Source organism: Acidovorax sp. MR-S7 (assembly GCF_000400995.2).
Lineage (GTDB): Bacteria > Pseudomonadota > Gammaproteobacteria > Burkholderiales > Burkholderiaceae_C > MR-S7.
Genome location: NZ_DF238908.1, coordinates 55,477 through 167,897 on the forward strand (window position 1 = coordinate 55,477; position 112,421 = coordinate 167,897).

Annotated in this window: 98 protein-coding genes and 2 pseudogenes (2 of these 100 only partly in view); 49 read left to right on the top strand and 51 right to left on the bottom strand. The window is 70.0% G+C overall.

The window, feature by feature from the left end:
- Both AVS7_RS25070 and AVS7_RS25075 read left to right on the top strand, forming a co-directional pair.
- Nucleotides 1–634: pseudogene (locus AVS7_RS25070) on the top strand (diaminopropionate ammonia-lyase) (its annotated part extends 578 nt beyond the left edge of the window); the annotation flags it as partial.
- Between the two features lie 3 nt (nt 635–637).
- Complete coding sequence (locus tag AVS7_RS25075; RefSeq protein WP_369799083.1) at nt 638–1,876, top strand: M20 family metallo-hydrolase; 1,239 nt, start codon at nt 638–640, stop codon at nt 1,874–1,876.
- A 36-nt stretch (nt 1,877–1,912) separates the two neighbouring features.
- On the opposite strand, the gene AVS7_RS06265 is transcribed toward AVS7_RS25075, so the two are convergent.
- A complete protein-coding gene (locus AVS7_RS06265; protein ID WP_034690196.1) occupies nt 1,913–3,295 on the bottom strand; it encodes a PLP-dependent aminotransferase family protein in 1,383 nt (460 codons plus the stop codon).
- 178 nt (nt 3,296–3,473) lie between these two features.
- On the opposite strand from AVS7_RS06265, the gene AVS7_RS06270 reads away from it, so the two are divergent.
- Nucleotides 3,474–3,704, top strand: a complete 231-nt coding sequence (locus AVS7_RS06270) for a hypothetical protein (RefSeq protein ID WP_020227572.1) — start codon at nt 3,474–3,476, stop codon at nt 3,702–3,704.
- 69 nt (nt 3,705–3,773) lie between these two features.
- Here the strand turns inward: AVS7_RS06270 and AVS7_RS06275 are convergent, their stop codons facing one another.
- The 3 genes from AVS7_RS06275 to AVS7_RS06285 are packed head-to-tail and all read right to left on the bottom strand — an operon-like array spanning nt 3,774 to nt 5,478.
- Nucleotides 3,774–4,709 (bottom strand): LysR substrate-binding domain-containing protein, encoded by a 936-nt coding sequence (locus AVS7_RS06275; protein ID WP_020227573.1) that lies wholly within the window; start codon nt 4,707–4,709, stop codon nt 3,774–3,776.
- Nucleotides 4,706–5,266: a DUF488 family protein gene (locus AVS7_RS06280; protein WP_020227574.1), complete on the bottom strand. Its 561-nt coding sequence runs from the start codon at nt 5,264–5,266 to the stop codon at nt 4,706–4,708. The genes AVS7_RS06275 and AVS7_RS06280 overlap by 4 nt, the downstream gene beginning before the upstream one ends.
- Complete coding sequence (locus tag AVS7_RS06285; protein WP_020227575.1) at nt 5,263–5,478, bottom strand: DUF2945 domain-containing protein; 216 nt, start codon at nt 5,476–5,478, stop codon at nt 5,263–5,265. Before AVS7_RS06285 ends, AVS7_RS06280 begins: the two co-directional genes overlap by 4 nt.
- A 163-nt stretch (nt 5,479–5,641) precedes the next feature.
- Here AVS7_RS06285 and AVS7_RS06290 point away from each other — a divergent pair, with 163 nt between their 5' ends.
- From AVS7_RS06290 to hpaI, 4 genes are all read left to right on the top strand, one after another.
- Complete coding sequence (locus tag AVS7_RS06290) at nt 5,642–6,631, top strand: tripartite tricarboxylate transporter substrate binding protein (protein ID WP_020227576.1); 990 nt, start codon at nt 5,642–5,644, stop codon at nt 6,629–6,631.
- Entirely contained in the window at nt 6,628–8,160 is a 1,533-nt protein-coding gene (locus tag AVS7_RS06295; RefSeq protein ID WP_020227577.1) for a UxaA family hydrolase, read from the top strand. Before AVS7_RS06290 ends, AVS7_RS06295 begins: the two co-directional genes overlap by 4 nt.
- A 70-nt stretch (nt 8,161–8,230) precedes the next feature.
- A complete protein-coding gene (locus tag AVS7_RS06300) occupies nt 8,231–9,700 on the top strand; it encodes an NAD-dependent succinate-semialdehyde dehydrogenase (protein ID WP_020227578.1) in 1,470 nt (489 codons plus the stop codon).
- A 2-nt stretch (nt 9,701–9,702) separates the two neighbouring features.
- Nucleotides 9,703–10,506, top strand: a complete 804-nt coding sequence (gene hpaI / locus AVS7_RS06305) for a 4-hydroxy-2-oxoheptanedioate aldolase (RefSeq protein ID WP_020227579.1) — start codon at nt 9,703–9,705, stop codon at nt 10,504–10,506.
- Between the two features lie 6 nt (nt 10,507–10,512).
- Here hpaI and AVS7_RS06310 read toward each other — a convergent pair whose 3' ends face one another.
- The 5 genes from AVS7_RS06310 to AVS7_RS06330 all read right to left on the bottom strand — a co-directional run bounded on the left by AVS7_RS06310 (nt 10,513) and on the right by AVS7_RS06330 (nt 16,607).
- A complete protein-coding gene (locus tag AVS7_RS06310; RefSeq protein ID WP_024001041.1) occupies nt 10,513–12,504 on the bottom strand; it encodes a TonB-dependent receptor domain-containing protein in 1,992 nt (663 codons plus the stop codon).
- Nucleotides 12,505–12,622: 118 nt separating this feature from the next.
- Entirely contained in the window at nt 12,623–12,952 is a 330-nt protein-coding gene (locus AVS7_RS06315) for a DUF3325 family protein (protein ID WP_024001042.1), read from the bottom strand.
- Nucleotides 12,952–14,607: a PepSY domain-containing protein gene (locus tag AVS7_RS06320; RefSeq protein ID WP_024001043.1), complete on the bottom strand. Its 1,656-nt coding sequence runs from the start codon at nt 14,605–14,607 to the stop codon at nt 12,952–12,954. Before AVS7_RS06320 ends, AVS7_RS06315 begins: the two co-directional genes overlap by 1 nt.
- A complete protein-coding gene (locus tag AVS7_RS06325) occupies nt 14,604–14,933 on the bottom strand; it encodes a DUF3649 domain-containing protein (RefSeq protein ID WP_020227583.1) in 330 nt (109 codons plus the stop codon). Before AVS7_RS06325 ends, AVS7_RS06320 begins: the two co-directional genes overlap by 4 nt.
- Nucleotides 14,934–15,134: 201 nt before the next feature.
- Nucleotides 15,135–16,607 (bottom strand): PLP-dependent aminotransferase family protein, encoded by a 1,473-nt coding sequence (locus tag AVS7_RS06330; protein ID WP_020227584.1) that lies wholly within the window; start codon nt 16,605–16,607, stop codon nt 15,135–15,137.
- A 72-nt stretch (nt 16,608–16,679) separates the two neighbouring features.
- Between AVS7_RS06330 and AVS7_RS06335 the strand changes: the two genes are divergently transcribed.
- Complete coding sequence (locus AVS7_RS06335; RefSeq protein WP_020227585.1) at nt 16,680–17,321, top strand: FMN-binding negative transcriptional regulator; 642 nt, start codon at nt 16,680–16,682, stop codon at nt 17,319–17,321.
- On the opposite strand, the gene AVS7_RS06340 is transcribed toward AVS7_RS06335, so the two are convergent.
- The gene (locus AVS7_RS06340; protein WP_020227586.1) at nt 17,284–18,180 is read right to left on the bottom strand and encodes an O-acetylserine/cysteine exporter; all 897 of its coding nucleotides are present in this window, start codon (nt 18,178–18,180) and stop codon (nt 17,284–17,286) included. The genes AVS7_RS06335 and AVS7_RS06340 overlap by 38 nt on opposite strands.
- Nucleotides 18,180–19,565: a metalloprotease PmbA gene (pmbA, locus tag AVS7_RS06345; RefSeq protein WP_020227587.1), complete on the bottom strand. Its 1,386-nt coding sequence runs from the start codon at nt 19,563–19,565 to the stop codon at nt 18,180–18,182. The genes AVS7_RS06340 and pmbA overlap by 1 nt, the downstream gene beginning before the upstream one ends.
- Nucleotides 19,566–19,605: 40 nt before the next feature.
- On the opposite strand from pmbA, the gene yjgA reads away from it, so the two are divergent.
- Together yjgA and mog are read left to right on the top strand one after the other, a co-directional pair.
- Nucleotides 19,606–20,268, top strand: a complete 663-nt coding sequence (yjgA, locus tag AVS7_RS06350; protein WP_020227588.1) for a ribosome biogenesis factor YjgA — start codon at nt 19,606–19,608, stop codon at nt 20,266–20,268.
- Entirely contained in the window at nt 20,261–20,851 is a 591-nt protein-coding gene (gene mog, locus AVS7_RS06355; protein ID WP_020227589.1) for a molybdopterin adenylyltransferase, read from the top strand. Before yjgA ends, mog begins: the two co-directional genes overlap by 8 nt.
- 57 nt (nt 20,852–20,908) lie before the next feature.
- Here mog and AVS7_RS06360 read toward each other — a convergent pair whose 3' ends face one another.
- A complete protein-coding gene (locus tag AVS7_RS06360) occupies nt 20,909–21,733 on the bottom strand; it encodes an undecaprenyl-diphosphate phosphatase (RefSeq protein WP_034690161.1) in 825 nt (274 codons plus the stop codon).
- A gap of 152 nt (nt 21,734–21,885) precedes the next feature.
- Between AVS7_RS06360 and AVS7_RS06365 the strand changes: the two genes are divergently transcribed.
- From AVS7_RS06365 to AVS7_RS06380, 4 genes are all read left to right on the top strand, one after another.
- Nucleotides 21,886–22,176 (top strand): 2TM domain-containing protein, encoded by a 291-nt coding sequence (locus AVS7_RS06365; RefSeq protein WP_020227591.1) that lies wholly within the window; start codon nt 21,886–21,888, stop codon nt 22,174–22,176.
- Nucleotides 22,173–23,330, top strand: a complete 1,158-nt coding sequence (locus tag AVS7_RS06370) for a sensor histidine kinase (RefSeq protein ID WP_020227592.1) — start codon at nt 22,173–22,175, stop codon at nt 23,328–23,330. The genes AVS7_RS06365 and AVS7_RS06370 overlap by 4 nt, the downstream gene beginning before the upstream one ends.
- A complete protein-coding gene (locus AVS7_RS06375) occupies nt 23,290–24,099 on the top strand; it encodes a LytTR family DNA-binding domain-containing protein (protein ID WP_034690162.1) in 810 nt (269 codons plus the stop codon). The genes AVS7_RS06370 and AVS7_RS06375 overlap by 41 nt, the downstream gene beginning before the upstream one ends.
- A 105-nt stretch (nt 24,100–24,204) precedes the next feature.
- A complete protein-coding gene (locus tag AVS7_RS06380; protein ID WP_020227594.1) occupies nt 24,205–25,461 on the top strand; it encodes an MFS transporter in 1,257 nt (418 codons plus the stop codon).
- 51 nt (nt 25,462–25,512) lie between these two features.
- On the opposite strand, the gene AVS7_RS06385 is transcribed toward AVS7_RS06380, so the two are convergent.
- The 5 genes from AVS7_RS06385 to AVS7_RS06405 form a co-directional block, all read right to left on the bottom strand.
- Complete coding sequence (locus AVS7_RS06385; RefSeq protein ID WP_024001046.1) at nt 25,513–26,733, bottom strand: FAD-dependent monooxygenase; 1,221 nt, start codon at nt 26,731–26,733, stop codon at nt 25,513–25,515.
- 40 nt (nt 26,734–26,773) lie between these two features.
- Nucleotides 26,774–29,254 (bottom strand): EAL domain-containing protein, encoded by a 2,481-nt coding sequence (locus tag AVS7_RS06390; protein ID WP_020227596.1) that lies wholly within the window; start codon nt 29,252–29,254, stop codon nt 26,774–26,776.
- Entirely contained in the window at nt 29,251–32,559 is a 3,309-nt protein-coding gene (locus tag AVS7_RS06395) for a bifunctional diguanylate cyclase/phosphodiesterase (protein ID WP_024001048.1), read from the bottom strand. Before AVS7_RS06395 ends, AVS7_RS06390 begins: the two co-directional genes overlap by 4 nt.
- 115 nt (nt 32,560–32,674) lie before the next feature.
- Nucleotides 32,675–35,599 (bottom strand): aconitate hydratase, encoded by a 2,925-nt coding sequence (locus tag AVS7_RS06400; RefSeq protein ID WP_020227598.1) that lies wholly within the window; start codon nt 35,597–35,599, stop codon nt 32,675–32,677.
- A 238-nt stretch (nt 35,600–35,837) separates the two neighbouring features.
- Nucleotides 35,838–36,134, bottom strand: coding sequence for an H-NS histone family protein (locus tag AVS7_RS06405; RefSeq protein ID WP_020227599.1), 297 nt, complete (start codon nt 36,132–36,134; stop codon nt 35,838–35,840).
- Between the two features lie 321 nt (nt 36,135–36,455).
- On the opposite strand from AVS7_RS06405, the gene AVS7_RS06410 reads away from it, so the two are divergent.
- Nucleotides 36,456–37,301, top strand: a complete 846-nt coding sequence (locus tag AVS7_RS06410; protein ID WP_020227600.1) for a symmetrical bis(5'-nucleosyl)-tetraphosphatase — start codon at nt 36,456–36,458, stop codon at nt 37,299–37,301.
- Between the two features lie 52 nt (nt 37,302–37,353).
- Here AVS7_RS06410 and AVS7_RS06415 read toward each other — a convergent pair whose 3' ends face one another.
- Together AVS7_RS06415 and AVS7_RS06420 are read right to left on the bottom strand one after the other, a co-directional pair.
- The gene (locus tag AVS7_RS06415) at nt 37,354–38,400 is read right to left on the bottom strand and encodes an FAD:protein FMN transferase (protein ID WP_020227601.1); all 1,047 of its coding nucleotides are present in this window, start codon (nt 38,398–38,400) and stop codon (nt 37,354–37,356) included.
- Between the two features lie 14 nt (nt 38,401–38,414).
- Nucleotides 38,415–38,819 (bottom strand): cytochrome c5 family protein, encoded by a 405-nt coding sequence (locus tag AVS7_RS06420; RefSeq protein ID WP_020227602.1) that lies wholly within the window; start codon nt 38,817–38,819, stop codon nt 38,415–38,417.
- Between the two features lie 227 nt (nt 38,820–39,046).
- On the opposite strand from AVS7_RS06420, the gene AVS7_RS06425 reads away from it, so the two are divergent.
- The 8 genes from AVS7_RS06425 to AVS7_RS06460 all read left to right on the top strand — a co-directional run bounded on the left by AVS7_RS06425 (nt 39,047) and on the right by AVS7_RS06460 (nt 48,202).
- Nucleotides 39,047–39,409, top strand: coding sequence for a DUF2946 family protein (locus tag AVS7_RS06425; protein ID WP_020227603.1), 363 nt, complete (start codon nt 39,047–39,049; stop codon nt 39,407–39,409).
- Nucleotides 39,410–39,421: 12 nt separating this feature from the next.
- Entirely contained in the window at nt 39,422–41,347 is a 1,926-nt protein-coding gene (nosZ, locus tag AVS7_RS06430; RefSeq protein WP_020227604.1) for a TAT-dependent nitrous-oxide reductase, read from the top strand.
- 105 nt (nt 41,348–41,452) lie between these two features.
- Nucleotides 41,453–44,062, top strand: a complete 2,610-nt coding sequence (locus AVS7_RS06435; protein ID WP_020227605.1) for a NosR/NirI family protein — start codon at nt 41,453–41,455, stop codon at nt 44,060–44,062.
- Nucleotides 44,059–45,330, top strand: coding sequence for a nitrous oxide reductase family maturation protein NosD (locus AVS7_RS06440; RefSeq protein ID WP_020227606.1), 1,272 nt, complete (start codon nt 44,059–44,061; stop codon nt 45,328–45,330). Before AVS7_RS06435 ends, AVS7_RS06440 begins: the two co-directional genes overlap by 4 nt.
- A 4-nt stretch (nt 45,331–45,334) precedes the next feature.
- Nucleotides 45,335–46,240: an ABC transporter ATP-binding protein gene (locus AVS7_RS06445; RefSeq protein WP_020227607.1), complete on the top strand. Its 906-nt coding sequence runs from the start codon at nt 45,335–45,337 to the stop codon at nt 46,238–46,240.
- A gap of 3 nt (nt 46,241–46,243) precedes the next feature.
- The gene (locus AVS7_RS06450; protein ID WP_020227608.1) at nt 46,244–47,059 is read left to right on the top strand and encodes an ABC transporter permease; all 816 of its coding nucleotides are present in this window, start codon (nt 46,244–46,246) and stop codon (nt 47,057–47,059) included.
- The gene (locus AVS7_RS06455; RefSeq protein ID WP_020227609.1) at nt 47,056–47,598 is read left to right on the top strand and encodes a nitrous oxide reductase accessory protein NosL; all 543 of its coding nucleotides are present in this window, start codon (nt 47,056–47,058) and stop codon (nt 47,596–47,598) included. Before AVS7_RS06450 ends, AVS7_RS06455 begins: the two co-directional genes overlap by 4 nt.
- Nucleotides 47,570–48,202: a nitrous oxide reductase accessory protein NosL gene (locus tag AVS7_RS06460; protein ID WP_020227610.1), complete on the top strand. Its 633-nt coding sequence runs from the start codon at nt 47,570–47,572 to the stop codon at nt 48,200–48,202. The genes AVS7_RS06455 and AVS7_RS06460 overlap by 29 nt, the downstream gene beginning before the upstream one ends.
- 108 nt (nt 48,203–48,310) lie before the next feature.
- Here AVS7_RS06460 and AVS7_RS06465 read toward each other — a convergent pair whose 3' ends face one another.
- The gene (locus AVS7_RS06465; protein WP_024001050.1) at nt 48,311–49,741 is read right to left on the bottom strand and encodes a DEAD/DEAH box helicase; all 1,431 of its coding nucleotides are present in this window, start codon (nt 49,739–49,741) and stop codon (nt 48,311–48,313) included.
- A 7-nt stretch (nt 49,742–49,748) separates the two neighbouring features.
- The gene (locus AVS7_RS06470; protein ID WP_020227612.1) at nt 49,749–50,663 is read right to left on the bottom strand and encodes a LysR substrate-binding domain-containing protein; all 915 of its coding nucleotides are present in this window, start codon (nt 50,661–50,663) and stop codon (nt 49,749–49,751) included.
- A 112-nt stretch (nt 50,664–50,775) separates the two neighbouring features.
- Here AVS7_RS06470 and AVS7_RS06475 point away from each other — a divergent pair, with 112 nt between their 5' ends.
- Nucleotides 50,776–51,759: a tripartite tricarboxylate transporter substrate binding protein gene (locus AVS7_RS06475; RefSeq protein WP_020227613.1), complete on the top strand. Its 984-nt coding sequence runs from the start codon at nt 50,776–50,778 to the stop codon at nt 51,757–51,759.
- Nucleotides 51,759–52,880, top strand: coding sequence for an o-succinylbenzoate synthase (gene menC, locus AVS7_RS06480; protein ID WP_020227614.1), 1,122 nt, complete (start codon nt 51,759–51,761; stop codon nt 52,878–52,880). Before AVS7_RS06475 ends, menC begins: the two co-directional genes overlap by 1 nt.
- Here menC and AVS7_RS06485 read toward each other — a convergent pair.
- The 8 genes from AVS7_RS06485 to AVS7_RS06515 all read right to left on the bottom strand — a co-directional run bounded on the left by AVS7_RS06485 (nt 52,861) and on the right by AVS7_RS06515 (nt 61,597).
- Complete coding sequence (locus AVS7_RS06485; RefSeq protein ID WP_020227615.1) at nt 52,861–53,730, bottom strand: neutral zinc metallopeptidase; 870 nt, start codon at nt 53,728–53,730, stop codon at nt 52,861–52,863. The two genes, menC and AVS7_RS06485, sit on opposite strands and share 20 nt — an antisense overlap.
- 132 nt (nt 53,731–53,862) lie before the next feature.
- Nucleotides 53,863–54,072, bottom strand: a complete 210-nt coding sequence (locus AVS7_RS24285; protein WP_024001051.1) for a hypothetical protein — start codon at nt 54,070–54,072, stop codon at nt 53,863–53,865.
- Between the two features lie 99 nt (nt 54,073–54,171).
- Nucleotides 54,172–54,738, bottom strand: a complete 567-nt coding sequence (gene dcd, locus AVS7_RS06490; protein WP_020227617.1) for a dCTP deaminase — start codon at nt 54,736–54,738, stop codon at nt 54,172–54,174.
- A gap of 96 nt (nt 54,739–54,834) precedes the next feature.
- Nucleotides 54,835–56,109, bottom strand: a complete 1,275-nt coding sequence (gene guaD / locus AVS7_RS06495) for a guanine deaminase (RefSeq protein WP_020227618.1) — start codon at nt 56,107–56,109, stop codon at nt 54,835–54,837.
- Nucleotides 56,110–56,175: 66 nt separating this feature from the next.
- Nucleotides 56,176–57,405: a urate hydroxylase PuuD gene (locus tag AVS7_RS06500; protein ID WP_020227619.1), complete on the bottom strand. Its 1,230-nt coding sequence runs from the start codon at nt 57,403–57,405 to the stop codon at nt 56,176–56,178.
- A gap of 276 nt (nt 57,406–57,681) precedes the next feature.
- A complete protein-coding gene (garD, locus tag AVS7_RS06505) occupies nt 57,682–59,247 on the bottom strand; it encodes a galactarate dehydratase (RefSeq protein ID WP_020227620.1) in 1,566 nt (521 codons plus the stop codon).
- A 20-nt stretch (nt 59,248–59,267) separates the two neighbouring features.
- Nucleotides 59,268–60,269, bottom strand: a complete 1,002-nt coding sequence (locus AVS7_RS06510) for a tripartite tricarboxylate transporter substrate binding protein (protein ID WP_020227621.1) — start codon at nt 60,267–60,269, stop codon at nt 59,268–59,270.
- A 32-nt stretch (nt 60,270–60,301) separates the two neighbouring features.
- Nucleotides 60,302–61,597: a glucarate dehydratase family protein gene (locus AVS7_RS06515; RefSeq protein WP_020227622.1), complete on the bottom strand. Its 1,296-nt coding sequence runs from the start codon at nt 61,595–61,597 to the stop codon at nt 60,302–60,304.
- A gap of 57 nt (nt 61,598–61,654) precedes the next feature.
- Here AVS7_RS06515 and AVS7_RS06520 point away from each other — a divergent pair, with 57 nt between their 5' ends.
- From AVS7_RS06520 to AVS7_RS06545, 6 genes are all read left to right on the top strand, one after another.
- Nucleotides 61,655–62,437, top strand: a complete 783-nt coding sequence (locus tag AVS7_RS06520; protein WP_020227623.1) for a FadR/GntR family transcriptional regulator — start codon at nt 61,655–61,657, stop codon at nt 62,435–62,437.
- A 74-nt stretch (nt 62,438–62,511) separates the two neighbouring features.
- A complete protein-coding gene (locus tag AVS7_RS06525; protein ID WP_020227624.1) occupies nt 62,512–63,495 on the top strand; it encodes a tripartite tricarboxylate transporter substrate binding protein in 984 nt (327 codons plus the stop codon).
- Nucleotides 63,496–63,544: 49 nt separating this feature from the next.
- A complete protein-coding gene (gene kdgD, locus AVS7_RS06530; RefSeq protein ID WP_020227625.1) occupies nt 63,545–64,453 on the top strand; it encodes a 5-dehydro-4-deoxyglucarate dehydratase in 909 nt (302 codons plus the stop codon).
- Nucleotides 64,454–64,478: 25 nt separating this feature from the next.
- Complete coding sequence (locus AVS7_RS06535) at nt 64,479–65,432, top strand: tripartite tricarboxylate transporter substrate binding protein (RefSeq protein ID WP_020227626.1); 954 nt, start codon at nt 64,479–64,481, stop codon at nt 65,430–65,432.
- 165 nt (nt 65,433–65,597) lie between these two features.
- Nucleotides 65,598–66,938 carry an enolase C-terminal domain-like protein gene (locus AVS7_RS06540; RefSeq protein WP_020227627.1) on the top strand — a complete coding sequence of 447 codons (1,341 nt, stop codon included), beginning with the start codon at nt 65,598–65,600 and terminating at the stop codon, nt 66,936–66,938.
- 60 nt (nt 66,939–66,998) lie between these two features.
- Nucleotides 66,999–68,447, top strand: a complete 1,449-nt coding sequence (locus AVS7_RS06545; protein ID WP_020227628.1) for an aldehyde dehydrogenase family protein — start codon at nt 66,999–67,001, stop codon at nt 68,445–68,447.
- A 60-nt stretch (nt 68,448–68,507) separates the two neighbouring features.
- On the opposite strand, the gene xdhC is transcribed toward AVS7_RS06545, so the two are convergent.
- The gene (gene xdhC / locus AVS7_RS06550) at nt 68,508–69,338 is read right to left on the bottom strand and encodes a xanthine dehydrogenase accessory protein XdhC (RefSeq protein WP_024001053.1); all 831 of its coding nucleotides are present in this window, start codon (nt 69,336–69,338) and stop codon (nt 68,508–68,510) included.
- Nucleotides 69,339–69,444: 106 nt separating this feature from the next.
- Between xdhC and AVS7_RS06555 the strand changes: the two genes are divergently transcribed.
- On the top strand, nt 69,445–69,918 hold the full coding sequence (locus AVS7_RS06555) for a hypothetical protein (RefSeq protein WP_020227631.1): 474 nt from the start codon (nt 69,445–69,447) through the stop codon (nt 69,916–69,918).
- A 74-nt stretch (nt 69,919–69,992) separates the two neighbouring features.
- On the opposite strand, the gene uraH is transcribed toward AVS7_RS06555, so the two are convergent.
- On the bottom strand, nt 69,993–70,343 hold the full coding sequence (gene uraH, locus AVS7_RS06560) for a hydroxyisourate hydrolase (protein WP_020227632.1): 351 nt from the start codon (nt 70,341–70,343) through the stop codon (nt 69,993–69,995).
- 119 nt (nt 70,344–70,462) lie between these two features.
- On the opposite strand from uraH, the gene ggt reads away from it, so the two are divergent.
- Nucleotides 70,463–72,259, top strand: a complete 1,797-nt coding sequence (ggt, locus tag AVS7_RS06565; RefSeq protein WP_020227633.1) for a gamma-glutamyltransferase — start codon at nt 70,463–70,465, stop codon at nt 72,257–72,259.
- 41 nt (nt 72,260–72,300) lie between these two features.
- Here the strand turns inward: ggt and AVS7_RS06570 are convergent, their stop codons facing one another.
- Nucleotides 72,301–73,350 carry an NAD(P)-dependent alcohol dehydrogenase gene (locus tag AVS7_RS06570; RefSeq protein ID WP_020227634.1) on the bottom strand — a complete coding sequence of 350 codons (1,050 nt, stop codon included), beginning with the start codon at nt 73,348–73,350 and terminating at the stop codon, nt 72,301–72,303.
- Nucleotides 73,351–73,640: 290 nt separating this feature from the next.
- On the opposite strand from AVS7_RS06570, the gene AVS7_RS06575 reads away from it, so the two are divergent.
- A complete protein-coding gene (locus tag AVS7_RS06575; protein ID WP_020227635.1) occupies nt 73,641–74,585 on the top strand; it encodes a methyltransferase domain-containing protein in 945 nt (314 codons plus the stop codon).
- Nucleotides 74,582–75,964, top strand: coding sequence for an APC family permease (locus AVS7_RS06580; RefSeq protein WP_020227636.1), 1,383 nt, complete (start codon nt 74,582–74,584; stop codon nt 75,962–75,964). Before AVS7_RS06575 ends, AVS7_RS06580 begins: the two co-directional genes overlap by 4 nt.
- Before the next feature lie 25 nt (nt 75,965–75,989).
- Here the strand turns inward: AVS7_RS06580 and AVS7_RS06585 are convergent, their stop codons facing one another.
- From AVS7_RS06585 to AVS7_RS06595, 3 genes are all read right to left on the bottom strand, one after another.
- Nucleotides 75,990–77,162, bottom strand: coding sequence for an MFS transporter (locus AVS7_RS06585; RefSeq protein ID WP_020227637.1), 1,173 nt, complete (start codon nt 77,160–77,162; stop codon nt 75,990–75,992).
- Nucleotides 77,162–78,217 (bottom strand): alpha/beta hydrolase, encoded by a 1,056-nt coding sequence (locus AVS7_RS06590; RefSeq protein WP_020227638.1) that lies wholly within the window; start codon nt 78,215–78,217, stop codon nt 77,162–77,164. Before AVS7_RS06590 ends, AVS7_RS06585 begins: the two co-directional genes overlap by 1 nt.
- 107 nt (nt 78,218–78,324) lie before the next feature.
- A complete protein-coding gene (locus AVS7_RS06595; protein WP_020227639.1) occupies nt 78,325–78,765 on the bottom strand; it encodes a cyclophilin-like fold protein in 441 nt (146 codons plus the stop codon).
- 99 nt (nt 78,766–78,864) lie between these two features.
- Here AVS7_RS06595 and AVS7_RS06600 point away from each other — a divergent pair, with 99 nt between their 5' ends.
- A complete protein-coding gene (locus AVS7_RS06600; protein WP_020227640.1) occupies nt 78,865–79,761 on the top strand; it encodes a LysR family transcriptional regulator in 897 nt (298 codons plus the stop codon).
- Here AVS7_RS06600 and glxR read toward each other — a convergent pair.
- Genes glxR through gcl form a run of 3 tightly spaced genes read right to left on the bottom strand, consistent with a single transcriptional unit; the run spans nt 79,758 to nt 83,270 of the window.
- A complete protein-coding gene (gene glxR / locus AVS7_RS06605; RefSeq protein ID WP_020227641.1) occupies nt 79,758–80,666 on the bottom strand; it encodes a 2-hydroxy-3-oxopropionate reductase in 909 nt (302 codons plus the stop codon). The two genes, AVS7_RS06600 and glxR, sit on opposite strands and share 4 nt — an antisense overlap.
- Nucleotides 80,667–80,689: 23 nt before the next feature.
- Nucleotides 80,690–81,463 carry a hydroxypyruvate isomerase gene (hyi, locus tag AVS7_RS06610; RefSeq protein ID WP_020227642.1) on the bottom strand — a complete coding sequence of 258 codons (774 nt, stop codon included), beginning with the start codon at nt 81,461–81,463 and terminating at the stop codon, nt 80,690–80,692.
- A 16-nt stretch (nt 81,464–81,479) separates the two neighbouring features.
- Entirely contained in the window at nt 81,480–83,270 is a 1,791-nt protein-coding gene (gcl, locus tag AVS7_RS06615; protein WP_024001057.1) for a glyoxylate carboligase, read from the bottom strand.
- Between the two features lie 108 nt (nt 83,271–83,378).
- Here gcl and AVS7_RS06620 point away from each other — a divergent pair, with 108 nt between their 5' ends.
- A complete protein-coding gene (locus AVS7_RS06620; RefSeq protein ID WP_020227644.1) occupies nt 83,379–84,290 on the top strand; it encodes a LysR family transcriptional regulator in 912 nt (303 codons plus the stop codon).
- Between the two features lie 47 nt (nt 84,291–84,337).
- Here the strand turns inward: AVS7_RS06620 and AVS7_RS06625 are convergent, their stop codons facing one another.
- The 5 genes and pseudogenes from AVS7_RS06625 to AVS7_RS06640 all read right to left on the bottom strand — a co-directional run bounded on the left by AVS7_RS06625 (nt 84,338) and on the right by AVS7_RS06640 (nt 89,023).
- Nucleotides 84,338–85,660, bottom strand: a complete 1,323-nt coding sequence (locus AVS7_RS06625; protein ID WP_020227645.1) for a glycerate kinase — start codon at nt 85,658–85,660, stop codon at nt 84,338–84,340.
- A gap of 262 nt (nt 85,661–85,922) precedes the next feature.
- Nucleotides 85,923–86,177 (bottom strand): annotated as a pseudogene (locus AVS7_RS25080) (DUF202 domain-containing protein); the annotation flags it as partial.
- A complete protein-coding gene (locus AVS7_RS06630; RefSeq protein WP_020227646.1) occupies nt 86,123–86,539 on the bottom strand; it encodes a YidH family protein in 417 nt (138 codons plus the stop codon). The pseudogene AVS7_RS25080 and the gene AVS7_RS06630, both read right to left, overlap by 55 nt.
- Nucleotides 86,540–86,553: 14 nt before the next feature.
- The gene (locus tag AVS7_RS06635) at nt 86,554–87,546 is read right to left on the bottom strand and encodes a tripartite tricarboxylate transporter substrate binding protein (protein WP_234449975.1); all 993 of its coding nucleotides are present in this window, start codon (nt 87,544–87,546) and stop codon (nt 86,554–86,556) included.
- Nucleotides 87,547–87,562: 16 nt separating this feature from the next.
- Nucleotides 87,563–89,023, bottom strand: coding sequence for a sulfatase-like hydrolase/transferase (locus tag AVS7_RS06640; protein WP_020227648.1), 1,461 nt, complete (start codon nt 89,021–89,023; stop codon nt 87,563–87,565).
- Between the two features lie 82 nt (nt 89,024–89,105).
- On the opposite strand from AVS7_RS06640, the gene AVS7_RS23310 reads away from it, so the two are divergent.
- The 10 genes from AVS7_RS23310 (at nt 89,106) to AVS7_RS06690 (ending at nt 101,672) form a co-directional block, all read left to right on the top strand.
- Nucleotides 89,106–89,891 (top strand): GntR family transcriptional regulator, encoded by a 786-nt coding sequence (locus AVS7_RS23310; RefSeq protein WP_020227649.1) that lies wholly within the window; start codon nt 89,106–89,108, stop codon nt 89,889–89,891.
- 115 nt (nt 89,892–90,006) lie between these two features.
- Nucleotides 90,007–90,684 (top strand): GntR family transcriptional regulator, encoded by a 678-nt coding sequence (locus AVS7_RS06650; protein WP_020227650.1) that lies wholly within the window; start codon nt 90,007–90,009, stop codon nt 90,682–90,684.
- On the top strand, nt 90,681–91,640 hold the full coding sequence (puuE, locus tag AVS7_RS06655; protein WP_020227651.1) for an allantoinase PuuE: 960 nt from the start codon (nt 90,681–90,683) through the stop codon (nt 91,638–91,640). The genes AVS7_RS06650 and puuE overlap by 4 nt, the downstream gene beginning before the upstream one ends.
- 64 nt (nt 91,641–91,704) lie before the next feature.
- Nucleotides 91,705–93,480, top strand: a complete 1,776-nt coding sequence (gene uraD, locus AVS7_RS06660; RefSeq protein WP_020227652.1) for a 2-oxo-4-hydroxy-4-carboxy-5-ureidoimidazoline decarboxylase — start codon at nt 91,705–91,707, stop codon at nt 93,478–93,480.
- Nucleotides 93,477–94,709 carry an ArgE/DapE family deacylase gene (locus tag AVS7_RS06665; protein WP_020227653.1) on the top strand — a complete coding sequence of 411 codons (1,233 nt, stop codon included), beginning with the start codon at nt 93,477–93,479 and terminating at the stop codon, nt 94,707–94,709. Before uraD ends, AVS7_RS06665 begins: the two co-directional genes overlap by 4 nt.
- A gap of 153 nt (nt 94,710–94,862) precedes the next feature.
- Entirely contained in the window at nt 94,863–96,350 is a 1,488-nt protein-coding gene (locus AVS7_RS06670) for a nucleobase:cation symporter-2 family protein (protein ID WP_020227654.1), read from the top strand.
- Between the two features lie 165 nt (nt 96,351–96,515).
- On the top strand, nt 96,516–98,822 hold the full coding sequence (locus AVS7_RS06675; RefSeq protein ID WP_020227655.1) for an NADP-dependent malic enzyme: 2,307 nt from the start codon (nt 96,516–96,518) through the stop codon (nt 98,820–98,822).
- Between the two features lie 157 nt (nt 98,823–98,979).
- Nucleotides 98,980–100,005: an ABC transporter substrate-binding protein gene (locus AVS7_RS06680; protein WP_020227656.1), complete on the top strand. Its 1,026-nt coding sequence runs from the start codon at nt 98,980–98,982 to the stop codon at nt 100,003–100,005.
- 63 nt (nt 100,006–100,068) lie between these two features.
- Complete coding sequence (locus AVS7_RS06685) at nt 100,069–100,899, top strand: ABC transporter ATP-binding protein (RefSeq protein ID WP_020227657.1); 831 nt, start codon at nt 100,069–100,071, stop codon at nt 100,897–100,899.
- The gene (locus tag AVS7_RS06690) at nt 100,896–101,672 is read left to right on the top strand and encodes an ABC transporter permease (RefSeq protein ID WP_020227658.1); all 777 of its coding nucleotides are present in this window, start codon (nt 100,896–100,898) and stop codon (nt 101,670–101,672) included. Before AVS7_RS06685 ends, AVS7_RS06690 begins: the two co-directional genes overlap by 4 nt.
- A 31-nt stretch (nt 101,673–101,703) precedes the next feature.
- Here the strand turns inward: AVS7_RS06690 and AVS7_RS06695 are convergent, their stop codons facing one another.
- From AVS7_RS06695 to AVS7_RS06720, 6 genes are all read right to left on the bottom strand, one after another.
- Nucleotides 101,704–102,849, bottom strand: coding sequence for an acyl-CoA dehydrogenase family protein (locus AVS7_RS06695; protein WP_020227659.1), 1,146 nt, complete (start codon nt 102,847–102,849; stop codon nt 101,704–101,706).
- A gap of 2 nt (nt 102,850–102,851) precedes the next feature.
- Entirely contained in the window at nt 102,852–103,952 is a 1,101-nt protein-coding gene (locus tag AVS7_RS06700) for an LLM class flavin-dependent oxidoreductase (RefSeq protein WP_020227660.1), read from the bottom strand.
- Nucleotides 103,953–104,179: 227 nt separating this feature from the next.
- Nucleotides 104,180–105,340: a cytochrome c gene (locus tag AVS7_RS06705; RefSeq protein WP_020227661.1), complete on the bottom strand. Its 1,161-nt coding sequence runs from the start codon at nt 105,338–105,340 to the stop codon at nt 104,180–104,182.
- A gap of 4 nt (nt 105,341–105,344) precedes the next feature.
- Complete coding sequence (locus AVS7_RS06710) at nt 105,345–106,169, bottom strand: ABC transporter ATP-binding protein (RefSeq protein ID WP_020227662.1); 825 nt, start codon at nt 106,167–106,169, stop codon at nt 105,345–105,347.
- Nucleotides 106,163–107,191 (bottom strand): ABC transporter permease, encoded by a 1,029-nt coding sequence (locus AVS7_RS06715; protein WP_020227663.1) that lies wholly within the window; start codon nt 107,189–107,191, stop codon nt 106,163–106,165. The genes AVS7_RS06710 and AVS7_RS06715 overlap by 7 nt, the downstream gene beginning before the upstream one ends.
- Entirely contained in the window at nt 107,188–108,183 is a 996-nt protein-coding gene (locus AVS7_RS06720) for an ABC transporter substrate-binding protein (RefSeq protein ID WP_020227664.1), read from the bottom strand. Before AVS7_RS06720 ends, AVS7_RS06715 begins: the two co-directional genes overlap by 4 nt.
- 131 nt (nt 108,184–108,314) lie before the next feature.
- Between AVS7_RS06720 and AVS7_RS06725 the strand changes: the two genes are divergently transcribed.
- On the top strand, nt 108,315–108,911 hold the full coding sequence (locus AVS7_RS06725; protein ID WP_024001058.1) for a hypothetical protein: 597 nt from the start codon (nt 108,315–108,317) through the stop codon (nt 108,909–108,911).
- Entirely contained in the window at nt 108,908–110,494 is a 1,587-nt protein-coding gene (locus AVS7_RS06730) for a rhodanese homology domain-containing protein (RefSeq protein ID WP_020227666.1), read from the top strand. The genes AVS7_RS06725 and AVS7_RS06730 overlap by 4 nt, the downstream gene beginning before the upstream one ends.
- A gap of 221 nt (nt 110,495–110,715) precedes the next feature.
- Here the strand turns inward: AVS7_RS06730 and AVS7_RS06735 are convergent, their stop codons facing one another.
- Together AVS7_RS06735 and AVS7_RS06740 are read right to left on the bottom strand one after the other, a co-directional pair.
- A complete protein-coding gene (locus tag AVS7_RS06735; RefSeq protein WP_020227667.1) occupies nt 110,716–111,885 on the bottom strand; it encodes a YeeE/YedE family protein in 1,170 nt (389 codons plus the stop codon).
- A 60-nt stretch (nt 111,886–111,945) separates the two neighbouring features.
- Nucleotides 111,946–112,421, bottom strand: partial view of a sulfurtransferase gene (locus tag AVS7_RS06740; RefSeq protein WP_020227668.1) — the 3' portion only. Its footprint extends 454 nt past the window's final position; 476 of the gene's 930 nt are visible here — the last part of the coding sequence; the start codon falls outside the window, past its right edge; it ends in the stop codon at nt 111,946–111,948.

The following is a 112,421-nucleotide window of genomic DNA, read 5'->3' on the forward strand; positions in this document are numbered from 1 at the left end:
CACCTCGTACGACGGCTACGAGGACATTCCCCGCGACGTGATGCAGGGCTATGGCGTGATCGCCGACGAGGTGCTCGACACCGCGCCGCCCCAGGGCCCCTGTCCCTATACCCATGTCTTCCTGCAGGGCGGTGTGGGTGGCCTGGCCGCGGGCCTGGCCAGCGTGTTCTGGGAGCGCTACGGCGCGCAGCGCCCCACCCTCGTCGTCGTGGAGCCGCAGCAGGCCGACTGCCTGCAGCAAAGCGCCCTGCGTGGTGCTCCCGCGCGCGCCACGGGCACGGTCGATTCGGTGATGGCGGGCCTGGCCTGCGGCGAAACCTCTCCGCTGGCCTGGCGCTTCCTCGCCCCCAGCGTGGATGGTTTCCTCACCGTGAGCGATGCCGACGCCGAGCAGGCCATGCGCCTGCTGGCCGGCGGCGAGGCCGGCGACGTGCCCATCGTCAGCGGCGAGTCGGGCGCCGCCGGCCTGGCCGGCCTGGCGGCGCTGCTGCGCAGCCCCGCACTGGCGGACCGCATGGGCCTGGACGCCCAGTCGCGCGTGCTGCTGGTCAGCACCGAAGGCGCCACCGCCCCGGGCGTGTACGAATGCATCGTGGGCCGCAGCGCCGAGGCCGTGCGCGCGGCCCAGGCTGCCTGGCTGCGCGTGCAAGGCGGCATCGACGGCACGGCCCTGCAGCAGCGCCTGCACGCGCACGCCGCCATCGGCGCCACCGACGCCGGCGGCGTGTGCCGCATCGCCCTCACCGACGCCGACCGCGCCGGCCGCGACCAGATCGTGGCCTGGATGCGCGAATGCGGCCTGCACGTGCAGGTGGACCGGATCGGCAACATCTTCGGCACGCGTACGGGACAGGAAGCCCACGCCGCGCCGGTGATGACCGGATCGCACATCGACACCGTGGCCACCGGCGGCCGCTACGACGGCAACTACGGCGTGATCGCGGGGCTGGAGGTGGTGCGCTGGCTCGACGCGCGCGGCATCGGCACGCGCCGCCCCATCGTCGTCGCGGCCTTCACCAACGAAGAAGGCGTGCGCTTCATGCCCGACATGATGGGTTCGCTGGTGCACGCCGGCGGCCTGCCGCTCGCGCAGGCGCTGGACACCACCGGCACCGACGGCGCCCGCCTGGGCGACGAGCTGGCGCGCATCGGCTACGCGGGCGACCTGCCCTGCGGCAGCATCCGCCCGCATGCGTTCGTGGAACTGCACATCGAACAGGGGCCGGTGCTGGAGGCCGAGGGCATCGACATCGGCGTGGTGCACGACCTGCAGGGCATCTCGTGGCAGGAGATCGCCATCACCGGCCAGTCCAACCACGCCGGCACCACGCCCATGCACCTGCGGCGCGACACGGGCTACTGCGCTGCCGCCATCGCCGTCTTCGTGCGCGGCCTGGCCGGCGCGGCAGGCGGCACGCTGGTCGGTACCGTAGGCGCGATCGGCCTGCACCCCGGCCTCATCAACGTGATCGCCGCACGCGCCACGCTCACCGTGGACCTGCGCCACACCGACGAGGCGCTGCTGCAGCGCGCGGAGGAGCAGCTTGCCGAGTACCTGCAACAGCTCGCAGCCGAGCAAGGCGTGCATATCGCGGCGCGGCGCCTGGCGCGCTTCGCCCCCGTGCGCTTCGACGAACGCATCGCTGCACGCATCGCAGCAGCCGCCGCCGCGCGCGGATACAGCCACCGCCGCATGACCTCCGGCGCGGGGCACGACGCGCAGATGATGGCGCGCATCTGCCCGTCGGCCATGGTCTTCGTGCCCAGCCACCAGGGCATCAGCCACAACCCGCGCGAATACACCGCGCAGCGCCATCTGGCCCAAGGCGCCGATGTACTGCTGGACGTGGTGCGCTCGCTGGCCGATGAGCAATAGGAGCCTGATAAGCGCTATCGAACCCCTGTGCAACCGCTAGACCACAGCAGCGCCAAACGACTCGGGCCGTCGCGCAAGCAGATGAGACAGCCGTCGAAGACCCGCCTTTAAGCGCTCACGGTCCTTGACGCAGCCCAAAGAAATCCGAATGGCATTCACGGACCCGCTGCCATTGGCGAATGCCTCTGCCGGCGTGACGGCTATCCCCTCGCTGTCGGCGGCACGCGCCAGCTGCGAGGAGTTCCAATATCCGGGCAACTCCAGCCATACATGCAGGCCGTCTCCCGCGCCGCTGTACCGCCCCGCCAGAATATCCCTGGCCATCCAGTGGCGCAGACGCGCCTCCTTGCGTACGCCTTCCATCAATGCGGCAGCCGAGCCGTCGAGGATCCACTGCGTGGCGAGGGCTGCCGTCAGAGGAGCGGCCATCAGCGCAAATGACCTGAGCGCGACCAGGAACCGTTCGCGTTCGTGCGGGTCACGTATGAGCACAAACGCGACCCGCAAGCCGGGCGTCAGGCATTTCGACAGGGTCGAGATGTAGTACGCCTGCTCCGGAGCAAACGTGGCAACAGGTGGTGGAGGGGCATCGGCAAGCAGCCAATAGGGATCATCCTCAACGATTCGTACATTGCAGCGCTTCGCAATGCTGGCGAGCTCCTGGCGCCGGCGTTCCGGAATGGTGATGGCGGTCGGGTTCTGCAATGTCGGATTGAGGTATACCAGCGCAGGCTTGTGCTGGCGGCACGCTTGCTCAAGCATCTCAGGCACCATCCCGTGCCCATCCGCTTCCACCGCAATGATGTGGCGGCCGAATTGGGTCGCTGCGGTACGCAGGCCGGGATAACTCGTCGGCTCTGCCAATATCACATCGTCAGGCCTCGTCAGTGCAAGGATCAGTGCGGCGATCGCCGCCTGCGCGCCCGGGCAGACAACCACCTGCACTGCATCCAGATAGCCAAACATCGGTTCGAGCCATCGGGCTCCAGCCTTGCGGTCCGAGTCGCTTCCCCCGCCCAAGTGGTAAGTCATCAGCAATCCGGCATCCGACCTCATCAATACTTGAGACAAGCCCTGTTTCAGCAGGTCGTCGAAGTCCACGCCATCCGGCGATGGCGGGGTATTCATGCTCAGGTCGAGGATCGATGTCAGTTCGACTTTCGGTGCCGCGACATAGGTACCTCGAGCGCCGCGGCCCTCCAGCAAGTGGCGGCGCCTGGCTTCATCGTATGCGCGCGTGACCGTCGTCAGGTCGACGCCCAGCAGGGTTGCCAGCAGGCGCTGCGGAGGCAGGCGGTCACCCGGCTTCAGCGATCCTTCTGCCATCGCCGCCTGCAAGGCATCCGCAATCTGCAGAAAACGCGGCCCGCCATGCACGGCCAATCGCGGCAGCCAAATGGGCAAATTGTCATCTTGCATGGTTTTCAGCGAGGACATTTTGTCTCGATGTATGGAAATTGCTTTCAGCCAATATGCCTCAGGACGTGCAGCGACCCCACTCTTGTATGGCAATCGCTGACGTTTGCGCCTCTCTCATCCGGGACGGTGGTGCTCCTCGCGATAGACAGTGTCAAGTCATAGGGTGGAAATTCTCAAGATGATCGATTGGGTTCCTGTAGTCTTCGTTACGTTCAAGGTTCTCATCTTCGGCACCTGCATGTTCTTCGCCGTCAAGTGGCATTACGACCAAGGCAAGAGGATGGACAAGCGCGCGCTGCTGCGCACGGGCTGCAAGGTGGCTGCTGTCTTCATGCTGGGGCTCCTGGGGGTGATGCTCTTCACATTCACCCTTGCCAAGAGCCTCGGTGTGGACTTGAGCCTCCCCTGACCGCAAGGGCTGGCCGGCCGATATCCGGCAGTGCCTCGCAACACACTGCAGCGCCGCTCCAGCCCTCCCTCAGGGCAAACCTTTCCCCACTTCCCTCAAGCACTCCACCAGCAACCCCGTCACTGGCGTCATCGCCTGACCCCGCAGGGTGATGAGGCCCACAGGCGGCAGTCCCACCGGCACCGGCAGCTTGAGCGCGGCCACCACGCCGCGCTGCGCATAGTGCCGCGCCACCGTGCCCGCCATGAAGGCCACGGCGCCGCGCTGGTGCATGAAGGTGATTTGCGAGAGGAACGCCGCCGATTCGATGATGTCCGCCGGCGGGTGCAGGCCGTGGGCGAAGAACTGCTGCTCCAGCTTCACGCGCAGCGACGCCCAGGGCGGGGGCATCACGCAGGGCTGGGCGGCGATGTCGGCCCAGGTGGGCCTGCGCTTTTTCACCAGGGGGTGCGCTGGGTGCACCACGGCAGCCATCGGGTCTTCGTAGAGCGGCTCGGTTTCGAGGTCGGGCGAGGCATAGGCGGGTTCCAGGCGGCCCACGAACAGGTCCAGCTCGCCCAGGCGCAGGCGGGGCAGCAGGCGCGTGAGGTCGCCCTCGTCGATCAGCACGGTGGTGCGGCTGGAGCGGGCCTTGAGCCGTTCCACGGCGCGCGAGAGCAGCACGGGCGTGGCGGCCACCATGGCGCCCACGCTGGTGCGGCCGCTGGCGCCGCTGGCCTCGGCGGCGATCTCGTCGCGCGTGCGCTCGTAGCCTGCGAGCACCGAGCGCGCGAAGCGCACCACGCTGGCACCGGCGGCCGTGGGCTCGGTGCCACGCGTGGAGCGCTCGAACAGCGGCAGGCCGAACATGTTCTCGATCTCCGCCAGCGTCTTGGAGACGGCCGGCTGCGTGACGGAGAGGAATTCCGCCGCGCGGCCCAGGTGGCGGAACTGGTCCAGCGCCACCAGCATCTGCAGGTGGCGCAGCTTGAGGTTGCTGCGCAGCACGCGGTCGATCTTGCTCATGGCGGTCCGCCCTGCTCCGCCGCTGCGGGGTATGTAATGGCTCCGTCGGCCTGCACCACCGCGCCGGGCGTGAGCCTGGCGGGCTCCAGCCGGCCCGGGCCCATGATGTGGAACACCGCCTCGCCGCTGGCGATCAGGTAGTCGGCCACGATGCGGCGGTGGCAGCGCCACCACACGGCTTCGGCGCACATCAGCGCGCAGCGCCGCGCGAGCCCCGCGTGGCGCAGGTGTTCGAGGCCGGCGCGGAATGCGGGCGACAGCGCATAGTCGGCGTAGCGGTGGAAGCTCGGGTTCTCCCAATAGCCGTTCAGCGCGCGCGCCAGTCCGGGCGAGCGGCCACGCAGGCCGCCCAGCGCGGCGATGTGTTCGTAGGCCATGCCTTGCGCGGCCAGGGCCGGTGCCAGCGCATCGTGGTTGAACTGCGGATTGGCGCGCGACATGGGCATCTTGCGGATGTCGGCCACCAACTCGACGCCGGCCTCGCGCAGCAGCGCCTCGAACTCGGCCAGGCTGCGGTTGGAATGGCCGATGGTGAAGAAGGGCGCCGCCTGCGTCATAGCAGCCGCAGCGCGCTGCCTTTGTGGGCGGCGACGTGGTCGGTCTTGTCGCTCTTGATCTCGTACTGCGGCTCCTGCGCGCTCGCGCGGTGCCGGTGGCCCTTGTAGTCGAAGTCGCTGGTGTGCACCGCGATGATGGTGCCGGTCACATGCCCGGCCTCGGAGTTCCAGCGCACGTGGTCGCCCACCTTGAATCGTGCCGTCGTGTTCATGGGGTGTCTCCTTCGCTGCCTGCATTGTGCGCCGCCCGGCGTTCCGGCCCGCGGTTTCATAACCCGCAGGCAATGAAGACTGTCGATATTTTCATTGGATTGTTATGCGGCAGTTTCCAACAATGGCGCTGTTTCGCACAACCCCACGACAGAAGGAGACAACATGACCACGCCACGCAGCGTGCAGCGCCGCCACGTGCTCGGCGCCCTGGGCGCCACCACCCTCGCCGCCGCATCCGGCCGCCTGTTCGCACAGAGCGGGCCCGAACGCCCCATCACCTTCATCTGCCCCTGGCCCGCCGGCGGCACGGCCGACCAGTCGATGCGCGCGCTGTGCACCGTGGCCGGCCGCGTGCTGGGCCAGTCCATCGCGGTGGAGAACAAGGCGGGCGCCTCCGGCATGATCGGCGCGAAGGCGCTGGCATCGGCCAGGCCCGACGGCTACACCATCGGACAGATCCCGATCTCGGTCACGCGCTTCTCGCAGCTCGGCACGCTGCAGGCCGACCCGCGCAAGGACTTCACCTACATCGCGCGCACCTCGGGCCAGACCTTCGGCATCGCCGTGCCGGCCAATTCGCCCTACAAGACGCTGCAGGAATTCGTGGCCGCCGCCAAGGCCAAGCCCGGCCAGGTGACCTATGCCCACGCAGGCGTGGGTGGTGCCACGCATGTGGGCATGGAGGAATTCGCCGGCGCCGCGGGCATCCAGCTCAACCACGTGCCCTACAAGGGCGGCGCCGAGGCGCTGCAGGGCGTGCTGGGCGGCCACGTGGACGCGCTGGCCGACTCCAGCTCGTGGGCGCCGCACGTGGAAGCCGGCAAGCTGCGCCTGCTGGCCACCTGGGGCGAGCAGCGCACGCCGCGCTTCAAGGACGTGCCCACGCTCAAGGACCTGGGCTACAACGTGGTGGTGGATGCGCCCAACGGCATCGGCGCGCCCAAGGGCGTGGACCCGGCCATCCTCGCCAAGCTGCGCGACGCCTTCAGGCAGGCCGTGGCCAGCCCCGAGTTCAAGGCCGTGACGGACAAGATCGACGCGCCGGTGATGTACCTGGACGGCCCGGACTATGAAAAATACGTGAACACGGTCTACCAGAAGGAGGCCGTGCTGATCGACAAACTCAAGCTGCGCGAGCTGATGAAATCATGACCACCCCGAGCGCCAGCCAACTCCTGCATCTGCACCCCAACGACAACGTGCTCGTCGCCAAGGCGGCGCTGGCGCTGGGCCAGGAGATCCCGGAGCTGGGCGTGCGCACGCGCGCCCAGGTGCCCGCCGGGCACAAGATCGCCGCGCGCCCCATCAAGGAGGGCGAGCAGGTCAAGAAGTACGACACGGTGATCGGCGTCGCCACGCGCGACCTGGAGCCCGGCGATTACGTGCACAGCCACAACCTCAAGCTGGTGGACTATTACCGCGACCCGGCCTTCGGCGCCGACGTGCGGCCGGTGGACTACCTGCCCGAGGATCAGCGCGCCACCTTCCAGGGCTTCGTGCGCGCCGACGGGCGCGTGGGCACGCGCAACTTCATCGGCATCCTCTCGTCGGTGAACTGCTCGGCCACGGTCATCAAGAACATCGCGGCGCACTTCACGCCCGAGCGGCTCGCGGCCTTCCCCCACGTGGACGGCGTGGCCGCGTTCGCGCAGACCAGCGGCTGCGGCATGTCCTCGCCCAGCGAGCATTTCGACGTGCTGCGCCGCACGCTGGCGGGCTACGCGCGCCACCCCAACCTGGCGGCCGTGCTCATCGTGGGCCTGGGCTGCGAGCGCAACCAGGTCGACGGGCTCATGGAATCGCAGGGCCTGCATCAGGGCCCGTTGCTGCGCACCTTCGTGATGCAGGAGACGGGCGGCACGCGCGCGACCATCGCGGCGGGCATCCAGGCGATCGAGGAAATGCTGCCCATCGCCAACCAGGCACGGCGCCAGACGGTGAGCGCGAGCCACCTCAAGATCGGGCTGGAGTGCGGCGGCTCCGATGGTTTCTCGGGCATCACCGCCAACCCGGCGCTCGGCGCGGCGATGGACATCCTGGTGCGCCACGGCGGCACGGCCATCCTGAGCGAGACGCCCGAGATCCACGGCGCGGAGTTCATGCTCACGCGCCGCGCCATCACGCCCGAAGTCGGCCAGAAACTGCTCGACCGCCTGGCGTGGTGGGAGAAGTACGCCAGCGGCCAGAACGCGCAGTTCAACGGCGTGGTGGGCCACGGCAACCAGGCCGGGGGCCTGGCCAACATCTTCGAGAAATCGCTGGGCAGTGCCATGAAAGGCGGCACCACGCCGCTGCAGGCCGTCTACGAATACGCCGAGCCCATCACGCAAAACGGCTTCGTGTTCATGGACTCGCCCGGCTACGACCCCGTGGCATCGACGGGCCAGATCGCCAGCGGCGCCAACCTGATCTGCTTCACCACCGGGCGCGGCTCCATGTTCGGCAGCAAGCCCGCGCCGACGATCAAGCTGGCGAGCAACACGCCGATGTACCGCCGCCTCGAAGAAGACATGGACATCAACTGCGGCATCATAGTCGATGGAGAATGCACGGTGCCCGAGATGGGCGAGCGCATCTTCCAACAGATCCTGCGCCATGCCAGCGGCGAGCCGACCAAGAGCGAGTCGCTCGGCCTGGGCGACCATGAGTTCGTGCCCTGGCATCTCGGCATCGTTAGCTGAAGCACTCCTGAAACCATAGCTGCTTGCGCTTTCCCATCAGGCGCTGGCGGCTGATTTGACTCATAACGCCATGCCGCTCACCCTCACCCGCACCGACCTGATCCGCAGCGCCAACTTCATCGGCGGCGCCTGGAGCGCCACGCCCACCGCACGCCTGGCCGTCACCGACCCGGCCACCGGCGACGTCATCACAGAAGTGCCCGACAGCGGCGCTCCAGAGGCCCGCGCCGCGCTGGACGCCGCCCACAACGCCTTTTCGGCATGGCGCAAGGTGCCGGCCAAGCAGCGCGCGGCGATCGTCAAGCGCTGGAATGACCTCGTGCTGGCGCACCAGGACGACCTGGGCAAGCTGATCTCCCTCGAACAGGGCAAGCCCCTGGCCGAGGGCAAGGGCGAGGTGGCCTATGCCGCGAGCTACATCGAATGGTTCGGCGAGGAGGCCACGCGCATGAACGGCGAGGTGATCCCCGCGCCGCTGCCCGGCCGGCGCATGTTCGCGCTGCGCGAGCCCGTGGGCGTGGTGGCCGCGATCACGCCGTGGAACTTTCCCGCCGCGATGATCGCGCGCAAGATCGCGCCCGCGCTGGCCGCAGGCTGCACCGTGGTCTGCAAGCCTGCCGAGGACACGCCGCTCACCTCGCTCGCGCTGGTGTTGCTCGCGCACGAGGCGGGCGTGCCGCCCGGCGTGCTCAACATCGTCACCGCATCGCGCGAGAAGACGCCCGAGGTGGTGGACGTGTGGCTCGACGATGCGCGCGTGCGCAAGATCACCTTCACCGGCTCCACGCCCGTGGGCAAGCACCTCGCGCGCCGCAGCGCCGACACGCTCAAGAAGCTCTCGCTGGAGCTGGGCGGCAACGCGCCCTTCATCGTGTTCGACGACGCCGACGTGGATGCCGCCGTCGAAGGCTTCATGGCCGCCAAGTTCCGCAACGGCGGCCAGACCTGCGTGTGCCCCAACCGCGTGTTCGTGCATCGCGCCGTGTTCGACGCCTTCGCCGCCAAGCTCTCCGCGCGCGTCGGCGCGCTGAAAGTGGGCCCGGCGAGCGACCCGGCCTCGCAGATCGGCCCCATGATCAACGACCGCGCGGTGGAGAAGATCGAGCGCCACGTGCAGGACGCCGTCGCCAAGGGCGCCAAGGTGCTCACCGGCGGCAAGCGCCTGAGCGAGCTGGGAGCCACCTACTACGCTCCCACCGTGCTCGCGGGGGCCGATGCGTCCATGCAATGCGCGTGCGAGGAAACCTTCGGCCCCGTCGCGCCGCTGACCGTGTTCGACGACGAAGCCGAGGTAATCGCCGCCGCCAACGACACGCCCTTCGGCCTCGCCGCCTATTTCTACAGCCAGAACGTGCGCCGCATCTGGCGCGTGGCCGATGCGCTCGAATCCGGCATCGTCGGCATCAACGAAGGCGCCATCTCGGCCGAGGCCGCGCCCTTCGGCGGTGTGAAGGAGTCGGGCTACGGGCGCGAGGGATCGACGCACGGGCTGGAGGACTACCTGCACATCAAGTACGTCTGCCAAGGCCAACTGGACTGAACATGCCCGCACACAACCCCTTCAAGACTGCGTTGGCGAACAAACAGGCGCAGATCGGCCTGTGGCTCTCCATGGCCGACCCGTACCTGGCCGAAGCCTCCGCCACCTGCGGCTACGACTGGCTGCTGATCGACGGCGAGCATGCCCCCAACGACCTGCGCAGCACCCTGGCTGCGCTGCAGGCCATGGCGCCCTACCCCGGCCAGCCCGTGGTGCGCGTGGTGGAGGGCAGCACCGCCCTCATCAAGCAGATGCTGGACATCGGCGCGAAATCGCTGCTGGTGCCCATGGTCGATACGCCAAGCCAAGCCCGCGACATCGTCGCCGCCACGCAGTACCCGCCCAAGGGCGTGCGCGGCGTGGGCAGCGCCGTGGGACGCGCGTCGCGCTGGAGCAGCCGCGCCGACTACCTGGCCGTGGCCGACGACGAGGTCTGCCTGCTGGTGCAGGCCGAGACCGTCACCGCGCTCGGCAACCTGGAGGCCATCTGCGCGGTGGACGGCGTGCACGGCGTATTCATCGGCCCGGCGGACCTCGCCGCGTCGATGGGCCACCGGGGCAACCCCGGCCACCCCGAGGTGCAGGCCGCCATCGAGGGCGCGATGAAGACCATCATCGCCAGCGGCAAGGCCGCGGGCACGCTCACGTCGGACCCGGCGCTCGCCCAGCGCTACCTCGACCTGGGCTGCACCTTCGTGGCCGTGGGCGTGGACGTGCTCATGTTCGCCAACGCGGCGCGCAAGCTGCGCACCCAGTTCGCGGGCGCCGCCGTGACCGCGCCGGGCGCGCCCGGCGCAGCGTATTGAACGGCCTCAGAAATCGGCGGTCAGGCCCACGTACAGGCGCCGGCCGTCGAGGGTCTTGCCGTAGTCTGCGGTGCTCACTTCCTTGTCCAGCAGGTTGTAGAGGCCGCCGAACAGGCGCAGGTTCTTGTTCACCTGGTAGGTGGCGCCCAGGTCCACCAGCGTGTAGGCCGGCAGCTGGCTGGTGCCGCCGTCGATGGTCTTGCCCTTGTAGCGCGCCTTGCCCCAGAGCTTGAGCGGGCCGGTCACGCTCCAGTCCGCGCCCAGGTTCAGCATGTGGCGCGGCAGGTTGTTCAGGGGCTTGCCCACGTCGGCGCCGCTCTTGATCTCGCTGTCGGTGAAGGTGTAGGACGTGGACAGCCGCACCGCGCCCAGCGGCATGCTCAGCGAGGCCTCCAGCCCGGTCAGGTCGGCGGAGCTGACGTTCACGTACTGGTTGATGCGCTGGCGCGTCTCGCCGTTGTAGTGGCAGTCGGGCGCCGAGGCGGGGCTGGTGCAGATGGTCTGCGTGCTGATTTTGTCCTTGTAGCTGGTGCGGTAGACCGTCACGCCGGCGTTGGCGCCTTCGGGCGAAGTCCAGTTCAGGCCGATCTCGTAGTTGGTGCTCTTCTCGGGCTTGAGGTCCTTGTTGCCCATGTCCCACGCGGCGCCGCGCGCGGCGATCTCGACGATGTTGTCGTCAGCCTGCTTGAGCGTGGGCGCCTTGTAGCCGCCGCTGACGCCGCCCTTGAGCACGAACTCGGGCGTCAGACGGTACACGCCGTACAGGCGCGGAATCCACTCGCTGCCGTAGTGCTCGTTGCGGTCGTAGCGCAGGCCGCCGACCACGGAGAGCTGGTCGTTCAGGAAGTATTCGTCCTCCGCGAACAGCGCCATCTGCCAGCGCGACAGGTCGGTCATGCGCGAGCCGGGGAAGCGGCTCGCGTCGTGGTTGGTGCTCTCCTTCTTGTACTCGCCGCCGAACGAGAGCATGTGGCTGCCCATCGGCAGCACCGTCTTGGTGTTGGCGAAGGTGGCGGCGTATTCAGAATGGTTGCTGCCATTGGTGATCTCCACCTCCTCGCGCGTGATGAAGGAGCTGGTGCGCGCACCCGCGCCCCAGTCCACGTCGTGCGTCAGCGCGAAGTAGTCGCGCTCGTTGTTCACCGAACCGGCCGCGCCGGTGCGCGCCGTGCGCGTGTTGTCGCTCTCGCCGTGCGTCGCCTCCAGGCCCAGCGTCTGGGCGCCGGTGAGCTTCCAGGCCAGCTTGGCCGTGAGGTCCTTGCGCTCCTTGGCGGCGTAGCCGCCAGTGAAGCCGTCCTCGCTGCGCTGGAAGCGCGAGCCGTACAGCGTGAGGCCCAGGCGGTCGGAGACGATGGGGCCGCTCAGGTAGAAGCGCTCCTGGTGCTCGCCGCCCGCATCCGAGCGCTCCTGCAATACGCCGTCCACGGTGACGCTGCCGGTCCAGGCGCTGGCCACCTTCTTGGTGATGATGTTGATCACGCCGCCGAGCGCACTCGATCCGTAGAGCGACGACATCGGCCCGCGGATGACCTCGATGCGCTCGATGGCCGAGACGGGCGGCAGCCAGCCCACCTGCGTGGCGCTGCCGAAGCCGTTGTAGTACGCCTGCGAGGACGAGCCCAGCGGCTTGCCGTCGACGAGGAACAGCACGTAGTCCTCGCCCAGCCCGCGCATGTAGACCTGCGTGGACTCGATCTTGCCGCCCGCGCCGCCTTCGATGGAGATGCCGGGAATGTCCTGCAGCGCGTCGGTCACGTCGCGGTAGCGCTTGCCTTCGAGCTGCTCCTGCGTGACCACGGTGATGGACGCGGGCGCGTCCGACAGCGCCTGCTCGTAGCCCGTGGCGGTCACCACCACGGCGGACAGCTTGGCCTCGGGCTGCGCGGCGCCGGCCTGGGCCTGCGCCCACGAGGCCGCGCCGCCCGCGAGCACGCCGGCCGCCAGGCGTGCGGCCCAGCGCATGCGCGATGGAGGGAAAGGGCTGGAAATCGAATGCATGGAGTCTCCTGTGGATGAACAAGCCGCGCGCAGGGCGTGCGCGGCCCGGCCCCGCGCGCGGGGCCTGGGATGGAAGGGCCTTCCCGCGCCCCGGGGCGCAGGAAGGCCGGCGGAAAAGTCAGAGCGGAAGGGAGAGCAGCGCGGCCAGCAGCCCCACGGCACCGGCCGCGGGCGCCGCACGCCGCGCCGCATGGGGCGCATAGGTGAGCAGCAGCCCCAGCGCCAGCGCGGCGAAGGTCAGCAGGCCCAGCCACGCCGTGACCGCCACCGATGCGTTCCAGCGCACGAGGCACGGCAGCAGCGAGGCGGCCAGCAGGCCGTAGCCGCCCGCGCGCCAGGCCAGCGCACGGCCCTGCGGTGCGAGCCGCAGGTCGTCCCCGTGCCGCTCCATCGACGCGGCAATGGCGGTGAAGGCCGCGAAGGCCAGGAACAGGGCAGACCAGGCCATCATTGCGCCCGCTCCCAGGCCTGCGCCTTCACGGCCACGCCGCCGGTGGCGGGTGCCGCCGCGCGCGGCGCGGGCTTTGCGGCGGGCTTTCCGCGCAGCAGCCACCAGACCACCCAGCCGTGCAACGCGGCCAGCGCCAGCATGGTCAGGTCGAACCCGGCGATGCTCCACTGCCCGTGCGGAACGCTCTGCGCGAGCGAGGCGCCGCCCGTCAGCGGGTTGAGCACCGGCAGCAGCGCGAACAGCAGCGCGGCGAGCAACATCTGCTCCAGCCACGCGCGGCGGTGCGTGCGCACCAGCGGGTGCAGCAGGCACAGCAGCCAGGCGATGAAGAAGCCGCGGATCTCCCAGTCGCCGCGCGCCTCCAGCCCCGCGGGCAGCAGCCGGTTCATCCAGAAATACGCGGCCGTGGCGACCGACAGGCCGGCGATGGAGCCCACGTTGAGCACTTCCACCAGCCGGTGGCCGAACGGCGTGCGCCCGAGCTTGCGGCGCTCGGGCAGCCGCTTGACCACCCACAGCACCATGCCCGTGGCCGCCATCACCGTGCCGACCACGCCGGAGAGAAACAGCAGCCAGCGCACGGCGGGCTCGGCGAAGCGGCCCAGGTGCACGCCCGTGACCACGTTGCTCGTGGCGCGCACCCACGAGGGCGCGGCCGGCTCGGGCCGATCGCGCATCCGGCCCGTGGCGCCGTCGAACAGCAGCGTGCGCGCCTGGCCGCGGTTGGCCAGGCTCTCGCCGCCGCCCTCGCGCAGCTCGATGGTGGCGCGCGGCGTGCCGGGCGCGTTCACGGTGATGCTGCCCACGCCGTGCACGGGCCAGCGCTGCGCGGCCTCGGCCATCAGCGGCGCGACGGGTGCCAGCGCCGCGGCCCCGGCCTCCTGCCTGCCCCCGCGCTGGCGCTCGCCCTGCGCCGTTGCCTGCGGGCGGGCGCCGCGCACTTCGGCGAAATAGGCGTTCGTGTCGCCGCCGTAGATGGCCTGGATGCCCCAGGGCATGAGCATGAACATCAGCAGCACCAGGCCGCTGAAGGTGATGACGATGTGGAACGGCAGCGCCAGCACGGCCGTGGCGTTGTGCGCGTCGAGCCACGAGCGCTGGCCCTTCTTGGGGCGGAAGGTGAAGAAGTCCGTGAAGATCTTCTTGTGCGTGATGACGCCGCTGAGGATGGCCACGAACATGAACATGGTGGCGATGCCCACGATCCAGCGGCCCCACACGCGCGGCATGGCGTACAGCTCGAAGTGGAAGCGGTAGAGGAAGGCGCCGCCGCGCGTCTCGCGCGGCTCGATGCGCTCGCCCGTGGCGGCGTCCAGCGTGGCGCGCTTGAGCCCGGCGCGGCCCTGCGCGGCCCCCGGCTCGCGCCAGGAGGCTTCCACCGCCGTCTGGCGCGGGCCGGGCAGCGAGAGCGTCCAGGTGGTGGCCTCGGGCGCGATGCGCTGCATGGCGTCCAGCGCGCGCTGCGCCGTCTCGGGGCCGGGCACGGAGGCGTGCAGCTCGGGCCGCATCCAGTCGTCGATCTCGTCGCGGAAATAGCTCAGCGTGCCGGTGAAGAACACGGCGTAGAGCAGCCAGCCCAGCAGCAGGCCGCTCCAGGTATGCAGCCACGACATGGACTGCCGCAGCCCCTCGGGCTTGCCGTCGGGCCTCATGCCGTCCCCCCGCGCTGCAGCCACCAGGCGGCCAGCGCCAGCACCGCGCCGGGCAGGCACACGCCCGCCCATGCGCGCCAGGCGCTGGCGCAGCCGAATGCCCACATCGCCGCCACGGCGTGGACGATGAAGGCCAGCAGGGTCGAGGCCAGCGCCGCGTCGGCGCGTGGCATGCCCAGCCCGGCCATCGCATGCGCGCCCACCGCCGCGCCCGCCGCCGCGAGCAGGTAGCCGCCGGCCACGGCGGCGACGGTGCGCGAAGCTACCGCCGCGCGGTAGCGCCGCAGCGAGGGCGGCGGCTTGGCTGCCGGTGCAAGGGAAACCATCCGTTCGGTCCTTTCTGGCGCCTTTCCGTAGTGCCGGAAGGCGCTTTGTCAAAAACGGTAATGATAATAATTTTTATTACCTATTTTGAGGGCTATCAAAAATGGAGCTGGCCGCGCTTGTCCAGCAATGGTTTCAGAAGGGTTTTCTATCGAAGCCCAGTAGCAGCAAGCGCAGCCAGCTCTCTTTTTTGCGCATCGCTCTCACGCGGCAGCCGCGGCGATGACGGCTGCCAGCCGCCGCGCGGCCTCCGCGACCTGCTCCGCCGGGAACGCCCCCAGGCCCAGCACCAGCCCCGGCCGGCCGCTGCCGGGCGCATACATCGGCGACAGCGGGCGCACCGCCACGCCGGCCCGCACGGCCTGGAGGGCGACCGCCCGGTCGTCGATGCGCGGCGCCAGCCACAGCACGCAGTGCATGCCCTGGTCGCTCGGCTGCAGCCATGCCAGGCCGCCGGGCAGCGCCTCCTGCAGGATCTGCAAGAGCTGGGCCCTGCTCTGCGCATAGACGCCCCGGATGCGCCGGATGTGCCGGTCCAGGTGCCCTTCCGCGATGAAGGCGGCCAGCACGTGCTGGTCGGCGCTGGGCGGGTGCCGGTCCATGAGCGCGCGGGCGCCGCGGAACGCCTGCACGAGCGCGGGCGGCACGACGGCATAGCCGAGCCGCAGCGAGGGAAAGAGGATCTTGCTGAAAGTGCCCAGGTAGACCACCCGCCCGGGGTCCAGCCCTTGCAGCGAGGGAAACGGGTGGCCCGTGTAGCGCAGCTCGCTGTCGTAGTCGTCCTCCACGATCCACGCCGAGCGGGCGCGCGCCCAGTCCAGCAGCGCGTTGCGCCGCGCCATGCCCATGGGCATGCCCAGAGGGTACTGGTGCGACGGCGTGACGAACGCGGCGCGGGCGCCGGGGCACAGGCGCAGGCCGGCCGCGACGTCGATGCCCTCCTCGTCCACGGGCACGCGCACCATCCGTCCGGGCGCCAACGCGTCCAGGAGGGCCGTGATGCCCAGATAGGCGGGGTTCTCCACCCAGGCGCAATCGTCCTGCCCCAGCAGCACCATGCAGGCGAGGAACAGCCCCTGCTGCGTACCCGTGGCGACGATGACCTGCTCCGCGCCGCAGTGCACGGAGCGCGACCGCCGGACGTAGTCGGCAATGGCCTCCCGCAGCGGCAGCGCGCCCTGGGGGTCGCCATAGCCGCCAGGCGCGCCCGCGCCATGGGCGCGGATGCGGTTGCCCAGGCGGCGCCACGCCAGGCCGGGCGCCGCCATGCCCACGGGCACGGAGACGGCGAACGGCACGGGCGGCAGCGGCGTGAACTGCGAGGCCACCCGGGCGAATGCCTCCGCCGCAGGCGGTAGCGGGGGCAGCGGCATGCCGCGCGCCGCCCCCTTGCGCGGCACGCCCGCCAAAGACGGCGCGACCTGCGTGCCCACGCCGGGGCACGACACCAGGAAGCCCTCGGCCATCAGTTGCTCGTACACCTGGACCACCGTGCCGCGGGCGATGCCCAGGGATTCGGCCAGCGCGCGCGTCGACGGCAGCGACTCCCCCGGCTGGAGCCCGCCGCCCTTCACCGCGTCGCGCAGCTTCTGCGCCAGCTGGCGCCCGAGCGCGCCGGCGCTGCGGTCGAGCGGGCCGATGGCGGGGATCTGCGGTGTCTTGGCGGTGCGCGGCATGCGTTGTGGTCCACGAAAATAAAGCGAAACTGGTACACCTTCCTGAACCAGGATAGACGAACAATCGCCGCCATGTACACCCCCGCCCACTTCGAAGAATCCCGCCCCGAGGTCCTGCACGGCCTCATCGCCCGGCACCCCATGGGCACCCTGGTCACCCACGGCGCCAAGGGCCTGGACGCCAACCACCTGCCGTTCGAGCTGCGCGCGCAGGAAGGCGCGCAGGGCATGCTGCACTGCCACGTGGCGCGTGCCAACCCCGTGTGGCAGGAACTGGCCAATGGCGACGAGGTGCTCGTGATCTTCCGCGCGGGCGACGCCTACATCTCGCCGCAGTGGTATCCGAGCAAGCAGGAACTGCACAGGCAGGTGCCCACCTGGAACTATCTCGTGGCCCACGCCCACGGGCGCGTCACCATCCGTGACGACGAGCGCTACGTGCGCGGCATGGTGGGCCGCCTCACCCGCACGCACGAGGCCGGCCAGCCCGTGCCCTGGAAGATGACGGATGCGCCCCAGGACTTCATCGACACGCTGCTCAAGGCCATCGTCGGCATCGAGATCGAGATCACCCGCCTGGAGGGCAAGGCCAAGCTGAGCCAGAACAAGGAAGCGCGCGACATCCAGGGCGCGGGCGAGGCGCTCGCCGCCCGCGGCGAGCGCCTGGTGGGCGAGGCTATGCTCGCCGCCGCCAGCGCCCGCCGAACTGGTTGACCACCATGCCCAGCAGCACGCCCGCCGTGCCCAGCCACTGCAGCGCCGAGGGCCGCTCGCCCAGCAGCAGCAAGGCCGAGAGCAGCCCCACCACCGGCACCAGCAGCGACAGCGGCGCCACGGTACTGGCCGGGTAGCGCTGCAGCAGGCGCGTCCACAGGCCATAGCCCACCAGGGTGGAGAGGCCCGCGAGGTAGCCCACCACGGCCAGCTCGCGCCAGCCGAAGGCGGCGAGCTGCGCGGCCATGTCCCCCTCCAGCCACGCCGAGAGCAGCAGCAGCGGCACCACGGGGAACAGGCTGCTCCACACGATGAAGGGCACGGGCTCGTAGGGGCCATGGCGCGCCGCGTGGCGCGTGAGCAGGTTGGAAGTGGCCCACAGCGCCGCCGCGCCCACGGTCATCAGGAAGCCGGCCAGCGTCATGTCCCGCGCCGAATCGCCGTGCGCGCTGCCGATGGCCAGCAGCCCCAGCGTGGCGACGGCCAAACCCCACCACTGCCAGCGCTGCGGGCGCTCGCCCAGCAGCGCGGCGGCCAGCAGCAGCGTGATGAACGCCTGCGTCTGCAGCACCACCGAGGCCATGCCCGCCGGCATGCCCAGGCGCATGCCGGTGAACAGCAGGCCGAACTGCCCCACGCCCTGCGCCAGCCCGTAGGCGGCCAGCAGGCTCCACGGCAGGTTGCGCGGGCGCGGCACGAACAGCAGCAGCGGCAGCGACGCGGCGATGAAGCGCAGCGCGCACAGCAGCAGGGGCGAGAGCGTGGCCAGCCCCCACTTCATGACGACGAAGTTCAGCCCCCAGATCACGACCACGACGAGGGCCTTGGCCCAGTCCGGCCGCGAGAGCGCGGGGCCCATCAGCTGCCGGCGACCTTCATGCGGTTGACGAGGATGGAGCCCACCGTCTTGGCGCCGTAGTTGTAGGCGTCAGCGCCCACGGCCTCGATGCCCATCAGCATGTCCTTGAGGTTGCCGGCGATGGTGATCTCGTGCACCGGGTAGGCGATGCGGCCGTTCTCCACCCAGAAGCCGCTCGCGCCGCGCGAGTAGTCGCCCGTCACGTAGTTCACGCCCTGGCCCATGAGCTCGATGACGAACAGGCCCGTGCCGAGCTTGCGCAGCATCGCATCGAGGTCGTCGCCCGCCCGCGTGAGCCGCGAGGTGAGCGTGAGGTTGTGCGAGCCGCCCGCGTTGCCCGTGGTCTTCATGCCGAGCTTGCGTGCCGAGTAGGTGCTGAGGAAGTAGCCCTCCACCCGCCCGCCATCGACCACCTGGCGCGGTGCGACGCGCACGCCCTCCTCGTCGAACGGAGAGCTGCCCTTGCCGCCGAGGATGAACGGGTCCTCGCGCACGTCGATGTGCTTGGCGAAGACCTGCTTGCCCAGCGCATCGACGAGGAAGCTGCTCTTGCGGTAGAGCGCGCCGCCGCTCACGGCCTGCACGAAGCCGCCCAGCAGCCCGGCGGCCAGGGGCGACTCGAACAGCACGGGGCATTCGGTGGTGGCGATCTTGCGGCTGCCCAGGCGGGAGAGCGCCCGCTCGGCGGCGTAGCGGCCCACGGCGGCAGGGGCGGCCAGCTCGCGCGCGTCGCGCATGGAGCTGTACCAGGCGTCGCGCTGCATCTCGGCGTTGCGGCCGGGCAGCGAGGCGATCGGCGCCACCGAGATACTGTGGCGCGAGCTGGCGTATCCGCCGCGAAAGCCGCGCGTGTGCGCGCTGAAGAAGTGGCTCTGCTGCGCCGAGACGCCCGCGCCCTCGCTGTTGGTCACGCGCTTGTGGGTCTTGAAGGCCGCCTCCTCGCATTCGAGCGCTAGGCGCGCAGCCTCTTCGCTGGTGATGGGCCAGGGGTGGAACAGTTGCAGATCGCGGTGCTCCGCCTGGGGCGCGATGTCGGCCTCGTCGGGCAGCCCGGCCACGGGGTCTTCGGCCGTGAAGCGGGCGATGTCGTAGGCGGCCTGCACGGTGCGCTGCACGGCGGCGGGCGAGAAATCGGACGTGCTCGCGTTGCCGCGCCGCTTGCCCATGTAGACGGTCACGCCCAGCGACTTGTCGCGGTTGCGCTCCACCGTCTCCAGTGCGCCCTTGCGCACGTTGACCGACAGGCCGCAGCCTTCGGACGCATCGGCGCCGGCGTCGGTGGCGCCGAGCTTCCTGGCGTGCCGCAGGGCCTGATCGACGAGGTCTTCAAAGAAATCGCGGGAGTAGCTGAAGCCGCTTTCAGGCTCGGAGACGGGTGTATTCATAGCGGCGGCTATGATACCGGCCCCTTCCGCGAGCAAACCCATGTCACGCAAACCCAAAAAAGGCTATTACGTGAAGGGCCACTTCGTTGCCGAGGGCAGCGAGCTGGACCTTCAGCTCAAGGCCGAACTCAAAGGCACGTCGGAATCGAGCAAGACCGACCTCAAGCGCGAAAGCGAGGCCCTGCAGTCGCTGGGCCAGGCGCTGCTCACGCTGCGCGGCGACCTGTTCGCGCGCCTGGAACTGCCCGAGAAGCTGCAGGAGGCGCTGGCCGAAGCCAAGCGCATCACCAACTTCGAAGGCAAGCGCCGGCAGATGCAGTTCGTCGGCAAGCTGATGCGCAAGCTGGAGGACGCGCAGCGGGACGCCATCCACGCCGCGCTGGACGAGCAGCAGAACGGCTCGGCAGCCGAGAAGCTGGCGCTGCACCAGGCCGAGCACTGGCGCGACCGGCTCATCGCCGACGACGGCGCGCTCGCCCAGTGGCTGGAGCAGTTCCCGCGTACCGACACGCAGCAGATCCGCGCGCTGATCCGCCAGGCGCGCAAGGACGCTCCCGCCGCACACGATGCCAAGGTGGCCGAATCGCAGGGCCTGGCCCCGCGCAAGGGCCGCGCCTACCGCGAGCTGTTCCAGCTCGTGCGCGAGCAGATGCAGGATGCCGCCGAGCTGGCGGCCCATGAGGAGCGACAAGCCGATGCCTGACACGCTGCCCCCGCCCGAGCCGGTCAAGATCGGCATCGTCTCCATCAGCGACCGCGCGAGCGGCGGCGTCTACGAGGACAAGGGCCTGCCCGCACTCAACGACTGGCTGGGGCGCGCGCTGCACAACCCCATCGCCTTCGAGCCGCGCCTGATCCCCGACGACCAGGCCACCATCAGCGCCACGCTCATCGAACTGGCCGATGCCGGCTGCAGCCTCGTGCTGACCACCGGCGGCACCGGCCCCGCGCTGCGCGACGTGACGCCCGAGGCCACGCTGGCCGTGGCCGACAAGGAAATGCCCGGCTTCGGCGAGCAGATGCGCCAGATCAGCCTGCGCTTCGTGCCCACGGCCATCCTCTCGCGCCAGGTTGCCGTGATCCGGGGCCAGTGCCTCATCATCAACCTGCCGGGCCAGCCCAAGGCCATTGCCGAGACGCTCGAAGGGCTGCCGGATACGCCCGGCATCTTCGCGGCCGTGCCCTACTGCATCGACCTGCTCAAAGGGCCGTACCTGGAAACGCGCGCCGCCGTGTGCAAGGCGTTCCGGCCCAAGACGGCCGTGCGGCACGTGCGGCCGGATTGATAGTCAAATCGGCCTCCAGCGCTTGCCTGGCAAGCGCTGGCAGCTATCGTTCTTGAATCAATCCGCCCAGGTCACCACGCCCGACCACGCGGTCAGCAGCACCACCACGCCGAAAACGATGCGGTAGTAGGCGAACGGCACGAAGCTGTGGCTGCTGATGTAGCGCAGCAGCCAGCGCACGCACAGCCAGGCGCTGATGAACGAGAACACCAGCCCCACCGCGAACAGCGGCACGTCGGCCGCCGACAGCAGCGCGCGCTCCTTGTAGAGGCTGTAGACGCCCGCGCCGATCAGCGTGGGAATGGCCAGGAAGAACGAATAGTCCGTCGCCGCCTTGCGCGACAGCCCCAGCAGCATGCCGCCGATGATGGTGGCGCCGCTGCGGCTGGTGCCCGGCACCATCGCCAGGCATTGCACCAGCCCCACCTTCAGCGCGTCCATCGGCCCCATGTCGTCCACCGACTGGATGCGCACGGCCGTCTGCTGGCGCCGCTCGGCCCACAGGATGATGAAGCCGCCGACGATGAAGGTGCTGGCCACCACCACGGGCGTGAACAGGTGTGCCTTGATCGCCTTGCCCAGCAGCAGCCCCAGCACCACGGCGGGCACGAAGCCGATGAGCACGTTCAGCGCGAAGCGCTGCGCCTGGCGCTGCGTGGGCAGGGCCACCAGCGTATCGCGGATGCGCTGCCAGTAGACGAGGATGACGGCGAAGATCGCGCCGGTCTGGATGGCGATGTCGAAGACCTTGGCCTTGGCATCGTCGAAGCCGAGCAGCGCGCCGGCGAGGATCAGGTGGCCTGTGGAGGAGATGGGAAGGAATTCGGTCAGGCCCTCGACCACGCCCATGACGGCGGCCTTGGCCAGCAAAAGAAGATCCACGCGGGTGTCCTGAGAAAACGGCAAGAGCGCGGATTATCCATTCCCACCCCCGCGAAAGCGTCTCGCGCGGCCCTGGCGCCATTCGTCGCAAGGCGGTAGCGGGGCCGGCGGCGCGCGCGCACAGTGCCTCCATGCACGAAAGGAGACACGCCATGCGAACCGCACACCCCGAAGACCTCGAACGCCTCGCCCGCCGCCGCGCGGGCGCCAAGCTCGGCTGGCTGCTGCACGCCTGCGTCTACGTGGCCGTGAACCTGCTGCTCGCCGCCCTGTCGGCCCACCAGGGCCGGCACTGGGCCATGTACCCCGCCCTGGGCTGGGGCCTGGGGCTGCTGCTGCACGGCGCGGCCGTGTGGCTGGCCCTGCCCGGCGGCGGCTGGTACGACCGGCTGCTGCAGCGCGAACGCCGCGCCCTGCAAGAGCGCGAAGGCAGCGCACGGTGACCGGCGCCGCCCGGCCGCTGCACAATGGGCCGGCCAACGACACCTCCGCCATGCGCCGCCCCATCGACCAGCCTTCCGCCATCGCCAGCCGCCTGCTGATCAATGTGGTCTTCTGCTGCCTCATCGCGCTCGGCGTCACGCTGGCGGGCAAGGGCGCATGGGACACCAACCTCGCCTACTCGCTGCCGATCGGCACCTTGAGCTGGCTTTTCATCGACCTGGGGCGCATCGCGCTCACGCGCGGCAGCGCCGTGCCATGGCCGCACGGCTGGCGGGGCTGGCTGCTCATGCTGGCGGGCACCACATTCGGCTTCGTCGTGGGCACCGCCATCGGCAACCTGTACAGCGGCGGCACGTTCGACGTGCTGGCACTCGCGCAGCAGCACGACTTCGCCTCCACCCTGGTCATCACCGTCGCGGCCAGCGCCGCCATCTGCTTCCTCTTCTACAGCCGGGGCAAGGCGCGCTTCCTCGAAGCCACCATCGCCCAGGCGCAGCGCGATGCCGCCGAGGCGCGCCTGAAGCTGCTGGAGGCGCAGCTCGAACCGCACATGCTGTTCAACACCCTGGCCAACCTGCGCGTGCTCGTGGCCACCGACCCGCCGCGCGCCCAGGCCATGCTGGACCACCTGATCGCCTACCTGCGCGCCACGCTGGGCGCCTCGCGCGGCACGCTGCACCCGCTGGCCGACGAATTCGCGCGCGTGGCCGACTACCTGGCGCTGATGGCCGTGCGCATGGGCCCGCGCCTGGCCTTCACGCTGGACCTGCCCGAATCGCTCGCGCAGGCCAGCGTGCCGCCCCTGCTGCTGCAGCCGCTGGTGGAGAACGCCATCCGCCATGGCCTGGAGCCGCAGGTGGAGGGCGGGCGCATCGACGTGCAGGCGCGCCTGCTGGAGGACGCGCGCATCCAGTTGGCCGTGCGCGACACGGGCGCCGGGCTGACGGGCGCCGGGCTGAACAGCGGCGCACAGGGCGGCAGCGGCTTCGGACTGCAGCAGGTGCGCGAGCGGCTCGCCACGCTCTACGGAGCCGCCGGCACTCTCGAATTAATAGCTGGCAGCGCAGGCGGCACAAGCGCCACGGTCACTTTTCCCTTGAACGCCCAACCCCATGAACACCTCACCGCCCAGGGCCTTGATTGCCGAGGATGAGCCGCTGCTGGCCGCCGCGCTGCAGCACGAGCTGGCCCGCGCGTGGCCCGCGCTGCACATCGCCGCCACCGTGGCCGACGGCCTCGCCGCCGCGCGCGAGGCGCTGCACCTGCAGCCCGACGTACTGTTCTTCGACATCCGCATGCCCGGCCAGAGCGGGCTGGAGGCCGCCGTGGAATTGGCCGACGCCTGGGACACCACTGCGCGCCCCTTCCCCGCGCTGGTCTTCGTGACCGCCTACGACCAGTACGCCGTGCAGGCCTTCGAGGCGCAGGCCGTGGACTACCTGCTCAAGCCCGTGCAGCCCGCGCGTCTGGAGCAGACGGTGCGCAAGCTGCAGCAGGCGCTGCAGCAGCGCGCTACGCCCGCACTGGAGCAGACGCTGGCCCAGCTGCGCGAGCTGGTTCAGGCGCCGGCCCTGGGCGCGCCCGCGCCCGCCGCCGCGCGGCTGGAGGTGATCCAGGCCAGCAGCGGGTCGCAGATCCACTTCGTGCCCGTGGCCGAGGTGCTGTATTTCGAAGCCGCCGACAAGTACGTGCGGGTGCTCACCGCCGAGCGCGAGCACCTGATCCGCACGCCGCTCAAGGAGCTGGCCGCGCAGCTCGACCCCGCCGAGTTCTGGCAGGTGCACCGCGGCACCCTGGTGCGCGCAGGCGCCATCGACAGCGCGGTGCGCGACGAATCGGGCCGCCTGCACCTGCGCCTGCGCGGCCGCCCCGAGCGGCTGGCCGTGAGCCGGCTGTACGCGCACCTGTTCAAGGGCATGTAGCCCGCTTCTTCTTTCATAGCTGCTCGCGCTTTCCAGATAAGCGCTGGGTCCGGTTTTCCCTGGTATCCCAGCGCGAGCCGGTGCGATCGGGTAGCCTTGCGGCCCATGACCCGCGCCACGCCCGCTCCCGCACCGTCTGCCCCACCCGCCCCCCTGCCGCCGCGCGTGGCGCTGATGATGCTGGTGGCCCTCACCTCGGGCTTCGCGCTGAGTTCGGCCTTCCGCACCGTGGCGGCCATCCTGGCCGCACCGCTGCAGGCCGAGCTCCACCTGTCGCCCCAGGCGCTGGGGGTGTTCGCCGGCACGTTCCATTTCGCCTTCGGAGCCATGCAGCTCTTCATGGGCATCGGCATCGACCTGTACGGCGTGCGGCGCACGGTGCTCACCGCGTTCCCGCTGTGCATCGCGGGCGCGCTGCTGTCGGCGGCGGCGCCGGGCTATGGCACGCTGGTGCTGGGGCAGGCGCTGATCGGCGTGGGCTGCGCGCCGGCCTTCCTGGTGTGCACGGTGTTCATCGCGCGGCATTTCGCGCCGCAACGCTTCGCGTCCCTATCGGGCCTGTCGATGGCGCTGGGCACGCTGGGCATGCTGTTCACTGGTACGCCGCTGGCCTGGCTGGTCCAGCAATGGTCGTGGCGCACGGGCTTCGTGGTGCTGGCGCTGATGGCGCTGGCCGCGTGGCTGTGGATCTGGCGTGGCGTGCACGAGCCCGCACCCGGCCCCGCGCACGGCATGCCGCGGGAATCGGTGCGCGAGGCAGTGGCGCGCTTCGCCGCCCTCTTCGCCCTGCCGCACACCTGGGGCATCGTGGCGCTGGGCGCGGTGAGCTATGCGGCCCTCATTTCCCTGCGCGGCCTGTGGTTGGGGCCCATGCTGATCGAGCGCCACGGCTTCTCGCTGGTGGACAGCGGCAACGTGGCGCTGGCCCTGTCGGTGGTGGCGCTGTGCGGGCCGATGGTGTTCGGCCGCATCAACCCGGGCGCAGCCACGCGGCGCGGCTGGATCGTGGTCTGCACGCTGCTGATGGCGCTGCTCTTCGTGGCCATGGCGCTGGTGCATTCGGCCTGGGTGGACGTGGCCTGCATGCTGGCCACGGGCCTGCTGTCGGGCTACATCGTGCTGCAGTACGCCGACGTGCGCGCGGCCTATCCGGCCCAGCTCACGGGGCGCGCCATGGCGGTGTTCACCATGGCCATGTTCCTGGGCGTGGCGGCCATGCAGTGGTTCACGGGGCTGGTGGCGTCGCTGGCCAAGGGGCGGGGCATGGACCCGTTCGTGGCGGTGATGGGCTGCATCGCGGCGCTGCTGGCGCTGGGGGCGCTGGCGTTCCGGCTGCTGCCCCGCCCGCCGCAGGACGTTTAGAACAGAATCGGCCTCCAGCGCTTATCCATCAAGCGCGAGCAGCTATCGAAATCAAAGCAGACTGGCGCTGGAGCCATCGCCCCGGTAGAGCCAGGGCACGTCCAGGATGCGCTCGCCCAGCAGGCGCAGCGCCATGTCGCGCCCCCAGCGCAGGGGGCCGGTGGCGTGGAAGATGGTGCCGTTGCGGCGCGAGCGCTCCTGCACGCGGGCGTTGCGCTGCCAGCGGTTGAGCGCGTAGCGGCGCAGGCGCAAGGGTACGTCGAGGTCGTGCATGGCCAGGGCGCGCTGCAGTTCGGCCGCATCCTCGATGGCCATGCCGGCGCCCTGCGCCAGGTAGGGGCGCATGGGGTGGGCCGCATCGCCCAGCAGCGCGACGAGGCCGCGCGCCATCTCGTGCGGGCCGGCGATGGGCGGGCGGTCGAGCAGCGGCCACAGGCGCCAGCCGCTGCCGGCCTGGGGCACCGCGCGCACCAGGTCCTGCAGCGCCGTGCAGGTGCCGGCCAGGGCGGCCTCCAGCTCCTGCGCGTTGGCGCCGTGGTCCCAGGTTTCCAGGTCGGCGGGCGGCGTGCCGTGGCGGATGGCCACCACGTTTATCAGCTCGCCGCGGCGCAGCGGGTACTGCACCACGTGCAGGCGCGGCCCCAGCCAGGCGGTGACGCGCGTGGTGCGCAGCGCCTGGGGCAGCGCGTCCTGCCGCACGACGGCGCGGTAGGCCAGGTGGCCCGACACGCGCGTGGGCGTCTCGCCCAGCAGGCGCGCGCGCGTGCCGCTGCGCAGGCCGTCGGCGCCGATGAAGGCGTCGCCCTCCACCTCCACGGCCGTGCCGTCCCCGCGCACCAGGCGCAGGGTGACGGCCCCGCCCTCCTCGGCATGGCGTTCGACGGCCTGGCCCAGGTTGAGGTGCACCTCGGGCCGCCCGCGCACGGCCTGGAACAGCAGGCCGTGCAGGTCGGCGCGGTGGATGGTGGCGTAGGCGGCGCCATAGCGCTCGATGACGGTGGCGCCCAGCCGCAGGCTGGCCAGCTCGCGGCCGCCCTGCGCGCTGCGCACCTGCAGCCGGTCGGGGAAGGCCGCCACGGCCTGCAGCGCGGATTGCAGGCCCCAGGCCTGCAGGCGCCGCACGACGTTGGGGCCGATCTGCACGCCGGCGCCCACCTCGGTGAACGCGTCCGCGCGTTCGTACAGCCGCACCTCCCAGCCCGCGCGCGAGCAGCCCAGGGCGGCGGCCAGCCCTCCGATGCCGCCGCCTGCGATCAAGACCTGTTTGTGCATGCCTGCGATTGTCGGCCCATCCGGGCGTTAGGACGTGGTCTCAGAGCCGCCGCTCGAGGTCTTCCATGGGCACCGGCCGGCCGAACAGGTAGCCCTGGAATGCCTGGCAGCCGTGGCGCTGCAGGAAGTCGAGCTGGCCCGTGGTCTCCACGCCCTCGGCCACCACGCCCAGGTCCAGGCTCTGGGCCAGCGCGAGGATGGTGCGCACGATGGCGGCGTCGTTGGGGTCGGTGAGCAGGTCGCGCACGAAGCCGCGGTCGATCTTGAGCTGGTCCAGCGGCAGCCGCTTGAGGTAGGACAGCGACGAGTAGCCGGTGCCGAAGTCGTCCAGCGAGAAGCCCACGCCCTGGGCACGCAGGTACTCCATCTTGGCGATCATCTCTTCGGTGTCGGTGAGCAGCAGGCTTTCGGTGAGCTCCAGCCGCAGCAGCCGGGCCGAGGCGCCGCTGGCGCGCAGCGCGCCCAGCACTTGGTCGGCGAAGTCGGGCTGGCGGAACTGGCGCGCGCTCACGTTCACCGACAGCACGAGCTGCCGCGTGGCCGCCTGCCGGGCCCAGGCCGCGAGCTGGGCGCAGGCGCTCTCGACCACCCAGCGCCCCAGCGGCAGGATGAGCCCGCTCTGCTCGGCCAGCGGGATGAATTCGGCCGGGCTGACCATGCCGCGCACCGGGTGCTGCCAGCGCGCCAGCGCCTCGGCGCCGACCATGCGGCCCTGGGCATCGACGACGGGCTGGTAGTGCAGCCGCAGGTCCCCGCGCGCGATGCCGTGGCGCAGCTCGGTCTCCAGCTCGGAACGCGCGCTCATCGCGGCGAGCACGCCGGGGTCGAAGAAGCGCACGGCGTTGCGGCCCGCGGCCTTGGCCTGGTACATGGCGAAATCGGCCTGCTTGAGCAGTTCCTCCGGCGCGGCCGGCGGGTGGCCGAACAGCGTGAGGCCGATGCTGGGCGTGCTGTGGTGCGCCGGCCCGCTGCCCAGCGCGTAGGGCTGGCTGAGCACGCCGGCGATCTTGCGCGCGAGCTTGTCCGCGTCCTGCTGGGCGGCGGGGCGCTGGCCCGCGAGGTTCTCGACCAGCACCACGAATTCGTCGCCGCCGAAGCGCGCCACGGTGTCGCTGGCGCGCATGCAGGCGCGCAGCCGCTCGGCCACCTGCGCGAGCAGCTGGTCGCCGGTATCGTGGCCGCGCGTGTCGTTGAGGTCCTTGAAGTTGTCCAGGTCGATGAACAGCAGCGCCGCGTGGCGCTGGCTGCGCTGCAGGCCCACGCAGGCGCGCTGCAGGCGGTCGAGGAACAGGCGCCGGTTGGGCAGGCCGGTGAGCATGTCGTAGAAGGCCAGCCGCTCGATCTCGCCCTCGACGCGCTTGCGCTCGGTGATGTTGCGGCCCACGCCGCGGTATCCGCGCAGCACGCCGGAGGCGTCGATGATGGGCACGCCGCTGAGCGCCATCCAGTAGGCTTGGCCGTTCGCACCCACGCGCTGCAGCTCCAGGTCGCGGAACGGCTGGCGGGCCGCCAGCAGCCGGCGGTGGGCCGCCCAGTCTTCCTCGCGCATGTTCAGGGCGGGCGTGTCCCAGCAGGTGCGCCCGAGCATGGATTCGAGCCGCGCGTCCTTGTGCGCGGAGACGCCCGCGAAATCGGTGAAGCGGTACTGCGCGTCCTGCTCCCAGTACCAGTCGGAGGACAGGTCGCACAGGCTGCGGAAGCGCGCCTCGCTGGTCTGCAGCTCGGACTGCACGCGCACGTAGTCGCTCACGTCGGCGAAAGTGCGCACCAGCCCGCCGTCGGGCAGCGTCTTGGTGCGCACCTCGAAGGTGCGGCCGTCGCGGGTCTTGCGCCAGTAGACCTCGGGCGAGATCCGCACCGCGCCCTCGGCGATGTAGTCGCGCCCGCGCATGTCCACCAGGTCGTAGGTGGTGCCGAAGTCGCCGCGGTGCGCCTGCAGCTCGGTGAGTTCGGCCAGCGTGGGATGCCCGGCCATGAGCTGCTCGGGCAGGTCCAGCAGCTGCAGCACCCGCTGGTTGTAGACGTTGATGCGTCCGTCCGGCCCGGTCTGGAAAATGCCCTGGCTCATGCTGGCCAGCGCCGTGCGCATGCGCGCGATCTGCTGGCGCAGCGGCTCGGCGGCGTCGCCTCCGGCGCTGCGGCCGGAGCGCTCCACCAGCGCGGCCAGGCGGCGCAGCAGCTCCGGCACGTGGTCGGCATCCGGGTGGCGCACCACGTAGTCGCCCCCGGCATCGCCGGCGCCGGCCCGCAGCGCCCGCGCGGCCAGCGCCTCCTGGCCGGGCACCAGGCACAGCAGTACGGGCCAGTGCGGATGCTCCAGCGCCCAGGCGGGAAGCTGCGTGGCGTGCGGCGCCAGGCACAGCACCACGGCGCTCCAGCCCTGCAGCGGCGCCATGCCGAAGTCCGGCGTGGGCACGGGCATGGCCAGCCAGCCCGCGCATGCGTCGGTGTGGGCCAGCAGCCCGAGCGCGCGGCGCGCGTGCTGCGGGTCGGGGTCGATCCAGGCTATGCGTGCACTCATGGCAGGGCGGGCGTGGCGAGCGCCTGGGAATGCGGGCCCAGCTCGGGCAGATGCTCGGCCTCGAACTGCTCGGCCGTGCAGGGGCGGCCGAACAGGTAGCCCTGGAAGCCGTCGCAGCCGTGCAGCTTGAGGAAGGCCAGCTGGCTGGTGCTCTCCACGCCCTCGGCCACCACCTGCAGGTCCATGCTCTTGGCCAGCGCGAGGATGGTGCGCACGATGGCGGCGTCGTTCGGGTCGGCCAGCACATCGCGCACGAAGCCCTGGTCGATCTTGATCTGCGCGAGCGGCAGCCGCTTGAGGTAGGACAGCGAGGAGTAGCCGGTGCCGAAGTCGTCCAGCGCGAACCCCACCCCCTGCTGCTGCAGCAGGCCCATGCGCTGCGCCGTGTCCTCCACGTCGCCGAGCAGCAGGCTTTCGGTGAGTTCCAGCTTGAGCAGGCCCGCCTGCGCGCCCGTCTCGGCCAGCGTGCCGAGCACGTCGGCCACGAAGTCGGGCTGGCGGAACTGCCGCGCGCTCACGTTCACGGAAATGCTCAGGCCGCGCGTGGAGGCATGGTGGCTCCAGCGCACGAGCTGCTCGCATGCCAGCCGCAGCACCATGCGGCCCAGCGGCACGATGAGGCCGGTCTGCTCCGCCAGGGGGATGAATTCGGCCGGGCTCACCATGCCGCGCTCGGGGTGGCGCCAGCGCACCAGCGCCTCGGCGCCGCACAGCCGGGTGCGCTCGTCCATCACGGGCTGGAAGTGCACGCTCAGCTCGGAACGCGCCAGGCCCTGGCGCAGGTCGGCTTCGAGCTGCGAGCGCGCGTTCACCGCCGCCTGCATGTCGGGGTCGAAGAAGCGCTGGGTGTTGCGCCCCGCCGCCTTCGCCTGGTACATGGCGAGGTCGGCGCGCTTGAGCAGTTCGTCCACGCTGGAGCGCTGCTCGCCGAACAGCGTGATGCCGATGCTCGGCGTGCTGAAGTACTGCTGCGACCCCAGGTCGAACGGCTGGTTGAGCCGCGCGAGCAGCTTCTCGGAGACGCGCTCGGCCTGCCCCGCCGCCCGGCTCAGCGCGGGCTCCAGGTTTTCGAGCATGACGACGAACTCGTCCCCGCCGAAGCGGGCCACCGTGTCGGACTCGCGCACGCATTCCACCAGGCGCTGCGCCACCTGGGCCAGCAGGCGGTCGCCCATGTCGTGGCCCAGCGTGTCGTTGAGGTCCTTGAAGTTGTCCAGGTCGATGAACAGCAGCGCGCCCAGGCGGCCGTGCCGCTCGCACGCGGCCATGGCGTGCTCGAGGCGGTCGAGCAGCAGGCGCCGGTTGGGCAGCCCCGTGAGCGGGTCGTAGAAGGCCAGGCGCTCGATCTCCTGCGCGGCGCGCTGGCGGTCCGTGATGTCGCGGCAGACGCTCAGCACGCCGGTCACGCGCCCGTGCTGATCGCGGATGGGGGTCTTCACGGTCTCGAAGCGCCCGCTGTAGCCGTCCTCGGCGAAGGTGAGGGTTTCCTCCACGACCAGGGGCTGCCAGGCGGCCATGGCGCGCTGGTCGAGCGCCTGCACGCGCTGCGCTTCGCCGGCGGGCAGGAGCTGCGCATCGGTGAGGCCGACGAATTCGCGCTCGCTGCGCCCCAGGAAGCGCGCGAACACGGGGTTGCCCGAGACATAGCGCCCCTGCGCGTCCTTGAGGCTCACGACATCGGGGATCGCGTTCACCAGGCCCGCCAGCTGCGTGCGCTGCTGGCGCAGCTCGTGCGCGAGGCGCTTCTGCTCGGTGATGTCGTAGGCGAAGATGACGACGGAGGACACCTCCTCCCCCGCCCTCTCGGGCACGAAGGTGATGCGCCAGACCACCGGACCGTCGGGGCCTTCCATGTCCACCTCGGCCGTGGTGGTCTCGCCCCGCAGCGCGCGCTGCAGCGGCGGGTCCAGGCGCGAGAGGAACGGCTGCGTGAGCACGTCGGACAGCAGCTGCCCCTCCAGGGCCGAAGGCGCGCAGCGCAGCCACTGCGCCTGCAGCGGATTCACGTACAGCACCCGGCCCTGGCGGTCCACGCGCGAGACGCCGCCGGGCAGGTGTTGCAGCACGCTGGCCAGCTGCACGTCGCGCTCGCGCGTCAGGCGCTCGGCCTCGCGCTGCTGCGTCACGTCGGACAGCACGCCGTCCCAGATCACGCGGCCCGCATCGAGACGGCGCGGGGAGGAGCTCATGCGCATCCAGCGCACCTCGCCATCGGTGCGCCGCATGCGCACCACGCATTCGCTCACGCACATCGTGTGGAACGACTGCTCTTCCGCCAGCGCGTTGAGCGGCCGGTCCTCGGGCAGGATCTGGTCGTAGAGCACCGTGGCATCGCGCACCACGTCGTCGGCGCGCACGCCGTTGAGGCGCAGGATGGCATCGCCCACGTGCACGAAATAGCGCCGGCCGTCGGGCTCGCGCACCAGCTGGTAGAGCACGCTGCCCGGCAGGTTGCGGCCCAGCGATTGCAGCCGCAGGCCGCTTTCGCGCACGCGCCTCTCGGCCTGCCGCGCGCGCTCATAGGGCAGGCGCACGCCGGAGGTGTAGACCGCCTGGAACAGCAGCGCATACCCCGCGACACGCAGCGCATGGGCCGCCCATCCGAGCGGCAGCGCCTCGTCCCCCAGCCACACGCGCACGCCCAGCATCGCCTCGCCCGCCGCCATGCACAGCGCGGCCCAGGCCATGAGGCGCACGCGCCCGCCGCGCTCGGGCCCGCCGGGGCGCAGCAGCAGCCCCGCCGCAGCCGCCATGGCGACGGCAGCGGCCAGGCTCGCCAGCAGCAGGCGCACGCCGCCCTGCTCCTGCATCCACCCGGCGGACAGCGGCCCCGCGCCGGTCCACAGCAGCGGCATGGCGGCCAGCGCCGCCACCGCCACCCAGACCATGCCCGCGCCCGGAATGTGCAGGCGCAGGGCGAACAGCAGCAGCGTGAGCGCCTCCACGCCGCGCGCGGCCATGGAGAAAAAGGCCCCGGCGGCCGCCTGGCCGGCCTGCGGGGCGCCGGCCTGCAACTGCAGCATGGCGTGCATGAAATTGCAGACCGCCGCCACCGACAGTCCCAGCACCAGCACGTTGGCGCGGTGCTGGTCGCGCACGTCCAGCATCTGCAGGCAGACGGCCACGGCCAGCAGGCCGGCGAAGACGGCGACGAAGGCCAGCAGCGGCTCCAGCGCCAGCGCGCCCAGCCCCTGCAGCATCGGCACCCCCAGCAGCGCCGGCACGGCCACCACCATCGCCACGACGGCGACCGGGCCTGCGGGCAACCGGGTCCGCGCCAGCGATGGAGAGAGCCGGGGCTTCATGGAAGGGCCAGGGATGGCGTCGAATACATGTGGATACGAGTGTATCGACTCTCCAGCCCCAGGGCCCAGGGCCGCGCATCGGTTTATTCCCTCAGGCGCGCCCCGGAGGGAGGGGTCAGCCCGCGAGCAGCTGGCGCAGCACGTACGGCAGGATGCCGCCGGCGCGGTAGTAGTCGACCTCGATGGGGGTGTCGATGCGCAGCGTCACCACCACCTCCTGGCGCGAGCCGTCGGCGCGGCGGATGACCAGCCGGGCCTCGCTCTGCGGCGTGAGCGCGGGGTCGGGAACCACGTCGATCACTTCGTCGCCCGTCAGGCCCAGGCTCTGCCACGAATCGCCTCCCCTGAACTGCAGCGGCAGCACGCCCATGCCGACGAGGTTGGAGCGGTGGATGCGCTCGAAGCTGCGCGCCACCACGGCCTTGATGCCCAGCAGCTGCGTGCCCTTGGCCGCCCAGTCGCGGCTGGAGCCGGTGCCGTATTCCTCGCCGGCGAAGACCACCGTGGGCGTCTTGTGCGCGATGTACTGCATGGCCGCGTCGAAGATGGACATCTTGGTGCCGTGCATCGGCCCGTCGCCCTGGTAGAGGGTGACGCCGCCTTCCTCGCGCGAGCCGTCCGCCAGCGGCGGGATCATGAGGTTCTTGATGCGCACGTTGGCGAAGGTGCCGCGCATCATCACGTCGTGGTTGCCGCGCCGCGCGCCGTAGCTGTTGAAGTCCTGCTTCATCACGCCGTGCTGCAGCAGCCACTGGCCGGCGGGCGAGGTTTCCTTGATCGAGCCCGCGGGCGAGATGTGGTCCGTGGTGATCGAGTCGCCGAACAGCGCCATGATGCGCGCACCCAGCACCGATTCGGAGTCTTTTTGGGCCGTGGCACCCGCCGCATCAGCGCTGGCAGCTCCTGAATCGAGAGCGAAGTGGGCGAAGAACGGCGGCTCGGCGATGTAGGTGCTGGCGGGCCAGACGTAGGTGTCGCCCGCCACGCCCTTCACCTTGTTCCAGAGCGCGCCCGGGTCGGTGCGCACCTTGGCGTAGTTCTCGCGGAAGGCCTTGCCCTTCATGGCGTAGCGCATCAGGGCGTGGATCTCCTCGCTGCTCGGCCAGATGTCGCCCAGGTAGACGCAGCGCCCGCCCTTGCCCTGCCCCACCGGCTCGGTCATCAGGTCGCGCAGCACCGTGCCAGCGATCGCATAGGCAACCACCAGCGGCGGGCTGGCCAGGAAGTTGGCCTTCAGGTTGGGGTGGATGCGCGCCTCGAAATTGCGGTTGCCCGACAGCACGGCCGCGCAGACCAGGTCGTTGCCGGTGATCACCTCGTTGATCTCGGGCGCGAGATCGCCCGCATTGCCGATACAGGTGGTGCAGCCATAGCCCGCCACGGCGAAGCCGAGCTTTTCCAGGTAAGGCAGCAGGCCCGTCTCGGTGAGGTATTCGGTGACGATGCGCGAGCCGGGCGCGAGCGAGGTCTTGATGTGCGGCTGCACCTTGAGCCCGGCCTCCACCGCCTTCTTGGCCAGCAGGCCCGCGGCCAGCAGCACGCTGGGGTTGGAGGTGTTGGTGCAGCTCGTGATGGCGGCGATGAGCACGTCGCCGTTGCCGATGGTCGGCTGCGGGCTCCTGGGCTGCACGTGCAGCGTGGGCTCCACGTGCTGCACCTCCAGCTTGGGCTTGTTCTGCTCCATCTCGGCCTCGAAGCGCGGCGCACCGGGCGGGGCGGGCTTCTCGGCAGGCACGACCTCGGGTGCCTCGCCGCTCTTGCGGATCTGGTAGCGCGTGTGCAGCAGCTCGGCCGGCCGGTTGAAGCCGGATTCCGCCACCGGCTTGGAGAACAGCTCGGCGAACTGGAGGCAGACGTTGCCCAGCTCGATGCGGTCCTGCGGCCGCTTGGGGCCGGCCAGGCTGGGCGTCACGTCGCCGAGGTCCAGGCGCACGACCTGCGAATAGTCGATCTCGCCCGAGCGCGGCACGCCGAACAGGCCCTGGGCGCGGAAGTAGGCCTCGAACGCCTCGATCTCGGCCTGGGTGCGGCCCGTGCCCTTGAAATAGTCGATGGTCTTCTCGTCCACGGGGAAGAAGCCCATGGTGGCGCCGTATTCGGGCGCCATGTTGCCGATGGTGGCCCGGTCGGGCAGCGCCAGCGTGCGCGTGCCCTCGCCGAAGAACTCGACGAACTTGCCCACCACCTTCTCCCGGCGCAGGATCTCGGTCACCGTGAGCACCAGGTCGGTGGCCGTCACGCCCTCGCGCAGCTGGCCGGTCAGCTCGAAGCCCACCACGTCGGGCGTGAGGAAATAGACCGGCTGGCCCAGCATGGCCGCCTCGGCCTCGATGCCGCCCACGCCCCAGCCCACCACGCCGATGCCGTTGATCATGGTGGTGTGGCTGTCGGTGCCCACCAGCGTATCGGGGTAGTGGACGCCGTTCGCGTCCTTGTGCACGCCGCGCGCCAGGTATTCCAGGTTCACCTGGTGCACGATGCCGAAGCCGGGCGGCACCACGCCGAACGTGTCGAATGCCTGCATGCCCCACTTCATGAATTCGTAGCGCTCGCGGTTGCGCTGGAATTCGAGCTTCATGTTCAGGTCCAGCGCCTTCTTGGTGCCGTAGTGGTCCACCATGATGGAATGGTCCACCACCAGGTCCACGGGCACCAGCGGCTCGATCTTCTTGGGTGCCTTGCCCAGCCGCTGCGCCACGCTGCGCATGGCGGCCAGGTCGGCCAGCAGCGGCACGCCGGTGAAGTCCTGCAGCACGACGCGCGAGACGACGAAGGGAATCTCGTCCTTGCGCGGCGCATGGGCGCCCCAGTTGGCGAGCTGCTCCACGTGCTCGGGCGTCACCTTGCGCCCATCGCAATTGCGCAGCACCGATTCGAGCACGATGCGAATGGATACCGGCAGGCGCCCGATGGAGGGAAACTGGCGCGCCAGCGCCGGCAGTGAATAAAACTTGCCGCCCTTGCCCGATGCCGTGGTGAAAGTCTTGAGCGTGGAGGCGAAAGCGTGGCCTTTGGTGGCTTTGGTGGAAGATGCAGCCATGGGGATACTCCATTCGGGGGACGACAGGTGCTTCTATTCTGGCAGTGGCCCGGCTCCTCTGCCAATTCACCGGCCAATACCTTCACGCAGCACAGTGGTCATAGCGGGGTGAAGGAGGCGTGCCTCAATGCCTCCCGCCCGGCAATGGCCATAACCAGAGAAGGACGTTCCCCGCTTCTCGCCGCCAATAGAAAAGCCCGCTGAAAGCGGGCTTTACGGATGAGCGGATAACGCCGGTTCAAATGGCGAACTTCTCGCGGTCCTCGTTCTGAATCCACTTGGGTGCCTTGCCACGCCCCGTCCAGGTCTGGCCCGTGGCGGGATTGCGGTATTTGGGAGCCACCTTGGTACCGCTGGCCGACGACACGCGGCCGCTGCGGCCCGAAGGAAACACATCCTGCTGGGAAAGGCCATATTCAGCGATCAGGTCGCGCACCTGGGCAACGGCGGCGGAAAGCTCGCGGCGGCGGGCCTCGTTGATTTGCTGCTCCAGCGCTTCGCGCTGCTTCAGGAGGTCTTTATAGCTGGTGTTCATGGCAGTTAATGAGAATGTCGAGGTGGATTAAACGCGGCCGATTTGATTATAGGGATAGTTTGCAAAACCTGCTTGACGTTTGCGGAAATACAGTGCAATGGGCGCAACACCTGCAGCCCTTATACGTATAAACCACACGCACCTGAACCTCTGCGCATTTGCGAATCCAATGCGCCGCATTGGCCGCCTGTAGGAAAACCACCTCGTTTCACATGGTTACTACACCACACCGAGAAAGGCAGCCATGGCCGCGCAGCGGTATGGCCGAATCGGCACGCCGTGGCATGACAATCGCGCTTTCAGAAAGGAAACGGCGGACCCATGGCGATTTACTGTGTGGGCGACATCCAGGGATGCGATGGCGCATTCGAGCGGCTTCTCGCGCATATCGGCTTTTCCCCCAGCCGCGACACCCTGTACCTGCTCGGGGACCTGGTGAACCGCGGCCCGCAGTCCGATGCCGTGCTGCGCCGCTGCATGGCAATGGAAGGCAGCATGCATGCGCTGCTGGGCAACCACGACCTGCACCTGCTGGCCACCGCGCACGGCGTGCGCAAGCCTTCGCGCCGCGACACGATGGACGCCATCCTGCAGGCGCCCGACCGCGCGGCCCTGCTGGACTGGCTGCGCCGCCAGCCGCTGGCGCGCCAGATCGAACACGGCGGAGAAACGCTGCTGATGGTCCACGCCGGCGTGCTGCCGCAATGGAGCGCCCAGGACGCGACGACCCTCGCCGGCGAGGTGCACGCCATGCTGCGGGGGCCACACCTGGGCGGCTTCCTGCAGCAGATGTACGGCAACACCCCCGACCGCTGGGATGAGGGCCTGCAGGGCATGGACCGGCTGCGCGTCATCGTGAACGCGCTGACGCGGCTGCGCTTCTGCTCGCCCGAGGGCGTGATGGATTTCGAGAGCACGGAAAGCGCCAGCCAGCCGCCGGCCGGCCTGGTGCCCTGGTTCGACGTGCCGGCACGGCGCAGCCGGGGCACGCTGGTCGCGTTCGGCCACTGGTCCACGCTGGGCTGGATGAACCGGCCCGACCTGCTGGCGCTGGACACGGGCTGCGTCTGGGGCGGCGCCTTGAGCGCCGTGCGTTTCGGCGCCACGCTGGCCGAGCGCGAGCACTGCCAGGTGGCGTGCCCGCAGGCGCAGCAGCCCGGCGCCTGAACTATCGGAATAGGAGCTGCTCGCGCTTACCCTGCAAGCGCTTGAGCTCGTTTCAGCCGATATTTTTCAGCGCCGCCGCCATGCCCGGCGACAGCCAGCGTGCGCCGCCAGCGTCGGCCACGAGGGCGTCCACGCCCGGGTGCTGCGCGTGCCATGCGCCCGCCTGGGCCGCGCCGCGCACCATGAGCGCCGCGCCCCAGCCGTTTACCTCGGCCACGGTGCGCGCCCGCAGCGCCACGCCGTGCACGCCCTCGGTGGGCCAGCCGGTGCGCGGATCCAGCACGTGGTGCAGACGGCGCCCCGCGCGCACGAAGCCGCGCTCGTAGTCGCCCGAAGATGCCACCACGCCGCCGCCCTGCAGTTCCAGCACGCCCAGCAGCCGCGCGGGCGCTGCCGGATCGCGCACGCCCACGCGCCAGGGGCGGCCCTGCAGGCTGCCTGCCGCAAGCACGTCGCCGCCGCCGTTGACCAGCGCATCGTGCACGCCCGCGCGCGCCAGGGCGCGCAGGCCCGCGTGCAGTATCGGCAGCTTGGCCACGCCGCCCAGGTCCAGCGCCATGCCCGGCCGTGCCAGGCGGGCCGTGCCCGCGCGCTCGTCGAGCACGAGGCCGTCCATGCCGACGAGGCGCAGTGCGCGCCCGATCTGCGCAGGCGTGGGCACGGCCTCGTGCCCCGGCTCGAAGCGCCAGCCGGCGAGCGCGCCCACGGTGATGTCGAACGCGCCGCCGCTCTCGCGGTGCAGCCGCCGCGCGGTGCGCAGCACGGCCATCACCTCGGGCGCCACCGGCACCGCGTGCCGCCCGGCTGCGGCGGCGATGCGGCCGACATCGCTGTCTGCACGGTAGCGGCTCATGAGCGCTTCGAGGCGCTCCATTTCCGCGAACGCCTGGCGGACGGCCTCGTGGGCATCGGCCCCCTGCGCGCTGGCGACGATGTCCACCCGCGTGCCCATGAGCACGCGGCTCTCGCGTACCAGGCCACCGGGCGCGGATGCCAGGGCCCTGCCCGGCGCCAGGTACGCCAGCGCGCCGAGCAGCGGCAGCGCCAGCGCGAAGCGCCTGCGCGTGAGCCGGCCGGGGATGCGCGGATCGGGGTTCATCGCGCTCCTCGCCTTCAGACCGACTGGTCGGCCATGTAGTCCACGGCGGCCTTCACGTCGTCGTCGCTCAGGCTGGCCGCGCCGCCGCGCGCCGGCATCATGCCCTTGGAGCCGGTGAAGCCCTCGATGGCGTGCTTGTAGAGCGTGTCCTTGCCCTGTGCGATGCGCGGGGCCCAGTCGGCCTTGTCGCCCGGCTTGGGCGCACCGGCCACGCCCGCGGCGTGGCACATGGCGCAGGTCTTGCCGTAGGTGCTCTTGCCCACGGTGTTCTCGGCGGGTGCTGCGGCGGGCGCAGGTGCGGGGGCCTGCGCGGCCGGCGCGGGTGCGGGGGCGGCCGGCGCGGGCGCCTCGTTCTTGCCGCAGGCGGTGAGCAGCACGGCGGCAGCGGCCAGTGCCAGGGTGAGGGAGATCGGTTTCATGGGGGGGTTGCCTTTCTTTCTTGCGGTGACATCAAGAGGCGGGAGGGGCGTTGCGGTGCCATGGCCCTGCGCGGCGCCCTCCGACCTGATGTGCGTCAGTGTGGGAGATTTCCCCAAATATTCATTTGACATGCATCAATATGCAAAGAAACATTTTAGGTGAATATTTAACCCACGCAGCCGCCCTCCGGGGCAGCTCCACAACGAACACCGATACGCACCCACCCATGTCCACCTTCCGCTCCCTGAACCGCTGGCGCTGGTGGGTACTGGCGTGGTTCTTCGCCTGCCTGGGCACGGCCGTGGCCGCGCCCCTGGTGCAGCCGCGCACGCTGGAGGTGGTCTGCTCCGGCGCGGGTTCCGCGCTCGTCGTCCACGCCCCTGGCGGCGAGGCCCCGGCCGGCCCGCTGGGCCTCGACTGCGCCCTGTGCCTGCTGGGCAGCGCCCCGCCCCTGCCCGCGCAGGCCCGCCTGCCGGCCCTTCCCGTTTCCACCCCCCTTCCCGCCGCGCCGCCCGGCGTGCATGCCGTGGCCCCCATGGCCACGCCGCCGCCGGCGCGCGCACCACCGTTTTCCCTTTGCCAATCCTGAAAAGAGGCCAACATGAGCACGAAGAAAGAAGTCCAGAACACCGAAGCCGGCATGGGACGCCGCCGCTTCATCAACACGGCCGCGCTGGCGGGCCTGACGGTGGGCGTTGCCGCGTGCAACGATAAGCCCGCCGCGGCGCCTGCCGCCTCGGGCGCCGCGGCGCCCGCCCCGGCGCCGGCCAGCCATGCGGGTGCCAGCGCGCACCTCAAGCCGGGCGAGCTCGACACCTACTACGGCCTGTGGAGCGGCGGCCATACCGGCGACATGCGCGTGCTGGGCCTGCCCTCGGGCCGCGAAATCCACCGCATTCCCTGCTTCGTGCCCGACGCGCTCGTGGGCTGGGGCGTCACCAACGAGTCCAAGGCGGTCATGGGCACCAAGCCCGACGGCCACCTGCGCTACACCGTGGCCGACACCCACCACACGCACGCCTCGTACAAGGACGGCAACTACGACGGCCGCTACGCCTGGATCAACGACAAGATCAACAGCCGCGTGGCCCGCATCCGCCTGGACTATTTCGTCTGCGACAAGATCACCGAGCTGCCCAACGTGCAGGGCTTCCACGGCATCTTCCCCGACAAGGCCGACCCGGTGGACCCGGCCATCAACTACACCACGCGCGTGTTCTGCGGCGGCGAGTTCGCCATTCCGCTGCCCAACGCGGGCATCGAGGACCACACGAAGTACCGCTCCCTCTTCACCTGCGTGGATGCCGAGACGATGGAAGTGCGCTGGCAGGTGCTGATCGACGGCAACTGCGACCTGGTCGCCACTTCGTACGACGGCAAGCTGGCTGCCACCAACCAGTACAACGTGGAAATGGGCGCGAAGTACGAGGACATGATGTCCGCCGAGCGCGACGCCTGCCTGTTCTTCAACGTGGCGCGCATCGAGGAAGCCGTGAAGGCCGGCAAGTTCAAGACCATCGGCACGTCGAAGGTGCCCGTGGTGGACGGCACGCACGAGGCGAACAAGGACCCCAAGACCGCCCTCACCGCCTACGTGAGCGTGCCCAAGAACCCCCACGGCGTGAACGCCAGCCCCGACGCCAAGTACTTCATCTGCGCCGGCAAGCTCTCGCCCACGGCCACGGTGATCGAGCTGGCCAAGGTGCTGGACTGGTTCGACGGCAAGATGGAGAAGCTCGACGACGCCATCGTCGCCGAGGTGGAGCTGGGCCTGGGCCCGCTGCACACCGCCTTCGACGGCCGCGGCAACGCCTACACCACGCTGTTCCTGGACAGCCAAGTGGTCAAGTGGAACGTGGACGCCGCGATCAAGTTCCACGCCGGCGACAAGAACGCCAAGTACGTGGTGGACCGCCTGGACGTGCACTACCAGCCCGGCCACATCAACGCCTCGCAGTCCGAGACGCGCGCGGCCGACGGCAAGTACCTGGCCGTGGGCTGCAAGTTCTCCAAGGACCGCTTCCTGCCCGTGGGCCCGCTGCACCCTGAGAACGAGCAGCTCATCGACATCTCGGGCGAGAAGATGGTGCTGATGGCCGACCACCCGGTGCGCGGCGAGCCGCACGACTTCATCATCTTCAAGCGCGACCTGCTCAAGCCCAAGCAGGTGTATGACCTGGACGACTCGCCCCTGGCGATCAAGGACCCGAAGGAGTCGGGCGTGACGCGCAACGGCAAGAAGGTCACGGTGAAGATCACCTCGCAGGCGCCGGCCTTCAGCCTGCGCGAGTTCACGGTGAAGAAGGGCGACGAGGTCACGCTGATCCTGACCAACCTGGACAAGATCGAGGACCTGACGCACGGCTTCGCCATCCCGAACTACAACGTGAACTTCATCGTGAACCCGCTGGAGACCAAGTCGGTGACCTTCATCGCCGACAAGCCCGGCGTGTTCTGGTGCTACTGCACGCACTTCTGCCATGCACTGCACCTGGAGATGCGCACCCGCATGATCGTCGAAGCCTGACGCCGCACCGCTCCCTGGGCCGCCGCGCGCCCAGGGAGGTTTCAAGCCAAATCGGCTTCCAGCGCTTGCTGGCCAAGCGCTACCAGCTATCAAAACAAGAGTCCCATGATCTCCCTCGGCCCGCGGTTCGCCGCCTTCCTCCTGGCCATGCTGCTGGCCCTCGGCCTGGCGCCCCGCGCCCATGCGGGCGCCTACGAAGCCGAGCTGCCCGCCAACCTGGCTACGGCCCCCGACCTGTGCGCGCTGCTGCCCTGCGGCGAGGTGTTCCCCGGCGCCGTGCGCTTCTCCCAGCGCAAGGGCCAGCCGCCCTATGTCGAGGCCTATGGCGAGGGCGACACGCTGCTGGGCTACGTGATGCTCTCCACCGACATCACCGACACGCCCGCCTATTCGGGCAAGCCGGTGGTCACGCTGATCGGCATGGACAAGGATGGCCGCTTCGTGGGCGTGAAGGTGCTCAAGCACTCCGAGCCCATCCTGCTGCTGGGCATTCCCGAATCGGCGCTCATCAACTTCAACAACCAGTACATCGGCAAGTCGGTGGCCGACACCATCGAGGTCGGCCCCTCGCGCCCCGACGAGAACGTGATCGGCGTCGATGCGATCTCCGGCGCCACCGTGACCGTGGTCGCGCAGAACCAGGTGGTCATGGCCTCGGGCGCCGCCGTGGCGCGGCAGACCGGCATCATCGCGCCCACGGTGCGCGAGCCGGCGCGCTTCGCCGCCAGCGGGCAAAGCTACGACTGGGCCCAGCTCGTGCAGATGGGCGCCGTGCAGCGCCTGGCCGTCAAGCCCGAGCAGGTGGGCCTGCCGCGCGGGCCCGAGCCGTTCATCGAGCTGTGGTTCGGCGACCTGAACCACCCCGACATCGGCCGCAGCCTGCTGGGCAGCAACGGCTGGGGCAACCTGCGCTCGCGCCTGAAGGACGGCGAGAACGCCCTCTTCGTCATCAAGACGGCGGGCGCCGAGTCGTTCAAGGGCTCGGGCTTCGTGCGCGGCGGCATCTACGACCGCGTGCAGGTCAAGCAGGGCGCGGACTCGTTCACCTTCCGCGACCTGGATTCGTACAACCTCTACGGCCTGGAGGCCGCGGGCGCGCCGCGCTACACCGAGTCGGCCATCTTCGTGGTCCGCTCGCCCTCGTTCTCCGCCGCCTACCCGTGGAAGCTGGCCTTCCTGGGCAACCGCGTGGACCAGGCCACGGGCCACCGCAGCTTCGCGGTGTTCGAGTCGAAATACTGGCTGCCCGCCAGCGTGCTCGAAGGCGGCCGTCCCAAGGTCGAGGAGCCCGCCGCCCCGTGGGTGCGCATCTGGAAGTCGCAGGCCCTGCCGATCGGCCTGTTCGCCGCGCTGCTGGTGCTGGTGGGCGTGGTCTATGCGCTGCGCGAGAAGCTCACGCGCCTGTCCACGCACAAGAACAAGTGGCCGGTCAACGGCTTCAAGTACACGTTCTGGGCCATCAGCATCTTCTGGATCGGCTTCGGCTACATGGCCCAGCCCTCCATCACGCAGGTGCTGACCTGGTTCCACTCGCTGCTGTTCCAGTGGACGTGGTCGCTGTTCCTGTCCGACCCGTTCATCTTCCTGTTCTGGATCTTCATCATCGTCACGGTGTTCCTGTTCGGCCGGGGCCTGTTCTGCGGCTGGATGTGCCCGTTCGGCTCGCTGCAGGAGGCGATCTACAAGATCGCCGAGCACATCGGACTCAAGCGCTTCCAGACGCAGCTGCCACAGAAGTGGCACGACCGGCTCAAGTGGGTCAAGTACGCGGTGTTCTTCTTCCTGCTCACCGTGTCCATGTTCTCCATGGGACTGGCCGAGAAGCTGGCCGAGGTGGAGCCGTTCAAGACCACCTTCCTGGTCGGCGTGCTGAACCGCGCCTGGCCCTACGGCCTGTTCGTGGCCGCCATCCTGGGCGTGTCCATCTTCATCGAGCGGCCCTACTGCAAGTACATCTGCCCGCTGGGCGCGTCGCTGGCCATGCCCAGCACGTTCCGCTGGTTCGGCCTCAAGCGCAAGCAGGACTGCAACAGCTGCAAGGCCTGCGCCGTGGGCTGCGGCGCCCAGGCCATCGACGCCGACGGCCGCATCGACCACCGCGAATGCCTGCACTGCCTGGACTGCATGATCCTCTACACCGACGTGAAAGGCTGCCCGCCCCTGGCGCGCGAGCGCAAGCGCCGCGAGAAGGACGGGCTGGAGCTCACGCCCATCGGCAAGAACGGCTACTTCATCCCCATCCATCCCGCCACGGTGGCCGACCAGATCCTGCCCAAGGCCGTGAAGGGGCCCGACCCGCGCATGCCCACCGACCCCACCCTGCCCGTGCACAAGCGCGGCGTGGGCTTCGCCAAGTGGCTGCTGCTGGAGGTGCGCGACCACCTCTGGCCCTGGAGCGCCGAGGGCTGGCGCAGCCAGCGCGCGCTGCAGATGGCGGGCATCTCGCTGGCCATCGCTGCCACGGTGGCCTGGGTCGTGGCGGCCATGGGGCAGCTCTCCTCGGGCGCCATCATCGGCTGGTGGTTCGGCTGGAGCGTGTACGAGGTGCTGATCCGCCTGTCGGGCCGCCGCTATGTGAAGGACGGCCCCTGGTGGCGCGACAATTACCGCGTTGCCGGCGTGATGGACATGATGAGCTACGTGGGATTCAAGAACCTGATGATCGGCGCAGCGCTGTTCCTGGCGCTGCAGGCCCTGGGGCTGGTGGTTCCATGAAAGGCTCCACCACCCACTTAAGCCTGGCCCTGGCGCTGTGGATCGCCGGGGCCTGCCAGGCAGCCACCGTCACCGTGCGCCCGGGCGACGACCTCGCCGCCGCCGTGCGCGCGGCCCGGCCGGGCGACACGGTGGAGGTGCAGCGCGGCCAGTACCGCGCCAACCTGCTGATCGACAAGCCGCTCACGCTGCGCGGCATCGACCGCCCCACCGTGAGCGGCGGCCTGCAGGGCGACACCATCCGCGTGACCGCGCCCGACGTGGTGATCGACGGGCTGATCGTGCGCGACTCGGGCGACAGCCTCAAGGACCAGAACGCCGGCATCTACCTCTACCCCGGCGCCCACCGCGCCGTGGTGCGCGGCTGCGACCTGACCTACAACCTGTTCGGCCTGTGGATCGAGAAGGCCGACGAGGTACTCATCGAGCACAACCGCATCACCGGCAAGCGCGACTACGCCTCCTCGCAGCGCGGCAACGGCGTGCAGCTCTACAACACCCAGCGCGCGCGCATCCTGAACAACGACATCAGCTTCGTGCGCGACGCGCTGTACGTCGACGTGTCGCACAACGCGCTGTTCCAGGGCAACAAGCTGCACCACAGCCGCTACGGCACGCACTACATGAACTCCTACCACAACCTGTGGGAGGACAACGACAGCTACTACAACCGCGGCGGCCTGGCCCTGATGGAAGTGCGCGACCAGGTGGTGCGCGGCAACCGCGCCTGGGGCAACAGCGACCACGGCATCATGCTGCGCACGCTGCAGGACTCGGTGATCGAGAACAACGTCGTCGCCGGCAACAACCGGGGCTTCTTCATCTACGACGTGGAGTACATCCGTCTCAACGGCAACCTGGTGGTGGACAACACCGTGGGCGTGCACCTGGCGGCCGGCTCGAAGAACAACGAGGTGGAGGACAACGACTTCATCGGCAACCGCGAGCAGGTGCGCTACGTGGGCGCGCGCGACGAGCCCTGGGGCACCCGGCGCGGCAACCACTGGAGCAACTACCTCGGCTGGGACCGCGACGGCGACGGCGTGGGCGACGTGCCCTACGAGGCCAACGACATGGTGGACCGGCTCACCTGGCGCCACCCCGGCGTCAAGCTGCTGCTGGCCAGCCCCGCCGTGCAGGCGCTGCGGCTGGTGGCCCAGCAATTTCCCGTGCTGCGCGTGCCCTCGGTGGTGGATCCCCGCCCGCGCATGCAGCCCGGCAACAACGATTGGAGTGAATGGCGTGGCAAGCATTTCCCCGGCCAGTGACGGCATGGCCATCGCGCTGCGCGGCGTGAGCAAGCACTACGGTGCGCTGCACGCGGTGGACGGCGTTGATCTCGCCATCCCGCGCGGCGAGATCTTCGGCCTGATCGGCCACAACGGCGCGGGCAAGAGCACACTCTTCAAGATGATGCTGGGCCTGGTGCCGGCCACGCAGGGCGACATCCGCATCGGCGGCGCCACGGTCACCGGGCGCGGCTTTCGCGCCGCGCGTCGCCACCTGGGCTACCTGCCCGAGAACGTGGTGCTCTACGACAACCTCGACGGGCTGGAGACGCTGCGCTTCTTCGCCCGCCTGAAGGGCGCGCCGCTCGCGCAATGCCCTGCCATGCTGGAGCGCGTGGGCCTGGCGCACGCCGGCAGGCGCCCGGTGCGCGAATACTCCAAGGGCATGCGCCAGCGCCTGGGCTTCGCGCAGGCGCTGCTGGGCAGCCCGCGCGTGCTGTTCCTCGACGAGCCCACCAACGGCCTGGACCCGCAGGCCATCCGCGACTTCTACGCCACCTTGCGCACCCTGCAGGCCGAAGGGGTCACGGTGGTCATCACCTCGCACATCCTGGCCGAGCTGCAGGAGCGCGTGGACCGCCTGGCCATCCTCGCCTCGGGCAAGGTGCAGGCCGTGGGCAGCGTGCAGGCGCTGCGCGAGCAGATGCGCATGCCCCTGTCCATCACCCTGGCGCTGGACGAGGGCGGCGTGCCCGCCGCGCGGCAGGCGCTGGCCGCACTGCCCCACGTCGCCTGCACCGCCGCGGAAGGCGGCCTGCGCCTGGACTGCCCGCGCGAACAGAAGATGGCCGTGCTCGCCGCCCTCGCCCCCCTGGGCGCACGGCTGCTGGACCTGCAGATTCAGGAACCCTCGCTCGAAGACGTGTACTTCGGCCTGCGCGAAAGCTGAGCCATGGAATTCACCCAAATCCTCACCATCGCGGCCAAGGAATTCCGCGACCGCATGCGCAACCGCTGGGTGCTGGCGGTGGCCCTGGTCTTCACCGTGTTCTCGCTGGTCATCGCCTACTTCGGCGGCGCGCAGCAGGGGCAGGTGGGCTTTCGCTCCATCGAGTTCACCATCGCCAGCCTGGTCAGCCTGGTGATCTACCTGATCCCGCTGATCGCGCTGCTGCTGGGCTTCGACGCCATCGTGGGCGAGCGCGAGCGCGGCTCGCTCGACCTGCTGCTGGCCCTGCCCATCACGCGCCTCGAATTGCTGCTGGGCAAGTACCTGGGGCTGGCGGGCGCGCTCACGCTGTCCACCGTGGCCGGCTTCGGGCTGGTGGCCGTGCTGCTGTGGCGGCACATGAGCGGCGCGGCGCTCTACCACTACGGCGGCTTCATGCTCAGCTCGGTGCTGCTGGGGCTGGCCTTCCTCAGCCTGGCGGTGCTCATCTCCGTGCTGGCGCGCGAGCGCACGCGCGCCTCGGGCCTGGCCATCGCCACCTGGTTCTTCTTCGTGCTGGTGTTCGACCTGCTGCTGCTGGGCCTGCTCGTCACCACCGGCGGGCAGTTCGCGGGTGACGCGTTCGCCTGGCTGCTGCTGCTCAACCCGGCGGACGTGTTCCGCATCCTCAACGTGTTCTCGCTCGACGACGTGCGCACGCTCTACGGCCTGGCCAGCGTCGTGCCCTCGTCGCTGGGCAGCCCGGCGGTCATGGGCGGCGTGATGCTCGCCTGGATCGCGCTGCCGCTCGCCCTCGCCACCTGGAGATTCAAGCCATGACCTGTTCCTGCATCACCCGCCGCCGCGCGCTCGGCACGCTGGGCCTTGCCGCCTTCACCACGCTGCTGGCCGCCTGCGGCGACAAGGCGGGCGAAGCCCAGTCGCTCGCCCCCGTGGAGATCGACCGCTCCACCAGCTGCGAGCTCGACGGCATGCTGCTGGCCGACTACCCCGGCCCCAAGGCGCAGATCCACTACGCGGGGCAGGACAAGCCCGCCTTCTTCTGCGATACGGTGGAGCTGTTCAATACCCTGCTCGCGGCCGAGCAGGTGCGTGCCATCCGCGCCGTCTACGTGCAGGACATGGGCCAGGCCGACTGGAACGAGCCCCGGGGCTACTGGATCGACGCCAAGGCCGGCATCTACGTGCTGGGCGGCAAGCGCCACGGCTCGATGGGGCCGACCATCGCCAGCTTCGCGCAGGAGCCCGATGCCGCGAAGTTCGCCGCCGAGCACGGCGGCAAGGTGCTGCGCTTTGCCGAGATCACGCGCGACATGGTGGACCTGAGCGGTGGCGCCCTGCACGACACCCGCATGTAGCCGCCGCGCCCTGCTGGCCGGCGGCCTGGGCGCCCTCGCCACGCTGGGCTTCGGCGGCGCCTGGGCCGTGCGCCGCGCGCAGCGCATGCCGGCCGGGGCGCCGCCGGACGACGTGTGCATCGTCGCCCCGCCCACACCCTACGACAGCGCCTCGGGCCTCGCGCCCACGCAGCCGCGCCCCGTTCCCACGGGCGCGCGCTGCCCGGTGTGCGGCATGTTCCCCACGCGCGCCCCCGAATGGGCAGCGCAGCTCATCTTCGCCGACGGCGACGCGCATTTCTTCGATTCGCCGCTGTCGCTGTTCATGTACCTGCAGGACATGGGGCGCTACAGCCCCGGCCGCGACGCCGCGCAGGTCGCGGCGCTCTACGTCACCGATGCGGGAGACGGCACGGCCGCGCGCTGGACGGATGCGCGCGCCGCCTTCTACGTGCACGGCTCCGACGCCCGGGGCCCCATGCGCGCGGGCAACCTGCCGGCCTTTGCCGCACGCGAGGCGGCGCAGGCATTCGCCGCGCGGCGCGGCGGCACGGTGCTGGCCTTTGATGCGGTGGACGCCGCGCTGGTCGCCACGCTGGCCGGTCCGGGTAGGCACCGGCATTGATTCAAAAACGATAGCTGCTTGCGCTTTCAGCTCCTGGGTTTCGGTATGAAAACCACCTGAAACCCTTGCCAGTCAAGCGCTGGCAGCTCCTGTTTTTGAGAAAGTGCCCTATTCGACCGGCTGCGGCGCCTTGAACAGGGCCGCCACCTTGCGCCGGGGCTTGATGTTGGCGGAGATGCCGCGGCCCGTGCCGGCGGCCTTGGGCGCCGCCTCCCAGGTGGGGGCTGCGGCGACCGCGCTGGGCTCGTAGGGCTTGTCGAAGAACGGGTCGCGCGGCGCGGCGGCCGGACGATAGCCGCCGGAGCGCGGCTCGCGGCGCTCGCGCTCGCGCGGCGCACGCGGGTCGTCCTCGCGCTCGCGGCGGTGGCCGTCGTTGTAGCGTCCGCGCGGGCGTTCTTCCTCGAACCGGACCGGCTCCAGCTCGATCTTCTTCTTGATGAGCTTCTCGATGTCGGCCACCAGGCGCGCGTCGCTGCTGGCCACCAGCGTGACGGCCAGGCCCGAGGCGCCGGCGCGGCCCGTGCGGCCGATGCGGTGAACGTAGTCCTCGGCGTTGAAGGGCACGTCGAAGTTGAACACCGCGGGCACGTCCTTGATGTCCAGGCCGCGCGCGGCCACGTCGGTGCAGACCAGCAGGTCCACCTCGCCGCTCTTGAAGGAGTCCAGCGCCTTCAAGCGCTCGTCCTGGCTCTTGTCTCCGTGCAGCGCGGTGGTCTTCAAGCCGTCGCGCTCCAGGCTGCGGGCCAGGCGCGCGCAGCCGAGCTTGCTGTTGACGAAGACGAAGGCCTGCTTGAGGCCGCGCTCGTTCAGCACATGGCGGATCGCGCGGCGCTTGTCGTCGCCGTCCACGCTGAAGAAGCGCTGCTCCACGGTGGAGGCGGTCTCGTTGGGCCGCGCCACCTCTATGGTGATGGGGTCCTGCAGGTAGCTGCCGGCCAGGCGCTTGATCTCGGGCGAGAAGGTGGCCGAGAACAGCAGCGTGGTGCGCTGCTTGGGCAGGTACGACAGGATGCGCTGCAGGTCGGGCAGGAAGCCGATGTCCAGCATGCGGTCGGCCTCGTCGAGCACCACGTACTCGACTTGATTGAGCACCGCGTTCTTGGCCTCGATGTGGTCCAGCAGGCGCCCGGGCGTAGCCACCAGCACCTCGACGCCCTTCTTGAGCTCGATGGTCTGGGGCTTCATGTCCATGCCGCCGAACACCACCGCGCTGCGCAGCTTGGTGTACTTGGCATAGAGCGCGATCTGCTGGGCCACCTGGTCGGCCAGCTCGCGCGTGGGCAGCAGCACCAGGGCGCGCACGGGGTGGCGCGCGGGCGAGGCCGAGCTGTTCTCGTGCTGCAGCAGGCGCTGCAGCAGCGGCAGCGAGAAGGCCGCCGTCTTGCCCGTGCCGGTCTGCGCCGCGCCCATCACGTCCTTGCCCGTCAGCACGACGGGAATCGCCTGGGCCTGGATGGGCGTCATGTTCTCGTAGCCCATTTCGGCTACGGCGCGCTTGAGGGGTTCCGCCAGCGCAAGGGAGGAGTAGGGTTGTGTCATCAAGCCGCTATTGTCGCACTGCAGCAGAAACGGGCGCCAGCGCCTGTTGCTGCAGCCACTGGCCGAACAGCTCGCTGGCCGGGTGCTGGGCCTGCGCCCGGCGCCAGCACAGGTAGTATCCGCGGCCCGTGGAGGCGCGGATGCCCAGGGGCGCGACCAGCCGGCCCGCGCGCAGGTCGTCGTGCACCATGCACTCCTGCACCACCGCCACGCCCATGCCCGCGCGGGCGGCGTCCACCATGTTGATGACCAGATCGAACCCGCAGCCCAGCCGCTGGCCCGCCAGGTCCAGGTGCGCCGCCCGGGCCCAGATGTTCCAGTTGTCGGGGTGCGCGGAGTGGTAGAGCAGCGGCTGGCGCAGCACGTCCTGCGCGCAGCGGATGCCCCGCGCCACGTCCGGCGTGCAGACCTCCAGGATCTCGCGGCCGATGAGGTAGCGCGCGGCGATCTGGCGCGGCCACTGCTGGCGCAGGCTGCGCTTCACGTCGATCCACAGGTCCACGTCCTCGCGCGTGAAATCCTCGTCGTGCCGGTACTGGCGGAATTCGATCCCGATCTCGGGGTGGCTGCGGCGAAAGTCCTCCAGCCGGGGCATGAGCCAGAGGTTGCCCAGGCTGGTGACCACCGACAGCTGCAGCCGCAGGCGCTCGCGCGGCTTGCGCAGGCGCATGCCGGCCGTCTCCAGCGCACGCACGTGCCGCGCTGTCATGCGCTGCAGGTCCGTGCCCAGCGGCGTCAGCACAACCCCGCCGCTGCCCCGGATGAATACCTCCTGCCCCAGGTCGGCCTCCAGACGCGCCACGGCCCGGCTCACGGCCGCCTGGGTGACGCACAGTTCCTGCGCGGCACGGCGGAAGCTCCCGGTGCGCGCCACGGCCAGGAAGGAATGCAGTTCGACGAGGGAGGGGCTCTGGATGCGCATGGAGCGTGTGGAGGGTCTTTACATCAGGTCATCGGCCGCGACCGAAATGTCGATTGTCGGGCATGCGCCCGGCCACTAGCATCGCGGCCGGAAAAATACAAGGAGCCCTCGAATGCTGAAAAAAATTTGGCGCGCCGCCGCCATCGCCGCCAGCCTGGCGCTCGCCGCCACCGCACCCGTCCACGCGCAGGCGGCCTGGCCGGGCAAGCCCATCAAGTTCATCGTGCCCACGCCGCCCGGCGGCAGCCCCGACATCATCAGCCGCCTGCTGGCCGACGAGCTGCAAAAGCAGCTCGGCCAGGCCGTGGTGGTGGAGAACCGCCCGGGCGGCGGCGGCGGCATCGGCATGACGGCCATCGCCCGCTCCGCGCCCGACGGCTACACCATCGGCTACGGCAACGTGAACACGCTGGCCATCAACCGCACGCTGTTCAAGAAGCTGGCCTACGACGTGGACCGCGACATCGCGCCCATCGCGCAGTTCTCGTCCACCTCCAACCTGCTCGTGGTGCGCCCCTCGCTGGAGGCGAAGAACGTGCAGGAGCTGCTGGACTGGATCCGCAAGCAGCCCCCCGGCACGGTGACCGGCGCATCGCCCGGCGTGGGCACCACGGGGCACATGAGCCTGGCGCTGTTCGAGCAGCTCGCGGGCGTGAAGCTCAACCATATCCCCTACCAGGGCTCGTCGGCCGCCTACCAGGACCTGATCGGCAACCGCGTGGACATCATGTTCGACAACATCGGCCCGCTGTCCACCTACGTGAAGGCCGGCACGCTGCGCGCTCTGGGCTACACGGCCGAGAAGCGCTCGTTCCTCTTCCCCGAGATCCCCACGATGCAGGAGGCCGGCGTGAAGGACTTCCTGATGAGCGCCTGGGGCGGCATCGTGGCGCCCGCGGGCACGCCCAGGGAGGTGGTCCAGCGCCTGAACAAGGAGATCAACACCGCCATGAAGGGCAAGACCATGACCGAGGCGTTCGCCAAGATCGGCAACACCACGGTCGAGGGCTCGGTGGAGGACTTCACGCGCTTCATCCGCGCCGAGACGGACAAGTGGGCCGTCGTGGTCAAGCACACCGGCGCCTCGCTCGACTGATGAAGATCGCCCGCATCACCCTGCGCCACGTGCGCATGCCGTTCCGGCATGCGTTCTCCACGTCGCGCTGGACGCTCACGCACAAGGACGCGATCCTCGTCGAGGCCGCCACCGACGGCGGCCTCACCGGCTGGGGCGAGTGCGTCGCCCTCGCCTACCCCGACTATTGCTACGAAAGCACGGCCATCAACGCGCTGGTGCTGCGCGAGTACCTCGTCCCGCTGGTGCTGGGGCAGGAACTGGCGGACGCGCAGGCGCTGTGGGACGCGATGTCACCCGTGGCCGGCCACCGCATCGCCAAGGCGGGGCTGGAATGCGCGTTCTGGGACCTGGACGCGCAGGCACGCGGCCAATCGCTCAGCACGCGCCTCGGCGGCACGCGCGAGCGCGTGGAAACCGGCGTCTCGGTCAGCGTGCACGACACGCCCGAGGCGCTGCTGCGCAGCGTGGAAGGCTACCTGCGCGAGGGCTACGGGCGCGTCAAGCTCAAGATCAAGCCCGGCAAGGACCTGGTGGAAACGGCCCTCGTGCGCAAGAACTGGCCCGGCCTGAAGCTGCAGGTAGACGGCAACGCCGCCTACACGCTGGAGCACCTGGACCGGCTCACCGGACTGGACGACCTGGGCCTGCTGCTCATCGAGCAGCCCCTGTCCAACGAAGACATCATCGACCACGCGCAGCTGCAGCAGCGCATGCGCACGGCCGTGTGCCTGGACGAGAGCATCCTGTCGGCCGACGACGCGCGCAAGGCGCTTTCCATCAGCGCCTGCCGCATCATCAACATCAAGCCGGGCCGCGTGGGGGGCGTGCGCGAATCCGTGCGCATCCACGACCTGTGCCGCGCGCAGGGCGTACCGGTGTGGATGGGCGGCATGTTCGAGACCGGCATCGGCCGCGCGCTCAACGTGGCGGTGGCCTCGCTGCCGGGCTTCACGCTGCCGGGCGACATCTCGGCCTCGTCGAAGTATTTCGAGGAGGACATCGTGGAGGAGCCGTTCTCGCTCAACGCGGACAGCACCCTCACCGTGCCCACGGCGCCGGGCCTGGGCATCCGCGTGGATGCCCGGCGCCTCGCCAGGTACACCGTGGCCGAGGAAACGTTTACAGCGTCTGCGCGCTGAACGTATCGCAGGCCTGCACGCTGCCGGTCTTCATGCCCTGCGTGAACCAGCGCACGCGCTGCGCGCTGGAGCCGTGGGTGAAGGCGTCGGGCCGCACGGTGCCCGTCTGCTTGCGCTGCAGCGTGTCGTCGCCGATCTGCCCGGCGGCGTTCAGCGCGGACTCGATGTCGCTCTGGTCCAGCCAGTTCTTGGCCTGCTGCGAGTAGCGTGTCCAGATGCCGGCGTAGCAGTCGGCCTGCAGCTCCAGGCGCACCGACAGGGCGTTCTGCTCGCGCTGGCTCACGCGCCCGCGCATGCCGTCCACCTTGCCTGTGGCGCCCAGCAGGGTCTGCACGTGGTGGCCCACCTCGTGGGCGATCACGTAGGCGCGGGCGAACTCGCCCGGCGCGCCGAGCTGGCGGCTCATGGTGTCGAAGAAATCCATGTCCAGGTAGACCTTCTGGTCGCCGGGGCAGTAGAACGGCCCCATGGCGCTTTGCCCCGTGCCGCAGGCCGTGGGCGTGGCGCCGCGGAACAGCACCAGCTTGGGCGGGCGGTACTGCGCCCCGCCCTGCTGGAAGATCTGCGCCCACACATCCTCGGTGGAGGCCAGCACCGTGGAGACGAAGGCGGCGCTGCGGTCGTTCGCGGGCCGTGCCTTGGCGGGGCCCTGCTGCACCTGCGGCGCGCCGCCTCCGCCCGACAGCACGCCGATGGTCGTCAGCGGATTGATGCCGAACACGCCCCAGCCGATCAGCGCCACCACCACCGTGCCTATGCCGATGGAGCGCCCACCGAAACCGCCGCCTCCGCCGCCGCTGCCGCGGCGGTCCTCGACGTTGTCCGACTGACGATTGCCTTCCCATCTCATGAGCGTTCTCCAATGTGCGCACGGCGCAAGCCACGGATGTTACGCCCGCCCGGCAAGCGCCGCTGCCGCCCCGATGTGCGCAGCGCACCGCCCCGGCGGGGCGGTTCAAGAAAGTTCACATTCGCGGCGCGCCTACTGCGCGGCGGTCGCCAGGGTGGCCGGCGGCTGCAGCGTGCTGGTCACGTAGGTCGCGGCCGTGGCGGCGGCTACGCGCGCATGGTGCTCCACCACCACGCCGATGGCCACCAGCTGCACGAGGATGACGGCCGTTCCCACCCAGACCACCCAGGGGGAGGAAGCCGGGGCGTCGGAGGAGGAAGCGGAAGATGGGGCATATGCCATGGAAGGCTCCGGTCGTTCAACTGGAGCCGATCGTAGGCAGCGCCCCGGCGCGCGCCCGGCGGATCACCGCCCGACGCGGCGTAGGACGCGGGCGGTGGTTCAGGCCTTGGGCAGCGTCACGCCGTGCTGGCCCTGGTACTTGCCGTTGCGGTCGCGGTAGCTCACGTCGCAGGGCTCGTCGCCTTGGAAGAACAGCACCTGCGCGCAGCCCTCGCCCGCGTAGATCTTGGCGGGCAGCGGCGTGGTGTTGCTGAATTCGAGCGTCACGTAGCCCTCCCACTCGGGCTCGAACGGCGTGACGTTGACGATGATGCCGCAGCGCGCATAGGTGCTCTTGCCCAGGCACACGGTGAGCACGTCGCGCGGGATGCGGAAATACTCCACCGTGCGCGCCAGCGCGAAGCTGTTGGGCGGGATGATGCAGTAGTCGCCCTCGAAATCGACGAAGCTCTTCTCGTCGAAGTTCTTCGGGTCCACCACGGTGCTGTGGATGTTGGTGAAGACCTTGAATTCACGCGCGCAGCGGATGTCGTAGCCGTAGCTGCTGGTGCCGTAGCTGATGATCTTGCGCCCCTCGCTCTCGCGCACCTGGCCGGGCTCGAAGGGCTCGATCATCCCGTGTTGCTCGGCCATGCGGCGGATCCATTTGTCGCTCTTGATGCTCATGAGGTCACTCCTGGCGCGCATTCTAGGCGAGGCCGCGCCGATAGCTACCCAAATGATAGCTGCCTGCGCTTGCCAGGCAAGCGCCAGAGGCCTTTTTCATGCAATGACCGTGCGCTCGATCAAACGGTCGTCGCCCAGCACGACCATGGCGAACAGCAGCTCGTCGAGGTCGCGCGCGTCGCCCGTGCGGCGCGCCAGCAGCGGCGTGGCCTGCGGGTCGAGCACGACGAAGTCGGCCTCGCAGCCCGGCTGCAGGTTGCCCACCACGCCCTCCAGGCCCAGCGCGCGCGCGGCGCCGGCCGTGTGCTGCCACCACAGGCGCTGGGGCGGCAGGCTCAGGCCCTGCTTGGCGTGGCCCTCGCGCCCCACGTAGTAGGCCGCGAGCATGGTGTGGAAAGGGCTGAAGCTGGTGCCGCCGCCCACGTCGCTGGCCAGCCCGTAGCCGAAGCCCACGCGGTCGGCGCCCGCGTAGTCGAAGAAGCCGCTGCCCAGGAACAGGTTGCTCGTGGGGCACACGGCCGCCACGGCACCGCGGTCGCGCATCAGGGCGCGGTCGTTGTCGTCGAAGTGGATGCAGTGGGCGTACACGGCGCGCTCGCGCATCAGGCCGAAGCCGTCGTACACGCCCAGGTAGCTGCGCGCGGCGGGAAAGAGTTCGCGCGCCCAGCGGATCTCGTCGCGGTTCTCGGCCACGTGGGACTGGATCCACACGTCCGCGTAGCGCGCGGCCAAGGCGCCGGCGCCGCGCAGCTGGGCCTCGGTGCTGGTGGGCGCGAAGCGCGGCGTGATGGCGTAGCCCAGGCGGCCCTGGCCGTGCCAGCGGCGGATGAGCGCCTCGGTGTCGACGAGCGATTGCTCGGTGGCGTCGCGCACGCCGTCGGGCGAATGGCGGTCCTGCAGCACCTTGCCGGCGATCAGGCGCAGCCTGCGGGCCTGCGCCTCGGCCATGAGCGCATCGACCGACTGCGGGTGCGAGGTGGCGAAGGTGAGCGCCGTGGTGACGCCGTTGCGCAGCAGCTCATCGAGGAAGAAGCGCGCCACGCCGGCGGCATAGTCCGCGTCGGCGAAGCGCGACTCGTGCGGGAACGTGTAGTTCTCCAGCCAGGGCAGCAGGCCGTCCGCGGGCGAGCCGATCACGTCGAGCTGCGGGTAGTGCACATGCATGTCCACGAAGCCCGGCGCAATGATGCGGCCGGGCCAGTGGGTCACCGGCGCCTCGCAATAGCGCGCGCGCAGCGCGCTCCAGGCGCCGGCGGCCTGCACGCGCTGCACGCCGCGCGCATCGGGGGCGACGGCCAGCAGGCCGTCTTCGTCGTACAGGGCCGTGCCGTCGTCGGAAAAGCGCAGGAGCGCGGAGCGGTAGAGGTGCATGGCCCCTAGCTTAAGGCGCCGCGCGCCGCCCGGTATGCGGCGCGCGCGATAGCGTTCATAACGCCGTCAGGGGGTGGGGGCGCCGCCCTCGTACCAGCGCTTGAAGGTGTCGCGCTCCGCATCGGTCAGCGCGCCGGGGTTGCCGAAGGGCATCTTGCGCAGCTGCACCACCTGCTGGTAGATCTGCTGCGCGTGGCCCTTCACGTCCTCGGGCGTGTCGAACTTCACGTTCTTCTGCGCGATGGTGTTGGCGCTGTGGCAGACCACGCAGTGCTTCTGCATGACCGCGTGCAGTTGCTCGTAGCCCGCGGCAGGCGCTGCGGCGGCAGACGGGGCCGCGGCGGCCGGTGCCGGGGCGGCCGCCTGCGGCGCGGGCTTGAGCCACGCGATCACGCCCAGCAGCACCGCCACGCCCACGGCGGCATATTTCCAGGGATGGGGGTTGCGACCCAGCTTGTAGCCGTGGCGCATCACGAAGAACTGGCGGATGGCCGCGCCCGCGAACATCATGAGGATCAGCACCAGCCAGTTCAGCTCGTGGCTGTACAGCCAGCCGTAGTGGTTGGACAGCATGGCGAACAGCACGGGCAGCGTGAAATAGGTGTTGTGCACGCTGCGCTGCTTGCCACGCTTGCCGTGGATCGGGTCGACCGGCTGGCCGGCCTTGAGCGCGGCGACGACCTTGCGCTGGCCGGGGATGATCCAGAAGAACACGTTCGCGCTCATCGAGGTGGCGAGCATCGCGCCCATGAGCAGGAAGGCCGCCTGGCCGGGGAAGATGTGGCAGGCCAGGACCGCCGCGATGCACACCAGCACGAGCACCAGCGCCCCCACGATGGCGTCGCCGTTCTTCTGCTGCCCGAACACGCGGCAGATGCCATCGTAGAGCAACCAGAACACCACCAGGAAGGCCAGCGCCGCCACGATGGCCATGGCGGGCGACATGAGCGGGTTGGCCGGGTGCACCAGGTAGATGCCGGCGTTCCAGAGGTAGGACACCGTGAGCAGCGCGAAGCCCGACAGCCACGTGGTGTAGCTCTCCCAGAAGAACCAGTGCAGATGGTCGGGCAGCTTGGGCGGCGCGACGTTGAACTTGACCGGGTGGTAGAACCCGCCGCCGTGCACGGCCCAGAGTTCGCCGTTCACGCCCTGCTTCTTCAGGTCTTCGTCGACGGGCGGCGTGAGGCTGCTGTCGAGGAACACGAAGTAGAACGAGGAGCCCACCCAGGCGATGGCGGTGATGACGTGCAGCCAGCGCAGCAGCAGATTGGCCCAGTCGAGAAAGTAGCTTTCCATAGTGTTTCAACCCGGTGGCGTGGGGCCACCCGAAAGCTGCTCACCACTGCGGGCGCTCTGAGCAGATGGATCAGGCCGCGCACCTTGGCATGAAAGCTACCGGGGCACCGCTGCGACCAATTTTGTGGACATGAAGTGTATGCAATTTTTGTTGCCGCCGCCACATCCGCCGACTCGGTAGTGACCCGCAGAAGGCAGCCTCACGGGATTTCAAGCCAAATCGGCCTCCAGCGCCTATGCAGCAAGCGCAAGCAGCTATCGATGCAGGAGCATCCGTCAGGTGACGGGCGCCGGGTTGAACAGCACGAGCTGGTTGTGCAGCTTCCAGTGCTCGGCCCAGGTCTTGCGGCGGCCGCTGGCCACGTCGAGCATGAGGCGGAACAGCTCCCAGCCCACGTCCTCGATGCTGGCGCCGCCGTCGGCGATGCGGCCGGCATTCACGTCCATCAGGTCGTGCCAGCGGCGCGCCAGGTCGCTGCGCGTGGCGACCTTGATCACCGGCACCGCAGCCAGCCCGTAGGGCGTGCCGCGCCCGGTGGTGAAGACGTGCAGGTTCATGCCGGCGGCCAGTTGCAGCGTGCCGCAGATGAAGTCGCTGGCGGGCGTGGCCGCGTACACCAGCCCGCGCACGATGCCGCGGTCCGCCAGCCGCTGCCCCGGCGACAGCACGCCCGTGATGGGCGCGGTGCCGCTCTTGACGATGGAGCCCATGGCCTTCTCGACGATGTTCGACAGCCCGCCTTTCTTGTTGCCGGGCGTGGTGTTGGCGCTGCGGTCCACCCGGCCCTTGTCCAGGTAGGCGTCGTACCAGGCCATCTCCGCGATCATGTCCCGCGCCACCCCGGGGGTGGCCGCGCGCGCGGTGAGCTGGTCGATGCCGTCGCGCACCTCGGTCACCTCGCTGAACATCACCGTGGCGCCCGCGCGCACCAGCAGGTCGGTGCAGAAGCCCACGGCCGGGTTGGCCGTGACGCCGCTGAACGCATCGCTGCCGCCGCACTGCACGCCCACCACGAGGGCACTGGCGGGCACGGTCTCGCGGCGGCGCCGGTTCAGCCGCTCCAGGTGCGCCTTGGCGCTTTCCATGATGGAGTCGATCATGCTCATGAAGCCGACGTGCGCCTCGTCCTGCAGGCAGACCACGTCCAGTTCGGGTTCACGTTCGTCCACGATGGGGAAGGTGCCCGGCGGCAGCAGCCGCTCGGGCTGCAGCTTCTCGCAGCCCAGGCTGACCACCATCACCTCGCCGCCGAAGTTGGGATTGCGGCTGATGTTGCGCAGCGTGCGCTGCGGAATCTCGGCACCCACGGCATCGATGGCCACGCCGCAGCCGTAGGTGTGCTCCAGGCCTACCACGTCATCAACGTGCGGATACTGTGGCAGCAGCTCGGCCTTGATGCGGCGCACCGCGAAGTCGAGCACGCCGGCCACGCACTGCACCGTGGTGGTGATGGCGAGGATGTTGCGCGTACCCACCGAGCCGTCGGCGTTGCGGTAGCCCTCGAAGGTATAGCCCTCCAGCGGCGGCGGCTCGGGCGGCTTCACCGTGGCGATGGGCAGGCCCTCCAGCGAGCGCGCCGCGGGCATCTCCAGCAGGCGCTCGTGCACCCAGCTCCCGGCGGGGATCGGCCGCGCGGCCCGGCCGATCACCACGTTGTAGCGCCGCACCGCGTCGCCCGCCGCCAGGTCGGCCAGCGCCACCTTGTGGCCCTGGGGCACCTTGTCGACCAGCACGAGGCCCGAGGGGAGCACGGTGCCAGCCGGCAGGCCGCCGTCGTTGGCGACGATGGCCACGTTGTCGCGCGCGTCCATCGCGATGCAGAGGGGGGGCTGGGTGCTCATCGTGCCGCGTTCCGGTCCGCTCACTCCGCCTTGATGCCCGCCGCCTTGATCACCTGCGCCCACTTGGTCACCTCGGCCTGCTGGTAGGCGCCGAGTTCGGCGGGCGTCATGGTGGAGGGGACCATGCCGAAGCTCTTGAGGCGGGCCTGGACCTCGGGCGTGGCGACGATCTTCATGATCTCCGCGTGCAGCCGGTCCACGATGGGCTTGGGCGTGCCCGCCGGGGCGAACACGGCCTGCCACGAGCCCATGTCGAAGCCCTTCTGGCCCGCTTCGGCGATGGTGGGCACGTCGGGCAGCGACTCCAGGCGCCTGGAGCTGGTGACGGCAATGGGGCGCAGCTTGCCGGACTGGATGTGGGGGCCCACGATCAGCGTGGTGTCGAACATCATGTCCACCTGGCCGCCCACCACGTCCTGCACGGCCGGGCCGCTGCCCTTGTAGGGCACGTGCGTGAACTTCACGCCCGACTGGTAGGCCAGCAGCTCCAGCGCCATGTGCGGCGAGGTGCCGGTGCCGGGCGACGCGGAAGACAGCCCGCCCGAGCCGGCCTTGGCCTTGCTGGCGGCGAGCACGTCGTCCAGCGTCTTGTAGGGGCTGGCCGACGGCACCACCAGCACCAGCGGCCCGGAGCCCAGCATGGCCACCGGCGTGAAAGACTTGATGGGGTCGTAGTCCAGCTTGGAATACAGGCTCACGTTGATGGAGTGCGAGCTGATGGTGCCGCCGAGGATGGTGTAGCCGTCCGCGGGCGCGCGGGCGGCCAGGCCCGAGCCCACGCTGCCGCCGGCGCCGCCCTTGTTCTCGATGACCACCGGCGTGCCCAGCGCCTGGCCCAGGGGCTGGGCGATCACGCGCGCCAGGGTGTCGGTGTTTCCGCCGGGCGGGAACGGCACCATGTAGGTGATGGGCTTGCCCGTGGGCCAGGCGCCCTGGGCCACGGCAGGCTGGGCGGCGAAGCTGCCGCCCAGCAGCAAGGCGCTGGCGGCGAGGGAACGGTGGATCAGCGTGCGGCGTTGCATGTCGGTTGTCTCCTGTCTTGATGGAAAAAAACTCAAAAGCGCGGCTGTTTGCCGGTGAAGGCGGGGTCGTACTTGCGCATCTGCCCCAGGTCGTCGCGGTTGCGGATGCCGCAGCGCAGGTAGTTGTCGTGCAGGCGGGCCAGGGCCTCGCGGTCCAGCGTGACGCCCAGGCCCGGCGCCGTGGGCACGCGCAGGCTGCCCTGCTCGAAGCGGAGGCGCCCGCCTTCGACGACTTCCTCGTCCTGCCAGGGGTAGTGCGTGTCGCAGGCGTAGGTGAGCAGCGGCACGCTGGCGCACAGGTGCGCCATGGCCACCAGGCTGATGCCCAGGTGCGAGTTGCTATGCATGGACAGGCCCAGGTCGAACGTGCGGCACAGCGTGGACAGCCGCTGCGTGGCGCGCAGGCCGCCCCAGTAGTGGTGGTCGCTGAGCACGATCTTCACGGGGCAGCCCATCTCGGCGTTGCGGCGGAACTCGGCGAAGTCCGTCACCACCATGTTGGTGGCCAGCGGCACGTCGCACGCGCGCGCCACGGCGGCCATGCCGTCCAGGCCCGGGGCCGGGTCTTCGTAGTACTCCAGCACGCCGCGCAGCTGCTGCACGATCCGCAGGCTGGTCTCCACCGTCCAGTTGGCGTTGGGGTCGATGCGCAGCGGCGTGCCGGGAAAGGCCTCTGCCAGCGCCAGGATGCCCGCGGCCTCCTGCTCGGGCGGCAGCGCGCCCGCCTTGAGCTTGATGCTCCGGAAGCCATGCTGCCCGATCATGCGCCGCGCCTGGGCCACGAGCTGGCCGGGCGTCAGCGCCTCGCCCCAGGCGTCCGGCGCATAGGGTGTGCCGATGTGCTCGGCGTACTTGTAGAACAGGTAGGCCGAAAACGGCACGCTGCCGCGCGCCGCCCCGCCCAGCAGATCGACGATGGGCGCCCGCGCCATCTGCCCTTGCAGGTCGAGCATGGCGACCTCGAACGCGCTGACCACCTTGGCCACCGTCTTGGAAACGTGCGTGCCCGGCGCCAGCGACACCTGCTGGCCCAGGAACTCCGAGGCCGTGAGCTTCGGGGGCGCCACCAGCGCCTCCACGCGGCGCTCCATCTCGCCCAGCGCCCAGGGCGACAGCCCCGCCAGCGCCGGCGCGGCCTTGGCCAGCGCATCCAGCATGGGCTGGTCGCCATAGCTCTCGCTGATGCCCACCAGGCCCGAGGCCGTCTCGATCTCGATGATGGAGCGCAGCGCCCAGGGCTCGTGGATGCCCGCCGCGTTCAGCAGCGGCGGATCGCGAAAGGCAATGGGCGTGATGCGGACGTGGCGGATCGCGTGGGAGGTGCTCATCGGAGGCGGGGCATGAAATATGTCATCAGACAACCTACAACGCATTATGATCAAAGCATGAATGCGCCGTCCACGGGATTACCCTCGCCCACCCCCGCCTCCCGCGAATCCCTGCGCGGCAAGTCCGGCCGCAACGGCCGCAGCCTGGCCAACCTGCTCTCCGAGGAATTCGAGAACAAGATCCGCCAGGGCCTGCTGCGCGAGGGCGACCGCCTGCCTACCGAGTCGGAGCTGGTGCGCAGCTACGACGTGAGCCGCACCGTGGTGCGCGAGGCGATCTCCAAGCTGCAGGCCGCCGGCCTGGTGGAGACGCGCCACGGCATCGGCACCTTCGTGCAGGCCGTGCGCGAGGGCGCGGGGCTCACGCTCAACGCGCGGGAGCTCAGCGAATCGGTGGACGTGCTGGCCGTGCTGGAGCTGCGCATCAGCCTGGAAACCGAGGCGGCAGGCCTGGCCGCGCAGCGCCGCAGCGACGCCCACCTGCAGGCCATGCAGCAGGCGCTGCGGGCGTTCGAGCGCAACGCCGCGGGCGGCGGCGACACCATCGCGCCGGACCTCGCCTTCCACCTGGGCATCGCGCAGGCCACGGGCAACCCGTATTTCGAGAGCATCCTGGCGCACTTCGGCGCGCAGTTGATCCCGCGCACGCGCATCACCTCCATCCAGTCGCCGGGGCGCGACCCCGACTACCTGCACCGCGTGAACCGCGAGCACGAGGAGATCTTCAACGCCATCGAGCGGCAGGACGCCGACTCGGCCCGCGCCGCCATGCGCATCCACCTCACCAACTCCCGCGAGCGGCTGCGCCTCGCGCAGAAGCGCAGCGCGCCCGCCGCCTGAAGGCGGCGCGACAGGCTTGCGCTTGCCATCTCATGTTGTATGATGACGTACAACATCAACCAAGGAGACAACCCATGCACCCTCGCCTCACCCGCCGCGCGGCCGCCGCCGCACTCGCCAGCCTGTGCGCGGCCCCGCTGTGCATCGCCGCCCAGCCCGCGCCCGCCTGGCCCACCCGGCCGCTGAAGATCGTGGTGCCCTACCCGCCCGGCGGCAGCTCCGATATCATCGCGCGCTCGATCAGCCAGCCGCTGTCGGAGATGCTGGGGCAGCCAGTGATCGTGGAGAACAAGCCCGGCGCCAACGGCAACCTGGGCGCGGACTTCGTGGCCAAGGCGCCCGCCGACGGCTACACCCTGCTGCTGTGCGACCTGGGCGCGCTGGCCATCAGCCCGTCGGTCTACACCAAGCTGCCGTTCAACCCGTCCAAAGACTTGCGCGGCGCGGCCATGCTGGCCTATTCGCCGCACCTGCTGGTGGTGCACCCCTCGGTGAAGGCCAACACGCTCAAGGAGCTGGTGGAGCTGTCCAAGACCAGCGACCTGAACTTCGCCGTGACGGCCACCGGCAGCGCCCCGCACCTGGCCGGCGTGGAACTGGCCCGCGCCACGGGCGCCAAGTGGCAGTACGTCCCCTACAAGGGCGGCGTGCAGTCGGTGCAGGACACGGTGGCGGGCCAGACCCAGGTGCTGATGAACGGCATGCTGGCCACCTACCCCCATGTGCAGAGCGGCAAGCTCAAGCTGCTGGGCGTGTCCAAGCGCGAGCGCATGCCGCTGATCGGCGCCGTGCCCACCATCGCCGAGCAGGGCGTGGCCGGCTACGAGACCGGCACCTGGCAGGGCGTGATGCTGCGCGCGGGCACGCCGGACGGCATCGCCCGCCGCATCCACGAATCGCTGGTCACCGCCATCCGCTCGCCCGAGGTGCGCTCGCGCCTGGCCGGCCAGGGCGCCGAGGTGGTGACCATGGCCCCCGCCGAGGTGGACCGTTTCTTCGCCGCCGAGCGCGCCCGCTGGGCCAAGGTCGTGCAGCAGGAGAACCTGCAGCTCGACTGACGCACGCCCCTTTTCCCCGCCCCCCTCTTCCCTCGAAAGAAAGACCGACATGACCCCTCAAGACCTCAAGGACGTGATGAGCTCCGGCCTGCTGTCCTTCCCCCTGACCGACTTCGACGCCAATGGCGACTTCAACGCCAAGGGCTACGCGGCGCGCCTGGAGTGGCTCGCCCCCTACGGCGCCAGCGCCCTTTTCGCGGCGGGCGGCACGGGCGAGTTCTTCTCGCTCACGGGCGGCGAGTACCCGGCCATCATCAAGACCGCCGTGGACACCTGCAAGGGCAAGGTGCCCATCATCGCCGGCGCGGGCGGCCCCACGCGCTTCGCCATCGAGTGCGCGCAGGCGGCCGAGAAGGCCGGCGCCCACGGCATCCTGCTGCTGCCGCACTACCTGACCGAAGCCAGCCAGGAGGGCCTGGCCGCCCACGTCGAGGCGGTGTGCAAGAGCGTGGACTTCGGCGTGATCATCTACAACCGCGGCATCAGCCGCTTCGCGCCCGAGACCGTGGCGCGCCTGGCCGAGCGCAACCCCAACCTGGTCGGCTACAAGGACGGCGTGGGCGATATCGAGGCCCAGTGCGCCATGTACCTGACCCTGGGCGACCGCCTGGCCTACCTGGGCGGCCTGCCCACGGCCGAGGTCTACGCGGCAGCCTACAAGGCGCTGGGCACGCCGGTGTATTCGTCGGCCGTCTTCAACTTCATCCCCAAGACGGCGATGCGCTTCTACGAAGCGGTAAAGAACGACGACATGGCCACGCAGCACCGGCTGCTCAAGGATTTCTTCATCCCGTACCTGAAGATCCGCAACAAGGGCGAGGGCTATGCGGTGAGCATCGTCAAGGCCGGCGCGAAGATCGTCGGCCACGATGCCGGCCCCGTGCGCGCGCCGCTGTCCGAGCTCAAGCCCGCCGAATACGAGGCGCTGGCCCAGCTCATCGCCACGCTGGACGAATAAGACCGCCATACCGAGGAGACAAGCCATGAAGAAACTGCTCGCGGCCCTCGCGCTCGCCGCCCTGTCCGCCACCGCGGCCGCCTGGCCGGACAAGACCGTCACCATCGTCGTGCCCTTCCCGCCCGGCGGCTCCACCGACACCATCGCCCGCGCCATGGCACAGAAGATGGGCGACACGCTCGGCCAATCCTTCGTGGTGGACAACCGCCCTGGCGCCACCGGCACCATCGGCGCTACGGCCGTCAAGCGCGCGCCGGCCGACGGCTACACGCTGCTGTTCGCCTCGCTCGGCCCCTACGTCATCACGCCGCACCTGATGAAGTCCGCGCCCTACGACGCTGCGGCGGACTTCGACTACATCAGCGTGCCCGTGCAGGCGCCCAACGTCCTCGTGGCCTCGTCCGCGCAGCAAGCCCGCACCGTGGCTGAGGTGGTGGCCGCGCTCAAGGCGCAGCCGGGCAAGCTCAGCTTCGCCAGCTCGGGCAACGGCTCGTCGGACCATCTCTCGGCCGAGATGTTCTGGCAGCAGAGCGGCACCTCGGGCACCCACGTGCCCTACAAGGGCGGCGCGCCGGCCATCAACGACCTGCTGGGCGGGCAGGTGGATTTCTCGTTCCAGAACGTGAACGCCGTGCTACCGCACATCCGCGCCGGCAAGCTGCGCGCCATCGCCGTCACCGGCGACAAGCGCTCTCCCGTGCTGCCGGACGTGCCCACGCTGGCCGAGGCCGGCGTCCAGGGCGCAGAGGTCTATTCATGGCAAGGCCTGGCCGCGCCCAAGGGCCTGCCCCCCGACGTGAAGGCCAGGCTCGGCCAGGCCGCGGTCGATGCCATCCGCGCCCCGGCCATCGCCAAGCGCTTCACCGACCAGGGGCTGGAGATCGTGGGCAGCACGCCCGCCGAATTCACGGCCTTCCAGGCACGCGAGAACACGCGCTGGAAAAACCTCATCCAGACCCGCAAGATCACCATCGACTGAAATGAAGCGCCCCCCTGAGCCGCTGCGCGGCTTCCCCCCGCTCTCGGCTTCGCCGGGCAGGGGGACGCAGCCAGCGCGGCGGGGCGGCCCTTGCGCGGCTGCCCGCGCCTCGGCCGCGCCAGTTCCAGAAGCAGAGGGCAGCGCAACGCGCCATGGAGAACTGACATGACAACCACCACCCCGACCATCACCGACATCGAAGTCATCCCCGTCGCCGGCCGCGACGGCATGCTGATGAACCTGAGCGGCGCGCACGGCCCGTTCTTCACGCGCAACGTGCTGCTGATCCACGACAGCGCGGGCCGCACCGGCGTGGGCGAGGTGCCCGGCGGCGAAGGCATCCGCCAGGCGCTGGAGGACAGCAAGCGCGTGCTGATCGGCCAGTCCATCGGCCAGCACCTGCAACTGCTGCGGCAGGTGCAAGACGCCCTGGAGGGCCGCGACACGGGCGGGCGCGGCCTGCAGACGTTCGACCTGCGCATCGGCGTGCATGCCGTCACCGCCGTCGAATCGTGCCTGCTCGACCTGCTGGGCCAGCACCTGGGCGTGCCCGTGGCCGCGCTGCTGGGCGAAGGCCAGCAGCGCGAGCGCGTGGAGATGCTGGGCTACCTGTTCTTCGTCGGCCCGAGCGGCAAGACCGGCCTGCCCTACGTCAAGCCCGGCGAAGACACGAGCGGCAGCGACGCCTGGACCCAGGTGCGCCACATGGAGGCCATGACGCCCGAATCAATAGTGCGCCAAGCCGAGGCCGCGCACGCGCGCTACGGCTTCAACGACTTCAAGCTCAAGGGCGGCGTACTGGCCGGTGAAGAGGAAGTCGCGGCCGTCACCGCGCTGGCCAAGCGCTTCCCCGAAGCACGCGTCACGCTCGACCCCAACGGCGGCTGGCTGCTCAAGGACGCCATCCGCCTGATGCGCGACATGCGCGGCGTGCTGGCCTATGCCGAAGACCCCTGCGGCGCCGAGGGCGGCTTCTCCGGCCGCGAGGTGATGGCCGAATTCCGCCGCGCCACCGGCCTGCCCACTGCCACCAACATGGTCGCCACCGACTGGCGCCAGATGGTGCATGCGCTGTCGCTGCAATCGGTGGACATTCCGCTGGCCGACCCGCATTTCTGGACGATGGCCGGCAGCGTGCGCGTGGGCCAGACCTGCCGCGACTGGGGCCTGACCTGGGGCTCGCACTCCAACAACCATTTCGACATCTCGCTGGCCATGTTCACCCACGTGGCCGCCGCCGTGCCCGGCAAGGTCACGGCCATCGACACGCACTGGATCTGGCAGGACGGGCAGTTCCTGACCCAAAACCCGCTGCAGATCCGCGGCGGCTTCGTCGATGTGCCGACGGCGCCGGGCCTGGGCGTGACCGTGGATCGCGCCGCGCTGCAGCGCACCAACGCGCTCTACCAGCAGCACGGCCTGGGCGCACGCGACGACGCCGTGGCCATGCAGCACCTGATCCCCGGCTGGAAGTTCGACAACAAGCGGCCCTGCATGGTTCGTTAGCCAAATAGGCCTCCAGCGCTTTTCCATCAAGCGCGAGCAGCTATTAATAAGAGAGCAATCATGTCCCGACACGACAACCTGATCAACGGCGCCTGGACGCCCGGCAAGTCCTACGCGCCCAACACCAACCCCAGCCACCTCGCCGACCTGATCGGCGAGTACGCCCAGGGCGATGCCGCCGACGTGGATGCGGCCGTGGCCGCCGCAGTGGCCGCGTTTCCCGCGTGGAGCACTTCGGGCATCCAGGCGCGCTCCGATGCGCTGGATCGCATCGGCTCGGAGATCCTCGCGCGCAAGGAGGAACTCGGCGAGCTGCTGGCGCGCGAGGAAGGCAAGGTGCGCGGCGAAGCCATCGGCGAGGTCATGCGCTCGGGCCAGATCTTCAAGTTCTTCGCGGGCGAATGCCTGCGGCTGGCGGGCGAGACGCTGCCCTCCGTGCGCCCCGGCATCGGCGTGGAGATCACGCGCGAACCGATCGGCGTGGTCGGCCTCATCACGCCGTGGAACTTCCCCATCGCCATCCCGGCCTGGAAGATCGCCCCGGCACTGGCTTTCGGCAATTGCGTGGTCATCAAGCCCGCCGATCTGGTGCCGGGCTGTGCCTGGGCGCTGGCGGACATCATCCACCGCTCGGGCATTCCGGCCGGGGTGTTCAACCTCGTCATGGGCCGGGGGCGCGTGATCGGCGATGCGCTGGTGCGCCACCCGGGCATTGCGGCCATCAGCTTCACGGGGTCGGTCGGCGTGGGCCGGGGGATTGCCGCCGCTTGCGTGGAGAACGGCAAGAAGGTGCAGTTGGAGATGGGCGGCAAGAACCCGCAGGTGGTGCTGGACGATGCCGACCTGAAGCAGGCGGTGGAGCTGTCGGCGCAGAGCTGCTTTTATTCCACGGGCCAGCGCTGCACGGCATCGAGCCGCCTGATCGTGACAGACAAGATCTACCCGGCCTTCGTCGAGGCGCTGAAGAGCCGCATCGAAGCGATCAAGGTCGGCGCCGCGCTGGCCGCGGGCACGGACATGGGGCCGGTGGTGAGCCAGGCGCAGCTCGAACAGGATTTGAGCTATGTCGAGATCGGCAAGGCCGAGGGCGCGCAGCTCGTCAGCGGCGGCGGCCGCGTGGCCTGCCACACGGGCAGCGGGCACGAGGGCTATTTCATGGCGCCGGCGCTGTTCGCCGATACCACGCCCGCCATGCGCATCAACCGCGAGGAGATCTTCGGCCCCGTGGCCAGCGTGATCCGCGTGAAGGACTATGAAGAAGCGCTGGCCGTGGCCAACGCTACGGAGTTCGGCCTGTCGGCGGGCATCGCCACGACCAGCCTGAAACACGCCACGCACTTCAAGCGCCATGCCCAGGCCGGCATGGTGATGGTGAACCTGCCCACAGCGGGGGTGGACTACCACGTGCCGTTCGGCGGACGCAAGGGCAGCAGCTACGGCCCGCGCGAGCAGGGGCGCTATGCGCAGGAATTCTTCACCACCGTGAAGACGGCCTACACCCTGGCCTGATCGCTCCCAGAAGAATAGCTGGCAGCGCTTGCCCGGCAAACGCTGGAGGCCGTTTTGGCTTCAAGCCTGCCCCAGCCGCTGCAGCAGCTGCGCCGCCACCGCCACGGCGATCACCTCGGGCTCCTTGCCCGCGATGCCGGGCACGCCGATGGGGCAGGTCACCTGCGCCAGCTCCTGCTCCGAAAAGCCGCGCGCCGCCAGCCGGTGGCGGAACGTCGCCCACTTGGTGCGGCTGCCGATGAGGCCGATGAAGGGCAGATCGCCGCGCGCGCGCTGGCGCGCCAGGCAGGCAGCCACGATGTCCAGGTCCTCCGCGTGGCTGAAGCTCATGATGAGCACGAACGAGCGCGGCGCGAGGCCGGGCACTGCCGCCTGCACCGGGTCGGAGTGTTCGCACAGCGCCTGCGGCGGCGGCGCGGGGGGAAACACCCCGTCGCGGCTGTCGATCCAGTGCAGCGCGAAGGGCAACGGCGCCAGCACGCGCGCCAGCGCGTGGCCCACGTGGCCGCCGCCGAACAGCGCCACCGGGTGCAGGGGCGGCGCCAGGCGCTCGCGCAGCGCCGGCGCGTCCTCCGCGCCCACGCACTCGAAGCGCAGCACCACCACGCCGCCGCAGCACTGGCCCAGGCTGGGTCCCAGCGCCCGGCGCACCAGCGGCGCGCGCGCCGGCCGCCCGGCCAGGTGGTCCGCCAGGCGCTCGCGCGCCTCCTGCAGGGCCTGCAGCTCCAGGTGCCCGCCGCCGATGGTGCCCAGCGGCGTATCGTGTCCCGCCAGCAGGGCCATCCAGGCCCCGCGCTCGCGCGGCACCGAGCCTTGGGTAGACTCCACCGTCACCAGGCACGCGGGCGCCGCCTGGATGTGTTCGAGCAAGCGATGCAACGCCGTCCGCATGTGTTCCCGCCTCTGGTTCGCCATTCACCTACCGACCATCATGTCCCAGTCCCCCGACCAGCGTCCCCCGGCCCGCAAGCGCCCCTTCTGGCTGCCGGCCAGTCTCATGGCGGCCGTGGCGGCCATCGTGGCGGCCTGCAAGTCCGGGCCGGAGCCCGAGCCCGCGCCCGCCCCGGCCGCGCCCGGCAGCGACGCCCGCGTGACCGGCCCCGTGCCCGCGGCCCAGGGCTCGGCGCGCGCCTCGGGTGCCGCCACGCCGCGCGCCTACCGTCAGGACGCGGCCACGCACCTGTACGGCCTGAACGCGCAGCGCATCTACAAGGGCAAGCTGCCGCCGCTGCTCTACGCCATCGGCGTGCTGGAGGTGGACATCGACCGCGCGGGCCGCGTGACCGCCCTGCGCTGGATGCGCGCGCCGCGCCATGCGCCCGAGGTGGTCAAGGAGATCGAGCGCACAGTGCGCGCCGCCGCGCCCTTCCCCGTGCCCGCGCGCATGCAGCGCGTGACCTATACCGACACCTGGCTGTGGGACAAGTCGGGCCATTTCCAGCTCGATACGCTGACCGAAGGGCAGCTCTAGGGCCCTCTGCACGAATCGAGCGGCAAGCGTGCGAGATGCACACGGCGCGGTGATTCGTGCAGAGGGTCCCTAATTCAGGAACCGCGGTAGGTGGAATAGCTCCACGGGCTCACCAGCAGGGGCACGTGGTAGTGCTGGTCCGCGTGGGCGATGCCGAAGTCCAGGCTCACGCGGCCCAGGAAGTTGGGCTCGGGCAGTTGCACGCCCCTGGCCTTGAAATACGCGGCCACGTCGAAGGTCAGCCGGTAGGTGCCGGGGCGCAGGCTGGCGTTGTCGAACAGCGGCGCATCGGTGCGGCCGTCGTGGTTGAGGGTCAGGCGCTTGACCAGCGTGGCCTGCTCGCCGCTGGTGGCATACAGCGCGACCTCCATGCCCGCGGCGGGGCAGCCGTGCATGGTGTCGAGGACGTGGGTGCTGAGGCCCATGGGGCTTCTCCTGAAGTGGTTTCGGGTACGAGAAAGTGTATACAGTTTTTGTACTCTCTTGCCAGCGCCGCACCGGGCGTTTACCCTGCGGCCCATCCCCAACCACCAGGAGACACCGAATGCAATTCCGCTCCACCCTGCTGGCCGGCAGCCTTGCGCTGGCCCTGGCCAGCCTGGTCGCCTGCAGCAGCCCGCAGCCGCCGGCGCCCGCTGCCGCCGTGCAGCCCGCGGCCGCCACCGCGCAGCCCAGCGCCGCGCAGGCCGCCGCCGCGGCCTATGACTTCGACATGGATGTGTTCCACCCCGTGGTGGCCAAGAACGGCATGGTGGCCAGCGAGCAGGAGCTGGCCTCGCGCATCGGGCTGGACATCCTCAAGGCCGGCGGCAATGCGGTGGACGCCGCCGTGGCCATGGGCTTCGCGCTGGCCGTGGCGCTGCCCAATGCGGGCAACATCGGCGGCGGCGGGTTCATGATGGTGCACGATGCCAGGACCGGCAGGAGCGTGGCGCTGGACTTCCGCGAGGTAGCGCCCTCCAAGGCCACGCGCGACATGTACCTGGACGCCAAGGGCAACGTGGTCGACGGCAAGTCGCTCTACACCCACTACGCCGTGGGCGTGCCCGGCACCGTGGCGGGCATGGAGCATGCGCTCAAGAAGTGGGGCACGATGCCCCTGTCCAAGGTGGTCGCTCCGGCCGTGGCGCTGGCCGACAAGGGCTACCCCGTGAGCGAGACGCTGGCCAAGATCCTGCAGCAGGAGAAGAAGACCATGGGCCGCTGGCCCGCCACCCAGGCCATCTTCTGGAAGAACGGCGAGCCGCTCCAGCGCGGCGACCTGCTGGTGCAGAAGGACCTGGCCCAGTCGCTGCGCCTGATCGGCCAGCAGGGTGCCAAGGTGTTCTACGAAGGCGCCATCGCCCAGAAGATCGCCGCCGAGATGGCCCCGCACGCGGGCGCGATCACGCTGGCCGACCTGAAGAACTACAAGGTCGTCGAGCGCGAGCCCGTGCGCGGCAGCTACCGCGGCTACCAGATCGTGACCATGCCCCCGCCGTCGTCGGGCGGCGCGCACCTGATCCAGATCCTCAACATGATGGAGCGCTGGCCCATGAACCAGTGGGGCGTGAACAGCGCCCAGAGCGTGCACCACATGGCCGAGAGCATGAAGCTGGCGTATGCCGACCGCTCCGAGTACCTGGGCGACCCGGACTTCGTGAAGATCCCCCTCAAGGGCCTGACCTCCAAGCGCTACGCCGAGCAGCTCGCCAAGGGCATCGATGCGAACAAGGCGCGCGACGCCAAGGCCATCAAGCCCGGCCAGCCCCAGCCCTACGAGAGCGACCAGACCACGCACTACTCGGTGGTGGACAAGGCCGGCAACGCCGTAGCCGTGACCTACACGCTCAACACCAACTTCGGCAGCGGCATCGTCGCCAAGGGCACGGGCATCCTGCTCAACAACGAGATGGACGACTTCTCCGCCAAGCCCGGCGTGGCCAACGCCTACGGCCTCGTGGGCGGCGACGCCAACGCGGTGGCCGCGGGCAAGCGCCCGCTGTCGTCGATGACGCCCACGCTGGTGCTCAAGGACGGCAAGCCCACGCTGGTGACCGGCAGCCCCGGCGGCGCGCGCATCATCACCACGGTGCTGCAGACGGTAGTCAACACCATCGACTACGGCATGAACCCGTTTGAAGCCGCCGCCACGCCGCGCTTCCACCACCAATGGACGCCCGACGAGCTGCGCATCGAGAAGGGCTTCTCCAACGACACCCTGGCCCTGCTGCGCCAATGGGGCCACAAGGTGGCGGTGAAGCCTTCGATGGGCCGCACACAGACCATCCAGATCCGGGACGGCATGCTCTACGGCGCGTCCGACCCGCGCAACCCGGACGGGCAGACGCTGGGCTATTGAGCCGCCCCCCGCATGAAAGCCGCGCCTTGCGCGGCTTTTTTTCAGGGCGCCAGGCTCGCGCAGTCGATCACGAAGCGGTATTTCACGTCGCCCTTGAGCATGCGCTCGTAGGCGGCGTTGATCTCGTCGGCGCGGATCATCTCCACGTCGGCCACGATGCCGTGCTCGGCGCAGAAGTCCAGCATCTCCTGCGTCTCGGGAATGCCGCCGATCAGCGAGCCCGCGAGGCTGCGGCGCTTCATGATCAGGCTGAACACGTTGGAGGGCGGATGCGGCGAAGCCGGCGCGCCCACCAGCGCCATCGTGCCGTCGCGGCGCAGTAGCGCGAAGAACGGGTCGAGATCGTGCGGCGCGGCCACGGTGTTCAGGATGAAGTCCAGGCTCGCGGCGTGCGCCTTCATCTCGCCGCGGTTGCGCGAGACGACCACCTCGTGCGCACCCAGCGCCCGGGCCGCATCGCGCTTGGATTCGGACGTGGTGAACGCCACCACGTGCGCGCCCATCGCGCGCGCGAGCTTGATGCCCATGTGCCCCAGCCCGCCGATGCCCACCACACCCACCTTGTGGCCCAGCCCCACCTTCCAGTGGCGCAATGGCGAGTAGGTGGTGATGCCCGCACACAGCAGCGGCGCCACGGCGTTGAGCTGCGCTGCGGGGTGGCGCACGCGCAGCACGTAGCGCTCGTGCACCACGATCTGCTGCGAGTAGCCGCCCAGCGTGTGGCCCGGCGCGTCGGGCGTGGGCCCGTTGTAGGTGCCGATCATGTGGTCGCAGTAGTTCTCCAGCCCGTCGCCGCAGTCCGCGCAGTGCCGGCAGCTGTCGACGATGCAGCCCACGCCCACCAGGTCGCCGGGCGCGAAGCCCGACACCTGCGCGCCCACGGCCGCGACGCGGCCCACGATCTCGTGCCCTGGCACGCAAGGAAAGAGCGTGCCCGCCCATTCGGAGCGCACCTGGTGGATGTCGGAATGGCACACGCCGCAATAGGCGATGGCGATCTGCACGTCGTGCGCACCCGGCGCGCGGCGGGTGATGGCGAGCGGCTGCAGGGGCTGGTCGGCGGCCTGGGCGCCGTAGGCTTGGATGGTCATGGCGGTGTTCCTTTCATGGGTGGCACGGGAGCGGGAAAGCCGGAAAGGCGATGGACGCGACAGATAGGCCGCGGCACCGCGGAGCGCCCGCACGGCGCTATCGCAAGAATAGCTGCCCGCGCTTTCTGGACAAGCGCCAGCGGCCATTTTCACGATGAATCCCCTGTGAAATGGGCGCCTTGGCTTGTCACACCGGCTGCGCTGCCGTTAGGCTCGGTCCATGCCCGCGCGCCGCGCCCTCCGGCCAGCGCACCGTGCATCTTCCACCCTTCCACCGGAGAAGCACAGCCATGACCCCGCAGACGATGTTCCTCCACCGCCGGCAGGTGCTGACCGCCACCGGCGCGCTGGCGCTGGGCGGCCTGGCCCGCGCGCAGCAGCCGCCGGCAGGCGGCGCCGGCTACGAGCCGCAGCGCGGCCAGTCCGGCAAGGACGTGATCTGGATCCCCTCGCCCGACGCGCTGGTCAACCGCATGCTGCGCATGGCGCAGCTCACGCCCAAGGACTACGTCATCGACCTCGGTTCGGGCGACGGCAAGATCGTCATCGCCGCCGCGCTCGAAGGGGCGCAGGGCCTGGGCATCGAATACAACCCCGACCTGGTCGAGCTGTCGCGCCGCCGCGCGCAGCAGGCGGGCGTGGCCGGGCGGGCGCGCTTCGAGAAGGCGGACATCTTCGAGTCCGACTTCTCCCGCGCGGACGTGATCACCATGTACCTGCTGCCGCAGCTCAACCTGCGGCTGCGCCACCACATCCTGGCGCTCAAGCCGGGCACGCGCGTGGTCTCGCACGAGTTCCGCATGGGCCGCTGGCGGCCCGACGAGACGGCGCGCATCGCCGCCGCCTCGGTGCACCTGTGGCTGGTGCCGGCCAACGCCGGGGGCGACTGGACGCTGAGCTTCCCGCAAGGCGGCCAGACGGTCAGCGTGCCGATGTCGCTGCGGCAGAGCTTCCAGATGCTCGACGGCAACGCGCGCTTCCCCGACTTCGAGGCGCAGCTGCGCGAGGCGCGCGTGGCCGGCACGCAGGTGAGCTTCGGCTTCACCGACGCGCTGGGGCACCTGCGGCGCTTCAGCGGCCGGCTGGCGGACGATGCGCTCACCGGATCGGTCTACGACTTTTCGGCCGGCGGCGCGCGCGCGCCCTTCAGCGCGCGCCGCACGGGCGCCGCGCCGCCGTTAGACGGCGCCGCCCCCGCGCCCGAGAGCGAGGCCGAGCCGCTGGGCACCGAATGAACGACGCCCCGCAGGCGCAGCCCGCGCAGACGCTGCGCCTGCGCGAGGCGGTGGCCATCATCGTCGGCATCGTCGTCGGCGCCGGCATCTTCAAGTCGCCTTCGCTGGTGGCGCAGTTCACCGGCTCCCCGCAATGGATGATCGCCGCCTGGGTGCTGGGCGGCGCGGTCTCGCTCATCGGCGCGCTCTGCTACGCCGAGCTGGCCGCCGCCTGGCCGCACGCGGGCGGCGACTACCACTTCCTGCGCCTGGCCTACGGGCGGCGGGTGTCGTTCCTGTTCGCGTGGGCGCGCTTTTCCGTCATCACCACCGGCTCCATCGCGCTGCTGGGTTTCGTCTTCGGCGACTACATGAGCGCCGTGCTGCCGCTGGGCGCGCACGGCGCCACGCTGTGGGCGGCCCTGGCCGTCGCCGCGCTCACCTGGCTGAACGTGCGCGGCATCCACGCCAGCGCCGGCACGCAGAGCTGGCTGACGCTGGCCGAGGTGCTGGGCCTGGTGCTGGTGGTGGCCGCCGGACTTTGGCTGTGGGCCGGCGGCACGCCCGCCGCGCCCCTGCCGCCCGCCGATCCCGCCCAGCCCTCCGGCGGCATGCCCAGCCCGGGCATGCTGGGCCTGGCGATGGTGTTCGTGCTGCTGACCTACGGCGGCTGGAACGAGGCCGCCTACCTCAGCGCCGAGTTGCGCGGCCCGCGCCGGCGCATCCTGCACGCTCTGATCATCAGCATCGGCTGCATCACCGCGCTGTACGTGGCGGTGAACCTGGCCTACATGCACGGCCTGGGGCTCCAGGGCATGGCCCGGAGCGAAGCCGTGGCGGCCGACCTGCTGCGCGTGGCCTTCGGGCGCGGCGGCGAGACGCTGATCGCCGCCATGGTGGCCGTCGCGGCGCTGACCTCGATCAACGCCACCATGATCGTCGGCGCGCGCACCAACTTCGCCGTCGGGCGCGACTGGCCGCAGTTGCGCGCGCTGGGCCGCTGGCACCCGCAGCGCGGCGTGCCCACGCTGGCGCTGCTGCTGCAGTCGGGTTTCGCGCTGGCGCTGGTGGCGCTGGGCGGCGCGCTGCGCGGCGGATTCGAGGCCATGGTGGACTACACCGCGCCGGTGTTCTGGAGCTTCTTCCTGCTGAGCACGCTGGCGCTGATCGTGCTGCGCCGCAGGCAACCTGAAACGCCCCGGCCGTTCAAGGTGCCGCTGTACCCGCTGCTGCCTCTGGCCTTCGCCGGCGTGTGCGGGTACATGCTGTGGTCGTCTCTGGTCTATGTGAAGACCGGCGCGCTGGCCGGCGTGGGCGTGCTGCTGGCCGGCGGGCTGGTGATGCTGGCGCTGGAGCGCCGGCCACCCGCCGCGCGGGAAGCGACCGGGCCCGGCGCCTGAACCCAGGGCGCTGCAGGCGGCGGCCCTATGCCGCCCGCGCCTCGGCACGCGATGCGAGGACGACCAGTACGGCCGACACCAGCAGCAGCCCCGCGCTGGCGGCGAACGTACTCCGGTAGCCGCCGTGGTCGAACAGCATCCCGCCCACGGTGGAGCCCAGCGCGATGGACAGCTGGATCATCGCCACCATCAGTCCACCGCCCGCTTCCGCATCGTGCGGAAAAGTGCGCGGCACCCAGGCCCACCAGCCCACGGGCGCGGCCGTGGCGACCAGGCCCCACACGCCCAGCAGCACGACGACCGCCGCCGTCCAGCCGCCGCAGGCCATCAGCGCCCCGGCGATCACGGCCATCAGCAGCGGGATGGCGGCCAGCGTGGCATAGAAGCCGCGCCTCAGCACCGCGCCGACCAACGCGGTGCCGGCGAAGCCCGCCACGCCGATCACCAGCAGCACCAGCGTGACGGTGGAAACCTCCACGCGCGTCACCGTCTCCAGGAACGGCCGCACATAGGTGAACAGCGTGAACTGCCCCATGAAGAACACGCCCACGGCCAGCATGCCCAGCGCCACCACGCGGCGGCGCAGCCGCCTGAACACAGGGCCCGCGCCCGCCGCGCCCTGCCCTGCGGGCATGCGTGGCAGGCTGATCCACTGCCACGCGAAGGCGGCGAGCGCCACCGGCACCAGGCCAAGGAAAGCACCGCGCCAGCCGATGGCCGCGCCCAGCCACGCGCCCAGCGGCGCGGCGATCACCGTCGCCAGCGCGTTGCCGCCGTTGAAGACGGCCAGCGCGCGCGGCACCTGGGCGGCGGGCACCAGCCGCATGGCCGTGGCGGCGGACAGCGACCAGAAGCCGCCCACCACCACGCCGATGAGCGCGCGGCCCAGCATGTAGACGGCGTAGCTGTGCGCCAGCGCGATGACCGCACCCGACAGGCCCATCACCGTCGTCAGCGCGAGCAGCAGCGTTTTCCGGTCCATGCGGTCCGCGATCCGCGCGATGGACAGGCTGGTGACGACAGCGAACGCACCGGAGATGGCGATCCCCTGCCCCGCCATGCCCTCGGTCACGCCCAGGTCGGCCGCCATCGGCGTGAGCAGGCTCACGGGCATGAATTCGGACGCGATCAGCGTGAACACGCACAGCGTCATCGCCAGCACGCCGCTCCAATGGGCGCGCGGTTCGGCAGCCGCCATCACACTGGCGCGAGGTGCTGGCGGAAGAACGCCGCCAGCCTGTCGAACGGCACCCTGCGGTCGTACAGATCGACGTGGTTCGCGCCCGGCACGATCACCAGTTCCTTCGGCTCGGCCGCCGCCGCGTAGGCGGTCTCGCTGAAGTAGCGCGAGTGCGCGCGCTCGCCATGCACCAGCAGGATCGGGCGCGGCGCGATCTCCCGGATGTGGGTGAGGATCGGCAGGTTCATGAACGGCAGCGGCGTGGTCACCGTCCAGGCGTTGCCGGAATTGACCGCGCGCGGGTGGTAGCCGCGCGGCGTGCGGTAGTAGTCGGCGTACTCGACGAGGAACGGCGCCTCGCCGCCCTTCAGCTCGTTGTAGGGCGGCTGGTAGGCGGGCTTGCCGGCTTCCGCATCCTTCCAGCGCTGGCGGCTCAGCTGCTCCAGCGTCTGCGCGCGCTGCCCGGGCGTCATGCTGTCGTCGTAGCCCTTGGACATGACGCGCGTCATGTCGTACATGGTGCTGGCGGCCACCGCCTTGATACGCTTGTCCACGGCGGCGGCGCTCAGCGCCATGCCTCCCCAGCCGCAGATGCCGACGATGCCGATGCGCTCGCGATCCACCTCGGGCAGCAGGCCCAGGCAATCCACCGCCGCGCTGAAATCCTCGACGCTGATGTCCGGCGAAGCGACGTTGCGCGGCTCGCCGCTGCTTTCGCCGGTGTAGGACGGATCGAAAGCCAGCGTGATGAAGCCGCGCTCGGCCAGGGTCTGCGCGTACAGGCCCGACGACTGTTCCTTCACCGCGCCGAACGGGCCACCCACGGCCAGCGCGGCGAGCCTGCCGCTGGCGTTCCTGGGCACGTACAGATCACCCGCCAGCGTGATGCCGTAGCGGTTCTTGAAGCTGACCTTGCGGTGATCGACCTTGTCGCTCTTGGCGAAGGTCTTGTCCCACGCGCCGCCCAGCGGCTGCGAAACGGCGCAGCCCGTGGCGGCGCCCAGGGCGGCGATGCCGGTGCCGGCCATCTTGAGCAGATGGCGACGGCGGGTGTCTTCAAGGGTCTGGGTCATGGCGGGGATTCTTTCGGATTCATCAAATTTGATAGCTGTTCGCGCTTGTTATCCAATGGATTCAAATGGTTTCCGTACCGAAACATCCATATATCAAGCGCTGCCAGCTACTTTTTCAGGAGCACGGCTTCGATGCGCAACCGATACGGCCCCGGCCGCGCCAGCACGGGCAACCCCTCATCCACCTTGCCCAGCGGCAGCAGGCCGCGCGCATACGAGCGCCCCTCGATGAAGATCGCCAGGTTGCCCCAGGGCGCGTAGTGCGTCAGCTCGCCCGCCACGGGCGCCATGCCCTCGGGCGCGCCCTGGGTGGAGAGCTTGCGCGGCAGCGTGGCCACGCGCTCGATGGCGGCGTAGTCCTCCATCGTCAGCGTGAGCGGCAGCAGCGCCGCGAAGTCGCGCGCGGTGGCGTTGTCGTACAGCGTGGCTGTGGCGCTGCGGCCATCGACGGTCAGGCGGATCTGCATGAAAGGCTCCTGCGCGGATGCGCCGCCGGCGGCCAGGGCGAGCAGCAGGGCCAGGGCGTTGCGGCGGGGAAAGGTGGGCATAGGCGGCAAGTGTGCCGGCCGCTCGCCCGCGCGACTAGCTCATCAATGCTTCATGCGCTTATAAGATTGGTTAATCAATCCAACCGCCAGAATCGCGCCATGCGCCGCAACCTCAACGACCTGCTCGCCTTCGTCACCGTCGCGCGCGAGGGCAGCTTCACCCGCGCCGCCGCGCTGCTGGGCGTCACGCAATCGGCACTGAGCCAGGCCGTGCGCGGGCTGGAGGAGCGGCTGCGCATCCGCCTGCTCACGCGCACCACGCGCAGCGTGGCGCCCACGCCGGCGGGCGAGCGGCTGATGCAAGCCATCGGCCACCGCTTCGACGAGATCGAGGCCGAGCTGGATGCGCTCACCGAACTGCGCGACAAGCCCGCGGGCACGGTGCGCATCACTTGCGGCGACTTCGTGCTGCACAGCGTGCTGCTGCCCAAACTCGCGCCGCTGCTGCGCGAGTACCCGGACGTGTCGCTGGAGTTCGACGTGAACTACGGCCTGCGCGACATCGTGGCCGACCGGTTCGATGCGGGCGTGCGCTTCGGCAGCATCGTGGACAAGGACATGATCGCCATCCCCATCGGCCCGCCGCTGCGCCTGGCGGTGGTGGCCTCGCCCGACTACTTCGCCGCGCACCCGGCGCCCAAGAAGCCGCAGGAGTTGACCGCGCACAACTGCATCAACCAGCGCATGCCCACCTCGGGCGGGCTGTACGTGTGGGACTTCGAGCGCCGGGGCCGCAAGCTGAACGTGCGCGTGGACGGGCAGCTGGTCTTCAACACCACGCAGCCGCAGGTGGATGCGGCGCTGGCGGGCCTCGGCATCGCACTGCTGCCCGAGGACGAGGTGATGCCGCACATCGATTCCGGGCGCCTGGTGCGCGTGCTGCAGGACTGGTGCCCGCCGTTCGCGGGCTACCACCTCTACTACCCCAGCCGCCGCCAGCCCTCGCCCGCCTTCGCGCTGGTGTTGGAAGCGCTGCGCGTGACAGCGCCGCGCTAGGCTTTCTGGCCCACCTCGAAATTCGCCATCGTCTCCAGCGCGCGCACCATGCCGGAGTGATCCCAGCCCGCGCCGCCGTGCGCCACGCAGGCGCTGAAAAGCTGCTGCGCGCCCGCCGTGTTGGGCAGGGCCACGCCCAGTTCCTTCGCGGCGGACAAGGCGAGGTTCAAGTCCTTCTGGTGCAGCGCGATGCGAAAGCCCGGATCGAACGTGCGCTTGATCATGCGCTCGGCATGCACCTCCAGAATCTTCGACGAGGCGAAGCCGCCCAGCAGCGCCTCGCGCACCCGCGCCGGGTCTGCGCCCGCGCGGGAGGCGAACAGCAGCGCCTCGGCCACGGCCTCGATGTTCAGCGCCACGATGATCTGGTTGGCCACCTTGGCGGTCTGGCCGTCGCCGTTGCCGCCGACCAGGGTGATGTTCTTGCCCATCTTCTCGAACAGGGGCTTGACGCGCTCGAACACCGCATCGGGCCCGCCCACCATGATGGAGAGCGTGGCGTTCTTCGCGCCCACCTCGCCGCCGGAAACGGGCGCGTCGAGGTACCGGGCGCCCAGCGCTTCGATGCGGCGCGCGAAGTCCTTGGTGGCGACGGGCGAGATGGAACTCATGTCCACCACGATCTTGCCGCTGCCGTTCTTCAGGCCCTCGGCCACGCCGCCCGCGCCGAACAGCACCTTCTCCACGTCGGGTGTGTCGGGCAGCATCAGGAAGACGATGTCGGCGCGTTCGGCCACGCCGCGCGCCGTCGTGCACTGCGTGGCGCTGCTTTGCGCGATGGCGGGCGCCACCTTGCCGCGCGTGTGCACGAAGAGCTGGTGGCCCGCAGCGATCAGGTGGCCGCACATGGGCGCGCCCATGATGCCCAGGCCGATGAAGCCGAGTTTGAGGGGGGTGTCGGTCATGGAAGTTTTCCTTTCTGTTGTCTTCAATGGTTCTTGAGCCAGCCCAGGCCCGCCTCGGTGCCCCGCGCGGGCTTGTATTCGCAGCCCACCCAGCCCTGGTAGCCGATGCGGTCGAGGTGCGCGAACAGGTACGGGTAGTTGATCTCGCCGGTGCCGGGTTCGTTGCGGCCGGGGTTGTCGGCCAACTGCACGTGGGCGATGCGCGGCAGGTGCTTTTGCAGCGTGGCGGCCAGTTCGCCCTCGGTGCGCTGGGCGTGGTAGATGTCGTACTGCACGAAGGCGTTGGTAGCGCCCACCTCGTCGAGGATGGCGATGGCCTCATCCGTGCGGTTCAGTACGAATCCGGGGATGTCGAACGGGTTGATGGGCTCGATTAGCAGGCGCAGGCCCGCGTCGCCCAGCCGGGCGGCGGCGTGGCGCAGGTTGCCAACGAAGGTGCGGCGCAGCGTGGCCGCGTCCACGCCCGCGGGCGCCTTACCCGCGAGGCAGTTGAGCTGCGGCACGCCGAGCGCCTTCGCGTAGCCGATGGCGCGCTCCACGCCCTCGCGGAATTCCTCCACGCGATCGGGGTGACAGGCGATGCCGCGCTCGCCCGCGTCCCAGTCGCCCGCGGGCAGGTTATGCAGCACGATCTGCAGGCCGGTGGCGTCCAGGCGCGCCTTGATTTCTTGCGCGGTGTGGGCATAAGGGAAGAGGAATTCCACGGCCTCGAATCCGGCGCGTGCAGCGCGCTCGAAGCGGTCGAGGAACGGCACCTCGGTGAACAGCATGCTGAGGTTGGCGGCAAAGCGGGGCATTTGTCCGGTCTCCGTTTCAATCCAGAAGGGCGAGCGCGCTGGGCGCGTCGGCTGGCTGCGCGGCGAGCGCCTCGAACTCCACCACGTTGTCGATCTCGGCGCCCATGGCGATGTTGGTCACGCGCTCCAGGATGCATTCGATGACCACGGGCGTGCGGTGCTCGGCCATCCAGGCCTCGGCCTGCTGCATGGCGGGCGCGAAGTCCTCGGGCCGGTGCACGCGGATGGCCTTGCAGCCCAGGCCCTCGACCACCTTGACGTGATCCACGCCGTAGCCTCGCGCGGCCTCGCCCTCGTCCATGTTGATGTTGTCGAACGCGAGCTGCACGCAGTAGTCGATGCTGAACGCGCGCTGCGCCTGGCGGATCAGGCCCAGGTAGCTGTTGTTGACCAGCACGTGGATGTAGGGCAGCTTGAACTGCGCGCCCACGGCCAGCTCCTCGATCATGAACTGGAAGTCGTAGTCGCCCGACAGCGCCACGATGCGCCGCGCCGGATCGGCCACGCGCACGCCCAGCGCAGCGGGCACCGTCCAGCCCAGCGGCCCGGCCTGGCCGCAGTTGATCCAGTGGCGCGGCTTGTAGACGTGCAGGAACTGCGCGCCCGCGATCTGCGACAGGCCGATGGTGGAGACGTAGCACGTGTCCTTGTCCAGGTTGCGGTTCATGCACTGGTAGATGCGCTGCGGCTTCATGGGCACGTCGTCGAAGTTGGTCTTGCGCAGGTAGTCCACGCTGCGCTTGCGCTCCTGGCATTCGAGCAGCCAGGCGCTGCGGTCGCGCAGCCTGCCCGCCGCGCGCCATTCGCGGGCGACTTCGACGAACAGCTTGAGCGCCGCGCCCGCGTCGGAGACGATGCCGTAGTCGGGCGCGAACACGCGGCCAATCTGCGTGGGCTCGATGTCCACGTGCACGAATTTGCGGCCCTTGGTGTAGACGTCGACCGAGCCCGTGTGCCGGTTGGCCCAGCGGTTGCCGATGCCGAGCACGAAGTCGCTCGCCAGCATCGTGGCGTTGCCGTAGCGGTGGCTGGTCTGCAGGCCGCACATGCCGGCCATCTGCGGGTGGTCGTCGGGGATCGCGCCCCAGCCCATCAGCGTGGGGATGACGGGCACGCCGGTGGCCTCGGCGAACTCGACCAGCTCGGCACAGGCATCGGCGTTGATGATGCCGCCGCCCGCGACGATCAGCGGGCGCTCCGCCTCGTTGAGCATGGCCAACGCCTTCTCGACCTGGGCGCGCGTGGCGGCGGGCTTGTAGGCGGGCAGCGGCGTGTAGGTGTCGGGGTCGAACTCGATCTCGGCGAGCTGCACGTCGATCGGCAGGTCGATCAGCACCGGCCCCGGTCGGCCCGAGCGCATCAGGTGAAACGCCTGCTGGAACGCGCGCGGCACCTGCGCGGGCTCCAGCACCGTGGTGGCCCACTTGGTCACGCTCTTGGCGATCGTGGCGATGTCCACCGCCTGGAAGTCCTCCTTGTGCAGCCGTGCGCGCGGCGCCTGGCCGGTGATGCAGAGGATGGGAATCGAATCCGCGCTGGCCGAATACAGGCCCGTGATCATGTCGGTGCCCGCCGGGCCGCTGGTGCCGATGCACACCCCTATGTTGCCGGCCACGGCGCGCGTGTAGCCCTCGGCCATGTGGCTCGCGCCCTCCACGTGCCGCGCCAGGATGTGGCCGATGCCGCCATGCGCCTTCATCGCCGCATAGAGCGGGTTGATGGCCGCGCCGGGCACGCCGAACGCGACCGTGACGCCTTCTTTTTCCAGCACGCACACCGCGGCTTCGATCGCTTTCATTTTCGCCATGAGGGTCTCCTTTGAACTGGAGCCGACTCTAGGCAGGCTGCGCCGTTTCAGGAACGCCCACGCAGACCATAAAATTTATTCCAACCAGGAATGAACGGGAGACGGACGATGGACAGGCTGGACGCGATGCTGATGTTCGTGCGCGTGGTGGAGACGGGCAGCTTCACCAAGGTGGCGCACGAATTCGCCACCACGCAGCCCACGGTGACCAAGCAGGTCGCCGCGCTGGAATCGCGCCTGAAGGTGCGCCTGCTCAACCGCAACACGCGCGGCGTGAGCCCGACTGAGGCAGGCGCGCTCTACTACGAGCGCTGCAAGTCCATCGCCGCCGACGTGGCCGAGGCCGACAGCGTCGTCCAGGTGCGGCAGACGCAGGTGCAGGGGCAATTGCGCATCGGCAGCTCCGTCGCCTTCGGGCGGCGCGTGGTGATTCCGCTGGCGCTGGAATTCATGCAGCACAACCCGCAGGTGCAGGTGGACTTGAGCTTCGAGGACCGCTACACCGACCTGGTGGCCAACGGCATCGACGTGGCGCTGCGCCTGGGCAAGCTGGCCGATTCCAGCCTGGGCGCGCGCACGCTGGGCGTGAACCCGTGGGTGCTCGTCGCCTCGCGCACTTACCTGAAAAAGCACGGCACGCCGCGCCGCCCGTCCGATCTGAAAGAGCACGCCACGCTGATCTACAGCAGCGTGCAGGGCAACGACCTCTGGCGCCTGCGCAACGCGAGCGGCGAGGCGGTGTCGGTGCCCGTCACGGGGCGGCTGCGCTCCAACAACCTCTCGGCCTTGCTGGCAGCGGCGCGCGCGCACATGGGCATCGCCGCGCTGCCGCGCTACGTGGCGCACGAATCGCTGCAGGCCGGGCGCGTGGTGGAGGTGCTGAAAACCTGCCGCCTGCCGGAGCAGGAGATCCACGCCGTCTACCCCTCGCCGCGCCTCGTGCCGCAGAAGGTGCAGGCGTTCATCGCGTTCGTGCAGGGGCGCTTCGGCAAGGAGTGGTGGGGAGAGCTGCCGCGCTGAATTTGAATCAAATCAGCTTCCAGCGCCCATCCATCAATCGCCAGCAGCTACAAAATCAGAAGCGCGCGGAAGTCGTTCACGTTGGTGTTCGTGGGCCCGGTGACGACCAGGTCGCCCAGCGCCTCGAAGTAGCCGTAGGCGTCGTTGCGATCCAGGTAGCCGCCGATGCGCAGGCCCTGCGCGGCGGCGCGCGCCAGCGTGTCGGGCGACACGCGCGCGCCGGCGTTGTCCTCCACGCCGTCGATGCCGTCGGTGTCGGCTGCGATGGCCCACACGCCTTCCTGGCCCTGCAGCGCCTGGGCCAGGCCCAGGCAGAACTCGCCCGCGCGGCCGCCGCGCCCCTTCGGGCTGCCGGGCGGGCGCTGGCGGATGGTGACGGTGGTTTCGCCGCCCGAGAGGATCACGCACGGCCGTGCGAACGGCTGGCCGTGGCGCGCGACGGCGCGGGCCAGGGCCGCATGCACCTTGCCCACCTCGCGCGATTCGCCCTCGATCTCGTCGGAGAGGATGTGCGCGGCGATGCCCGCCGCGCGCGCCGCCTCGGCCGCGGCTTCGAGCGACTGCTGGGGCGTGGCGATCATGTGCACGGCGTGGCCATCGAAGCAGGCGTCACCGGGCTTGGGCGTTTCGAGTCCGCCCGCCTGGAGCGCCGCGCGCACGGCGGCGGGCACCTCGATGCGGTAGCGGTCGAGGATGGCAAGCGCATCGGCGCAGGTGGTCGCGTCGGGCACCGTGGGGCCGCTGGCGATGACCGAGGGGTCGTCGCCCGGCACGTCGCTGATGGTGAGCGTGACCACGCGCGCGGGTGCGCAGGCGGCAGCCAGGCGCCCGCCCTTGATGCGCGAGAGGTGTTTGCGCACGCAGTTCATCTCGCCGATGGCCGCGCCGCTTTCCAGCAGCGCGCGGTTGATGCGCTGCTTCTCTTCCAGCGTGAGGCCTTCGGCCGGCAGCGTGAGCAAGGCGGAGCCGCCGCCCGAGATCAGGCAGAGCACGAGGTCGTCCTCGGTGAGGCCCTGGGTGAGCGCCAGGATGCGCTCGGCTGCCGCCAGCCCGGCCGCGTCGGGCACGGGGTGCGCGGCCTCCACCACGTCCAGCCGCCGCGGCAGGCCTTCGGGGCGCGGCGGCACATGGCCGTAGCGCGTGACGATGAGGCCCGACAGCGGCGCCTCCAGCGGCCACAGCGCCTCCAGCGCCTGCGCCATGGAGCCGCCGGCCTTGCCCGCGCCCAGCACCACCGTGCGGCCCTTGGGCACCGGCGGCAGATGCGCGGCCATGCTGTGCAGGGGCTGGGCCCGCTGCACGGCGGTGCGGTAGAGGCGCAGGAGGAAGGCCTGCGGGTTCGAGAGAGGCGAGTCGGATGTCGCGGTCATGGTCTGGGTCTCCGGCGCGAAGCGGTGCCCCGACGCGGGGCCTTCGCGCTATGGTTGTGCAAAAGAAGAAACCTTCGCTGCCGCTGCAACGGGCCGGGGCGCTTTCGCCCGCCGGCAATGCGTGAGCGCCGGCTCTGGCGGTGATCGCAACCGACCACACGCCAGTCAGCGCGGCCGCAAAGGCAATGGCGGTTATACCCAACACTGCATGGGCGCGCAGAAGCGGGATGGAATCATCGCCCGCCACCAGCTGGATTCGCCGTGCCCACCCAGCCACGAACACCCCGGCAGCCGCGAGGAGCAGGGTGCAGGACATGGCGACCACGCTGGTCGATTCCTCCACCCAGCCCACACGCAAGGTCAGGACGGCGTTGAGCAGCAGCCCGCAAGCGGTTCGCGTCCAGGCCAGGGCGGTCCGCTCCGGCTGCAGCCCGGCATCGCGGACTGCCGGCGGCCCGGCCTTCATGCCAGGAGCCCGGCGCGCAGCCCCACGATCAGCAGGATCAAGGCAAGGCATGCCACGGGGATCGCGATGGCAAGCAGCGAGAGCGTGCGCGAATGCGGCAGGGGTCTTTTGTGCCGCATCGCCTCTTCGTTGGCGCGCCAGCGCCCATAGGCCAGGGCGCACAGCGCCGCAGCCGTCACGCACAGCGAGGCGGCAATGGCGGTAACGGCCAGCGGGGGCTGCAGCTTCGCCGCGAACTGCTCCAGCAGCACACCGGCCGCCAGCACGGCGAGCGCCGTCCTGATCCAGGCCAGGAAGGTTCTCTCGTTGGCGAGGGTGAACCGGTAGTCCGGCTCCTCGCCCAGCCGGCGCCAGCCGAGCCCGCGCGATCGGCCGCTCCGGCCCGGCGAGGTACTGTCTTCATCGGGATCCATGGTGCTGCAGGCGTTCAATCCACCTTGATGCCCGTTCGCTTGGCCACCGCCGTGTACCTGGCGCGCTCATCGTTCAGGAAGTTCACGAAGGCGCTGCCGCGCAGCACCGTGGGGTCCCATCCCGCGTCCTGGAGCCGCTGCGCCACGCCCGGGTCCGCGGACGCGGATTCGACCGCGCGCGCAAGGTGGTCGATGACGTCCTGCGGCGTTCCCTGCGGCACGAAAATGCCCATCCAGTTCGTGAAGCGAGAGTCCGCAAGCCCCGGAAACTCGGAGATCGACGGGACATCCGGCAGCGAGGCCACGCGCCTGGAAGACGTGACCGCCAGGGCCGTGAGCTTGCCTGCCTTGATGTGCTGCATGAGCGGCGGCAGGCCGGAGATGACGCATTCGATCTGGCCGCCGAGCACGTCGTTGACCGCCGGCGCGGCGCCCTTGTACGGCACATGCTGCCAGTTCAGCCCGGTCGCGGACTTGAAGGCCTCGCCGGCGAAGTGCATCGAGCTGCCGTTGCCCGGCGTACCGTAGCTGCGCTTGAGATCCTGTGCCTTGGCCCGCGCGATCAGGTCCTGCAGCCCCTTCGGCGCCGCCTGCGGGTAGGCGACGATCGCCAGCGGCGTTTCGCCGCCCAGGGCGACCGGAGCCAGGTCCTTCTGTGGGTCATAAGGCAGGGCCTGCCCGGCAATCGGGCTGACCATGACCTCCGCCGGCGATGCCATCAGCACGGTGTATCCGTCGGCGGGCGATTTCGCCACGGCCTGCGCCCCGATGGCGCCCGCAGCTCCCGGCCGGTTGTCCACGATGACCTGCTGCTTCAGCAGGCCGGACAGCGCCACGGCGTAGATACGGGCGGCCGTATCCACCCCCCCGCCGGCCGGGTAGGGGACCACGAGCTTGACCGTGCGTTCCGGCCATGCCGCCGCCCCTGCGGGTGCGGCAAGTGCAGCGAGCGAAGCCAACAGCGCGGCGCGTCGGTTGATCATGGGTGTCTCCTTTTCCTTGTTCATGGGTTGGCGAAGCCGTTCACTGGAAGTCGGCCACCACGCCCGGGGCAGGCGTGAAGCCGAGGTCGCCGCGCGCGATCACGGCCTCTTTCCCCCCGTGCAGCGCGAGCAGTTCGGCCTGGCGCGCGCGCGCGCGCCGGTCCACATCGGCGGGGTCGAGCATTTCGAACAGCTTGGCGCGGCACATGGCCAGCACGCCCGCGTGCTCGGGCTTGCCCGCGAGGTCGTCGAGTTCTTCCGGGTCGGCGCCCAGGTCGAAGAGCTGGGGTTCGTAGTTGCCGTAGTGGACGTACTTGTACTGGCCCACCCGGATCATGAATGCCGAGCTCCTGGAGCCCATGCCGTGGTATTCGCTCAGCACGCAGCGCTGCGGCACGAGCCCCTTCGCGATCTCGGAGAGGTCCGTGCCCGGGTGGGTGTCCTTGTGCTGCAAGAAAGGCTCGCCCTGGATGTTGAGCACCGTGGGAAAGACGTCCACGTGGCTGGCCGGCGTGCCGACCACCGCGCCCTTGGGAAACTCCTGGCCCACGCAGATCAGCGGCACCCCTGCGATCTCCTCGTACATCGTCGACTTGCCCCAGAGGCCGCGCGAGCCCAGGTTGTCGCCGTGGTCGCTGGTGTAGATGATGTCGGTGTTCGCGCCCATGCCGAGTTCGTCGAACACCGAGACGACCTTGCCGACCTGCTCGTCCAGGAAGCTCACCAGCCCGAAGTAGCCGGAGAGCGCGCGGTGGACGTCCGCCTCCGACTCGAAGTAGTCGTCGTAGCAGAAGCTGCCGCGGTAGTCCTGCAGGTAGGGGTGCTGCGTCCGCTCCTCCCGTGCGTACAGCTTGGGCATCGGCAGCTTCTGGTTGAAGTACCGGTAGTAGTGCTCGGGCGGCGCCGTCAAAGGGAAGTGCGGCGCGACGAACGAGACGAACAGGGCCCATGGCTTTGCGCTCTTTTGCTGCCCCCGGGTGCGCAGCCACGTCTGGGCGCGTGCGCAGATTTCGCGGTCGTAGAGCGTGTAGGAGGACTCGCCCGGGCCGGCCATGCCGATCATCTTCTTGGCGCCGCCGCGGCGCGGCAGGTCGTCCCGCACCAGCCCCATGAGATCGCCCTTGCCCTCCAGGATGTGCATGGGGATCTGCTCTTCGCTGAAGCCGTGGTCCTCGTCCTTCTTGTTGAAGTGCAGCTTGCCGATCGACACCACGTCGTGCCCGGCATCTCGCAGGAGGTGGTGCCAGCTCGGCTGCGAGCCGTCGTAGGCGTCGGCGTTGTCCCAGAAACCGATCTGGTAGATGTACTTGCCCAGCGCGAACGCGGCGCGCGCCGGCACGCAGACCGGGCTGGTGGTGTAGGCGGAACTGAATCGCGTGCCCCGCGCCGCGAGACCGTCCAGGTGCGGCGTCGAGATGACGGGATGCCCGGCGCAGCCCATCACCTTCGGGTTGTGCTCGTCCGACATGATCACGATGACATTGCGGCCTGCATTTTCCATTGAATTCTCCATAGCTATAAAACTATATAGTAATTAGATTTCGATGGCTCCGCAAGCGTGCCGGCGCACAATTGCGCCACCTATGGATCTGGCACAACTCTCCACGCATCTGAAACGCCACCTTCGCCCCGGGGTGCCGAAGTACCTCGCGCTCAAGGACGCCTTCGTCGAGGCCATCGCCTCCGGAAGCCTGCAGTCCGGCGACAAGGTGCCCAACGAACAGGAGCTGGCCGCCACGCTGCCCATGAGCCTCGGCACCATCCAGCGCGCGCTGCGGGAACTGGTCGACACGGGAGTGATCGCCCGCCGGCCCGGCCACGGCTCGTTCGTGAAAGGCGGGCTGGCGCAGGGAGAAATGGCCCATCCCTTCCACTGCCGCTTCCTCGGCGACGACGGGACGAGCTATCTGCCGGTCTATCCGGAGGTGCTGGCGAGAAACCTGCAGCCCCTGCCCGGGCCTTGGCAGCAGGCGTTGAAGTCGGCCAGCGCCGTGGAGATCACGCGGCGCATCCGCATCGCCGACGAGTTCTACGTCCACACCTCGTTCTTCATCGATCCGCAGCGGGTGCCGGTCTTCGCGCGCATTGCGCTGCAAGACCTGTCGCACTCCAACTTCAAGGACACCATCTTCAAGGCCTGCGGCCAGGCCGTGACGACGATCGACCTCATGATGAGGCAGGAAGCCCCGCCGCCGGCTGTCTGCGAGGCCATCGCGGTGGCGGCCGGCACCGTGTGCACGGGCATCCGGGCGATCGGCCACTTTCCGGGCGACGACCCGATCTACTACCAGCACATCTTCATTCCGCCCTCCCCCCGCGAGCTGCACGTGGTCGCGGACGCGAGGGCGCCCGGCATGTCGGACCAGTGAGCTTCGCCAACGGCCGCGGCGGCCATCGCGCCGTGCGGGCGGCGCAGTGCCGAAGTTCTGATCTAGTTCACAGAAACTGTATACAAAAACTGTCTTCCAGGTCTATGATCGGCCCATGGAGACTTCCACCACCAGTTTCATCGTCGAGAGCCTGACCCGCGCCATCGTCGAGCACCGGCTGCTGCCCGGCACCAAGCTGGCCGAGCAGAAGCTGGCCGACCACTTCGGCGTGTCGCGCACGCTGGTGCGCCAGGCGCTGTTCCAGCTCTCGCAGAACCGGCTGATCCGGCTGGAGCCCGCGCGCGGCGCGTTCGTGGCCACGCCTTCGGTGGACGAGGCGCGGCAGGTGTTCGCCGTGCGCCGCATGCTGGAGGCGGAGATGGTGCGCGCCTTCCTGGCGCAGAGCACGCCCGCCAAGATCCGCGCGCTCAAGGCCCACGTGGCCTTTGAAAAGAAGGCCATGGAGCGCGAGGACGTGGGCCAGCGCACCGAGCTGCTGGGCGACTTTCACGTGCGCATGGCCGAGCTGATGGGCAACGAGGTGCTCGCGCAGCTGCTGGGCGAGCTGATCTCGCGCTGCGCGCTGATCACGCTGATGTACCAGTCCACCACGGCCGCCGAGCATTCGCACGAGGAGCACGAGGACATCGTGGCCGCCCTCGCCAGCGGCGACGAGGCGGCCGCCGTGCTGCTCATGCAGCAGCACCTGGACCACGTGGAGGCGGGCCTGACCTTCGACCGCGACCTGCCTTCCAACGACCTTTCGATGGCCCTTTCCTCCGTATCGCCATGACCCACGACGCGACCTACGACTCCACGGCGCCCTACCCCCGCGACCTGATCGGCTACGGCCGCACGCCCCCGCATCCGCACTGGCCCGGCAACGCCCGCGTGGCCGTGCAGTTCGTGCTGAACTACGAGGAAGGCGGCGAGAACTGCGTGCTGCACGGCGACGCGGCCAGCGAGCAGTTCCTCTCGGAGATGTTCAACCCGGCCGCCTACCCCGAGCGCCACATGAGCATGGAGGGCATCTACGAATACGGCTCTCGCGCGGGCGTGTGGCGCATCCTGCGCGAGTTCGAGCGGCGCGGCCTGCCGCTCACCGTGTTCGGTGTGGCGACGGCCCTGCAAAGGCACCGCGAGCTGGCCCAGGCATTCGCCGAGCTGGGGCACGAGGTGGCCTGCCACGGCCTGAAGTGGATCCACTACCAGAACGTGCCCGAGGACGTGGAGCGCGCCCACATGGCGCAGTGCATGCAGATCTTCGGCGAGCTGTACGGGCAAGGGGGCGACCACGGCCTGGGGTGGTACACGGGCCGCGACAGCCCCAACACCCACCGCCTGGTGGCCGACGACGGCCGCTTCGCCTACGACAGCGACTACTACGGCGACGACCTGCCCTTCTGGATGACGGTGGGCAAGACCGGCGGCGGCACGCACCAGCAGCTCATCGTGCCCTACACGCTGGACGTGAACGACATGCGCTTCGCCCTGCCCCAGGGCTACTCGCACGCAGACCCGTTCTTCCAGTACATGAAGGACACGTTCGACGCTCTCTATGCCGAGGGCGAGGACGCGCCCAAGATGATGAGCATCGGCATGCACTGCCGCCTGCTCGGCCGCCCGGGGCGCATCACGGCGCTGCAGCGCTTCCTGGACCACATCCAGCGGCACGACCGCGTGTGGGTGGCGCGGCGCATCGACATCGCGCGCCACTGGGCGCAGCGCTTCCCTGCACCGGCCCCATAAGCCAAATCGGCCTCCAGCGCTTATCTGGCAAGCGCGGGTAGCTCACTTTTTGATAGGAGACACCATGGCACTGACCCTGGAACAACTCAACGCGGCGGACACCGCCGCCGCCATGCAACTGCTGGACGGCCTCTACGAGCATTCGCCCTGGATCGCCGAGGCCGCGCTGGCACAGCGCCCGTTCCGCTCGCTCACCCACCTCAAGCACGCGATGGTGCAGGTGCTGGCCGAGGCGCCGCTGGAGCGGCAGCTCGGCCTGATCCGCGCCCACCCGGAACTGGCGGGCAAGGCCATGGTGGCGAAGACGCTCACGGCCGAATCCACCAACGAGCAGAACAAGGCCGGCCTGACGCAGTGCACGCCCGAGGAGTTCGCGCGCATCCAGCAGCTCAACCAGGAGTACAACGCGCGCTTCGGCTTTCCCTTCATCCTCGCGGTGCGCGGCCCGCGCGGCACGGGGCTCGCCAAGCAGGAAATCATCGACACCTTCGCGCGGCGCCTGCAGAACCATCCCGACTTCGAGCGCGCCGAGGCGCTGCGCAACATCCACCGCATCGCGGAGATCCGCCTGAACGACAAGTTCGGCTACGAGCCTGCGCTGGGCAACGACGTGTGGGACTGGCAGGAGAAGCTCAGCGCACACACCGATCCCGGCTACGCCGAGCTGGGCCAGCTCACCGTCACCTACCTCACCGACGCGCACCGCGCCTGCGCCCAGCGCATCAGCCACTGGATGCGCGACTGCGGCTTCGACGAGGTGGAGATCGACGCGGTGGGCAACGTGGTGGGCCGCTACAAGCCCGCGGCCGAGGGCTGCAAGTACCTGATGACCGGCAGCCACTACGACACCGTGCGCAACGGCGGCAAGTACGACGGACGCCTGGGCATCTTCGTGCCCATGGCCTGCGTGCGCGAGCTGCACCGCCAGGGCAGGCGCCTGCCCTTCGGCATCGAGGTCATCGCGTTCGCGGAGGAGGAAGGCCAGCGCTACAAGGCCACCTTCCTCGGCTCGGGCGCCCTCATCGGCGACTTCAAGACCGCGTGGCTGGACCAGAAGGACCAGGACGGCATCACCATGCGCGAGGCCATGGAGCATGCGGGCCTGTGCATCGCCGACATCCCCAAGCTGCGGCGCGACGCGGCCCGCTACCTCGGCTTCATCGAGGTGCACATCGAGCAGGGGCCGGTGCTTAACGAGCTGGACATCCCGCTGGGCGTGGTCACCTCCATCAACGGCGGCGTGCGCTACGTGTGCGAGATGACCGGCATGGCCAGCCACGCCGGCACCACGCCCATGGACCGCCGCCGCGACGCCACCCTGGGCGTGGCCGAGCTGGCGCTGTTCATGGAGCAGCGCGCCGCACGCGACGGCGACAGCGTGGCCACCATCGGCATGCTGCAGGTGCCCAATGGCTCCATCAACGTGGTGCCGGGCAAATGCCTGTTCAGCATGGACATGCGCGCCCCCACCGACCCGCAGCGCGACGCCATGGTGGCCGACGTGCTCGCCAAGCTCGAGGAAATCGCCCAGCGCCGCGGCCTGCAGTACAAGACCGAGCTGGCGATGAAGGCTGCCGCCGCGCCCAGCGCACCCGCGTGGCAAAAGCGCTGGGAAGCCGCCGTCGACGCGCTGGGCGTGCCGCTCTACCGCATGCCCAGCGGCGCCGGCCACGACGCGATGAAGCTGCACGAGGTCATGCCCCAGGCCATGCTGTTCGTGCGCGGCCTCAACGCCGGCATCAGCCACAACCCGCTGGAATCCACCACCGCCGACGACATGCAGCTGGCCGTCGATGCGTTCTCCCACGTCCTCCACCAACTCGCCACGGAAACCGTATGAGCAGCACCCCCTACGAACAACTCGACGCCTGGATCGACCAGCACTTCGACGAAGAGGTACGGTTCCTGCAAGCCCTGGTGCGCGTGCCCACCGACACGCCGCCCGGCAACAACGCGCCGCATGCCGAGCGCACGGCCGAGCTGATCCGTGACTTCGGCTTCGAGGCCGAGAAGCACCCCGTGCCCGCCCAGGAAGTAAAGGACTACGGCATGGAGTCCATCACCAACCTGATCGTGCGCCGCCCCTACGGCGACGGCGGCCGCACCATCGCCCTCAACGCCCACGGCGACGTGGTGCCACCCGGAGAGGGCTGGAGCAAGGCCCCCTACGGCGCCGAGATCGAGAACGGCCAGCTCTACGGCCGCGCCGCTGCGGTGAGCAAGAGCGACTTCGCCTCCTTCACCTTCGCCGTGCGCGCGCTCGAAGCCGTGGCCCGGCCCGCCAAGGGCGCGGTGGAACTGCACTTCACCTACGACGAGGAATTCGGCGGAGAACTCGGCCCCGGCTGGCTGCTGAAGAACGGCCTGACGAAGCCCGACCTAATGATCGCCGCGGGCTTCAGCTACGAAGTGGTCACGGCCCACAACGGCTGCCTGCAGATGGAAGTGACCGTGCACGGCAAGATGGCCCACGCCGCCGTGCCCGACACGGGCGTGGACGCGCTGCAGGGCGCGGTGAAGATCCTGGGCGCGCTCTATGCGCAGAACACGCTCTACAAGCAGGTCACGTCCAAGGTCGCGGGCATCAAGCACCCCTACCTCAACGTAGGCCGCATCGAGGGTGGCACCAACACCAACGTGGTGCCCGGCAAGGTGGTGCTCAAGCTCGACCGCCGCATGATCCCCGAGGAGAACCCCGCCGAGGTGGAGGCCGACATCCGCCGCGTGATCGCCGAGGCCGCGGCCACCTGCCCGGGCATCACGGTGGAGATCAAGCGCCTGCTGCTCGCCAACAGCATGAAGCCGCTGCCCGGCAACGCTCCACTGGTCACGGCCCTGCAAAAGCACGGCGAAGCGCTGTTCGGCCAGCCCGTGCCCGCCATGGGGACGCCGCTGTACACCGACGTGCGCCTGTACGTGGAGCGCGGCATTCCCGGCGTGATCTATGGCGCGGGCCCGCGCACGGTGCTCGAATCGCACGCCAAGCGCGCCGACGAGCGGCTCGACCTGGAAGACCTGCGCCGCGCGACCAAGGTGGTGGCGCGCAGCCTGGCGGACCTGCTGGCCTGACGGCGCGCCGCGCTCCCGTCCCCTTTGCGAACCCGGCCTAGCGCCGGGTTTTTCATATCCCGGCAATCCCACCAAGGGTTCGTCCCTAGCAGTCTTTTTACTGATTTGTATACACTTTTTGTATGGATCGTTGTGCGCAATAAAGGAAGACCCATGACCACGAATGTTCATCCCGTCGACGAGAAACTGCCCTGGGCGCGTGCCACCACGCTGGGGCTGCAGCATGTGCTGGTCATGTATGCGGGCGCGGTGGCCGTTCCCCTCATCGTGGGGCGGGCGCTGAACCTGCCGCCCGACCAGGTGGCGCACCTGATCTCGGCCGACCTGTTCGTCTGCGGCCTGGTCACGCTGATCCAGGCCTGGGGCGCCACGCAGTGGTTCGGCATCAAGCTGCCGGTGATGATGGGCGTGACCTTCGCCGCCGTGGCGCCGATGATCTCCATGGCCCAGGCCACGGGCGGGCAGGCGGGCGCGGGGATGATCTTCGGCGCGGTGATCGGGGCGGGCGTGATATCGATGCTCATCGCCCCAGTCATCAGCGGCCTGCTGCGCTTCTTCCCGCCGGTGGTCACGGGCACCATCATCGCGGTGATCGGCATCAGCCTGATGCGCGTGGGCATCAACTGGATCTTCGGCAATCCCGTGGGCCCCACGGCCCCGGCCGTGCCCAACCCGGAACACCTGAAGTGGCTGGCCGAGGCCCAGTCCGCCGCCGGCGCGCCGGGCTCGTCGCTGCCGCCGGTGCCCAAGGGCCTCGCGGTGGTGCCCACCATGCCCAACCCCAAGTACGCCGACCTGACCGGCGTGGGCATCTCGGGCGTGGTGCTGCTCACCATCCTGATGGTGGCGCGCTTCGGCAAGGGCTTCTGGGCCAACATCTCGGTGCTGCTGGGCATCATCGTGGGCGGCGTGGTCACGGCGGCCATGGGCCTCATGGACTTCCACAAGGTGGCGCAGGCCCAGTGGTTCGACGTGGTGCTGCCCTTCGAGATCGCCTACCCGGTGTTCGACCCCATCCTGATCCTGACCATGACGCTGGTGATGATCGTGGTGATGATCGAATCGACCGGCATGTTCCTCGCGCTGGGCGAGATGACCGACCGCGAGATCTCCCGCGACGACCTCACGCGCGGCCTGCGCACCGACGGGCTGGGCACGCTGATCGGCGGCATCTTCAACACCTTCCCCTACACCAGCTTCTCGCAGAACGTAGGCCTGGTGGCCGTCACCGGCGTCAAGAGCCGCTGGGTGTGCGTGGCGGGCGGCTTCATCCTCGTCATCCTGGGCGTGTTGCCCAAGATGGCGGCGCTGATCGAGTCGCTGCCCACCGTGGTGCTGGGCGGCGCGGGGCTGGTGATGTTCGGCATGGTGGCTGCCACGGGCATTCGCATCCTGTCGAACGTGGACTTCCAGAAGAACCGCAACAACGCGATGATCGTGGCCGTCTCCATCGGCGTGGGCATGATCCCGCTGATCGCGCCCAACTTCCGCCAGTGGATGCCCCACTCCATCCATCCACTGATCGAATCCGGTATCCTGCTGGCCTCGATCACCGCCGTGGTCCTGAACATCTTCTTCAATGGCGCTAGCCGCGACACCTCTGCGGCCGTGAACGCCGCCCGGCAGGCCGACGCCCACTGATCGCCGGCCCTGCCCAGGCCTTCCACCCGAAGGCCCACGCGCCCCGCGTGTCCACCTGGCACCGGGGCGTTTTTGTCCTCGTAAATCCGTAGATCCCGGCGGCGCCCATCGCCGTCAGCATGCAGTAAGCTTGTTTTCGCCTTACTTCCTTCGATCGCAACTCCCATGACCCAGAACCTGTCCGCCGCCGAAGCCGCGCTGCGCGAAGCCGCGCTTGAATACCACCGCAACCCGAGCAAGGGCAAGATCTCCGTCACGCCGACCAAGCCCCTGTCGAACCAGCGCGATCTCTCCCTGGCCTACTCCCCCGGCGTGGCCTACCCCTGCCTGGACATCCAGGCCAACCCGCAGCTCGCCGCCGACTACACCTCGCGCGGCAACCTCGTGGGCGTCATCACCAACGGCACGGCCGTGCTCGGCCTGGGCGACATCGGCCCGCTGGCCGGCAAGCCGGTGATGGAAGGCAAGGGGTGCCTCTTCAAGAAATTCGCGGGCGTGGACGTGTTCGACATCGAACTCGACGCGCGCGACCCCGACAAGATCATCGAGATCGTCGCCGCGCTGGAGCCCACGCTGGGCGGCATCAACCTCGAGGACATCAAGGCGCCCGAGTGCTTCTACATCGAGCGCGAACTGTCCAAGCGCATGAACATCCCCGTGTTCCATGACGACCAGCACGGCACGGCCATCATCTCCAGCGCCGCGCTCATCAACGGCCTGGAGCTCGTGGGCAAGGACATCGCCAACGTCAAGATCGCCGTCTCGGGCGCGGGCGCGGCGGCTATCGCCTGCGTGGACGTGATGGTGGGCCTGGGCGTCAAGCGCGAGCACATCTTCATGGTCGACTCCAAGGGCGTGATCCACACCGGCCGCGACAACCTCGACGAATCCAAGGCCCGCTACGCCCAGAAGACCGACGCGCGCACGCTGGCCGACGTGGTGGCAGGCGCCGACGTGTTCCTGGGCTGCTCCGCCCCCGGCGTGCTCACGGCCGAGATGGTCAAGACGATGGCGGACAAGCCCATCATCCTGGCGCTGGCCAACCCCGAGCCCGAGATCCGCCCCGAACTGGCCCAGGCCGTGCGGCCCGACTGCATCATCGCCACCGGCCGCTCGGACTACCCGAACCAGGTCAACAACGTCCTGTGCTTCCCCTACATCTTCCGCGGCGCGCTGGACTGCGGCGCCACCAAGATCACCGAGGCCATGAAGCTCGCCTGCGTGCGCCAGATCGCCGCGCTCGCCAAGGAGAACGTGAGCGAAGAGGTGGCCAACGCCTACGCGGGCAAGGAACTCACCTTCGGCCCCGACTACCTGATCCCCACGCCGTTCGACTCGCGCCTGATCCTCAAGATCGCGCCCGCCGTGGCCCAGGCTGCCGTCGAGTCGGGCGTGGCCACGCGCCCCATCGAGGACATGGAGGCGTACAAGGAGCAGCTCTCGCGCTTCGTGTTCCAGACCGGCATCCTCATGCGCCCCGTGATGGGCGCGGCCAAGGCCGTGCCCGACGAGCACAAGCGCGTGGCCTACGCCGACGGCGAGGACGAGCGCGCGCTGCGCGCCGCGCAGTTCGCCATCGACGACCGCATTGCAAAGCCCATCCTCATCGGCCGCCCGGCGGTGATCGCCGCCCGCATCGCCAAGGCCGGCCTGCGCATGCAGCCGGGCAAGGACGTGGAAATCTGCGACCCTGCCGACGACCCGCGCTTCCGCCAGTACTGGGAGCACTACCATCAGCTCATGAAGCGCGACGGCGTCACGCCCGAGGTGGCCAAGGCCGCCGTGCGCCGCTCCAATACCATCATCGCCGCGCTGATGGTCCAGCTCGGCGACGCCGACGGCATGATCTGCGGCCTGGTGGGCACCTACGAGACGCACCTGGAGCGCATCCACAACATCCTGGGCCATGCGCCCGACGCGCCGCACTACGCCGCGCTGAACGCGCTCATGACCAACAACGGCCCGCTGTTCATCGCCGACACCTACGTCAACGAAGACCCCACGGCCGAGCAGCTCGCCGACATCGCCTGGATGTCCGCGCAGGAGGTGCAGCGCTTCGGCATCCCGCCGAAGGTGGCCTTTCTCTCGCACTCCAGCTACGGCTCGTCCAAGCGCGCCTCTGCCAGGAAGATGCGCGCGGCGCGCGACCTGTTCGTGGCCCGCCACCCCGAGATCGAATGCGACGGCGAGCTGCACGGCGACGCCGCGCTGGAGCCCAAGATCCGCAACACCTACCTGCAGGATTCGACGCTTACCGGCTCGGCCAACCTGCTGATCTGCCCGAACATCGATTCGGCCAACATCCTCTACAACGTGCTCAAGACCACGACCAGCGGCGGCGTGACCGTGGGCCCCATCCTCATGGGCACCGCCGCCGCGGCCTACATCCTCACGCCCGCCGCCACCGTGCGCCGCGTGCTCAACATGACGGCGCTGGCGGTGGCCAGCAGCGCCGCGCGCCGCAACCGCTGAAGCCGCGCGCCTCGCGCTGCCTAGCCCATGCACCCACCCGGGGGCATGGGCTTTTTTCATTCCGCGCCCGCACCGCCTTGGTGCACCCCGCCCTGTTCCGGGCTGGCATCGTTCTTGCGCAACTCACCGCGTCATATCCCTGAAGCGAGAACGATCCATGCACACCCGACGCACCCTCCTGACCACCGCCGCGCTGCTGCTCGCGGCCACGAGCGCCCAGGCCGCCGACACGCCGCTCAAGTTCCAGCTCGACTGGCGCTTCGAGGGCCCCTCGGCCCTGTTCGTGCAGCCCGCCGCCAAGGGCTACTTCAAGCAGCAGGGGCTGGACGTGACGGTGGACGCGGGCAACGGCTCGGGCGGCGCGGTGCAGCGCGTGGCCTCGGGCGCGTACGACATGGGCTTCGCCGACATGGCCGCGCTCATGGAATTCCACGCCAACAACCCCACCGCGCCCACCAAGCCCGTGGCCGTGATGGTGGTCTACAACAACACGCCCGCGGCAGTGATGGCGCTGAAGAAAAGCGGCATCCAGGCCCCCGCCGACCTGAGCGGCAGGAAGATGGGCGCGCCCGTCTTCGACGCGGGCCGCAAGGCCTTTCCGATCTTCGCCAAGGCCAACAAGATCGAGAACGTGGCCTGGACCGCCATGGACCCGCCCCTGCGCGAGACCATGCTGGTGCGCGGCGACATCGACGCCATCACCGGCTTCACCTTCACCAGCCTGCTGAACCTGGAGGCGCGCGGCGCCAAGGCCAGCGACGTGGTGGTGATGCAGTACGCCGACCATGGCGTGAAGCACTACGGCAACGTGATCATCGCGGCGCCGAAGCTCCTCAAGGAGAACCCCGAGGCAGTCAGGAAATTCCTCGCCGCCTTCACCCAGGGCGCCAGGGAAGTCGTGGCCAAGCCCGCCGACGCCATCCAGTACGTGAAGGCGCGCGACGGCATCGCCAACACGCAGCTCGAAACGCGCCGCCTGCAGCTCGCCATCGACACCGTGGTCAACAGCCCCGACGCGCGCCGGGAGGGCTTCGGGCGGCTCGATGCCTCGCGCCTGGCGCTCATGGCCTCGGAAGTCTCCGACGCCTACGGCACCAAGACCCGCGTGGATGCGAACGCGGTGTGGAACGGCAGCTTCCTGCCGCCCGCCGCCGCGCTGGACGCGGTGCTGCCCAAGAAGTGATGCTCTCCCTTTGATAGCTGCCAGCGCTTTCTGAACAAGCGCTGTGACCCGATTCGACCACCAATGATCACTACCACCGAAGACCCTCCCTTCGTGGACTTCCGCGACGTCTGGCTCGCCTACAACGACGAGCTGCGCGCAGCCAACCAGTTCGCCGTGGAGGCGATCGACCTGCAGGTGCGCCGGGGCGAGTTCATCGCCATCGTCGGCCCCTCGGGCTGCGGCAAGTCCACCTTCATGAAGCTCGCCACCGGGCTGCGCATGCCCTCCATGGGCCGCATCCGCATCGACGGGCAGCCCGTCACCGGGCCCTTGAAAATCTCCGGCATGGCCTTCCAGGCGCCGTCGCTGCTGCCCTGGCGCAGCACGGTGGACAACGTGCTGCTGCCGCTGGAGATCGTCGAGCCGCACCGCAGCCAGTTCAAGGCCCGCCGCAAGGAATACGAGGCGCGCGCCCGCGCGCTGCTCCAGAAAGTGGGCCTGGGCGGCTACGAGGACAAGTACCCCTGGCAACTCTCGGGCGGCATGCAGCAGCGCGCCAGCATCTGCCGCGCGCTGATCCACGAACCCAAGATGCTGCTGCTCGACGAGCCCTTCGGCGCGCTGGATGCGTTCACGCGCGAAGAACTCTGGTGCATCCTGCGCGACCTGCAGGCCGAGCAGCGGTTCAACGTGATCCTCGTCACGCACGACCTGCGCGAAAGCGTGTTCCTGGCCGACACGGTGTACGTGATGAGCAAGAGCCCCGGCCGCTTCATCGTGCGCCGCGAGATCGCGCTGCCGCGCCCGCGCGACCTGGAGCTGACCTACACCAAGGAATTCACCGACATCGTGCTGGAGCTGCGCGGCCACATCGGCGCCTTGAGAAAAACCGGCGGGGAGATCACGCAATGAACGCACGCCAACGCAAATACGCCGAACGCTGGTCGCCCTGGGTGCTGCTGCTGGCCGTCATCATCCTGTGGCAGATCATCTGCTCGGCCTTCAACGTCTCGGAATTCATCTTCCCCAGCCCCCAGGCCATCTGGACACAGTTCGTCGAATACAAGGCCGTGATCGCGGGCCACGCCTGGCGCACCTTCTGGGTGACGATGGCAGGCTTCGGCATCGCCATCGTCGTGGGCGTGCTGTTGGGCTTCCTCATCGGCAGCTCGCGCATCGCCTACGCGGCGGTCTATCCGCTGATGACGGCGTTCAACGCCCTGCCCAAGGCCGCGTTCGTGCCCATCCTCGTGGTGTGGTTCGGTATCGGCGTGGGGCCGGCCATCCTCACGGCCTTTCTCATCAGCTTCTTTCCCATCATGGTGAACATCGCCACGGGCCTGGCCACGCTGGAGCCCGAGCTGGAAGACGTGCTGCGCGTGCTCGGTGCCAAGCGCTGGGACGTGCTGGTGAAAGTGGGCCTGCCGCGCTCGCTGCCCTACTTCTACGGCTCGCTGAAGGTGGCGATCACGCTGGCCTTCGTGGGCACCACGGTGAGCGAGATGACCGCCGCCAACGAGGGCATCGGCTACCTGCTCATCAGCGCGGGCTCGTCCATGCAGATGGGCCTGGCCTTCGCCGGCCTGCTGGCCGTGGGCGCGATGGCGATGGCGATGTACGAGCTGTTCAGCTATGTGGAAAAGCACACCACGGGCTGGGCGCGTCGGGGTTCGCAAGGGGAATGATCAACTACGGCCTCTTTCGAAGAGAAGGCTTTCAACCACCCAGCGCCGCCTGCCCCGCCGCGATGAGCACGCTGTCGTCCTGCGGCGTATGCACCCGCCCGCAGAGCACGTCGCGCAGGTGCCTCTCCAGGGGGTTGCTGCGCGACAGCCCGTGGTTGCTAGTGAGCGCTAGCGCCTCCTGCACGGCATCCGCCGCGTTGCGCATCACCACGGTCTTGAGCAGGCCCGCCTGCACCGCGCCGACCGGCATGCCGCCGTCCAGGTCGCGCGCCAGGCCGTCCAGCAGGCGCAGGCTGGACAGCAGCAGCGCCTCGATGCGGCCGACCGCCTCCTGCACGCGCGCCAGCGTGGCCAGGGGTGCGCCCAGGTTGGAGGGCACGCGTTCGCGCAGGAAGCGCAGCAGCCAGTCGCGCGCAGCACGGGCGACGCCGGTGTAGAGCGCGCCGAGCAGCAGCGTCATCTCGGCCTGGAAGGCCCCGTCCGCCAGCGCGCGCGTGCCGCCGGGCTGCAGGTCCAGCGCATGGTCCGGCGGCGTGGGCACGTCCTGCAGCACCACGTCGTGGCTGCCGCTGGCGCGCAGGCCCAGGTGGTCCCAGGTGGGATCGATGCGCACGCCCGGGCTGTCCGCGCGCACGAGGAAGGTGCCCACGCGCGGTGCGGCCTCGTCGGTGCGCGCCCACACGGCGTACCAGCGCAGGATGGGCGCACCGGTGGAATAGATCTTGCGCCCGCTCAGGCGCCAGCCCTCGGGCGTGCGCCGCGCCACGGTGGCGGGCAGGCCGCCGCGCGCGGGCGAACCCAGCTCCGGCTCCACGCGCAGCGCGTTGATGAGCGACACGCCCTCCACCGCCTCGCGCACCACGCGGCGCGCCAGCGCCTCGGGCCAGGGCGAATCCGCCCGCCCCATGCCGCGCTGCTGCATGTACTGCATGGTGAGCACCAGCGCCGTCGCCGGGCAGCCGTGGCCGATGGCGCCGATAACGTCGGCCAGTTGCGCCAGCGGCGCACCCTGCCCGCCCAGCGTGCGTGGCGCGGCCAGGGCCAGCAGGCCGGCGGCGTGCAGCTCGGCGAAGTTCTCGTGGGGAAAGCTGCCGTCGCGGTCGTGCGCGGCAGCGCGTTGCGCGAAGCTGGCCGCGAGCACGCGCGCCGTCTCGCCCCAGCCGGTCGGTGCATTCATGCTCAGGCCGCCTTGCGTTCCAGTGCGCGCTGCGCGTCGCGCTCGGCCACCTTAGCGCGTACCAGCGGCAGCAGCTCCCGGCCGTATTCGACGGCGTCCACCAGCGGATCGAAGCCGCGCAGGAGGAAAGTCTCGATGCCCAGGTCGTAGTACGCGAGCAGCGCGTCGGCCACCTGTTCGGGCGTGCCCACGAGCGCGGTGGAGTTGCTGCGCCCGCCCGTCTCGCGCGCGATGGCGGTCCACAGGCGCTCGTCCACGCGGTCGCCCTTGGCGGCGTCGGCCAGCAGGCGGCGCGCGCCCTCGCTCTGCTGCGGGCCAGCGCCGCGCGCGTGGGCGATCTGCACCTGCTGGGCGCGCGTCGCCTCCAAGATGCGCCCGGCCTTGGCCCAGGCCTCGTCTTCGGTGGACGCGACGATGGGGCGGAACGAGATGCTGAACCCGATGCCGCGCCCGTGCGCCGCCGCCTCGGTGCGTACGCGCCGCACGAGGTCGCCCGCCTGCGCGAGCGATTCGCCCCAGAGCGCGTACACGTCCGCATGCCGCCCCGCCACCGCCAGAGCCGGGGCCGAGGCGCCGCCGAAGTAGATCGGCACATAGGGCTGCTGCAGCGGCTTGACCTCCGAGGCCGCGCCCTTCACGCGGTAGTACGTGCCCTCGTGGTCGAAGGGTTGGCTCTCCGTCCACACGCGGCGCAGCAGCGTGAGGTATTCGTCGGTGCGCGCGTAGCGCTCGTCGTGGGAGAGGAAGTCGCCATCGCGCTGCTGGTCCGCGTCGGAGCCGCCGCTGATGTAGTGCACCGCCAGGCGCCCGCCCGTGTAGTGGTCCAGCGTGGCGAGCTGGCGCGCGGCCAGCGTGGGCGCCACGAAGCCGGGACGGTGCGCGAGCAGGAAGCGGATGCGCTGCGTGGCCGCCGCCGCGTAGGCCACGGTGAGCAGCGTGTCGGGGCTGGTGGAGCTGGCGGGCACCAGGATGCGGTCGAAGCCCGCGTATTCATGTGCCTGGGCGAATGCGCGCACGTAGGCCGGGTCCACCGCGGGGCCGCGGCGCGCAAGGGTTTCGGACACTTCGTGCGGCTGGATCATGCCGATGAGCTGGATGGGCATAGGAAGAAACTCTCCGGGAGGGTGGACAAACAAAGCGCCGGCAAGGCATGCCATGCGCCCGCGTGCCGCCATGATCGGCACGCGAGCGCGCCGCGCCAACGAAGGAAAACGCGTTTGCTTGTGCGCTTTGTGCGGGCCTTGGGCAGCCACCAAGCATTCATAGCAAAATCGGCCTCCAGCGCTTTACTGGAAATCGCAAGCAGCTATCAATTAAGAAGCAGAGTGCATCAGTGGGGGAAGCCGCCGCGCACCAGCCGCACCGCGTCGGCGTCCATGCGCCGCAGCAGGGCATCCAGCCCCTGCCCGTCCGCCGGCGCACGCGGCGGGGTGGACGCACCCGGCGCGGAGCGGCAGATGAGGTCGTCTTCCGACCAGCCGCCCTGCCCCGGCTGCGCCCGCGCGCGCAGCCAGCCTGTGCGGTCCACGAGCAGCGTGTGGCCCGGCGCGGCGGCGGCATCCACGCCCAGCAGCAGGGCCAGCGCGGGCAGCAGGTGCGCATCGGCCGCTTCGCATTCGGGGGCGGCCGAGGCGCTACCCACCACCACGCCCACCATGCGCGGGTCTTCGGGCGGCAGTGCCGCGCCGGGCGCGGTCAGCACCACCTGCAGGCGCTGGCCCTGCAGGCTGCGTGCGTCGCGCAGGCCGCCGTGGCGGCAGCGCAGCGCGGCGGAGGGCATGCGCACAGGACGCTCCCACGCACCGGACTCGCGCAGCATGCGGCCCGCGGCGTGGGCCTGCAGGTAGTCGAGCACCTGCCAGATCTCCGCGTCGCCGAGCTGCCCCGGTCCGAAGCCCGGCATGGTCTGCAGCCCGGCCCGGCCGTGCATGCCGTGGCGGATGCGCCAGAACAGCTCGCCCTCCAGCCGCTTCCACAGCAGGCCGCCGGTGAGCATGGGCGGCCACATGGGCAGGCGCGCCGCGTCGGGGCCTTCGCCGCGCGCATCCGCGCCATGGCAGCGCACGCAGTGCGCGGCGTAGACCGCCTGTCCGCGCACGATGCCCGCGGCAGCAAAATCGGTGGGCGAGCGGTGCAGGCTGGTGGGCACCGCGGGGGCCAGCAGCAACTGCGGCGACGGCCAGGGCGCCAGAAGCACCAGCGCCAGGGCCGCGGCGGACAACCCCCAGCGTGCGCGCCGAGCGCGCCACGCCAGCGCCGCGAGCGCCAGCACCAGGGCCAGCAGCACGCAGCCCAGCGTGAGCGCCACGCGGCGGGCATGGCCGCCGTCGATCGCCAGCATCTCCGCCGCCAGCCGGTGCGCGAAGGGCCATGCGGGCTGGCCGGCGGCCTCGCCCGTGAGTCCCAGCGCGTGCAGCGCGTCACGCAGCGCGAGCTGCGCGGCGAGCATCGCCTCCAGCAGGGCGTCGAGGGCGTCGGGCGGCAGCGTCAAAGGCTCACCAGCTGTCGCCCAGGCCCAGCAGCGCGAGCGCGCGGCGGCGCAGCTCGGCCAGGCGCGGATCGCCCCGGTGGCGCGGGTACGGCAGGTCGTTGACCAGCACCTCGCGCACGCGCGCGGGCCGCTCGGTGAACACCACCACGCGCTGGGCCATGAACAGCGCCTCCTCCACGTCGTGCGTGACCAACAGCGCCGAGAAGCCCGCGCGCTGCCACAGCTGCACCAGTTCGGTCTGCATGGCCAGGCGCGTGAGCGAGTCGAGCTTGCCGAGCGGCTCGTCGAGCACCAGCAGGCGCGGGTCGTTGACCAGCGCGCGCGCCAGCGCCACGCGCTGCGCCATGCCGCCCGACAGCTCGTGCGGGAATGCGCGCGCGAAGGGCGCCAGGCCCACCAGCGCCAGCGCCTCGTCCACGCGCTGGCGCTCGCGGCGCAGCAGCCCGCGCGCCTGCAGGCCCAGGGCCACGTTGTCCCACACGGTGCGCCAGGGGTAGAGCGTGGGGTCCTGGAAGACGACGATGCGCGACGGGTCGGGCTCCGTGATGGCCGCGCCGTCCTGGCGCAGCGTGCCCCGGCTGGCTGGCTCCAGCCCCGCCACCAGGCGCAGCAGCGTGCTCTTGCCGCAGCCGCTGGGGCCGAGCAGCGCCACGAACTCGCCGGGGGCGATGGAGAGGTCCAGACCGTCGATCACCTGCAGCGCCTGGCCGGCCTTGGCGCCCTTCGCGGCGCGCTGCGCGAACCAGTGGCTGACCTGCTCCACGTCGATGCGGGCGCCGTGCACACGGGCCTTGCGCTGGAGCGGTGCCGGAATGGCGATGCTCACCATTTCACCACCCCCTTCTGCCACGACAGCACGCGGTCGCGCACCGTGAACAGCAGCGTGATGACGCCCGAGAACAGCAGCGCCATGAGGATCAGCGCGGCATACATGTTGGGGTACGCCGCCCAGCCCTGCGCCCAGGTGAGGTACCAGCCCAGGCCCGACTTCACGCCCAGCATCTCGGCCACCACCAGCGTGGAGAACGCCGCACCCAAGCCCATGAACAGCCCCACGAACACCTGCGGCAGCGCCGCGGGAATGGCCACGCGCAGCACCAGGAACCACTGCGACGCGCCCATGGTGCGAGCCACGTCGTAGTAGTTCTTGTGCACGCCGGCCACGCCCGACCAGGTGAGGATGGCCACCGGGAAGGCCATGCCCAGCGCGATCAGGAACACGGCCGTGGACCAGCTCGACGGGAAGAAGTAGAAGCTGATCGGCAGCAGCGCCGTGGTGGGCACAGGCCCGAGGATGCGCAGCACCGGGTGCACCCAGTAGCTGGCCGCGCGCGACCAGCCGATGAGCACGCCCGTGGCGAAGCCCGCCGCTGCGCCGATGGCGATGCCGATGCCCAGCAGCCGCAGCGAGTTGCCGGCGCTCTCGGCCAGGCGCGGCGCATCGCCCGCGTAGACCTCCACCAGCGCCTGCGGCGGCGCGAAGAACGGCGGCGGCAGCACGCCGAGCTTGGCCGTCAGCACCTCCCACAGCGCCAGCCCCGCCGCCAGCGCCACCAGCCAAGGCCCCGCGGGCCGCAGCCGCTCGCGCAGCGCGGCCAGCGGGCGCGCCGCGCGCGGCGCGAGCACCAGCGCCGCCAGCAGCAGCGCCACGGCGGCGGCGCCGGCCGCGAACTCGGCGGTGTAGGCCCATTCGGTGAAGCCCGCGGGCTTGTTGGGCCACACCTGGGTGAGCGCCGCGAGCAGCGCCCAGGCCAGCGCGGCCAGCGCGCCCGTCCACCACAGGGGCGCCCGGGCTTGCGCCTGGCGCAGCGCGGGCGGCGGGGCGAGCAGGCGGTCGGCAACGGCGCTCATGACAGCACGTCCGCGAACACGTGCGCGGCGAAGCGCGCGGGATCGGTGCTGGGTTTGAGCACCTTCACGAGCTTGAAGTCACGCGCGTAGAACTCGATCTCCTCGCGCAGCGCGCGGCCCACCGGGTGGCTGCGGTGCGTGAGCGTGCCCAGCACGGCGCGCAGCTCCGACTGCGGCACCTTGGAGTACGGGCTGTAGATGCGCGCCGTCTCGGCCGGGTTGTCGGCCACGAAGTCCGAGGCCTCGACGATGGCGCGCGTGAGCGCGGCGGCCGTGGCGCGGTCATTGCGCACCAGCGCGCCGCTCACGCCCAGCACGCAGCAGGTCTTGGCCGCGTATTCGCCCGTGAGGTTGGTGGCCAGGTCCACCAGGCCCTGGGTGCGGCGCTGGATGAGCAGCAGGTTGGGGTCGCCGTCGGCGATCGCCTGGGCCTCGCCCTTCTCCACGGCCAGGCCCAGCATGTCGCCGGGGAACTGGCGCCAGGCCACCTCGCGCTCGGGGTCGATGCCAGCCTTGGCCAGCAGCACCGAGAAGAAGTTCTTGCCCGGCGCATTCAGATCCGATACGGCGATGGTCTTGCCCTTGAGGTGCTTCAGGTCGGTCACGCCCGCGGGCGCGTAACCCACCAGCCGCGAGCAGCCGCCGTGCGAGCTGCCCACCAGCTTCACGTCGAAACCCGACTCCAGCGGCTTGATCCAGCGGTGGATCATGCCCACCCCCGCGTCGGCCTTGGAGGTGGCGATGGTTTCCAGCAGCTGGTCGGTGGAACCGGCGAAGTTCACCAGCTCCACCTTCAAACCGTGCTTCTCGAAAATGCCGCGCTCCAGCGCCACGGGCGCGGCCGACAGGCAGATCGCGTTGGCGTTCCAGGCCAGCTTCACCGGCTTGAGCGGCGCTGCCGCCCAGCCCCGGCCCGCGCCCGCGGCGCCCAGCACGGCCGCGCTGCCCGCAACGCGCAGCCAGCGGCGGCGTTCGTCGTTCTTGATTGGCATCTCTGCCCGTCCTTTCTTCATGCGTGATGGATGGACGCCATTGCACCGAAAACGCCGCGCGCCGGGAACGAACAAAAACAGGGATGTATATGCGCAAACCAGGGTTCGCAGGCGCGCGCCCCTGCGGTCCAATGCGGGGCATGGACACCGACACCCTTCCCCCGCGCCTGCGGGACTTCGTGCACCACCTGGAGCAGGCCGTGGACGGCGCGCCCGCCGAAGCCCCGCTACTGGCCCGGGGGCGCGCGCTGCTGCAGGCCCTGGTCGCGCACGACGACTGGCTGCCCGAGGCCTTCGCCCGCCCCCATCCCCAGTACTACCAGCAGTACCTGCTGCACGCCGACGCGGCGCAGCGCTTCTCCGTGGTGAGCTTCGTCTGGGGGCCGGGCCAGGGCACGCCCATCCACGACCACACCGTCTGGGGCCTGATCGGCATGCTGCGCGGCGCCGAGGAGTCGCAGGCCTATGCGCAGGACGCGCAGGGCCGCTGGCGCCCGCACGGCCCCGCGCGGCTGCTGCGGCCGGGCGAGGTGGAAGCCGTATCGCCCACCATCGGCGACGTGCACCGCGTGCGCAACGCGCTGCCGGACGGCGTTTCGATCAGCATTCACGTGTATGGTGCGGACATCGGCCGCGTCCAGCGCCACGTGTTCACCGAAGAGGGTGCAACCAAGCCCTTCGTCTCCGGCTACGCCAACCCCACCCCTTCTCCCGTTTCCCCGACATGACCACCGACACCCTCATCACCCCATCCCAAATCCGCCAGGCCCTGCAGGACGGCAGCGAGATCGCCCTGCTCGACGTGCGCGAGGAAGCGCCCTTCGCCGAAGGCCACCCGCTGTGGGCCGCCAACCTGCCCTCCGGGCGCATCGAGCTGGACGCCTGGCGCCGCATCCCGCGCCGCGACACCGTGATCGCCGTCTACGACAACGGCGAGGGCCTGGCCGAGCCGGCCGCGCGCGCGCTGCGGGCGCTGGGCTACACCCGCGTGCACCTGCTGGCCGGCGGCCTGCAGGGCTGGAAGGACGCGGGGCTGGAGCTGTTCATCGACGTGAACGTGCCCAGCAAGTCCTTCGGCGAATGGCTGGAGGCCGAGCGCCACACACCCTCGCTGCCTGCCGAGGAGGTGCAGGCGCTGATCGACGGCGGCGCCGACATGGTGGTGCTGGACGCGCGCCGCTGGGACGAATACCAGACCATGAGCATCCCCACCGGCGTGAGCGTGCCCGGCGCCGAGCTGGTGCTGCGCGCGCAGGCGCTGGCGCCCAGCCCGTCCACGCACATCGTGGTCAACTGCGCGGGCCGCACGCGCAGCATCGTCGGCACGCAGTCGCTCGTGAACGCGGGCCTGCCCCACCGCATCACCGCGCTGCGCAACGGCACCATCGGCTGGCTGCTGGCAGGCCAGCGGCTCGACCACGGCGCCAGCCGCCGTGCACCCGAGGTGACGCCCGCCCAGCGCGCCCAGGCCGCTGGGCGCGCCCGCGCCGTGGCCGACCGGGCGGGCGTGCGCCGCGCCACCGCGGCCGACCTGCAGCGCTTTGCAGCCGAAGGCCAGCGCACCACCTACCGCTTCGACGTGCGCACGCCTGAGGAATATGCCGCCGGCCACCTGCCGGGCTTTCGCCACTACGCCGGCGGCCAGCTCGTGCAGGAGACGGACCACGCCGCGCCCGTGCGCGGCGCGCGCATCGTGCTGGCCGACGACGACGGCGTGCGCGCCAACATGAGTGCATCCTGGCTCGCCCAGATGGGCTGGGAGGCCTGGGTGCTGGACGATGCCCCCGGCTTCACCGAGACCGGCGAGCCCGCACCCGACCACCCGGCCCTCCCCGCGCCGGTGGCCGGCGTGTCCCCCGCCACGCTGGCGCAATGGCTGCGGGACGATGCACAAGGCACCGCCGTGCTCGACTTCACCGCCAGCGCCAGCTACGTGCAGCGCCACATCCCCGGCGCATGGTGGCTCTTGCGCTCGCAGCTGCCCCAGGCGCTGGCGGCCGTGCCGCACGCGCGGCGCTACGTGGTCACCTGCGGCACCAGCCTGCTCGCGCGCTACGCCGCCCAGGCCGTGGCCCAGGCCACGGGGGCCGAGGTGTTCGCGCTCGACGGCGGCACGCAGGCCTGGATCGCCGCGGGCCTGCCGCTGGAGCACGGCGAGACGCGCCTGGCCAGCCCGCGCATCGACCGCTACCGCCGCCCCTACGAAGGCACGGACGCGCCGCGCAGCGCCATGCAGGCGTACCTGGACTGGGAGTTCGGGCTGGTGGAGCAGCTGCGGCGCGACGGCACGCACGGCTTCCGCGTGATCTGACGGCCCGCCATCCGCTCTTCTTTCGATAGCTGCAAGCGCTTGATGGATAAGATGTAGCGGTCATTTTCATCATATTTTCAGGGTGCTGCGCATTCCCCATGCCGCATGAAACTGGCGCGCCCCCAGCGCAGGCAGCCGCGCAAGGGCCGCCCCGCCGCGCCGGCTGCGTCCCCCTCCCGTAGCGCACAGCGCTACGAGAGAGGGGGAAGGTGCGAAGCGCCTCAGGTGGTGTTTCGTTTCTGCATGCGCAGCCCCGCCCACACGGCGAAGAACATCGCCGCGCCGAACACCCAGCCCGACAGCGCCCCGGCCATCACGCCCGACAGCAGCGTGCCGATGGTGCAGCCGAGCCCCGTCATCGCACCCCAGCCCAGCAGCACGCCGCCCAGCAGGCCGCGCGCCGCGTCGCGCGCGCTGGGCCGGCGCGGCGTGAACTGGCCGCTGGCGAGCGACGCGGCGAACGCCCCGGCCACCAGGCCCAGCAGCAGCATGGCGTTGGGCGTCCACCAGTGGCTTTGCACGGCGGTGGCGCAGCCGGCGAAGCCGTCCAGCCCGTCGAGCCGCGCAGGAATCCAGCCCTGCCGCTCGCCCACCGTGCGCGCGGCGCTGCCCAGCGTGGCGGTCACGCCCAGCGGCTTCATGCGCACGATGGCGAACGCACCGATGAGGCCCACGCCCAGGCCGCCCGTCCAGTATGGCCAGCGCCCCGTCCAGAGCCGCCGCCACGCGGCGCCCAGCGTGGGCGCCGACGCGGCTGGCGGCTGCGCGTGCGCCGCCAGCCCGCGCCACAGCCACGCGGCGATGGCGGCCAGCACGCCCCATTGCAGCACCAGCGCGCCGCCATAGCCCAGGTGGCGCGGCAGCCAGACCACGGGCGCCTCGGCAATGCTCAGGCTGTAGAGCGGGTTCCAGGTAATGAAGCCCAGCACGAAACCCAGGGCCGAGCCGAGCAGCGCGAACGGCGACGCGGCCGAGCCTTCGGCCAGCCGGTACCAGTGCGCGCTGATGCACGAACCGGAAACGACCATGCCCGCCCCGAAGGCCAGCCCGGCCGCCACCAGCACCCAACCCACGGGCCCGATGTGCGCATCGGGCGGCAGGGCCCCGCCCGTGGGATCGGGCAGCCAGCCGCCCAGCACCACGGTGTAGCCCGCCAGTCCCACGGCCAGCGCCAGCACGATGGCGAGCAGACCGCGCGGGTCGCGCCGATCGAACCAGTCGCGCGCGTGGCAATAGAAGCAAAAGCGCGTGCGCTGCAGCACCAGCCCGAGCACGGCGCCCGCGGCAAGCGCGAATACCAGCGTGGGCCCGCCGCTTTGCATCCGCGCGAAATGCGCCGCCACGGCCAGCGCGGCCAGGGGCAGCACGGCAAAGAGAGGTGGAATCGTCATAAAAAAGCCCGCGCAGCCGGATGGCTGGCGGGCGAATCCGAGGGAGACAAAGGGGATGGGTTACTTGGAGGCCCAGACGGTGCCGCTGGGGTTGCTGATCGGCACGCCGACCGCGTTGCCGTATTCGGTCCACGAGCCGTCGTAGTTGCGCACCTCGTAGCCCAGGATCTTCTTGAGCGCGAACCACGTGTGGCTGGAACGCTCGCCGATGCGGCAGTAGGTGATGACGGGCTTGCTGCCATCGACGCCCACGGCGCCGTAGACCTTGCGGAGCTCGTCCGCGCTCTTGAAGGTGCCGTCGGCCTGCACGGCCTGGCCCCACGGCACGTTCACCGCCGTGGGCACGTGGCCCGCGCGCACCGCCAGCTCGGGCACGCCGGCCGGGGCGAAGACCTTGCCGGTGTATTCGTCGGCCGAGCGGATGTCCACCAGCTTCGCGCCGCCACCATTGCCCTGCGCGGCGGCCAGCACGTCGGCCAGACGCGCGCGCAGCTCCACGTTCACCTTGCCCACCTTGTAGGCCGTGGGCGCGAAGG

Bases quoted from the DNA above. Each gene is read 5' to 3' on its own strand.
- AVS7_RS06585 (WP_020227637.1), bottom strand. From the start codon at position 77,162: ATGGCGGCTGCCGAACCGCGCGCCCATTGGAGCGGCGTGCTGGCGATG.
- AVS7_RS06715 (WP_020227663.1), bottom strand. From the start codon at position 107,191: ATGAGCGCCGTTGCCGACCGCCTGCTCGCCCCGCCGCCCGCGCTGCGC.
- AVS7_RS06400 (WP_020227598.1), bottom strand. From the start codon at position 35,599: ATGGCTGCATCTTCCACCAAAGCCACCAAAGGCCACGCTTTCGCCTCC.
- mog (WP_020227589.1), top strand. From the start codon at position 20,261: ATGCCTGACACGCTGCCCCCGCCCGAGCCGGTCAAGATCGGCATCGTC.
- AVS7_RS06420 (WP_020227602.1), bottom strand. From the start codon at position 38,819: ATGAAACCGATCTCCCTCACCCTGGCACTGGCCGCTGCCGCCGTGCTG.
- AVS7_RS06675 (WP_020227655.1), top strand. From the start codon at position 96,516: ATGACCCAGAACCTGTCCGCCGCCGAAGCCGCGCTGCGCGAAGCCGCG.
- AVS7_RS06390 (WP_020227596.1), bottom strand. From the start codon at position 29,254: ATGAGTGCACGCATAGCCTGGATCGACCCCGACCCGCAGCACGCGCGC.
- AVS7_RS06435 (WP_020227605.1), top strand. From the start codon at position 41,453: ATGATCTCCCTCGGCCCGCGGTTCGCCGCCTTCCTCCTGGCCATGCTG.
- AVS7_RS06265 (WP_034690196.1), bottom strand. From the start codon at position 3,295: ATGCAAGATGACAATTTGCCCATTTGGCTGCCGCGATTGGCCGTGCAT.
- AVS7_RS06270 (WP_020227572.1), top strand. From the start codon at position 3,474: ATGATCGATTGGGTTCCTGTAGTCTTCGTTACGTTCAAGGTTCTCATC.
- AVS7_RS06475 (WP_020227613.1), top strand. From the start codon at position 50,776: ATGCTGAAAAAAATTTGGCGCGCCGCCGCCATCGCCGCCAGCCTGGCG.
- AVS7_RS06725 (WP_024001058.1), top strand. From the start codon at position 108,315: ATGCGGGGCATGGACACCGACACCCTTCCCCCGCGCCTGCGGGACTTC.
- AVS7_RS06280 (WP_020227574.1), bottom strand. From the start codon at position 5,266: ATGACGCAGGCGGCGCCCTTCTTCACCATCGGCCATTCCAACCGCAGC.
- hpaI (WP_020227579.1), top strand. From the start codon at position 9,703: ATGCCCGCACACAACCCCTTCAAGACTGCGTTGGCGAACAAACAGGCG.
- AVS7_RS06485 (WP_020227615.1), bottom strand. From the start codon at position 53,730: ATGAGATGGGAAGGCAATCGTCAGTCGGACAACGTCGAGGACCGCCGC.
- AVS7_RS06445 (WP_020227607.1), top strand. From the start codon at position 45,335: ATGGCCATCGCGCTGCGCGGCGTGAGCAAGCACTACGGTGCGCTGCAC.
- xdhC (WP_024001053.1), bottom strand. From the start codon at position 69,338: ATGCGGACGGCGTTGCATCGCTTGCTCGAACACATCCAGGCGGCGCCC.
- kdgD (WP_020227625.1), top strand. From the start codon at position 63,545: ATGACCCCTCAAGACCTCAAGGACGTGATGAGCTCCGGCCTGCTGTCC.
- AVS7_RS06315 (WP_024001042.1), bottom strand. From the start codon at position 12,952: ATGGCCTGGTCTGCCCTGTTCCTGGCCTTCGCGGCCTTCACCGCCATT.
- AVS7_RS06625 (WP_020227645.1), bottom strand. From the start codon at position 85,660: ATGACCGCGACATCCGACTCGCCTCTCTCGAACCCGCAGGCCTTCCTC.
- AVS7_RS06425 (WP_020227603.1), top strand. From the start codon at position 39,047: ATGTCCACCTTCCGCTCCCTGAACCGCTGGCGCTGGTGGGTACTGGCG.
- AVS7_RS06330 (WP_020227584.1), bottom strand. From the start codon at position 16,607: ATGCCGCGCACCGCCAAGACACCGCAGATCCCCGCCATCGGCCCGCTC.
- AVS7_RS06700 (WP_020227660.1), bottom strand. From the start codon at position 103,952: ATGCCCATCCAGCTCATCGGCATGATCCAGCCGCACGAAGTGTCCGAA.
- glxR (WP_020227641.1), bottom strand. From the start codon at position 80,666: ATGACCGACACCCCCCTCAAACTCGGCTTCATCGGCCTGGGCATCATG.
- AVS7_RS06415 (WP_020227601.1), bottom strand. From the start codon at position 38,400: ATGAACCCCGATCCGCGCATCCCCGGCCGGCTCACGCGCAGGCGCTTC.
- AVS7_RS06595 (WP_020227639.1), bottom strand. From the start codon at position 78,765: ATGCCCACCTTTCCCCGCCGCAACGCCCTGGCCCTGCTGCTCGCCCTG.
- AVS7_RS06300 (WP_020227578.1), top strand. From the start codon at position 8,231: ATGCCGCTCACCCTCACCCGCACCGACCTGATCCGCAGCGCCAACTTC.
- AVS7_RS06450 (WP_020227608.1), top strand. From the start codon at position 46,244: ATGGAATTCACCCAAATCCTCACCATCGCGGCCAAGGAATTCCGCGAC.
- AVS7_RS06575 (WP_020227635.1), top strand. From the start codon at position 73,641: ATGACCCCGCAGACGATGTTCCTCCACCGCCGGCAGGTGCTGACCGCC.
- AVS7_RS06310 (WP_024001041.1), bottom strand. From the start codon at position 12,504: ATGCATTCGATTTCCAGCCCTTTCCCTCCATCGCGCATGCGCTGGGCC.
- AVS7_RS06455 (WP_020227609.1), top strand. From the start codon at position 47,056: ATGACCTGTTCCTGCATCACCCGCCGCCGCGCGCTCGGCACGCTGGGC.
- AVS7_RS06410 (WP_020227600.1), top strand. From the start codon at position 36,456: ATGGCGATTTACTGTGTGGGCGACATCCAGGGATGCGATGGCGCATTC.
- pmbA (WP_020227587.1), bottom strand. From the start codon at position 19,565: ATGAATACACCCGTCTCCGAGCCTGAAAGCGGCTTCAGCTACTCCCGC.
- nosZ (WP_020227604.1), top strand. From the start codon at position 39,422: ATGAGCACGAAGAAAGAAGTCCAGAACACCGAAGCCGGCATGGGACGC.
- AVS7_RS06510 (WP_020227621.1), bottom strand. From the start codon at position 60,269: ATGCAACGCCGCACGCTGATCCACCGTTCCCTCGCCGCCAGCGCCTTG.
- AVS7_RS06730 (WP_020227666.1), top strand. From the start codon at position 108,908: ATGACCACCGACACCCTCATCACCCCATCCCAAATCCGCCAGGCCCTG.
- AVS7_RS06385 (WP_024001046.1), bottom strand. From the start codon at position 26,733: ATGCACAAACAGGTCTTGATCGCAGGCGGCGGCATCGGAGGGCTGGCC.
- AVS7_RS06690 (WP_020227658.1), top strand. From the start codon at position 100,896: ATGAACGCACGCCAACGCAAATACGCCGAACGCTGGTCGCCCTGGGTG.
- AVS7_RS24285 (WP_024001051.1), bottom strand. From the start codon at position 54,072: ATGGCATATGCCCCATCTTCCGCTTCCTCCTCCGACGCCCCGGCTTCC.
- AVS7_RS06320 (WP_024001043.1), bottom strand. From the start codon at position 14,607: ATGAGGCCCGACGGCAAGCCCGAGGGGCTGCGGCAGTCCATGTCGTGG.
- AVS7_RS06590 (WP_020227638.1), bottom strand. From the start codon at position 78,217: ATGACCCAGACCCTTGAAGACACCCGCCGTCGCCATCTGCTCAAGATG.
- dcd (WP_020227617.1), bottom strand. From the start codon at position 54,738: ATGAGCATCAAGAGCGACAAATGGATCCGCCGCATGGCCGAGCAACAC.
- AVS7_RS06720 (WP_020227664.1), bottom strand. From the start codon at position 108,183: ATGCCAATCAAGAACGACGAACGCCGCCGCTGGCTGCGCGTTGCGGGC.
- AVS7_RS06340 (WP_020227586.1), bottom strand. From the start codon at position 18,180: ATGGGCCCCGCGCTCTCGCGGCCGGACTGGGCCAAGGCCCTCGTCGTG.
- AVS7_RS23310 (WP_020227649.1), top strand. From the start codon at position 89,106: ATGGATCTGGCACAACTCTCCACGCATCTGAAACGCCACCTTCGCCCC.
- AVS7_RS06295 (WP_020227577.1), top strand. From the start codon at position 6,628: ATGACCACCCCGAGCGCCAGCCAACTCCTGCATCTGCACCCCAACGAC.
- AVS7_RS06710 (WP_020227662.1), bottom strand. From the start codon at position 106,169: ATGGTGAGCATCGCCATTCCGGCACCGCTCCAGCGCAAGGCCCGTGTG.
- AVS7_RS06735 (WP_020227667.1), bottom strand. From the start codon at position 111,885: ATGACGATTCCACCTCTCTTTGCCGTGCTGCCCCTGGCCGCGCTGGCC.
- uraD (WP_020227652.1), top strand. From the start codon at position 91,705: ATGGCACTGACCCTGGAACAACTCAACGCGGCGGACACCGCCGCCGCC.
- AVS7_RS06375 (WP_034690162.1), top strand. From the start codon at position 23,290: ATGAACACCTCACCGCCCAGGGCCTTGATTGCCGAGGATGAGCCGCTG.
- uraH (WP_020227632.1), bottom strand. From the start codon at position 70,343: ATGGGCCTCAGCACCCACGTCCTCGACACCATGCACGGCTGCCCCGCC.
- AVS7_RS06440 (WP_020227606.1), top strand. From the start codon at position 44,059: ATGAAAGGCTCCACCACCCACTTAAGCCTGGCCCTGGCGCTGTGGATC.
- AVS7_RS06635 (WP_234449975.1), bottom strand. From the start codon at position 87,546: ATGAACAAGGAAAAGGAGACACCCATGATCAACCGACGCGCCGCGCTG.
- AVS7_RS06620 (WP_020227644.1), top strand. From the start codon at position 83,379: ATGGACAGGCTGGACGCGATGCTGATGTTCGTGCGCGTGGTGGAGACG.
- AVS7_RS06465 (WP_024001050.1), bottom strand. From the start codon at position 49,741: ATGACACAACCCTACTCCTCCCTTGCGCTGGCGGAACCCCTCAAGCGC.
- AVS7_RS06500 (WP_020227619.1), bottom strand. From the start codon at position 57,405: ATGGAAAGCTACTTTCTCGACTGGGCCAATCTGCTGCTGCGCTGGCTG.
- AVS7_RS06685 (WP_020227657.1), top strand. From the start codon at position 100,069: ATGATCACTACCACCGAAGACCCTCCCTTCGTGGACTTCCGCGACGTC.
- AVS7_RS06525 (WP_020227624.1), top strand. From the start codon at position 62,512: ATGCACCCTCGCCTCACCCGCCGCGCGGCCGCCGCCGCACTCGCCAGC.
- ggt (WP_020227633.1), top strand. From the start codon at position 70,463: ATGCAATTCCGCTCCACCCTGCTGGCCGGCAGCCTTGCGCTGGCCCTG.
- AVS7_RS06540 (WP_020227627.1), top strand. From the start codon at position 65,598: ATGACAACCACCACCCCGACCATCACCGACATCGAAGTCATCCCCGTC.
- AVS7_RS06570 (WP_020227634.1), bottom strand. From the start codon at position 73,350: ATGACCATCCAAGCCTACGGCGCCCAGGCCGCCGACCAGCCCCTGCAG.
- AVS7_RS06600 (WP_020227640.1), top strand. From the start codon at position 78,865: ATGCGCCGCAACCTCAACGACCTGCTCGCCTTCGTCACCGTCGCGCGC.
- AVS7_RS06515 (WP_020227622.1), bottom strand. From the start codon at position 61,597: ATGAGCACCTCCCACGCGATCCGCCACGTCCGCATCACGCCCATTGCC.
- gcl (WP_024001057.1), bottom strand. From the start codon at position 83,270: ATGGCGAAAATGAAAGCGATCGAAGCCGCGGTGTGCGTGCTGGAAAAA.
- AVS7_RS06275 (WP_020227573.1), bottom strand. From the start codon at position 4,709: ATGAGCAAGATCGACCGCGTGCTGCGCAGCAACCTCAAGCTGCGCCAC.
- hyi (WP_020227642.1), bottom strand. From the start codon at position 81,463: ATGCCCCGCTTTGCCGCCAACCTCAGCATGCTGTTCACCGAGGTGCCG.
- garD (WP_020227620.1), bottom strand. From the start codon at position 59,247: ATGAGCACCCAGCCCCCCCTCTGCATCGCGATGGACGCGCGCGACAAC.
- AVS7_RS06680 (WP_020227656.1), top strand. From the start codon at position 98,980: ATGCACACCCGACGCACCCTCCTGACCACCGCCGCGCTGCTGCTCGCG.
- AVS7_RS06665 (WP_020227653.1), top strand. From the start codon at position 93,477: ATGAGCAGCACCCCCTACGAACAACTCGACGCCTGGATCGACCAGCAC.
- menC (WP_020227614.1), top strand. From the start codon at position 51,759: ATGAAGATCGCCCGCATCACCCTGCGCCACGTGCGCATGCCGTTCCGG.
- AVS7_RS06325 (WP_020227583.1), bottom strand. From the start codon at position 14,933: ATGGTTTCCCTTGCACCGGCAGCCAAGCCGCCGCCCTCGCTGCGGCGC.
- AVS7_RS06670 (WP_020227654.1), top strand. From the start codon at position 94,863: ATGACCACGAATGTTCATCCCGTCGACGAGAAACTGCCCTGGGCGCGT.
- AVS7_RS06285 (WP_020227575.1), bottom strand. From the start codon at position 5,478: ATGAACACGACGGCACGATTCAAGGTGGGCGACCACGTGCGCTGGAAC.
- AVS7_RS06290 (WP_020227576.1), top strand. From the start codon at position 5,642: ATGACCACGCCACGCAGCGTGCAGCGCCGCCACGTGCTCGGCGCCCTG.
- AVS7_RS06580 (WP_020227636.1), top strand. From the start codon at position 74,582: ATGAACGACGCCCCGCAGGCGCAGCCCGCGCAGACGCTGCGCCTGCGC.
- yjgA (WP_020227588.1), top strand. From the start codon at position 19,606: ATGTCACGCAAACCCAAAAAAGGCTATTACGTGAAGGGCCACTTCGTT.
- AVS7_RS06335 (WP_020227585.1), top strand. From the start codon at position 16,680: ATGTACACCCCCGCCCACTTCGAAGAATCCCGCCCCGAGGTCCTGCAC.
- AVS7_RS06545 (WP_020227628.1), top strand. From the start codon at position 66,999: ATGTCCCGACACGACAACCTGATCAACGGCGCCTGGACGCCCGGCAAG.
- AVS7_RS06650 (WP_020227650.1), top strand. From the start codon at position 90,007: ATGGAGACTTCCACCACCAGTTTCATCGTCGAGAGCCTGACCCGCGCC.
- AVS7_RS06630 (WP_020227646.1), bottom strand. From the start codon at position 86,539: ATGGATCCCGATGAAGACAGTACCTCGCCGGGCCGGAGCGGCCGATCG.
- AVS7_RS06405 (WP_020227599.1), bottom strand. From the start codon at position 36,134: ATGAACACCAGCTATAAAGACCTCCTGAAGCAGCGCGAAGCGCTGGAG.
- AVS7_RS06535 (WP_020227626.1), top strand. From the start codon at position 64,479: ATGAAGAAACTGCTCGCGGCCCTCGCGCTCGCCGCCCTGTCCGCCACC.
- AVS7_RS06470 (WP_020227612.1), bottom strand. From the start codon at position 50,663: ATGCGCATCCAGAGCCCCTCCCTCGTCGAACTGCATTCCTTCCTGGCC.
- AVS7_RS06695 (WP_020227659.1), bottom strand. From the start codon at position 102,849: ATGAATGCACCGACCGGCTGGGGCGAGACGGCGCGCGTGCTCGCGGCC.
- AVS7_RS06395 (WP_024001048.1), bottom strand. From the start codon at position 32,559: ATGAAGCCCCGGCTCTCTCCATCGCTGGCGCGGACCCGGTTGCCCGCA.
- guaD (WP_020227618.1), bottom strand. From the start codon at position 56,109: ATGCACCTCTACCGCTCCGCGCTCCTGCGCTTTTCCGACGACGGCACG.
- puuE (WP_020227651.1), top strand. From the start codon at position 90,681: ATGACCCACGACGCGACCTACGACTCCACGGCGCCCTACCCCCGCGAC.
- AVS7_RS06555 (WP_020227631.1), top strand. From the start codon at position 69,445: ATGGCGGCCGTGGCGGCCATCGTGGCGGCCTGCAAGTCCGGGCCGGAG.
- AVS7_RS06380 (WP_020227594.1), top strand. From the start codon at position 24,205: ATGACCCGCGCCACGCCCGCTCCCGCACCGTCTGCCCCACCCGCCCCC.
- AVS7_RS06640 (WP_020227648.1), bottom strand. From the start codon at position 89,023: ATGGAAAATGCAGGCCGCAATGTCATCGTGATCATGTCGGACGAGCAC.
- AVS7_RS06365 (WP_020227591.1), top strand. From the start codon at position 21,886: ATGCGAACCGCACACCCCGAAGACCTCGAACGCCTCGCCCGCCGCCGC.
- AVS7_RS06520 (WP_020227623.1), top strand. From the start codon at position 61,655: ATGAATGCGCCGTCCACGGGATTACCCTCGCCCACCCCCGCCTCCCGC.